Origin of the sequence: Sphingobacterium sp. UBA2480 (assembly GCF_002341965.1) — a bacterium.
Taxonomy (GTDB): Bacteria; Bacteroidota; Bacteroidia; order Sphingobacteriales; family Sphingobacteriaceae; genus Sphingobacterium; species Sphingobacterium multivorum.
The window spans coordinates 865,071-956,842 of sequence record NZ_DDPA01000001.1 but is presented as its reverse complement, the minus strand read 5'-3'; the positions used below and the strand labels follow the sequence as shown (position 1 = coordinate 956,842).

Genomic DNA, 91,772 nt, shown 5'->3' with positions numbered 1-91,772 from the left:
CACAGTTGGTGTTACACTCCCCGAAAAGTTTATTGAAACAAAAGATAGTATTTACTTCTTCAATCTTAATGATGTTGAAAGCGTCTGAGATCCCATTCCTTTTTGTTATGCCCGGCATCAATTCCTCCACCAATAATATTTATAATATCCCTAACTGAACGGTCATGATAATTGATTACATCCAGCGAAGCACCTTTTGACACAAGAAGATTTATTATTTTGATCGTATTCTCCTGACCGCGGTAATTCATAACAGCTATCCATAATGGGGTATTCCCATTTATTTCACGGATATCAATTTCTGCACCGCAATCGATTAAATGGCTTACAATTCGATAGTTCATTTTAGAAACAGCTACGTGCAGAGCTGCAAGTTCACCGCCGTGTTTATTCCGCCTATGATTAATGTCAATGCCACAGTGTAAAAGAAAATCTATCAGATCTTCCGGTTGATATCTTTTGTCATAAGCGGAACCCGCATATGCTATAAGCAGATTGTTCTGATCATACCCGTCGGTTCTACAAAAATCAACACCTTCTGACTTTGTTTTTTCTAATGTATCAATGTCATTGTCATAAATCAGTTTAAATAATTCTGTAAATTCCATCTTTAAGTTGTTTAATGGTTTTCCTCGCTTCCAAAATTAGCAATTCATGTGAGCTCCCTCCCCCGCAAAATAGGACATTTTAAAAATAGAGAATTCGGGTGTGAATTACTAATTTTAAATAGGAGGAAAGACGGTGAAGAGATCGAAGTTTACCGAGGCACAGATAGCTTTTGCGTTACGTCAGTCCGAGACCAGCACCCGAGTGGAAGAGATATACCGGCAAATCGGAGTTTCACAGGGAGACATTTTTCAATTGGAAGAAAAAATACGGTGGTTTTGGGCGTTCCTTAATTGCGCAAACTGTGGCAGGAGGAAGATTGGAATGCTTACTTTTATTGAGGAAATATATTCTCTTTTTAAGAGATTGTTATCATTAAGCCTGTTCTATAATGAGAAAAAAAGACAAAAATATTCCAATTAACACATTGCCTGAAGGAACTTCGAAGGGTATTATGATGATGCGTGAATCATTTCATGGATCACCAGATTCCGAAGTTGAACGAGCCCATCGCGATGGAGGCTATACGTTTATCATTCAGGAAAAAGGAAATACAACTATTGAAATTGATTTTCAAACCTATTGCATTAAAGCCCCGGCCATTGTCTACATCAATCCCCATCAGGTGCATCGCGTGATCTCATTCGACAGAGCAATGCTCAGTACCTGGATCGTTACCGAAGAAAACATCCGCGCAGCATACCTGAGCTTGTTGCAAGATTTTACACCGGCAGACATATTGTCTGTAAAGCCTGAGACCCTTGATATCCTGTCAGACGCCGTTGCCTTATGTATGAAATTGTCTGGAAATAAAACGGAGATTTTGTATCATTCCATTTTAAAAGAAAGCTGTAATACCTTGATTGCGCTGATTATTTCACAATATTTAGCTCTGGAAAAACCGACAGTATATCATACCCGATTTGAGGATATTACAAGAGCGTTTAAAACAACATTGGAAAAGAACTATAAGAAGGTTAAAAATCCAAGGGATTACGCCGGACTTTTAAACCTATCGACTTCCTACCTCAACGAATGTGTCAAGGTGACGACTGGTAAACCCGTTTCTATCCATATTCAGCAGCGGATTATACTTGAGGCCAAACGGCTGCTTTATCATTCCGGGAAGTCAGTGAAAGAGATTGCGGATGAACTAGGCTACGATGACTTTTCCTACTTCACACGGCTGTTCAGCAAAGCGGTAGGAATGTCACCGACTGCCTTTATCGTTAAAAACCGCGAATAGTCCTAAAGTTACAGCATCTCGTTATTGTATCGTCTTTCTTTCTGCCGTTCCTTTGTATCATTAAAAATGATAGAAATGTTGAGCGAAAAAAATATAGCCATCGTTGGAGGAGGTCCAGGTGGTCTGACATTGGCCAGACTGCTACAAATGAAAGGTGCACAGGTTAAAGTGTATGAAAGAGATTTTAGTCAAGCCGCACGCGTACAGGGAGCTATTGTAGATCTGCACTTTGATTCAGGTCTTAAAGCGATGGAGGCGACCGGACTTATGGAGGCTTTTAAAGCAAACTACATGAAGGGGGCCGACAAATATCGTCTGCTTGATCCGCAGGGAAATATGCTGATGGATGAGAGTCAGCGAGACGTAGAACCCGTATTCGGAGATGAACATTTCCGACCAGAAATCGATAGGGGAGCCCTGAGAGATCTCCTAATCGACGGACTGCTTCCTGGTACCGTAGTTTGGGATAGCCAGCTTATAGGTTTGCGGGAAATTGAAGATAAATGGGAATTAAAATTTGAGAACGGAATGACCGCGGTTGCTGATCTGGTCATCGGATCGGACGGTTACCGCTCCAAGGTTCGTCCCTATCTGACAGATTTGAAAGCTCTTTATTCCGGAGCAGCAATTATCCAGGGCGAAATAGATCATCCCGAGATTGGATGCCCGGCAATGTACGAACTCGTTAATCAAGGGAATCTGATGGCTATGGGAGATGGGGCCACCCTGGTTGTCCAGCCTAGAGGCGATGGCGGATTCACTTTTTATGCAGCCTCAATGTATCCGGAAAACTGGGGTATATCCAGTGGTATAGATTTTGGTAATCCTATAGAAGTTAGCGGGTATTTAAAAAAACATTTTGTAAATTGGAATCCTGTCTTCTTCATGCTTTTTGAAGCCAGTGAACATTTTACGTGGCGCCCACTTAACTATTTTCCTTTATCGATAAGGTGGGCTTCTAAAAATAATCTTACCCTCATTGGGGATGCCGCGCATTTAATGCCTCCGAATGGTGAAGGCGTAAATCTGGCCATGCTAGACGCTTTGGATCTGTGTGAATGCCTAACCAGTGGAGGGAAAGCCAACCTTAAAGAGGCAATTTCAGCTTATGAAGATATCATGTTTGAAAGGGCTGCGCCTCTTTGCATGGAAACAATTGACGGAATAAAAGATTTTGCAGCACCAACCAACGAATCTGTAAAGGAACTTGTTAGATTGCTAAGTAATACTAAATCATAGCTCCAGCGGATGGCGTTTTAAATTCTAATTCCAAGATTAGATATGATATACTTAGTGGCTAACACTAAGTATATCAAAAACTATGCATATTTATCTGCGAATGGTAACACCGCCATCTACCGCCAGATATGAACCTGAAATATAAGAGGCTTCGTTTGAAGACAAGAAAACAATTGCGTTAGCAATTTCTTCAGCTTGTCCGATTCGTTTCAATGGCACTGCTGCTGCTATGGCATTTTTTATATCTGCAGGCGTTTGCTGATTCATAGGTGTATCGGTCAATCCGGGAGCAACCACATTTACTCTAATTTTTCTGTCTGCCAATTCAGTAGCTGCGGTACGTGCAATCGCATCGACTGCACTTTTTGTAGCTGCATAAGCACCCATTTGTGCATACCCGCTCACAGAGACTCCAGATGAGATAAGAACAACGGAAGCTCCTTCTGATAAATGAGGGATTAATTTTTGCAAAGTAAAGAATAGTCCTTTGACATTGATGTTGTAAAGGTCGTCAAAAACCTCTTCGGTTGTATCTTCAATTGAATATTGCTTTGCTATTCCCGCATTCAGTACAAGCACATCCACTTTGTTTCCGCTAGCTGCAACTGTTTCTTCCAATAGCGCAATATCTGCCAGTTTGGACGTATCTGAAGACAAGGTCTTCAGTTTTGGGCTATTAATAATTCCTGATGCTGCATGAAGGGTATCGGTATTTCGGCCTGTTATCAATACATTTGCTCCTTTTTCAATAAATGTTTTAGCGGTAGCTAATCCAATTCCTGCACTTCCGCCGGTAATTACTACATTTTTATCTGAGAAATTCATCTTTTTAAATTTTTAATGATCGAAAATTCTATTCTAGTCAAGACTTTTTAAACTGTTTGTTTTTGAAATCGATTTCTTTAACTATGCAAATCTAAATTGATTAAATTTATTTTGGTAACTTTGTAACCAAAAGTAACAGTAACTTTTGGGTAACAAGGTAACTTATTATGGAAATAGAATGCTCGAATAACGACACAAACAGAAAACAGATTATGGCTGTTCACGATACCATGGATGTGTTGAATGGCAAATGGAAAATCTCAATAATATCGTCAGTTTGCTACTACAACAAACGGCGTTTTTCTGATATTTTAAACGATGTGAAAGGAATCTCCAATAAAATGCTCAGTAAAGAGTTAAAGGAATTGGAAATGAATCAACTCATTAAACGGATAGTTCTCGACACGCAACCCGTAACGGTTCAATATCAGCTAACAGAGTACGGTTTGACGCTAAAAAAAATCATCAATACCCTGGCCGAATGGGGAACTGAACATCGAAAAGTGATTGTTGGGAAGTAATTGATGCTCATCACTCCAATTTTCTAGAGCAGAAATTACAGGAATTAAAGTCTTCCCAAATTCTGTAAGACTGTATTCCACTTTAGGTGGTACAACTGGGTAAATAACTTTTGCAACCAATTCGTGCTCTTCAAGTTCTTTTAGCTGAACATATAGAACTCTTCGTGAAGCATCTTTAAAATTAACTTTCTAATTTCGCAAATTGCGTATATTTAAGAATTATGTGCCATAGTTATAAATCAAGCTAAATGGAACAAAGAGAATTTTCGAAATTAATACTTAAATTCCTGGAAGGAAATTATCCACAGTTTGCTCAGACAATAAAATTTCAAGATGACGGATCTTTTGATTGTGATTTGAAAAGTGAATCCGGAATATTTTCAATTTGGATTGCAACATATAATACTGAAATAACTATTGGAATTGAAGATCCAAATGGAAAAACGGATATTCATAGACATATTCCATGTTATGGATTAGATGATTTAGAAGCTCGTATTGCAGAATTATCATTATTTATTGAAAATATTAAAGCTGACAATTTAGTTTTATATCAAGATGAGGATGGAAAATATGATTGGATAGAATCATTTGAATTTGAAAACCTTGATAACTGTAAAAAGTTTTCCTGGAAGATTAATCACGACGTCACATAATAGCAGTTTTTTCCCTTACAACGTTATTCCTTAATGGAAAAAATAATAAAAACTTCTTACATGAAATTCCCATTGAACAAAAGAGCTTATGAAAGAAATCAAAAAACATCTCAATATGAGCACTCTAGTCATCGCACTATTTTCAGTGGTATCTATTTTTTCGTGTATCTCTTGCACTTCCATATCACCCAAGTATTTAGCACAAACTGCTGCGGCACATAGCGTTTCGAATGTAGGGTTGAAGCAGACATACATCTTTGATAATTATCCTCAGAAGATAATAGGCCACACTCATATCAGCCAAGCGAAGAGTGCAGCCAATAATAAATATTGTCTATGGAACTATATCGAACCAAATTATTTTAAAACCGATAGCCTGCACTATCTTTACAAAACTTCATTGGAGCTCACCAAAAAAAATAAAATCCATTTCAAACTAATTGATACCTTAGGAAATGTTGTGCGTGAAAGGACGAGGAAAATTAATCCCGAACCGCAAAACTTTGTTTCTTTCAGAAATACCGACCTTGAGATCTATGTATTAGTCAATAGATTCTTTACTAAAACTATTTGCTTTGCCATAGATAACCATGGTGATTTAGTCGTGCCGAGTGAGTCAACAGCAGCCGGTTTTCTTATTCTCTTTCCGCTCGCCGGCGCCCTTAACCGTGAAGCATATACTTATTCTCGTGTGGATACAATTGCCAATTAAAAGCATATAGATCGGAAAGAAATAATGTTAGCGGAGTTTTTAAGTAGCGCGACTTTATGATATAATTACCCTTGCCTTAAAATGAAACCGACGCAGATGTTTTGACCACATTGCCAAGAATAATCAATAACTTAAATGAAGGTAAACATCCGACAAATAGACAAAATGGTGGATTAAGTGATACAACTTTTGTGCTTTTTATTCCTCCGAATATGTTTTATATTTAGCTTTTTTTGATAATTTGCTTTTGTGGAACTACTCGACTACGTTACTACTAAATTGAATTTTTTGTCCAATTTATCCGCCACTTCGTCAAGCTGCAAAACCTTACACGCCATAGCCTTTATACAGATAATCAAAGATCGAATGCAGCTTACTACCAAACTTTTTCGTTTAAATTTTCCATTTCTTTAGTGTTTTCTGACCCCTTTCAGATGCCAACGCAATCAATGCTGGCCAGATCAAAAATTAGTGGTGGTCAGATAGCCCGACGCACGTAATGATTCCAAGATATGGTTTGCCTCAGCTTGATCCATATCATTTGCAAATTTTATGGTTTTAAAACCATATTCAAATCGAATAGTGCCCCTGTTTCTAAAAATACCTAAACTATTACCCTGGTTCCAAAAAACAAACTCAAAATGTTCTTCCTCAACATGAAATTTCTTCGCTTCCTGTAGATCATAAATCTTATGCCTGAAGAGTATATCGTTTTTTCTGGCAATACTTATTTGCTCGCGATCTATTATGATGATTTCTTTTCCAATGAGGTACCACATTAACGTTTTCATTACAAATAAGCCAGCTGCCGTCGAGAGGATCCACCAAACTATAAAAAATATTCCCTCGAAGCTTAAACCACCAGTGGTAGCGTAAAAATTTTCAAGTGTCGGGGCTAAAAAAATAATTGATTGTATCCAACCAACCAGCCATAAACTAAAAATAATGATAATAGGTAAATGCTTTTTTGCCGGGACAATAATGGAATACCCCGTCGGAGTTTCGTAATGGGTTGCAATACCGCTATATGGCCTTTCCATAGTCAATTTGTTTTATAGGTTGTACCAATTCAAATGGTCTAATTTTCCGATGGCTAATATGCAATAAAAAAACGAATTTCAATATGATAAGGTTTAGAACAAACAGAATGCTGCGTTCTTTCCCCAAAATCATGCATGAAGATATTATAAATCTAAAACTTTTCCATAAATTTAAAGCTTACTTGTAATGATAAGATCTATTTAACCTTTTTAATGGCAACAATACGGATGATTTCCAGCTTTATACTGACGGGCCGAACTATAACCACAATAATCTGTTTTTTTATTTTTAGCCTTAGCAACTCTTTTGCGCAATCGCATGACAATTTTTTAGTGGTTGGACAGCGCTATACGATAAACTCTAAAATACTTAATGAAAGCAGAAATTATGCTGTTTATTTACCGGCTTCCTATAAAAACAATGTCGACAAAAAATATATCGTTGCCTATGTTTTGGATGGGGATAGGAGTAAGTTTTTGGAAGTGTCTGGGATTGCACAATCAATGCATTCAGATGCAAATCTTAAGTTGCAAATCCCTGAGCTCATTATTGTTTCAATAGAAAACACCGATAGAACAAAGAATTTTACTCCTACAAATTCATTGAATTATTTGGATAAAGAAGATATTTCTGCATTTAAAAGTAGCGGAAAAGCGGATGATTTCATGCGTTTTATGGAGAATGAATTAATGGTAGAAATAAATAAATCTTTCAGAACCGTTCCACAAAGCATGATTATCGGCCACTCATTGGGTGGACTATTTGCGTTACATTGCCTATTAGAAAATCCGCAGCTGTTTAGTTATTACTTACTTATCGACCCCTCTTGGTTTTGGGATCATAATTATATTGGGAAAAGAAGTAAAGAAGTATTGGAGAATCGAGTCGACCTAAAAGCTAGGATATACATTGCATTAGCCAATAATATGCAGGAAGATAAGAGGCATTATCAATGGGGAAATCAATTTTATAAATTACTGAAAGAGAATAAATCTCCAGATCTGAAGGTAGACTTCAGATATTTTGAAGACGAAAAGCATTTAACAGTAACAATTCCTGCCACATATTATGGCCTTCGATATCTCTTCGAACCATATAATATTGATATAAATGAAGTAACAAAAGACCCCGATATATTAGTAAATTACAGTGCAAAAATAAAAAAGGAACTTTTCTTTGATACTAAACCGGACCAAAGTTTTGTAAATACTATTGGATATGTTGCCCTTTATGATAGAGAACTACCTGATATAGCAATTTCTATTTTTGAGCTGAATACGAAAAATTATCCGCAATCAATCAATGTATGGGATAGCTTAGCCGAGGCCTACACAGTCAGGGGGTATATGGATAAAGCGAAAAAGTGTTATGAAAAAATCTTGACACTTTCTCCAACTAATAATACCGCAAAAATGAAACTAGAAGAATTAAATAGTAAAATAAGACAGAGAAACTAAATGCTAGACATCGGTACGCGAAACCAGCATTTTATACCTCTTCACTCGCAAATTGATGTATATTGGACTTGGGTATTAATCATGCCCAATTGAAAAGTCGCAGGCCGTGATAGCAACCACGATCAATTCCAAGTTTCCAATAGCTGCCAATGTTATTATCGGTACCACTGCTTTAGCGATATAGGGGTGAGCTATATAGATTTCTTTGGCGGTAGCTCTACCAGTTGTCCTCCCGCAATCTTTAATAATTGCACCGATCTTAAAGGTTTTCTGTCTTCTCTCCAGCATGACGGAATTAATTCTATTTGCGAAAAAGTCCTTAATTAATTCCCAGCCACTTATATTCATACTACTATTCCCGTTTTTGTCGAGGTAGTCAATAATATTTAAAGTGCCAATAATTTCAAAATTGTCTGGATCAGTTCGGAAACAAAACATTCGGGATCTACGAATTGCCTTTAAAGTCTTCTTACGGTTTCCCTAACCAATCATTCTTTCAAACCAATATCTCAGCCCAACAGTTTTTTTACCAATCCGATAGCGTGGTGTAATATGGGAGATATACCAGATTAAAGACGGATTCTTAAAACTAATGTTTTTACTAAAAATATTAGTTTTAATGTTTTAATTTGCTTATAATTGTATTGTTAACCAATTTAAAAACAATATATTATGAGTGAATTGAAGCAGTCTAAATATATCGATATCACGACAGATTACGGCTTTAAAAAAGTTTTTGGATCAGATACCAATAAAGATCTACTGATCGCTTTCTTAAACGAACTCTTTAGAGGGCGCAAGATCATTGCTGATTTATATTATAACAAAAATGAGCATGTTGGAGATACAGAGGATATCGGTACGGTTATTTTTGATCTGACCTGTACGGCAGACAATGGCGAACGTTTTATAATTGAAGTGCAGCGCACGGCGCAGGATAATTTGAAAAAGCGCATGCTTTACTACAGCAGTAAGTTGATAGCGGATCAGGCACCTAAAGGCAACCGAAGGGCTTGGAATTATGCAATTAGTGAAGTCTATATCATTGTATTGATGGATGGATTTACGATGCCTGATGCGGGTGAGGAGAAGTATTTTTTACACGATATTTGTCTATGTTATCGGGATCACAGTAAAATATTTTACGAAGATCTGGGTTTTATATATGTAGAATTGGTTAACTTTGTTAAAGCTGAGGCAGAGTTAGATAATGATTTGGATCGTTGGCTTTTTATACTCAAAAACATGTCCTCGCTAAAGGGACTTTCAAGATATCTGCGGAAGCCGATATTTGAAAAGTTATTTCAGTTAGCAGAGTATAGCAAACTAAAACCGGAGGAACGAGAGATGTACAACGCAAGTTTAAGGAATAAATGGGATGCCGAGAGCATCCGAAGTAGCCAGGAAGAACAATTGAAACGAGCGCGCGAAAAAGCAATTGCCGAAGGAAGAGCGGAGGGAGAAGCTAAAGGAAGAGTAGAAGGAAGAGCAGAAGGAAGAGTAGAAGGAAAAGTAGAAGGAGCGGCTCAAGGGATGGTCGAGGGAGAAGCTAAGGGTAAAACTGAAGTAATAAAAAACCTCTTGTCTTTGAATAAGTTTTCGATTTCGGATATTGCAGACCTGGCGAATGTCACTGTTGATTTTGTAAAGCGAATAGAGGCAGATATAGTTAAAGAAAAATAAGGTATATTTAAAATATAGGATTTCAAGGCCGCTCGGAAAGTATCTAAGCGGCCTTTTCTTTCTTATGCAATAACCTGCAGGTATAACCGTGCAGCAGAAACTATCGATACATAACGATGAGAATAGATTACGAACAGTTTGCCGGTAAAAAATGTCAGGAACTTATGCAGATCCAGGAGAGGTGAGTCATATGCTAGGTCATGAAGTATAAAATTTAGAGTCATCAATCCTTACAAAGACAACCAAGTTATGAAGATGCAATTGACAATGATTGTCTTGCTGACAATATTAACATTGACCAGCTTCGGACAAAATAATGATCATAAATCTGTGGATCATTCGGTGGATACCACTTTTATAAAACCATTGGAAGAAAGGCAATTAGGGGGAAGCAAGTATTCTATTTCTTTACCCACAGATTATGCTATGAATGAAACCAATGGAGAAGATTTTTCCGTTTACCATTTTTATCCTGCTGACACTACAGATCATACAGGTTTCTCGGGAGGCTTATATTTCGGTAATCATCCTAGCCAATTTCCAGCTAAAAGCAGAAGTTGTAAAACTGAGCATCTGAAAATTGAAATATTTGATCAAGATGTAAGTTGGACCATTTATAACTGTAATGAAGACTATTCAATTCAAAGCATAATGTATAGTAAAAGTGGCGAGGGGTGGAATGAATTAGTTCACATGTTTGGCAAAGCAAAATCAACTAAAGATCTCGACAAATTGCTGTTTATTTTTAAGACAATGAAAAAAAAGGAATAATATATGCATTACCTCCGCGGAGTGACCTATACACAATCTAAAGAGCAAGGGATCTTGATCGATTTTTTTCCATCATAGTCGGTTTTAAACGCTATTTGATAGTTTATATATTGATAAAAGTTGAGCTTTAATAAAGAAATAACGATGGAGAATTACTTGATAATGTTTAATAATACGATTGAGTTCTTGAAAAAAAATAATCTAAAGTATGAGTACATGAAATTTTCATCTGGTTCAATAATGCTAGATGTTTGGAATAATAAAAAATTCTACGTTTTTCAATTTGAACCTGATCGAGTAGGTTTCTCAGAAGTTGGCGAAAATGTCGGCTTTGATACTATACCTGACAAAATACTTTTGAATTCAGATATGTTAAGACTTGTATTGACGAGTATTGTTTAAAGCAATGTTCTTTTGAATACTTACCTTAATTTTATCATCAACGATTAAGCCCCAGTTTCTAAAAGATATCTTTTTCATTTTTCTCTAAATCAACGTAGCAATAGGTTTTTAAGACAATGTCACAACAGATTCCAGCCGGTCTCATCTTTTCTCTACAAATCGGTGCTCTGCATAAGGGGTTTAGTCATTAATCTTGTCCCATTGAGAAGTATTATACCATGATTCTATCCCGATAATTGAAAAATGATAGCGGATAATAAATATAGCTTTACGAATTATAAAATAGCCTTTCATACCAAAAAGACCGGCTGTATATTTACATAAGTGAGGGTGGGTCAAGTAATTGAAGTTCGGTAGCGAGCTCGCGCTATTTTAAAAATGGTGAATTTAGCTTTGGTGTACTGTTTGGCGAGACTATATATAGGAATAGGTCATAAAAAATACGATATGAGAAAAAAAATAACAGCATTTATGTCAATGTTCTTACTGTACGTTTTTGCTTTTGGACAAGGCACACAGAAAACTAAACCCCAGATAAAAACAGAGGAAATAACCTACCATGGAATAGCGGGGCGACCTATTAACAGAATCGACATGCAAGGACTGGATCAATATAAAGAGTACAATTTAGATGGTACGGTTTCAAATATCTATATCGTAGAGTTTGACAAAAGCAAGAATAAAAATAATTACAATTTAAATGAAAGATATATCTATGAAAAAGGAAAACTCTGCAAAATAGAACTAATTGGCACAGTTACAGGGGACAAATATGGGGAGATTTTGTTCTCTTATAATGAACAAAAACAATTGACAAAGAAGATTGAAAACCGGTACGAAGGCAATAGGTTAAATCTGAATCAATTTAGCGCATACACAGATTATTTTTATAATGAAAATGACGAAACAGTAAAACGTTATGAATACGACGAAACAAAAAAAGAGTTTTTGTTAGTTTCTATTGTCACTAAAATATATGATCGGAATAAAAATATGATTCAAGAAAAAACTGACAATTTTGATGGCAATATATCAGGGGTTGTTGATATCAGATATGACAACTCTAATAAACCAATCGAGCTAAATTCTTCTTATTTTAAAGAAACAAAAAATTATAAATACAATTCACATGGCGATATAGAAGAAGAAATAAGCAGATCTGAAGAAAGCCCTACCATACAATCATCAACCTATTCATATATTTATGATAATTATGAAAATTGGATTGAACAAAAGCAGATTATTAAAAGAAATCCTAAAGACGAATTTGAAGGTGGAATTTTAATAAAAAGAAAGATCGAATATTATGAATAAAACGACCCCTAAAATGTGATATTACTGAAGCCTAGTGAAGTACTTTTTGTTCCAGCAGGAAAGTACTATTCCGCAAAGAATATCGGAAAAGTTAGGGCTTCCGAACTGGCTACTTATATCGTAAGAAAGGATCAACCTTTACTTAAATTAAGAAGTAAGTTTTTTGTGTAGAAGCGAACTCACTACTGATTGCATTTGTTTTTTTCGTAACGGTAAAAGCAATATATCGCCTATGAGCTCTCATGTAGTTGGATTTTAAGTTTAAGTGCTATTTTTGGCCATAAAAAGTCAACAATCGTACTTTTTTACGTAGGGTAATTACAGTTTATTACAATTAGTTCGGTATTTCCTGAAATTTAGCTGTTTAGATATGCCTTTTTGCAAAAAAATGAGCTAATCTCTTTGTTCAATTATCTGATCTGACCTTAATTAAGGCGATCATTTATTGAAAATGAAGTCTAAGTCGAATTACTGTTATTTGTATTCCTTATTTTTACGGCATAATTTTAATAGCGACATTTCATCGTAATCTTATACGTCCTATATGATCAAGGAATTTTCATTTAAAAAATTTGGCAATTTAGAATTTAGCAAATCTTCCGTTCAAAGTGATTCACTAACTAAAATAAACGAGCATATCAAGGTGCTCTTTATTCCGCAAAAAGCGATCATTCAGGTTGATTTTCAGGAGATGAAGATGACAACAGACAGCTTGCTATTCATCAATCCGCATGTTATTTTAAAGCCCTGCGAAACTGTTGGTGGTCAATTGATGCATTTCAATAGGGATTTTTATTGCGTAGAAATACACGACCACGAAGTCGCTTGCGACGGTATTCTATATAACAATGTGTTTGAAATTCCATTTATCAGCCTCAATGAGCAGCAGTCGGCTGAAATACAGAAAATCATCAGCGATATTCAGGCGGAATTAAAAAATGAGGACTCAGGAACAGAAGAAATGCTGCGGACCTTATTAAAGCTTATCATTCTTAAATCCACTCGTATCTGGAAACAGCAGCATCAATTAGCGGATAATGTACAGCAGGCCGATGTCCAGTTTATAAGAAAATTCAGCAAGTTGGTCGAACAGCATTTTAAGACGCTCCATACCGTTGCCGATTATGCAGACCTGCTCTGCGTTACACCAAAAAATCTCAGTAAAAAAATAAGCCTGGTCAGTAAAGAAACACCCAATGATATTATAAAAAACCGCATCATACTGGAAAGCAAACGCCTTTTGGCCCATACCAAGATGAATGTCAAGGAGATTGCATACACACTGAATTACGATGACGATGCCTATTTTGTTCGTTTTTTTACAAAACATACGGGAATATCACCCACCAGTTTTAGAAAACAGTTTTAAGAACAAATCCTCCAATATATTTTCATGAAAAGCACAGCCAATCGGTTGTGCTTTTTTTATGTTTATGCCTCCCTGCCATTCAAAAATATCCTGTTCCGTAGGTAAATAAACTCTTATTGGGCAAAAAGTGCAATTCAAAGCGAAAACCATCCATTGATGCGCCTTCAAAATTAGCCCAACTTTGCAATAACAAAGAAAACAACAATTAAATAATAAAGACATGAACAAATTTACAGTAAAAGACGGAACAGAAATTTATTTCAAAGATTTAGGCGAAGGACAGCCAATATTTTTCCATCATGGATGGCCATTATCATCCGATGACTGGGATGCACAGATCATGTTCTTCCTTGAAAAAGGATTTAGAGTGATCTCCCATGACAGAAGAGGGCACGGTAGATCTACCCAAACCGATAAAGGAAATGATATGGACACCTATGCGGCTGATGTTGCAGAATTGGTAGAGTTCCTGGATTTAAAGGATGTTATCCACGTAGGTCATTCCACTGGCGGTGGCGAAGCGATCAGATATGCTGCACAATATGGGAAGGACCGGGTATCCAAAGTGGTTTTAATCAGTGCGATTACGCCTTACATGATTGCTGATGGCAATAATCCTGACGGAGTGCCTCTCGCAGTTTTTGACGACATCCGCCACAATACATTGCATAATAGACAGCAGTTCTATCAGGATCTGACTGTTCCATTCTACGGTTACAACAGGGAAGGTGCTGACATTAAAAAAGGAATCCAAGACAACTGGTGGAGACAGGGAATGATGGGCAGTATCAAGGCACAATATGACTGTATCGCGGTATTTTCGGAAACTGATTTTACAGACGATCTAAAAAGTGTAGAAGTGCCCGTCTTGGTCCTCCATGGGGATGATGATCAAATTGTACCCTATTCAACTACTGCTGTTAAAGCAGCGGAGCTGTTAAAGAATAGTAAACTGATCATTTATCCGGGTTTCTCTCATGGCATGCCCACCGTCAATGCTGATGTAATCAATGCGGATATACTATCTTTTATAAAGGGATAAAGTTAAAGAGGCAAAAAGTGCAATTCAAAGCGAAAGCTGTCCATTGTAAGGCCTATAGAATAAGAGCAACTTTGTAGTATCAAAAAATAACAACAACAATAAATAGTTAAAGATCATGAAAAATTTAATTTTGGCAGTCGTATTATTGACAACATTCATTTCAAATACCGTTTTAGCACAAGCTAAAAGAACACCAGCATCTTTTGGAAGAGAAGAATATATTGAAGTAGAGAAAAATGTAAAACTTCACGTGACGGACCTTGGTGAGGGAGAACCAATTGTTTTGATTCACGGATGGCCGTTGAGCGACGCCATGTACGAATATCAATATGCTGATTTTATCCAAAAAGGCTATCGTGTGATCGGTATTACCTTAAGAGGATTCGGGCTCTCTGACAAACCGGGAGGCAAATATAATTACGATGTGTTTGCCGATGATATCAAAGTTGTTTTGGACAAATTGGATATTAAAAATGCTACCATCGGCGGATTTTCGATGGGGGGGGCCACAGTGATTCACTATGTCGCCAAATATAATGCGGCACACGTTTCAAAAATGGCATTATTTGGCGCAGCGGCACCAATCTGGACAAAACGGGCAGACTTTAACTACGGCCTGTGGACCAAAGAAGACGTTAACGGATTGATCCACCTGAACAACACGAACCGTCCGGAATTATTCGCCACTTTCGGTAAGATATTTCCAGCCAATGAAAATAGCGTATCCCAAGGTCACGGCGTTTGGTTAGGAGGCATCCAGGCTCAGGCCTCACCCTATGCAATGGCTGAAGGATTAAAAACTTTAAGAGATAGCGATCTGCGCAATGATTTGAAGAAGATTACAATCCCTACTTTGATCTTGCACGGTAAGTTAGATAAAATCTGTTCTTTTGATCTTGCAGAACAGATGGATGACCTCCTTAAAAACTCAACTTTAGTTCCTTTCGAAAAAAGCGGTCACGCGCTGTTCATCGAAGAGCTGGATAAATTTAATAGCGAATTATTAAACTTCATCAAAAAATAATCGAATTACAGAATGGGGTTAGTCAATAGCTAACCCCATTTTTACTATTTAAATTACCTAAAATGCACAGACTTGTCATACTTTCCCTCGCACTGATCCTGTTGTCATGCGGCACAAAAAAGGAGATCATAGCCATAAAACATAACAGGTTGCCAGAAGCAATAGGTCCTTATAACCATTCTACGCGTTATGGCAATCTTATTTTTGTATCGGGGCAAATTGGCTTTGACCCAAAAACAAATGCACTGAAAAATGGTGTCGAAGAACAAACGGTTCAGATCCTGGAAAATCTAAAGATGATTTTAGAGGACAATCAATCCGATCTGAAGCATGTCACCAAAACAACGATTTTTTTAAAAGATCTCAATCATTTTGAAACGGTCAACGCAATTTATAGTAAATTTTTCAATGGACGTTTTCCGGCAAGGAGCACAATTGAAGTGACTTCTTTACCACGGGGAGCAGATATCGAGATTGAATGTACTGCCGTCAAAAGATGACCTACAGTTCCTACATACCAATAGTTCGTTCCTTTATTTTGATTAGGATAATCCTCATTATGGCCACGTAAGTATATCCATTTGAAAGCAACTTTGCATTCATATTGTAAGTTTTGGATACAACAAAGTTATTTTTGGATACATTTAACGGTATACGAACCCTGAACTTTGCTTCATAAATAATATTAGACATGAAAGTATTTGTTACAGGCGCTACAGGATTCGTAGGAACAGCTGTAGTACAGGAATTATTAGGTGCTGGTCACAAGGTTCTTGGACTTGCAAGATCAGAAGAATCCGCTAAGAAATTAATTGAAGCAGGAGCAGAGGTGCACTACGGTGACCTTACTGATTTTGAACGGCTCAAATTGGGGGCTAAAGCCGCTGATGCTGTTATACACTTAGGATTTGTTCATGATTTTGGACGTTTTCAGGAAATGTGTGAATTGGATAAAGAAGTGATCGGAGCAATAGGAGATGCTCTTGTCGGAACGGATAAACCCTTTATCATCACTTCTGGCACTGCACTCTTTTCAAAAGATGGCATCACAACTGAGCAGGACCGTAGCGTCAATCACCCGCATCCGCGGATTGCAACTGAAAATGCCGCGGACGATCAGGTCGCGAAAGGCGTGCGTGTCGCCGTTATTAGATTATCGCCATCTGTGCATGGTGAAGGAGATAAAATCGGTTTTGTTCCGCTATTTATCAAAATAGCAAGGGAAAAAGGAGTTTCAGCGGTTATTGGCGGCGGAAATAACCGCTGGCCAGCTGTGCATCGGCTGGATGCGGCAAGGCTCTACCGATTGGCACTGGAAAAACCATTTGCCAGTGGAACCAGATATCATGCAGTAGCGGAAGAGGGAATTGAGCTTAAGAATATAGCCTCTGAAATTGCGGAGCGTCTAGCTATTCCATTGGTCTCTATAAATTCACAGGAAGCGGAGCTGCATTTCTCTTGGTTTATGCATTTTGCAGCGCTTGATAACCCCACTTCAAGTGAATGGACAAGGAATGCGCTGGACTGGAAACCGCTACATCCCACTTTGCAGGAAGATCTAAAAGGTTCATATTATTTTTCGGATAACCGATAATCTGTATTTTTGTTCTTATCTTTTACATATAAAAGCACATCATTCCATGTCCGATAATAAGCCGATTCGAATTAAGACTATTTCCGATTTTCACAAACTGCGCGGTCTGCCGGGACCGAAGCACCCGCTGATTAGTGTGATCAATTTTGAAGATATGACCGAGCCTGCACAGGTCGGAAAACAGAGTCTGCTTTTCGATTTTTATATGATTTCGGTAAAACGTGACATGGAACACAAGTACCGGTATGGACAGAATGATTATGATTTTGATGAAGGATTGATGTTCTGCATGGCACCACATCAGGTTTTAAGTGTAATACGTGAAGAGCAAGGAAAAAATCCGTCCGGATGGATGCTGATGATCCATCCGGACCTTCTCTGGAATACGGCGCTTTCGACTTCAATCAAAAGATATGAATTTTTTGATTATTCGGTGAATGAAGCGCTGTTCTTATCCGAAGATGAGGAACAAAAAATGCAGCAGATAATCGAAAATATTAGGCACGAATATCAGAGCAATTTAGATCAGTTCAGCCAAAACATTATCATTTCTCAATTGGAGACCCTATTTAATTACACCGAGCGTTTTTATCAGCGCCAGTTTATAACACGTAAGAAAGCCAACCATCAGTTTTTGGAGAAGCTGGAAAATTTTTTTTCGGATTATTTTGAAGGAAAAGATATGGCGCATGGTTTACCTACGGTGCAGCTTCTCTCCGAAAAGCTTAATATGTCTCCACAATACATGCGGGGACTGCTTAAATCGCTTACAGGACAAACCACTCAGCAGATTATCCATGAAAAATTGATCGCAAAAGCCAAAGAAAGACTTTCCACAACTGAACTTACCATAAGTGAAATAGCCTACGAATTAGGCTTTGAGCACGCCCAGTCATTCAATAAACTGTTTAAAGCAAAAACAAATATTTCACCGCTGGAGTTCCGGAATTCATTCAATTGAGCTCATATTCAAAGGTAATTGGGGAGATTGATAATGACATGCGAAAAAAACAATCAAGGCCAGCAAATGCTTGGGAGATATTACACACCTTTAGGCATAAATCTATTGTCAGATCCGATCAGTCGCTATTTTTCTTGACCACTTCGATCATGTGATCCAGATCAAAAGGCTTCTGGATAAAATCGTCAGCTTTACATTCCGCTGCAATTTTTTCGATATTGTTGGCCGTTGATGTCAGAACAGATGAAACATCTTCGGTTTCAGGGTCTGATTTGATTTCCTTGATCACTTCTGATCCCTTTTTGTCGCCTCTGATGTGGTCATCCACGATAACGATATCCGGGTCAATATCTGTAAGTTCTTCAATCGGTTCTGTTGTAAGCGAAGGAATCACCTCAAAACCTTCATCAACTAAGACTTCATCCATTAGATTCAAGATATCTTCATTATCCTGAATAAGCACAGCCTTCTTTTTTGTCATTTCTTCTGAAATTTATAGGTTAAATATAGGAAAAAAGCCGGTACGATCAACTGGCAAAATAGCTAATTTCTGTTGGGAAGTAGTTATATAAAGGTTTGACCAAACTTGTTAAAGACTGGTTGTGTCAGTAGACTCAACACGGCTTCCACATTATCCATTACTTAATTTCTTCACCAGTAGTGCCGTCAAAGTTAAGTACTGTGGAATTGTATGGATCTTTGAAATACATAGAAATAACCATACGTTGTTTTAGTGCTTTGCGCGTGATCATTTCATGGGCTTTTGCGGGGTCTTTAGCCAAAGCATCAATGTCTATTTCTAAATTCTTGTCTATATTTATGGTCATCTGTTTCTTAAAACCGACATAAGTGAGGTTTTTGACATCGTATTTTTTGAGGCTTTCGGCAAGTGCTTTCTTAAGAATGGGCAAAGAGGTTTCATCAGCGGTAAACAGCTGCTCAGGGTTTACCAAGCTACTGCCGGAATTTGGGCTCACTTCAGCGGAATTACCACGCAGCGTAACATCATCGTAGGCATTTTTTTGCCCCTCGGCTTCTACACCCAAGACTACAAATTTATCGTAAATCAGTATTTTTTCTGCTTTTCGGTTGCCGATGTATCCAATGGCTTTTTGATAGGCTTTATCCAGATTTTTGTTGTCAAAATTCCCTATATTTTGCCCCGTTAAAGTTTTTGGTAAATCGCGAACGTCAGTAATCAGTTGGTCAAAATTGCCCGACAGGGCAAAAGGAAATGAAAAGCCGAGACCTAAAAAGGCCAGTGAAAGAACAATGCCAAACGCCAGACGCAGACCGGAGACTTTGCCAACTTCAGTCTCAAAAATAGACGAGCCTTTATCGGGATACACCTTTTGGGCTTTAACATTTTTGAATTTTTCTGCGGCATCGTAGACCTTATCACGCCACGCTTCATTCGGACTGATTTCCATTATACCGTAACCCGGATTTTCCTTGTCTTCAATAAAAGCCACAAACCGTCCGGTGTAGAAATTGGGTAACTCACCCATCGTGATAAATTGGCGAATGGTGGTTTGATAAGGCTCTCCGGAATCCGGAAAAACAGTAAGAGTGAATTTGAATTGATGATTAAAATTATTGACCACCAAACCAGCCTCTTCCAGTTTTTCAACCCGTGCAGGAACCCGCCGGGCATTTCCACCTCCTATATTTTCACCGTTTGCGGTCATTTTCGTGATTTTCGAGGTTAGTCCACGCGTGAAAACTATAGCCCACAAAAACGTTAGCGCAATAAATCCGAAAATGGTAAACGGAATCCAGCTATCCGGAATCATACCGCCCGAGCCTGCTGTTATCATTCCGATGAATGCACCAATCCCCATCCAGGTTAGCGCTTTAAACAAAAATCTACGCAAGTTGAACGGCCCCTTTTTTTTCTGGTTGTTCATGTAGCAGTATTTTATACTAAATATATTACTTTACTTTTGAAATACGATCACAAGTTCCAGTCATTGTATAGCCTTGAACTTAGAGTTATTCAAAAAGTTATATTTTTTGAATGGCATTTTTTATCATTTTTGATGGTGTGGAAAAGAAGCTCGCGGGTAGAAAAGTGGACCAATAATCTTTTACTGGAGATCAGAGAAAGCACAGGAATAACTGTTCTTTATATTGATGTGCTCAATCATCACCTTGAAGCAGTGAAACAGTGATATACTCGAAAAACAAAAGATCAATATTTTTATGAAAATCTTAATTCAGACTTTTCAGCCCTAATTTAGGTCGGTTCCAAGGGAATTGTGAAAAGCTATCCGGGATCGTTTGAGGAAGTATCAGACAGTGGCAGTGAATTGTTGATATACGATTTTAACGAATTCATGCCGATAAAATTATCGGCATGAATTCTAAGTAATTTATTATCTATGATTTGGACTCGTTAACGCCTGAGATTGCTATTTCAGTCAACAGACTATCTGTCTGTTTCTCCTGATCCAGTGTTTCTTGTAATAACTGTTCAGCCTCGGTATGTTCCATCAATTTAGCGAAAGTCACCAGACATCCATAGCTGGCAATCTCATAATGTTCCACTTTTTGTGCAGCGGAAATTAATGCCGCATCAAGCGCCGGATCTCCTTCAAAGCTTTCTATAATTTCATCTGCTTCTTCTAAAAGACCTTCCATAGCTTTACATTTTTTGCCACGAGCGGGAATTCCCAACGAGGAAAACACTTCTTTCAGCCGTTCAATCTGTCCTTCCGTCTGATTATAATGTTCATCAAATGCTTTTTTAAGCTGATCGCTTTCTGCTGCCTTACTTAACTTTTTTAAACCTTTGAGAAGCTGTTTTTCTGCTCCTAAAATATCTTTTAATTCGTCCACGAATAATTCATGTAAATGCTCATTTGGCATTTGTGTTGCATTCTGATTCGATGTTGCCATAATTCTAGTTTTTTTTAAAATGGACACATTTAGAATGCATATCGTTTGGAAATTTCTAATAAATCCATAGCCTCTACTGCTGGAGAATGATAGTGCTAGTTGTTGGGGTGATCCTACTAATGATTCCGGCCCTCCTAAGTATCGCCGTTATTGTTGACGATTATATACTTCTCCACAATCTGTTTGGAATCTTTGTGACACATTACTTTTTTGTCAGTATTTACAAGGATGAATACTGCTAATAGAGGAATATTTCGCCCCTGATAATGATGCTCTGCGTAAACTGTGAATACCATCTTTACCGTTTCTCCTTAGAACAGCACCAAACGCTAATAGGTTTAAAGAGCATGTAATTATGACCTTAGGAGATGGTAGATATCCTTGCAGGAAGGTCGAAATAAAAAGTTGATCCACTGCCTTTCTTACTTTTAACCTCGATACGGCTGCCATGGCTGCGCAATATTTCTGAAGCCACATATAGGCCAATTCCAAATCCTGAAATATTTGAGGTATTTAAATTGTCGACACGGTAAAATGCTTTAAATATATTTCTGGCATGTTTTTCATCTATACCCATTCCCTGATCACGAACGTAAATTCGAATATTCTCACCCAGTTTTTCCGCCCCTAGATCAATGATCCCGCCTAATGGCGAATATTTAACAGCATTGCTTAAAAGGTTTCCCAACACTTGATCAATTTTCGGCCGATCTGCAAATATGTGAATCGAAGGATCACAGGATACCGTGAAGTCATGCTTGCGGTATTCCGATCTCATGTCATCGATGCATTCTTTCATTAATTTTTCAAGAGCGAAACAGGATTGGTTAAGTTGTAATTTACCTTCGTCAACTTCTGCGACGCTAAGAAAATCCTGAATCATCACCATCATCTTTTTAACCTGCCCTTCAATTTTAGTGCCTAGCATCGCGCTTTTTTCGCCATATCTATCTTTGTGCTGCTGCATAATTTGGGCACTCATCAATACACTGGTTAGCGGGGTTTTGAGCTCATGACTTGCCATGGAGATGAAAACGTTCTTCCTCTTTTCCTCCTGCTTCTTTTCTGTGATATCCCGCGCGATTTTGGAGACACCGATAATTTCACCCAGTTCGTTTTTAATAGGAGAGATGGTCAATGATAAATCAATTAATTTCCCGGACTTCGTCAGGCGGACTGTTTCAAAATGCTTGATCGAGTGCCCAAGCCGCATCCGGCCCAGAATAAAATCTTCCTCCTGATGCCTATCGGGTGGGATCAATTTTAAAATTGGCTGGCCGATCATCTCCTCAGGCGTATATCCGAATAGCGTGGACGCCGCATCATTCCAGCTTGTTATTATACCTTCGAGCGTTTTTCCGATGATAGCATCATAAGACGAACTTACGATAGCGGCCATTTCCGCGCTTTTTTGAATGGCTTTTTTTTGGTCGGTGATATCCATGATTGCCCCAATGATCCTTCTGGATTTTCTCGCGGCGCTAAAATAGGCTGACCCCTGAACTTTGATATAGGAAATTGAATAATTCTGTGGTTTTACAATTCTACATGTAAACTCAAATTGGGCGTCAGCGCTATCTTGACTTAAAGTTCTGATCTGCTCAATGACCGCATTCCTGTCATCAGGGTGTACAAGATCAATCAGTGTATCGGTGAATTCAGTATTTGAAGGGAGATCCAATATCTGCTGCGCCTTTTCAGAAACATGCACCATTCCATTATCGGAATTCCAGTCCCAGGTTCCCAGGCCTGTGGAAGCAAGAGCGAGCCTGAGCCTTTCCTCTTTTTCTTTTACTATCTCTGTGAGCTGATCTTTTCTTAGCTGAGCGGTCACGGCTTCTGTAACATCTTTGGTAAAGCACATAGAATGCATAAATTCGTTGTCTTTCATCAAGGCGCTAGAATTTATAACAACATGTCTGTTATCTCCATTTTTGCATTTTAGGATAGCCGGATAGTCATCGATACGCTCATTGTTGGCCAGCTTGCTTAGTATATCGTTGATTGTGTTCTGGTCGGCATGATAATTTTTGATTGGCTGGCCGATATACTCTGAATAGGTGTAACCAAGCAGATCCAGTTCAGCTTGGTTGGCCCAAATTATAATGCCATCGCTATTAACCCAGTGCAGCGAAATCGAAGCCTTCTCGATAAACTCTGACAGCTCGGAGACCCGTTGTTTTAGGTCTCTGTTTTCTTTTTCTAATCGTTCTATCGTTTCTTCGGGACTCATAGAGCTGTAATAAAGGTAAATGTTTTTGGAGTAAAAGTATAGAAATAAAACCTTAAAAACTCAGGTAAAAATACGTTGTATAAGGCGTAAAAAGTCCTAAAATTTTATAAATCATTTAATAGGTGAAAGATTTAAAAAACAAGGATAAATGGCAGGCTAAAAAACACAAAAGAGAAGACGCAATCTTCTTATCAAAAAGAAAAAGATTCTGTTTTTAAAAATTTGACGGATAATTTCTTCCTTAAAAAAAAGAAATAGGAACTTGATGAGTTCGATTATTGTTTGATTAAAAAGATTCAACTGGTCTGATGTCCTACCAGTCTTATTCTTTCTGAAATCTAGTTTTGTATGCAATATCAAATTTTAATAACATTTTAAAGTGATCTAAGGTATCTTCATCGTGAAAGGCGCCACGGATTGATTCATCTACATCATAAAGCAATGCTATTTTTTCTGAATATTTAATCAGCTTTTCGTGTGTTATTCCCATGACATCTGTATGTCGATAGTCTTCCTTTATAAGCATATCTGAAATTGCATCTGACAGCCTCACCATTTCATCCCTTTCTATTAACATATCACTTTTTTTATTTACATCGGCAGATTGATTCTTGTGAAGGATTCCGCAGCGCAAATGAATTGATTTTAATGAACATAATAAAAATACAAAATTTTATCTGTATAGTCGTTTTTAATATTTTAGCGATGTCACATTTCTAATTCCCTTAAAACATTCTCTAATAATTATTCACTTACTAAAATTTAATCTATTGATTAGGTGCACGTGAGAAGAAGCGTTGCTGAATTATACTAGAAATTTGTTAAATTGGTTACTTGCGAGTGCTGATGCTGGATCCTACTTCGGGATCAGAGTCATATTGATTTTAAATTTCAATATTAATGAAGAAAGTAACCGGTCAAGAAGAAAAATGTGCTGCAGGGGATGCCCTGGAGTTCTCCGTTAATCTGTTTGTTTTTGAAAGGAACTCTTGTATTGCCGTCTCTCAAAATACCTGTGATTTATTGGGCGTTAAGATTAATGATATCTGGGGATTAGCTCCTGAAAAAATAATGGAGATGCTTAGTCCCTCGATGACTTTGAATTGGGAAGAATTTAGTCATAAGGTTTATTCCAATTATGCGGAGCTCTATATTGGAAGTATCAAGATTAACGATAAGGCCTATGACATAATCGCATACGGATTAAAGAAAAGGCTCTATCTTGAAATTAGAGAATCAACTGCGAATATAGTTTACAAAGATTCTTCCGGAACATCTACTTTCTCAGGAAGTTCGAGCCGCTGTCCTGTTTCTTTGCTAATCCATGATATTAAGAATTCCTCGGCCAGTATCCAGCTTGCCGCTCAGATGATTTTACAGAACCAAAATATGCCCGAAGAGTTTAAACAAAAAGCACTGGTTAATATTATAAGGTGTTCTGGGATGATTTCAGAAATGGTGGATAAGCTAAGCAATAAAGTTGTTGAGGAATGCGAAAAATAGCTGTTAGTTGAACTAGTTGTTTTTATTAAGTAGAATGCTGCAATGTATAGATTAAAAATACTGAGCCGATACGTAAAAATCACAAAAAGAAATTTATTATGCTAATAGCGCTAATCTAGGCAAGAGCGCTCGGAAAGTGGCAAGCAAATTGAGGATAAAATTTGACTGTTATTATAAAATTTTGTTACATGTATAAGATATTACTTGTTGAAGACCATATTCTAGTGCGTAGCGGCCTAAGGCTTTTACTTAATTCACACGCAGATATTAATGTGATTGGGGAGGTTGATAATGGGATGCAAGCGCTGGAATATCTTAGAAATAACGAACTTCCAGATTTGATCCTTACTGATTTCACTATGCCAGAAATGGACGGGATTGCATTGATCACCAAGGTGAAAATCATGTTTCCAGATGTAATAATTGCAGTTCTATCTATGGTTGATGATCACGCCACTGTCTTGGAGGCCTTCAAAGCCGGGGCGTTGGGTTATTTATCAAAAAATTCAGATTATAATGAACTTCTGAGTGGTTTACTTGAGATTTGTCAAGGAAAGAGATATTTATCCACGTCAATTGGCTTGTCATTATTGGATAAATGGCAAATTAATCAACCAGTGCTTCTTGACAAAGAAATCATTTGTCAGCGTTATGAAATCACCGAAAGAGAATTAAATGTTCTTGAACTTATTGCCCACGGTTTAACAAATGCTGAGATTGCTGATAAGATATTCCTGAGCAAACGAACTGTTGAAGGAGTCCGACAACAGCTCATCGATAAGACTAATACGAAGAATACAGCCGACCTTGTTCGATTTGCGTTTCAAAAAAGTTTAATACAATAACTTCATATCACCTCAGGATATAATTGTCATTCTTTAATACCGTAAGTCAGGTGGTTCCATTGGGTGGGAAGCTATTCAGAATCGCCCGAGAACGTATCCGAAATAGGACTAATATAATGGTTACTGACAATTAGAGCACAATAGCCAAAAAGGGCTAACGATATGTTAGCCCTATTATTTCTTTCCGATAATGAGAGCTTTCTTAAATGATATTTTCATCAACGTCAGAAGGAGCTGTCGGAGGCTGAACTGGAATGCCTTCTGCGTCATTGGCCTCCTCTTGTTCGCCAATTTCTTGATCGATTTCCTTTTCATTAATGCCCGGGAATGCATTTTCTCCTTCAATACCTACTTCCTCGTCGAATCCCAGGTCCTCTTTGTCAGCTACTTCAGGAGCTTCATTAGGGTCGTTTTCCGGTAGCTGTTCTTCCGGTCTATCGGGAACCTCGTTGGGCAAGTCCTCTGGCCCTTCTGGTGATACGATTGCGAGCGCAATGATTGGCATACCTTGATGCACCTCTAGCGATATTAAGTTTTTGTTCATATAATACAATTTAGTTTATATAGTGAACCCATCTCATGCCCATATCGTTAGCTGATAAACTACGTAATCAAACTCATTTTATACTTTAAAAAAATCTTTACTTGCCACCTAGTTTTGAAAATACGAGCAAACGTATAATCTAATCCAAATTTCTACAAGGTATCCAAACGGATATTTTGCCTGCATTTTTTTTATCATAAAAGCCCTCTCCTGTATCTACAAGTATTAATTGTTCATTCTTTCGGATAAGCATGGCATTAATAGGAGCTTCGTAGATATCGGCAGGTAAATGCAGTCGGTTGAGCTCTTTTTGAAGATCTTTAGGTATTGCATCCGTTCCAATAATAGGCTGATACGATCCTATATCAAAGTATCCATCGGAAAGAATGTAGATTTCCAGGTTATCAAATGGAATCTTGAGGTGACTGGCATTAATTTGTGTATTCATCAGAGTAGTGCAATTAATTAGCGTTTTGTTTTGTTTAAAAAAGGGAATATTCGTGGTGCTAATCCAGCCAAAACATGTCCCATTTCTGGAATGGTTATTATGGTAAAGTCCTCGATAATATTTTGCAATCTAGCGGCAATTTCCTGAGTAGAGCGTATTACATCCTGCTCTCCGCCGATGAATAACACTGGCATAGTCAAACGACTGAGTTCGTCATCTGAAAAAATATATTCTTTTTCTATTCTCGCATTAAAATTGGTTTGTATTAAATCCATAAATGAAATAATCTTATTATCTACACGCTGGCTTCCCAAGACCAGTCTATTGATCCTGATACGTCCAGTTGTTCCCAAAAGGGAATAGAGGATGGCTTTTATGATAAATGTTGTTTTGGTAGGAACTATTCCTGCAGGCGTCAGCAAAATCAGCCGGTCAACTAATTCAGGATAACTTGTTGCAAAACGCAATGCCAACCATCCTCCTTGCGATAATCCGACTATATTTGCCTTGCTGATGTTGAGTCTGTCGAAAATCTCTTTTAGCCATTCTGCGAAATCTTTTGTTTCATAAGAAGGTCTGGTTTCTGCACTCTTTCCTGCCTCTCCGATAATGTCTATTGCTATGACTTTATATTGTTTTGAATATTCGGCTATGTCGGATAGCCATGACGTTGCATTAGAAGATGCGCCATGCAGTAAGATGACAATTTCTTGATGTTGACTTCCGGCCTCCAAAAAATGGGTGTCACCAAAAGTTGTTTTCAGCACATTGCTTTTCAAATTCAATGACGAATTCCTTATCGCCTCGTCGTAAGCCCGGATAATTTTGTTTTTTCCTTCAGGGCTTTTAAAGACCGTTTTATTCATGAATATTTCTGTATATAATGTTGTATAATAAGAACTGCATTACCGTCCTTTCGCTTTATCACCTCTTAAAGTGATGACTGTACTCGTTGCCATAGCTGCTATTTTACCATCACTGCGAAAAATATCACATCGATAATGACTTAAGTTTTTTCCATTATGTAAAGGTGATGCTTTGGCAATAAGTATATCCTCGAAAACGGGCCGGTAAAAATTGATTTTCAATTCTACAGATGTAAAAGTTTCGCCTTCCAGAACAACAGTAGAATGTGCGGTTCCGATGGCTGCATCTGCCAGTTCACAAAGCAGGCCTCCGTGGATGGTTCCCTGTTGGTTACTGTGCTTGTCTTTTGTTGTATTGATCTGTACGGTCGCTGTACCTAAACCAACTTCTATAATGTCTATGCCTAATGTTTTTGATATTGGTGTCGGGTAATGCATCTGCGTATGCATGTCGCCGGTAATTTCACTTTTTATCAATTTATTTAGGTAATCTAATATCGATAGTTTTGTCATATACGTTGTTTTTATATTTATATAATAAACCAATCGGTCTTTTTATTAATAAAAGAATTATATGTTTTCCATGTTTCCTATTATTGACTGTATGGCATGCAAATGATGCAAATCATGCTCTGCAACAAAATGCATCAGGTCAATGATATTCATGGGTTGTTGTAATCTCGGATGCATACTTGTCTTCAATAAGTCTTCTTCACTCAATTTCTGAAGCATTACAATTGTTTTTTCTCTCTCGCTGACCAGATCCTTAATAAGTTCTTCAACCAACATTTTGTTGAAAGAAGATTGATCAGTTGCTGTATTGTTTAAATCAGCAGGGGACATATCCGGTTTTCCTTCCATTATATCTCTAAAACGGATTCGCCATAGATCTTCTAAAAGTATTAAATGTCCTATGTTCTCATTGACAGACCATTTATCTCCCATTTTGCGGGTTGAAACTTCTATAGGACAATTTTTCAAAACTTCCTTTAAAACAGCCGGAAAATCTTCAAGGAGTTTTAGATATTCGTCAAAATATTCCGAGCCTGTGTTTGAATCAAATTGTCGGTCGAACCATCTGACAAAAGATTGTGACTTTACTTCTTTCATGAGTATCAATTTATAGGTTATTACTGTTTATCCATGCTTTGGTAGGCATTATCCACTCGTCTAATGCCCTGAACAGAAAGCCGTGTTCCAGACCTGTGTTGAGGATAATTTCTTTAAAAGATTTCAAATCAGAATTTTTAAACCTAAGTTGCCTTGATAATAACTCAGCGCCGACGTCTGATTTTTCATTAATCGATAAAATCTTCCCATAGAGCTGAAACTTTCGATCTTCATTCATCGAATCATTTTTAAAGCTTGAGCCAATAAAAACAAATTTCAAATCTGGGTTTTTAGCATAATAGGAGATGTATTGAGCTATATAGCCTCCTTGAGATGTTCCAACAATTGAAATATGGTCATAAGGAACTCCACCGTTGTGTAAGCTGTCAATTTTAAGAATCAACTTTTTTGCATATATCTTGGGATCAGTGCCGGGCTTTCTTTTTTCAGATAGTATGACAGAATTTGTAGATTGAAGTTTTTCTAAAATCGCTGTATATGCCGCTGGTCCGTATTTAGGATGGAGTTCATTTAACGGATGTACTTCCAAAAATTTATTATGCAAAAAAAATACATACTTTTTTTGAGTGCTATTTTGAGCATTAACAGCAAATGGAAGAAATGACAGATAAAGAATTATTAACCTAAGAAACATATAATTTGAACTTAATTTAGAGACAACATCAGACTTCTACAAGATGCCTTTTTGAGGCTGTCAAACTCACGAACCAGATGATTGGGCAGATCATAAACATCGCTGCAGATAAAAGTTGTTGAAACATTACTCTGTTTTGCCAGTTCCCGTGCTTGATCTATTGCTACATCCGAAAGGTCAACGCCGACTAGGTCCGCTCCCAGGCGACTTAAAGAAATACTATCCTGTCCGAAATGGCACTGTAAATGCAATACGGATTTGCCTGTCAAATCTCCAAGTAAATTAAGCTCTATATCCTTTAATGAATTTTTCCCCTTCAAAAAGGCTTCCAGGTTATAAAAATCAGAATTGATATGTGCTTCTGTTCGGGCATTCCAAGATTCCCTGTTTATTTCCAAATAATTGTCTTCTGCATTCATATGTATTTGTCTAATGAAGTGAATTGATTTTTTGCCATTCCTCGTAGCTGATTACGCCAAGTTCTGGCTGGCTTTTGCCGTTTAGAATATGGATAAACTCCAGTTGATTTCCGTCTGGATCATCAAAATAGAGAGCAAGTGCGGGCATCCAGGCAAAAACCATTGGTTCATTGCTGCCATTTTTGAGAAAATTATAGGCTTTTAATCCGTTTTTATCTAAAAAAGTATTCGCATCTTTTAAAATGAAATCTTTGGAACAGGTGAATGCAAAATGTCTTGTCTGGAGATTACCTTGTTGTTCCCAAAGTCCGAGCATTGCCTTTTTATTTTCTCCGATCCAAAGAAATGCAATCGGCCTGGTTTCATCATAATGTGCAAACTCAAGTCCCAAAATTTTAGTATAGAATTGCACTGCATTTTCCAAGTTGCTTACTTGGATGTGTGTCTCATATAATCCTTCAATCATTTTTATATATTTTATTATTAATAATTATTGTGTTGTGATAAGTACAGGCTTTAATCATTTTAGCATATGAATAATCGGATAATCTTTGCCTGAACCATCCTTTTCTGATTTTCCTGATTTTCTGAACCCTAATTTTTCATAAAATCCGATGGCCTGATAATTTTGCTCATTGACATCAACCTTTGCAATGCCTTTCGTTTCATCCATAAATTGAAATAGGTGCTTTCCATACCCTTTGTTACGGTAGTCATTGTGAATAAAAAGCATTTCGAGGTTTCTGTCTGATACCGATGAGAACCCGACAGATTCCCCGTTTTCAATAAGGAGAAATACTTCGAGATTGGGCAGATAATCCTTCGGAATGACTTCTTTAAAGTAGATAAAATCTTCATTGGTAAGAAAATCGTGAGTTGCCCTAACAGCGGATTCCCAGATTTCCATAATTCTTGGATAATCTCCGGTGGTTGCAAGCGTGATTTGTGTTGACATAACTTTAAAATGGTACTATTTAATATGATATTCTGTTCACTTGTTAATATAAAATAAACCGAACGGTCTTTTTTAGTTTAAAAAAATTATATGCTTAAATTCTTAACTAATTTCTCAAGGAACGACATTGCAATTTTAAGCTCCACCATATGGTTGTTTACCTTTGCCTGCATGAATGCTCCTTCAATCATTGATATCATGATCACTGCAATTTCAGTAGGGTCAGTATCTTCCTTTATTTCTTTTCTTGCTATGCCTCGTTTAATCTGATTTTCAATTGATGTTTTCCAAAATGCTAATGCCTTTTGTGCTCGTTCTTTTAGCTTAGGATGTGTATCATCAACCTCTGTAGCAGTATTTAAAATTGGACATCCAGCCTGTAGAAATGGGTATCTGAAATAATTTTTATAGGTTTGCGGGTAAACAAGCAGTCGTTCAATCGAGTTTTCAGTTGCCAAGATGCGGTCTTTCATATGTTGAGTAACTTTACCGAAGTTGTAATCAAAAACGTTCAAGGCTATCTCGTCTTTGTTTTCGAAGTTACCATAAATACAACCTTTTGAAAGTCCTGTGGCAATCATTAAATCATTTATGGACGTACCTGCATAACCTTTCGTATTAAAAACTGTTGCTGTTTTTTCGATAATTAATCGTTTGGTATTTTCAGATTTAGTCGTTTTCATTAAGCATAAATTCTAATACGGGACAAAATTATGAAAAAAAATAAAACGATCGGTCTTTTTTTTGAAAAAGAGCATTTTCTAAATGCACTCAGATTTCTTACAAGGTTTTTTCTAATTCGTATTGCCGATAGTCCTCCCAAGCAGTTTAAGATAATCAATCATACTGCTAGAAGCAGATTTTAAGATTTTTGAATATTCAATAACTATTATCAGTACCCTAATAGTTGGATCGGTTTTTCCCTTATCAAAGTCTTTATTATTATAGGGCGACCAATACCTTTCTATTGTGCTGATATTGCTACTGGTTTCAGCAGTACCGATAATCATTAAAAGTTCAGATCTATCTGGTATGGTGTAAATTAATTTGATTTCTTTATTTGTTTGAAGATTATGATAGTGTTTGCTATCCGAGGAAAAGATAAAGAAAAGATTTCCATATCGGTCCATTTCTTTTGTATGTACTATTTGAACATTCTGTAAGCTGTTTTTTACTGTTGAGGTGCATAAAATACCATTTCTAATTTCATTCATTAAAACCTTTAAAATAGATATGGTTGCTTCTTTATTTTGTATAACATTTTTCATCGCAATGTTCTTAAATCTATAGAAATAAACATTAGCTAGCTCTGTCGCGTTCAAGTCTAAATACTTAAAGTTTATGAATAACTACTATTTTAGGACATTAAGCTGAGGTAGTGGTTAAGGTTACATTCCTTGGCATGGGTCATACATTCAACACATTACAGCTGACCTTTGGCATGGATATTTAAACCGCTTCAAAATTATAAGCTCATAAGATGTTAAAACCACAGAAGTCTATGTGAGAATTGTAGATGGAAAAAGCAATAAGGATTATACGGTTTTCTTTGCGCCATGTTGTTGCAGATGGTTATAAGATTAAATAGAATCTATAAGCAAATCTCAGCCTTTCTTTTACTTTCTCTTTACGGGTTCCCGTATAATTTCATTTTTAACAAGCTTTAGTTTTGCTTCAAGTTATTATAAAGAACATAGACAATGGAAATATTTTTAGGATGGATTATCTTTTCGTTAGCAGTGGGTGCTATTGGTGTTAATAGAAATATAGGTTTTGCCGGAGCATTCTTTCTTTCATTATTCCTATCTCCGGTTATTGGACTCATTTTTACTCTGGTGTCTAAATCAGACGAGCAACTCAAATTTGAAACGGAATTGCTTTCACATACAAAAAAGCAAACCGATGGCATCTTAAATGCTGGTCATAAGTCATTTACAGATGAGTTATTTAAACTTAAGACATTGTTGGACTCCGGCCTGATTAGCAGAGAGGAGTTCGAGTCGGAAAAAGAGAATTTAAAACGAAATGCCCCTATTAAGAAAACGGTACTCGCCTTATATTGCTCGCAGACTCCAAGTATGTCAGGAACACTGATGGTAAGGGTGGGGGATATAGGAGGTTTCGTTACTTTACCTTGGAGTAATAATGATGCAATAGATTTCAATGTAGATACAGATGAAGTGAAGGTGGTGATTAGTCCTAAATCAGTATTCGCGAGCGAAAAGACCGTATATCTTAAAACTATCAAAGATGAAGCTGCTTATTACGATATTTTTGAAGTCTTTAGCAGGTCATAGGCTATTAGAAATATGCGGCTATGAATAAACATACTTTATAAATAAATTTCAAAATTATGGCATTAAAACCAGGACCAAAAAGAATTGCCGAATCGACAGGCAAACCAGACAGACTCCAAAAAGACAACAAAGAAACTCCAGGCAATACGCCTTCTTTACCTCCTCCAAAAAGACAACAAGGGAAGAAGTAGTATTTTTTCTTAATACACAATGCAAATAACTTTGCATTGTGTATTTAAATATTCTAAGGATCTCAAAGCCTGCTGAAATGGAGGCTCTATAAATCGTTGATGAGAGGTGTATGCATCCGCAATGGAGAATAAGAGCATTTATGTAAAACGGTTATATCGAACGGCTCAACCGAAGCTTAAGTGGTCCGCATCAGGTATGCTCACATTCCTGCTGATAATTTTAATCTGATTTAGAAATCCATTACTGTGTCCAAGCCGCGTTTGAGTCCCTTAAATGTATCTATTTTATTTAAAGCTATAAAAATGCCTTTAAGATAAGGTGCTGCGCCGCTTCCTGCTTCGTGTTTAATATTCAGTCTTTCGTCTTCCATACCAAAGACTGTTTCGACACCGAGTATATGACCCGGAAGGCGAACTGCGTGGACTTGAATGCCATTGATTGTAGCGCCCCTCGTTTCTTTATAACCAATGGTGTTTTCTATAGGCACATCCAAAACTGGTTTTTGAATCTTAGAAAGGCGATAGGCAAGTTCAGCAACTGTTCCACTTGGGGCGTCTACCTTCTTCTGGGAAGCATAGTCTATTATTTCGAAGTGATCAATATATTTTGCTGCAGTTTCCGAAAATCTTTGCAATAAAACAGCCGTTATTGAAAAATTACCAGCAGCTAACACAGATACATTTCTTTCCTCGGCAAGCGAGCCGATCTCTTCATATTCCAGATCTGAAAGCCCCGATGTACCAACAATACTATTTTTTCCATTCTTAATTGAAGCTATAATATTTTCCTTTGCAATTTTTGGGGATGTAAAATCAATCAAAATATCAAAATCCACCTTTTCAATTGCTTTTTCAATTGAATCAAATAGCGGAATTACCGCTTGATCTAAACCTAAAATGTCCGATAAATTTTCTTCGGATCTTGAAAGCCCACCGACTAATGTATAATCTGAACTAGCCACGATCGCTTTGCTCAATTCTTTACCGACCCAACCTGTGGCTCCGGCTATAAAAACTTTTTTCATACTAATTTCTATTTTATTTATTTTACTTCAAATACAACCTGTATTTCTACAGATAAATTTTTCGGTATAGATGAGTGACCAAGTGCTATCATGTTCATTTTTTCATGCCTACCGATATTGTTAAATGATAGTATAAAGTTAGCATATGTTTTTTTATTAAATTTGCCAATAACTATATGCAAAACGACAAGAATAAATGTGGCTTAATTGAACGTAAGAAGGGAGAGTTTTCAGATCCAATAAATTTAGATGCTTATGTATGGTATCAAAATAACTGGACACATGATGATTATGAACATGTACATGCTCGAGGCCAATTAAGCTTTGTTTCCCAAGGATATCAATATTTTTATATTGAAAACAGCATATACCTGGTTCCTCAGAATCATGTCATTTGGATACCTTCCAAAGTAAAACATAAATCGCGGTCGGAAGCAGAACATGTCGATTTAATGGTTATACTATACGCAAATGTGCCCGAAATCGACTTTTTCCGATCCGTACACGTATTTGCAGTGCCTACCGTATTGCGTGAGATGTTAGGTTATGCTTCTAAATGGAGCCAAAATTTTGAAGAAACAAAGAACAATATCATTTTTTGCAGGTAATATTGAATTGTTTACCTAACTTTTGTTCTGAAAAATCTCAGGAAAGGGGAGCCAGCTGTTTATTATTACCCAATGGGGACACCAGTACATCTTAAAAAGGTTGCTCGCATACCGATGGAGAAGCAGGATGATCTATTGGACGGCGAACTGATTCAGCAAAAGGTTCGAGCATATATTATCCGATTCAAATTTTAACATAACATTAATAGTTTTTCAGATATAACATTCCAGCTAGCATTTCTCTCATTTTATTTTCGTACATTTATAAACCTCCCTACGTGTAGCACCTTGTCAAAGATACAAGAAGATCGTATGCAAGGACTTCACTTAAAAAATCCAACATGATTTCAAAAACAAAAAAAGGAGTTGCGTTCCTTTCCACTTTTCCTCCACGCGCCTGCGGTATTGCAACCTATACAACAGATCTGATAAATGCTATCGCGAGTAAATTTGAAGAGTCGTACCGGCTAATTCCCATACCGATTGTAGATAATAATACATCGCAAGATGATGGCCCATTGGGGAAGCTAGATATTTTAAATCCGCTTTCATTCGATAATATCCTTCAAAATATCCTGTGTGATCTGGATATTAAATTGATTTGTGTCGAACATGAGTTTGGTCTCTTCCTTGGTCAGGAGGCTAAATTCATATCTTTTCTTTCGGATCTCAATGCAGCACAACTTGCTACTGTTGTCACTTTCCATACAGTGTTGCCAGCACCTGATCGCACTATGCTCGAACATGTATCTGCCATTGCTTATCATTGCTCGCAAATCATCGTGATGACCCAGGGATCTGCCGATATCCTTATTCATAATTACAAAATTCCAACCAGTAAAATAACTGTAATTGCGCACGGCACCCATTTAGCCCCAGCTAAGGATAAATATGCCATTCTTGAGTATTTTAACCTAGTTGGCAAGAAAGTCCTCAGTACATTTGGTTTGCTGGGGCCCAGCAAGAGTATAGAAACCACACTTTATGCACTTCCATCTATTATCGAACAAAACCCAAATGTGATATTCCTTGTTTTAGGAATGACACACCCCAACCTGCTTCGAATTGATGGAGAGTCGTATAGAAATGAGCTTGAGGCAATAGTTGATGAATTCGGTATTTCAGCTCATGTGCGTTTTATTAACGAATTTCTTTCCACGGAAGACTTATTAGCCTATCTATCTATAACCGACGTATACCTTTTTACGTCAAAAGATCCGCTACAGGCCGTTAGCGGTACGTTTTCTTATGCGCTGAGCTCCGGATGCCCCATCATCTCTACGCCAATCCCGCATGTGAAGGAGGTTTTAAAGGAAGATATGGGCACCATAATAGATTTTCAAGCTTCTGATCAGCTCGCAGCTGCTGTCAATCATATTTTGGATGATGAACTTCAATTAAGCAAGATTCATCATGTTAACCTTGAGAAGATGGTCAAGACTTCCTGGCAAAACGTTGCTATAGCTCATGTATATCTTTTTGAGCTTCTTATAGATAAAAAAGGGAAAATGATCTACTCCATTCCACCGCTGAATCTGGACCATATTTTTCGGATGTCCGATGAGCGCGGCTTTGTTCAATTTGCTGATATTTCCACGCCGGACCTTTCAAGCGGTTATGCTTTGGATGACAATGCAAGAGCGCTTATAGCCATGTTACATCACTATAGATTATACGAAACCTACGAAGACCTTGGTCTGATACAGAAATATCTGGATTTTATAGGTCATTGTATGCAAGAAGATAACACCTTTCTAAATTATGTAGATATCTACGGTAATTTCACGATACAAAACCAGCAGGAGAATCTTGAAGATGCCAACGGTCGAGCAGTCTGGGCTCTGGGCGAAGTGGTGGGCATGGCCAATCTTTTGCCGGAAAGAATAGTTAAGCTTGCAATAGAACTTATGGAACGAGCCTCCAAACATGCTTTAGTGTATTTTTCGACAAGATCGATGGCCTTCACGATTAAGGGACTGAGTTTTATGAAGGGCAAAAATTATAAAGCTATAATCCAAGTACTTGCGGATCGATTGGCAGCCATGTTTAAACATGAGAGCTCTACGGACTGGCAGTGGTATGAATCGTATATGACCTATGGCAATAGTGTTATTCCGGAGGCTATGTTAATCGCCTATGAGACAACTGGGGATTGCCGCTACAGAGATATTGCCTGTCAATCTTTTGATTTCTTGTTGAGCAAGATTATTGTTGACAATGAGGTTCATGTGATTTCCAACAAAGGATGGTCACAACGAGACCAGCCGGCAACCAAAACTAGGGGCGGGGAGCAGCCTATTGATGTTGCCTATACCATTATTGCACTAGATAGGTTTTATAAGTTTACAAGAGATGAGCAGTATAAGAGAAATATACGAATCGTATTTGAATGGTTTCTGGGAAGGAACCATATTCGGCAGATTGTTTATAATCCTATTACCGGCGGATGCTTTGACGGCCTGGAAGAACACACGATCAACATCAATCAAGGCGCAGAATCCACAATAAGCTATTTAATGGCCCGGCTTAAGATGACGGATTATATGAATGAACCTGTTCGTTAGTGTATTTAAAAAACTTGATGCCTGATTGTCAATTATTATGCGTACATTTATTACTGCGATCTGCTATTCATCTTAACCCATTCAGTAGATCCGATATGATAAATACACTTGTTTTATCTTTAAATTCTCCACGATATACCTTTCGGAAATTTTCAGTTCAACAACTAGCAGCTTGCGTACTTCAAAGAGTAAATACGATTCAGCTTAATATTATTCCTTCCGATCAATCATAGCTATTGAAAGTAAAAGGACCATCATTTTATAAAATCCATACATCATGAGTAAAGACATTAAAAAGGAAAAAAGCACCAAAGAGAAAGCACAATCTTCTTATCAAAAGGAAAAAGATGGCTCCTCTAAAGAGGTAACGGATAATGTTTTCCGTAAAAAAAAGAAATAGGCAATCGAAAAGGTAGCTTATTTTTTGCACTTGCACAAGGCAGATTATTTTGAAGCGGGTATACAGTCTGGATTATTACACCAGGCTTTTGCTCGCTTTTTTAATTTGCAAAGCTGAATGATATACCCATTGTTTTGACAACAAAATGAGTTTCATCACAAAGCGATGTTTTTATACGTCTTCGTCTGAATATACACGTGAAGTATGGGTAATGACGTTTGAAGTAGAACCAAATATATTCGATGGGCGTTCAATTTTAAAAAGCTCTTGGGGGATAAACTTACTCAATGGAAAAGCTCATTAAGAGCTAATCAACAATCAAGGAAGGTGGATCTTATGCCTAAGATCCATTTTTTAATAAGTGATGAAAAAAATATTTCTTAAAAAAATAAGATGAAAAAGACAATAGTAGTGTGCGATGATGATAAAGAAATACTAAATGCATTTTCCTTGGTGTTAGAGAATCAGTATACGATTGTTATATCTGTAGCAAACAGTTTAGTCCTGACGGAAGTGTTGGATACTATGAATGCTGATATACTCTTTTTGGACATTCATATGCATGCACGGAATGGTGACATGATACTCCGTGATCTAAAGAGTTCCGCTAAATATGATAAGCTGCCCGTGATTATGATGTCAGGTCATATCGACGGAAGAAGAATCTCTTTGGAATGTGGGGCAGAAGGTTTTTTAACAAAGCCTTTTGAACTTACTGATCTGGAAAACTATATACGAAGATTTGTTTATGAAAGTGAATCGTAATGCCCAATCGTCAAAATAGAGCTTGCCTGCACTTCTTACTCATATTAAATAGCTTATACACGAGCTCCATCGAGGTTACCTCCTTACCGCGGAACGCCGATATCGAGATTGAGTGTATAGTATAGATCTGATATACAGCTGCCTGGCAGAGCCAGTCCAGTTGGAATATCGTATCTAAATATTTCTGGATGTGAAGAGACGACCAATAGCAGCCAATGTTGTCATCGGCACCACTGTCTTTAGCGATATAGGAGGGAGCTATGTCGATTTCTTTGGCGGTGGCTCTACCAGCTATTAGAGGCTTCATCCATCCAATGGCCTATAAAAAATGAGAAACCCTAAATATCTATACTTTATAAAATATTACTAATATTATTAGTAATATTGTGAAATGAAACCACTAGAAATCTTTTGCCGAAATCGGGTAATGTACGCTCAAATTATCGTGCATGATAAAAGCATGGGCATGAAAGATTATCATCTTTACAACAAAAATGGTCTTGCTTTTTATGTTTTCAGGAAATCTCAGGGAGAGTGGGAACTGGCATTCGGTGTACTTGCCGATGACATCAAGGAAGCGTGCATTGACGCCCTTATACTTCGCTTTGATACGGATGTGCCTGAGTTGTTTTATCATCATGGAAAACGTCAGGTAGTGGAAGTTCGGGCCAAGAAATACAGCCTTTGGCATATTTATCTCAATAATGCCTATGTAGGAAGTATTCAGTATGCCCCATTCACTAAACAGTTCAATTACCACCTAGATGACAATTGCTTATTGACCGATGATCACGTGCAAAAGTATATAGCCATGATACAACGTGGGGAATTAAAGTGGATAAAGGACGATATTCGATGAAAAAGAATATAAAAGGAATAAAAAAAAACCTTGAGTCTGGGAGGATCTCAAGGCTTCCTAATTACAACCTATATTTGAAAAGTACTATTAATACAATATTGAATCCTGTTTGGTTTTTGAAAAAACATTATTTCTAGCTGTTGAGCACGGAGTACGAGCTGTCAAAAAGTTTGCTGTTACCAGATTTCTAACTATAGATGATTTAAGCACCGAAAAATATTTTACATTGACGGATCAGGTGTGGATGATCATGGAAGAACTTTTTAATAAAAGACGGTTGTCATTATCGAAGAGTAGGTTGATCTGGAATTTTCGTAAGACAGATAATAATATTTGATGAAGTGAAATAGCCTTTTGGAATGGAATTAATATTAGGAAGGAATTTTTGAACAACATTTTATAAGAAATGAACAACAATTATCTCAACTAATCTCGCGATCTTTACAGTAGATGAAAGCCCAAAGCCCGTTAACATCTAGCCCAAGCGGACATCTAGCCAAAATTGCCTCCCTTAACGGTTATGAGGGAGGCTTTTTTTTAATTTTTACCTTCTTAAAATTGTTGAATAAATCAGCTACGTTAAGCATGCCAACATTACTCCCTTGGTCAAATATGCAATTACTGGTTGGAAATTTCATATTTTCTTCAAAGGAGTTCCCTATATGATCTAATTCTTCGCTATGCAAAATACCTTACGTACTATTTCCAGTAACCGTTAAGGTATTTGTCAATCTGATTTCTGTTGCTTAAATCGATTAATTGCAAGCTATTCCAGTCCGCTAAAACCATTTCGTATTCTTCTCCTAAGCTATATAGTGCGTCTTTAATCAATTTGATTTGTTCTCGTGAAATTTCCGTTCGAGAAGCTGTCGCGTTGATCGAAAGCCAAATATGTTTTACAAATTCTTCTTCCGTATCAAAAAATATAGTGAAGTTTGAGAAACCAAAAGCTTTAGTGGATGTTGTTTCGCAGTTGGCTATTTTATAGCCGACATAGTTAATGCTTTCTGCTTTTTCAAATTTATAATTTGTTAATAGTTGACTCAGCGGCTCTGTTAGGATTTCTTTTGAAAAAGTCGTTATAGACATCTGGCCGACTTCGAATATTTCAGTAAAACCCAGACCCTCTCTCGATTGATCCGCGAGAATTTTTACTTCTGTAATCCTCTTCTCTATAGACTCTCTATTTTCGGCGGGGACAATTTCAATTTGACAATAATCGTCGTCCCAAGAAAGGGGCAAGTATGCATTCCTCTTAGTTTTTGATGCAATCTTTCGTTTAAATATTCTGAAAAAGTCTAATATCTTCATCCTGTCTTAATCGCTGTATAAAATGCCAATTAAAAAATCTATTTTATTAAATTAAACCGTGCTTTTCTGCATATTCTTTGAGCCTCGCTAGTTGATGTCGATTATAATTTTCATTTGATATTTTCCTGTATTCGACTCTGGCTTTATCCAGGAGCTTTATCTCTGCGAAAAACGTCATTTTAGCGGCGGTGTGCAGTAAGGTTTCAGAAGCTTCCAGTTCGTTGATAAGCTTTTGTACTGTGTTTAACTTTTCAAAGAACGGTAAAATAAAGCCTGAAATATTATATTTCATTTCAGCAACTAGTTCGTCAGCATCTGTCGTCGTTGTTACAGTATACCAAGTATCGTCTAGACCTCTCATACAACCAATTCTTTTTCTTATTAAACACTCAGGTTTGGTGGGATATGCCGGTACATCTTTGTTATGATAGTTAAAGCACGCTAGCCAATACTCGGTTGAAAATATTCCAACGTTTACGGTGAAACGGATATCGTCTTTGGTGCTATATCTACTTTTTTGAATATTAATGATGTGACCAATTTTCTCAAGCGGCAGATAAAAGTTTTTGGCCTTCTTTTTAAAACCAAGCGGTTTTAAGATTTCAATAAAGCTTTCTTTTATGATTCTGTCAAATTTTTCTTGGGTTTCTGTTCTCATAAATCAATGTGTTACCATTATAATTATTCAATTTTTGAAAAGCGGAAGGCCTCAAAAATGGTAAGTCTTCAAACCCACCTTAGCATCCTCCGTAATTTACATATCTATTATGTTATTAAAGTAATATAAGTGTTTCAAGTCACAAACTGGTTTTGGATTATCGGATACGGTTTGGACGATTTCTATGTTTACAGTAGCGTTATTAATCCATTTGTTTATGATTTGGAGACGCAATATGCCAACATTCGGCCTGGTAGCAGTTTGGGCTTTAATGGCTATTGCAGTCGCAAATACAAAAAACAATAACCTTGTTTTCTTATCCGCTATTATCGCGGCTGTTATTATCTTTCTAAACGTGGTTACATATTATATTCGATTTAGAAAGGAGAAGGTTGCTTACTCTTGATCTTTTTACTGAAATTTAGCGACGTTTTCTAAAATTTTGCTTGTTCATATTGTGACAACAGTTATAAAACATTACAATGGAAGCTACACTATGACGATCTTTTGTATTGACTGGAAATTACTTTACCACAAAAGCATATAATTTAGTACATTTAATTATCTTTTACTCATACATATAGTTATGCACCTTCCATTAGAAAAGCATTATGTTAATCGTGTGGGTTGGCTTCGTGCTGCGGTATTAGGCGCCAATGATGGACTGTTATCGACTACAAGTATTGTTATTGGAGTTGCGGCCGCTAATCCTGATCGGAATACCATTGTATTGGCTGCGTTGGCAGGTTTGATTGCAGGAGCAATGTCTATGGCTGCGGGGGAATACGTTTCGGTAAGCTCGCAGGAAGATACTGAAAAAGCAGATCTATTGCGTGAGCAAAAAGAGCTCGAAGAAATGCCAGAGCTAGAGTTGCAGGAGTTGGCGAAGGTCTATGAGAAGAGAGGAGTAAGTCCGGAGACAGCACAGCAAGTTGCGCGAGAACTCACCGCGCACGATGCATTAGGGGCTCATGCTCATGATGAATTGGGGATAAATGAAATAACGCAAGCCAAGCCTCTGTTGGCGGCAATAGCATCATTTGGCTCTTTTGCTCTCGGAGCCGTGCTTCCATTTATGGTATCATTATTTGCACCAATTGAGCTGATGGTCTATTTACAATATGGTTTTACGATTATTTTTTTAATGATTCTTGGGGCAATTTCTGCAAAAACAGGGGGCTCAAATATAGGCGTTGCTGTGGGCAGGATCTGTTTTTGGGGTACCATAGCAATGGGTGTGACTGCATTAATAGGTCATCTTTTTGGAGTAAATATCGCTTAGTTCATTAGCTATAAATTCTTTCAGTACTTGTTGCAGTTTCGATTACAGCATTTTTTGTGTTCAGTCTTTCATATGCCGGTATAAAGTACCGAGACTTTATAGTGTGTTTTTACACAAAAAAAGCTTTACTTGCTTTTTCGGATTTTTATAGAACCCGTGTGAAAAATTTGCGTGTATTTTTGAACTACTTTGATCTTTAGATTGTTTGTCTAATCAAAAAATTGAAAATTATAATTATGAAAGACAAAAAAATATTAGTTTCGGGTGCTAGCATCGCCGGTCCTACATTGGCTTACTGGCTGGATAGGTACGGCTTCGAGGTTACCGTGATAGAGCGTGCAGCAGCCTTGAGACTGGGTGGACAGAATATAGACGTGAAAGGACCAGCAAAAGAAATTGCGCTTAAGATGGGTATTTTAGAAGAGATCCGCGCACATAATACCACCGAGATTGGGCTACGTTTCGTTAATTCCGACAATCATACAATAGCAGAATTTCCATCTGATAGTTCAATGAGCATGACTCAGGAACTTGAGATCCTACGTGGCGATCTGGTTAAGATACTGTACGATCTCACCGCGAAGCGTGTAGAATATATTTTTGGTGATCACATCATTGATTTGATAGAAAGTGAAAATGAGGTCAAGGTGGATTTTGCAAGTGGAAAGAAGGGTATCTTTGATATTGTGGTTATAGCTGAAGGTATCGGTTCTGCAACGCGTGATCTTGCCTTTGGCGGTCGTCCTCGTTTTAACTATTTAGGTTTATATACCGCTTATCTTACAATCCTTCGAAATAATACCGACAGTCGGTGGGCACGTTGGTATAATGCGCCAAAGGGCATTGTATTTATGTTGAGGCCTGATAATTATGGAAAGACAAGGGCTTCGGTAACTTTTCTGGCAAAAGAGAACGCGTATAAAGACCTAAGTGAAGCAGATCAGAAAAGAGCGCTTATTGATCGTATACAAGGTGCAGGCTGGGAATCTGAACGATTAGTTAATGAGATAAAAGAGAGTGAAGATCTTTATTTTGAGAGGGTCAGCCAAGTCAAGACTGATAAATGGACTAAGGGAAGGGTTGTCATTACAGGTGATGCCGCTTGGTGTGCTACACCAATTGCAGGAAAAGGTACAGACCTTGCCGTGGCAGGAGCCTATATCCTTGCTGGAGAGCTTTATAGAGCAGGTAATTATGAAGAGGCTTTCCGTAACTACGAAAAAATAATGAAACCCTATGTTCAAGAGTGTCAAAAGCTGCCTCCGGGTATTCCTCGTATAGTATATCCGGAGTCGAGAGTCGGAGTTGCACTCCTAAATCAATTGATAGCCATTGTTGGAAGCAAACCTGTAAAATGGTTGATGCGCGTTTTTTCAGGAGATAAAAAAGACAATAAGAAGAATAGAGAGAAAGAAATTATACTACCAGATTACGAATAGGTAACACTTAGTCGCGAAACAAAAAAAGAGTTTTTGTTAGTTTCTATTGTCACTAAAATATATGATCGGAATAAAAATATGATTCAAGAAAAAACTGACAATTTTGATGGCAATATATCAGGGGTTGTTGATATCAGATATGACAATTCAAATAAACCAATCGAGCTAAATTCTTCTTATTTTAAAGAAACAAAAAATTATAAATACAATTCACATGGCGATATAGAAGAAGAAAAATGCAGATCTGAAGAAAGCCCTACCATACAATCATCAACCTTTTCATATATTTATGAAAATTGGGTTGAACAAAAGCAGATTATTAAAAGAAATCCTAAAGACGAATTTGAAGGTGGAATTTTAATAAAAAGGAAGATCGAATATTATGAATAAAACGACCACTAAAAAGTGGTATTTGGTTTTTTTAATGGTTCGATGATTACTTTGTTTTTACAATAATTGATCAACATTGGGGTGGAAGGATACGAAATTCTATCGATTTGAGACAAGTTTTTATTATTAATCAGCAAATTGACGGAGTTAAAGTTTCAAAATGTCAAACGCGGTTTATAATGAGAAGAGGTTATAGAATTGTGTACCGGTCGGGACTGTCCCACTAAGTGTATAAATAAAAACTACGGAGTTCAGTTATGTTACTTATAACTGGACTTTTTTTTCAAATAAATATAATTCAATTAAAAGCCCGTGGGGAGAGTAATCGCTCCGTCGCCAGGTTGTGGGGTATCAACCGGAAGACACCCAACTGTCAGATTAAGTCTTGACTACTTCACTTTATTTTAGATGATTGCTCCACCAATCGATGAATGGCCCGAGCCGATTAAATTGGTTGACACAGTTTGTGTTACAGTCTCCTTACACTCCCTTTTCAGTTGTATAAAAGTCATAAGTTGCTTTTGCAATGTCTGCGATAATTTTTTCATTGGTATCAAAATCTTCTTTTGATTCGCTTACAAATACACTCAGGATAAAGTATCCTCCATTAGGTAAAAAAACGATACCGATATTGTTAACTGCGGCAGTAATTCCCGTTTCCTTGTTTGTCCCTGACCAACCTGTCTTGTGAGCAACAATTGTTCCCTCTGGCAATTGTCCTCTAATACGGTTTTTACCAGTTGTTGTCTCTTTATTTGTTTTCCAAAAAAAATCATAACTGCTTTTTGAAAGCAAATGGCTTTTATTCTCATAAAATAATTTAAGAGTTTGGCTCGCAGCTTTTGGTGTCGTCCAATTCTGAAACATATTTTCCCACTTAGCTTGCATCTGTTCTTCGTTAAAAGTGATTTGTATATCATTTACGCCACTTTTCTTAATGTATTCTTCAACCGTTTTAGGTGTTCCGATTAGACGTATTAATACATCACAAGCAGTATTGTCGCTATGAGAGACAGAATATTGAATTAGTCTTTCAATAGTAAAAGTTCCACCGCTAGGATTTTCATCTCTAAGAGGGCTCCAAAAATCTTCCGGTAAAAGTTCATCTTTGCTAATGTCAATTTTTTGCCCTAAGGAAAGATTTCCTTTGTCAATTTCCGATAATACAGCTAATGCTATGTGGAACTTAAATACGCTTTGCATGGGAAATCGTTTGTCTCCGTTCAACGAAAGTGTGTCTTTTCCGTTGTTACTAATTATTGAAACTCCAACTACTGCGTTTTTGTCGGACAATATTTGCTCAATTTTATTTCGTAGTAATTCAGTCTTGTCGGACGGAGTTTTACAATTTGTAACGAATAATACAAGTAAAACTGTCAATTGAAGGAGTTTATTCATTTTTTTCTTTTGTTTATGTTCTTTCTTTAAAATTGCAGATAATGATTTCGGGCTTTGCGTCCGGGCAGGTTTCGGAGTACCAAGCTTCAATCTGGCATGTCAGCATGCCTGACGCAAAACCCGTGTTAGCACCATTATTTATTTGTCTTTGCAGGTTTTCAAATGTTTAGTGTATTCATCCATAAATCTGTCTCGCTGTTCTTTATAGTCGTAAACGTTCTCAAAATTTCTGTATTCAGGTTTCATATTATTGAAGTAGAAATAAACTGTCAAGCAGTTTCCTGGAAACATAACATTGTCCGATTTCATTTTTGATTGTAAAGCTTAATAGTAATGTCGTTACAAGAACTGTGATAGTAATGTCAATTTTGATTTCATATTTCGTCTGTTGTTGAACATGTCTGTGTTGTAAAAGTAGAAAGCCTGTGTTTTTCTCTGAAAATGTTTTAAGGTTAGTAAGTGACTGGTAGCTGCCAAAGAGCAGCTTTAAATATTTCGTCAAAGCTTGTTTTTAAGTTCTCTGGTGTCATTTATAGCCTGTGTCATTATCTTTGCCATTAACAACTGTTTTGGTGAAACTAATATACTAAAAGTTTAGCCAATTCTTTCCGAAAGCTCGCCTGTAGAAAATAACGTCGAGCAATTCTTTAATTTATGATAGGATTAATCCATCCAATTACATATAAAAAATAAGAAACCTTATAAATCTATACCGCATACAATATTACTAATATTATTAGTAATATTGTAAAATGAAACCGCTAGAAATCTTTTGCCGAAATCGGGTAATGTACGCTCAAATTACCGTGCATGATAAAAGCATGGGCATGAAAGATTATCATCTTTACAACAAAAATGGTCTTGCTTTTTATGTTTTCAGGAAATCTCAGGGAGTGTGGCAATTGGCATTCGGTGTACTCGCCGATGACATCAAGGAAGCGTGCATTGACGCTCTTATACTTCGCTTTGATACGGATGTGCCAGAGTTGGTTTATCATCATGGAAAACGCCATGTAGTGGAAGTTCGGCCCAAGAAATACAGCCTTTGGCATATTTATCTCAATAATGCTTATGTAGGGAGTATTCAATATGACACCTTCACTAAGCAGTTCAATTACCACCTTGAAGACAATTGCTTATTGACCGATGATCAGGTGCAAAAATATATAGCCCTGATACAACGTGGGGAATTAAAGTGGATAAAGGACGATATTCGATGAAAAAGGATATAAAAGGAATAAAAAAACCTTGAGTCTGGGAGGGGTGAATCCTGTTTGGTTTTTGAAAAAACATTATTTCTAGCTGTTGAGCACGGAGTACGAGCTGTCAATAAGTTTTCTGTTACCGGATTTCTAACTATAGATGATCTAAGTACCAAAAAAAATTTTACATTGACGGATCAGGTGTGGATGGTCATGGAAGACTTTTGATAAACGATGGCAATTATTATCGAAGAGTGGGTTGATCTGGAGTGTAGGTGAAACTGATCATATATTTGATGAGGTGAAATAGCCTTTTGGAATTAAATTAGTATTAGATAGGAATTTTTGAACAACATTTTATAAGAAATGAACAACAATTATCTCAACTAATCTCACGATCTTTACAGTAGATGAAAGCCCAAAGCCGGTTAACATCTAGCCCAAGCGGACATCTAGCCAAAATTGCCTCCCTTAACGGTTATAAGGGAGGCTTTTTTTTATTTTATTGTCTTCTTAAAACAGTTGAATAAATCAGCTACGGTATCCCGTAACCAATCCTACTTTCAAACCCATAGCTTAGCCTTACAGTTTGTAATAATCTTGAAAGTTAATATCTGTAAACATATTAATTCAGAATAAATAATGTATATTAGGCTTGGGTTTAACCTTGCCCGATTGAAAAGTATAATGCCATGATAGTAACCACGACCAATTCCATCGAAGGGAGGGAGATTTCACGATATAATGATCCAATAGCTGCCAATGTAGTCATCGGCACCACTATCTTTAGCGATATAGGAGCGAGCTATATAGATTTCTTTGGAGGTCGCTCTACCAGCTATGAGAAGAAGATGCAGGAAATGTACAAGCGTGTTACCGAAACGCTCAAGCAACGTGCTCAGGCAATTCGTGCTGATGCTATTATAGGGCTTAGTGTAGATATCGACGAAATCTCAGGAAGAGAGAGTCAGATGTTTATCATTCATTCTTTGGGAGTAAGGAAAGCTAAAAATCCAGTTTTCAATGAAATATCTAAAAAATGTTGAAAAGGGTAAGAGGGATCATGGATTTATTAAGGAATGGTTAGTAAGAGAGTTCGAATAATAAATTAATTAAATTCTCAATCGTAATAATTTTATGAAAAGAAAAATTGGGCTATATATATTATCTCTATGGTTGATGTTTGCGTTAATCATAATTATCACAATTAAGATTCCGATCTACTTCGGTGATGATTGGGAATACATAGGAACAAAGCAACTTGTTAGTTTGAATTTAATTCCAATTATTTGCATAGTTGCAATTATAGCAGGCTTTTTTGCTTACTATGATTTTTCATATAGGCTAAAAGGAACAGCCGAATTGGCGTTTCAAATTACTGAAATTGAAAACATCGATTATGAACATTTAACGTTTCTTACTACATATATTGTCCCATTGGTTTGCTTTAATTTTGATAACGAACGTTATCAAATAGTTCTTCTAATTTTATTGGTTATCATAGGGATAATTTATATTAGAACTGACTTGTTTTATGCAAACCCAACTCTAGCTGTTTTAAAATTTCGAATTTATAAGGTATCAGGTACGTTCGTAAGGGACGGACTTCGGAACAATATTATAATTATTACGCGTGAAAAGCTTACTAATAAAGACAAGGTCAAATACCTTAAGTTAGATAATAGAATATATTATGTAAAAAAAATAATCAATGAACAAAAATGAATTAAATCAAAATTTAGCGTTCCTCTATGAGCCTAATGCTAACATTCAAGTAATTATATATGCTATTCTTAAAAATGAAGGTGAACCACGAAAGCTTGATATCGATGACGAAGATTTACCACCAATTCGTAACATGTTTTTAGAAAGCATACAGAGCAATATAATTTCAAAGGATGACTATGAGATTCTGCTACTTTCAACTGCCGATGAGCGTGGAAAGTGCTTTTATGAATACGACTTAGAACTACCAAACGAACTAAGGCAATTAGTACAAGTTATTGGCAATGATAATATACCGAACTTCAGATTCCGTGATGTTACAATTGAACAAATTGACACTCTAATAATTGTTTTGGGTAATGATGAACATCAGGTGAGTTTATTCAAAAAATTATCACCTGTCGAGGTCATAGGTAGGGGAAGCTATTTGCTAAAAAAAGCCGCTGAGAGATTTGAAAGATTTAATGATAATCTCTTAAGAATTAGCCCAGGTTTTCAAGCCGTATCTATTGATGAAACGATTGTTATATTAAAGTTGTCTACAATTGAAAGAAGCTTTGGAATAGTAGAGGTTATCCAGCGGGAAGCTTTATTAGGATTAGAAGCAATTAGGGGGATTGAAATTCTGTCAAATATTGAAGCATTGGAAGAATTAGTTGAAGACATAGGATTTGCTCGGAAGCTAACAAAAATAGCACGGAACTCTCCAGTTATCACCAGAAACATACCAAAGGAACAAATTATAGCTTTTGCCTCGAATCACCCCGCGCTTCGTGGCCGAATAAAATTTAATGCCGAAAGCACACAAATAAACTTGGATACGCGTGTATCAAAAAATCTTTTTGTAAAATTATTAAATGATGACTATTTGACATCTGAACTTACCCATTTATTTTATGAAAGTCTAGCTAAGGATGGTGTAATTGTCCAAGAAGATCAAGGAAACTAAGGCTAGGAATATGGAATCGCTATAATAAAGTAAATTAAGGCACAAGCTAAGTCAAAAGGATTGATATCATAGAAAGGATTGACGATCATCCAACTGCCTAATGTCATACGAACATTAGAAATTATCAAGCTTTTTATGATTTCAATTGCTCAAAGCACTCGACATAAATCGACGCAAGTGTATTCAATGTTGACGTTTGAAATAGTAAGAAAATTTTTAAAATGAACACTCGCCGTAATACTTTATATGTGATAAAATACTATAGAATTAATGTGGTAAAACATTGGTGGTAACTTGATAAATATCTATTAATTGAATCTGAAATCAAGCTTTATGAATATATCAAAACTTATAATTAAAGGTTTTAGATCCTACGACCCAATTGGCGTAGACCTAAATATTAGTGAGAGCCTTGCCGCTTTTATCGGTATAAACAGCTCCGGAAAAAGCTCCGCGATTGATGCTCTAAGAAAGCTATTTGGTAACTCACCTTACGAAAAAGAACTTGTAAGAGAAGATTTTCATATCAGTCCGGATGAAGAAGCGATGGACTCCAAGATATTGTGTATTGAAGTAAGCTTGAATTTTGAAGAAGATGAAGAGGATGCTATAGCCCACTACTTCTCTCATATGGTAATTGATTTCGAAGGAGGAAAACCTTACATCCGAATAAGACTAGAAGGAAATTGGACAAAATCGGATGTTTTGGAAAGTGGTGTCATTGAAAGTAAGCTTTATTTCATCAAAGTAGCATACGGAGAGGATGAGGATGAGGAAAGCAAAGTCAACTGCCCAAATCATCTTAAGAGCCTTATTCAGATTATATATGTACCCGCTATCAGAAATCCTAGTGAACAACTCAGATATTCTGCTGGATCAATTTTTCACAGAGTTCTCAGGAAAATTCAATGGAGTGAGGATTTTAAAGATACGTTCGCGGATAAAATTGAGGAGATAAACACAATGTTCGAGGGTATAAATGAGTTTAAAACGATTTCAAAAAGTATAAACACATTTTGGAAAAAATTTCATAATGACAAGAGATATGAGGAAGCCGAGTTAGGTTTTACCAGTTCTGACTATGAGGCTACCTTAAAGAAACTGGAAGTGTCATTTGACCCTTCAGGCCTTCACAGGCCTTACAAGGTTGGTGATTTAGGAGAAGGATATAGATCAATATTTTATATCACTTTGGTTTGTGCACTTCTTGATGTTGAAGAAGAGATCAGAAAAAAATCTGACGAAACAGTTACAACCGGGCCACTTTTGACAATTCTAGCATTAGAAGAGCCAGAAAATCATATCGCCCCCCAATTATTAGGACGTGTAGTTAATAATCTCTATAAAATATCTGAAAAGCAGCAATCCCAAGTAATAATTTCCTCACATACACCTTCCATTATCAAGAGGGTTAAGCCTGAAGCAATTTATCATTTTCGAGTACATCCAAGCCTGTATAAAACCATAGTCAGTAGAGTTAAATTACCGAAGAAATCTGATGAAGCTTACAAGTACGTTAAAGAAGCTGTGCACAATTATCCTGAAATATACTTTGCTAAATTGGTAGTAATCGGTGAAGGTGATAGCGAAGAGATTTTATTTAATAAGTTGTCATCAGCTTTTAATACAAATTTTGACGACAATGTTATTACTTTTGCGCCTTTGGGGCACCGTTTTGTTAATCATATATGGCGATTGTTAAAACAGCTAGATATTCCTTACATAACATTGCTGGATCTGGATATAGGACGAGAAGGTGGTGGATGGGGTAGAATTAAATATGCAATTGATCAACTTATTGTACTAGGTGAAGATAAAAATACTCTTTTAGAAACAGACGGAGGTATTTTATCTGATGAGGATTTCCTTGGTATGTTGGAATGGTCTTTAAAATCAGAAGAAGACTACAAAAACATAAGAAACTGGTGTAAATTTCTTACTAAATACAACTTGTACTATTCCAAACCCTTAGATTTGGACTTGCTGTTATTTAATTATTTTAAACAAAGCTATCTCGGTACTATACCTACTAATGGTGGACCACGAATTCCAGATAAGGAAACTGATACGGAAAACTTCAACTTAAAGGTTTCTACCGCTGTGAAAGCAACATTAAAATCTGAGAAAGCAATTGGAGAATTTTATTCAGAGTCACAGAAAGAACAAATGATTTATTACAATTATCTTTTTCTAGGTCGTGGCAAACCTTCTACACACATTCAAGCACTTGCATCGCTTGATAATGAAGAAATACTGGATAATATGCCACCACTTTTTAAATCTATATTTAATAAAATTTTAAAAATACTTGAATTGCCACATGAAGATAATTAATCCAGCTCATTGGCAGCCGTCTGACGGTTTAATTCTCGAAGAAAACGCTCTTCGAGTTGTGAAATCTAATTTCCACTCTTTAGTTATTGCTGGCCCGGGGGCAGGTAAAACTGAACTTCTTGCACAAAGAGCGAGTTATCTTCTACAGACCAATTTGTGCATATCACCAAGGAGAATTTTAGCAATCAGTTTTAAGGCAGATGCTGCCGCTAACTTGAAAGAAAGGGTACTACTAAGATGTGGGCCGGAATTATCTAAGAGGTTTGATTCACTCACCTTCGACGCTTTTGCAAAAAGTCTTTTTGATAGGTTTAAGAATTCTCTTCCACGTAAATTCCAAACGAAGAACAATTATAATGTAGCGCTTACAGACTCACCTGTTCTTGATCAATTTAAGTATAGAAACTTGAATCTTTTTAATTCGAACACCAAAGATAAGATTTTGAGGTTTTTCTATAACCCTGGGCTTCCATATCCTATTAATAACAAAAATGAGGAGCTTAAAGATTCAATTTGGATGAATCTTCTCTCCGCTGAAAAACCAATGTTATCATTCAAGATGATAATGAGGCTTGCCGAATTAATCATATTAGCAAATCCTATTTTAAAGAAATATCTTCAACAAACTTACCAGTATATATTTCTTGATGAGTTTCAAGATACTACAACTATTCAATATGAATTTCTTAGGTGTTGCTTTTTTCAGTGCGATTCTATTATAACAGCTGTCGGTGACGATAAGCAGAGAATAATGATTTGGGCGGGTGCAAAAGAGACAGCTTTTGAAGATTTAACAAAAGATATTGGAGCTGCCAAAGTGCCACTTTTTATGAACTTCCGATCTGCGCCTAGATTGGTCGAATTGCAGAATTATCTTGTTAATAATCTGATGAAGAAAGTTGAAGTTGCTACCCCCTCTGAAAAATGGAACATAGAAGATGGTATTTGTGATATTTGGATATTTGAGAACCAAAGAAAGGAAATGGAACTTTTGCTTAACTCTGTCAAAGATTCACTTGCAAATGGAATTTACCCTAGAGATATTTGTATTTTAGTAAAACAACAATTGAAAGTCTACGTAGGTGATTTAATTGATTACTTTAATTCTAGAGGTATAAAAGCTAGAGATGAAACTGAATTACAAAACTTGCTTGCAGAGCCATTGGTATTGTACTTAATTAATATGTTGTATTGCTCATTCAAAAAGAAGGCTTCGAATGAGCGAAATTTCGTTTTTGACTTGCTGAGAAATTATCAAGGCGTAGAAGGTGAAATAGAGTTGTTAAAATTGGAAAGTAAGTTAAGTTCTTTTCAGATTTCAATTAACAATCATTTCGATAATGGTCAGTTTCAGGATACATTTATAGATGACACTATACAGAAGATAATTGACTTTTTAGGCCTCGACATAATCAAATCCGAATTTCCATCGTATAAAGAGGACGAATACTTACAATATGTGATTAAAAATTTCTCTGATAACCTGTATTTCGAATGGCAGAGATCTTCCAATATAGTTGATGCATTAGACAATCTCTTAGGAAAAGATACAATTCCAGTTATGACAGTCCACAAGAGCAAAGGTCTAGAATATAATACGGTGATATTTGTCGGTTTAGAAGATAACGCATTTTGGAGCTACCAAGACCAACCAGATGAAGACCGTTGTACTTTTTTTGTGGCTCTCTCAAGAGCAAAAAACAGAGTTATTTTTACATTTAGCAAGACTAGGACTGACAAATTTAACAGAGTACAACCTCAGAATATGAAAAACATTAGTGATATTCTTAACGGACTAGTAAATTCGAATTTGGCAACTGTTACGCAATTTTAGACACTAAAACATGTAATAAAATTTTTAATCAACCTTCAAACATATGAACGACGATCAAATCAAAGAAATTCTATTAGCCTCTTTATCAAATCTTCAGAATAACGATAGCTGGCTTTTAACAAAAAATCTTAGTGAGCAAAGTGTAAGTCATAAATTAGCAGAATATCTTCAAAGATATTTAAATGATTATAATGTTGATTGTGAGTATAATGGAGATATTGATGATCCAAACTCACGCAAGCATATTGCTATGCTTCGTAACCAGTTAGAGCAAAATGGCCTCTTAAGCATACGCGAAACCCGCCTTGAAAGGGAAATTATTGAACGGGCCGTATTTCCAGACATTATCGTTCATAAACGAGGTAATAATAAAAATAACTTGTTGATTATTGAAGTAAAGAAAGCTAGTAGTAATGTACCATTTGATTATGATCGTTTAAAACTTATTGCTTACACTACCTCAGAACAAGGTAATCATTTAAAATACCAACTTGGAGCATTCATCGTAACAAATGAAAGTGGCAATTACACAATTGAATACTATAAAGACGGTATACCTTTGAATAATTGAATTTAAATAACCTTATCAATTATTCCTCTGAAAAAGTTTATGTTAAATATAAAAAGTTGTGTCATATTTCTTCATCAATTTTTTCATTTATTTTATCTAGATAAGCCTGTAAATCGATAGCAGCAACTGTGCCAATAGCCTGTTGTAGATAACGGGACAGTTGCATGAAAAATGTCACCATAGAATTTTCAGGCTTACTAAATGATACATCGACAAATTGACGATCATTGTAGTAATCTGTAATTCTTTTCTCAAAGTCTTTCGGCTTCGATAAACTCAGATCCTCTGAACCATTATACTCTACAAAAAAACTACCGTAATCTGCAGCACAACCGAAATCAATAGATTGAAAGCCTTTTTGCTTTTCAAGTATTTTTGAAATTGTACCAGTTCTTTTATAAGTGTTGGTACTTGCCAAAATTCCACCAACAATTTTTGTCAAGGGACGTGCGAACACAGTGTTTCCTGATGCTATCATATCGACAGATGTCCGTTTTAGTACACGCACACTTTCTATTTTTTCAGCGGCATAGGTTATAAAGTCTTTGTTCCTTTTCCCTTTACCCATAGGTACACTGCCTTTCAAATCCGGTTTTACTTCAAAAACTGCATAGACTCCTTCGGCCGGAATATAATGGAAACCATTCTGGGTAAAAATAAATGGGGTAAACCAGTTGTCATAAATTACTATATCTATCTGCTGACTAGTTTGCCCTGTATAATCTATTACAATTGCCTTATCTACACTATACCTGTTTGGTAGATAAGCTCTAAGCCATTCTATCCATGCATTTTCTAAAGCATCTCCTTTCGATCCTGGGTGATTGATAAATTCTCTATTGGTGCTTAATTGTGCGGTCATCTGGTTCTGTAATCCGCTGAAAAGCATTTTTAATTCAACTTTTTTCATAATTGATTAATGTATTGTTTTTAAGTAAATAGATTTCGAAGTCATTTAATTTTAGTTTGGAGAGACTGAGAATAAGTAATACTGGATTAGTGATACTTACTGTCGTACAATTTGCGGCTTCGATCATAGCATTCAAATCGGTTGAGCTAAACTGAGCACTTCCATTAGGATGGGTGTGCCATTCTCCGACATAGTAAATGTTCCTCTCTGAAAATAATTGGTTAAATGTTTCGATTAAACCATCTGTACTTCGTTCAAATGAGTAGGGTTGGCCTTTATATCTAATTGGAAGCAAATATTCAACAACAAAGAGTGTTTTGAAATCAGATGAATATCTGCCCAATAAAAATCCTCCAAACTCATGTGGAAAGTGTTTCTGTCCAATTTCGCTTAATTCAACTATTAAACTTTCACTTATTTCCAGGGACAATCCGTTTGTAGTATTAAGTTTCAATAGGATATAATTTTAAGCTGTCCCAGATCAATTTCTTCTTTTACAACAAAGGGATGCAATCTTTTATCAGAAGATAAAGTTCTATTAATATGCTTTAAGGCCATTTGTACCATAAGGCTGATATCATTATAAGATCCTCTAAAGGTAGGTGACCAGCATCCGGTAGGATTGTAGAGATCTGACTTGTCATTTTCAAGCACATTTCCAAATTGGTTATTTACGAATCTGCGTAAATTGGGATAAATACCGCACACCAATTCGTCAGCATGGTTAGTAATAGAAAGACTAATAACGGACGTTTTCAGTTGTAGTTCATCAAGAATATAAAGCAAGTCATTGTCTGTTGAACAATCGAATACAAAATCGTATTCATTTAAAATATCCTTGATCTCAGATTTAGAAAAATCTGTTCCAGTTTGAGCTTTGGTCAATACATCGAACATGGTATTATTCCCTATACTGATATTTACGAATGGTGATATTTTACATAAAATGGTTGATAATTCGTGGACCTTGTCAGTGATCCCATTTCTGAATTCATATTCGGATCTACATACGTTTTCAGGTTCCTTTCGGTCGTAGTCGACTAAGTGGATGTTTTTGCAGCCACATCGCGCCAGTGTCCGTGTGAGAATACTGCCCACGGCTCCGATTCCTATTATTAGTATTTTACCTTCCGTGAGTTTTTTACAAAATCTACCTCTTCCGAAAAAGTATTCATAAGAACTGTTTCTTGCTATTCCCCAATCAATTGGTGAGTCAAGGATTTTGGTATTCCAGTTTCCGGTTTTTTTTTCGTTGATGTATTCCGGCTCACCGACGAATGGAAAGTCACCAACCTGAAGCAAAGCTATTTGCCAATGAACTTCATCATTATTGATGTTATAGCCGATAAACAAGGGTATTATTCCTTTCTGTTTATTTTTCAATAACTTCTTTTCCATTTTATGAAGCTGATTTAACAACTCCACTGGCAAAATAGAAGATAGTTGGTGCCAATTACGGACAATAAACCTTTGGTATTCAGAGGGCGGCTGTGGTGAAAAACAATAAAATCCTCCTTCAGAAGCTTTTTCATGTTCATAAATAGTACTCCATTGACATTTTCTAATGGTTTTATCGTGAGAGACGAACTCTTTAACCACATGATTAATAACAGAGTTACTTTCGTTTACTTTTTCAACTTCTCCGCCTTGTATCAAGTAAAGATTAACAAAACCAAAGTCACCGGGTTTGAAAGGGACTTCACAGCCTGTAAATATAAAGGCATGAAGCTTACCGTCTAAAGGATTCTCAGGAACAACCAAATGCTCGTAGTGATCATCTTTATCTTTATTAATATAGTACTTAAGTATCCATGCTTTTAGAGAAGCTAGATCAATATTAAGTTTCTCTTTTAAATCCGGATTATTTGTTGTGTGAATGCAGATTAAACCATTTCGCATCACATGGCTATACTCCAAAAGATCACTATTGAAGAACGAAATTGATTCGGTGTCATGAACTTTAAATGGATATGTAAATGCAATGGAGAATTCAAAAGATAGGGGATTCTCCATGATGTCAAGCTTGATGGATAGACAACCTGTGACGGTATGTTCATCCGTATTAATATTTAGCAGCTTAACGTCCGGAGTTGTCCGGATACAGTTTTCTATAAGTTCTTTACGATTCACCATTTTATCCGAAACGTTCAGTATCTTTTGGAATGGAATGAATGATCGCCGGTCCCTTTATGCCATAAGAATTCTCGGTAGTTTTTTGTTCTTCAAACTGTTCGTTTATTGGGAAATAACTTTTTATATTCTCGCTATTTTCCTCGATTCGCTCGATCACAGTTTTAAAGCGATTGGCCAAGTTCTCTCTCTGCCAAGTGTCTAGGGATTTCATTACGTCGTTATTGGAATTACCCGGATCAATCAATGTAAACGTTTCTTTAATGACATTTTCTTTGACATATGTCATCACACCCTTCAATTTATCCCATAGGTCACCAGTGATGGAGGTTTTGTCAAATGCCTTTATCGCTAAGAGTTCCATTAAGAATGACTTAAATTGCTCACCATTATGGTACTTCCACAATTTTAACAGTCGAATGATTTTCCGTTCATTATCTCTTGCTTTAATATGGTCGATCTGTGAATCAATATTGGTTTTTAGATAAGTGTCTTTCTGTATGAGCCCCATGGCCTCATTGAAGAAAACATTCAGATCCCTAGATTCAGGATAATCGTCAGTTGTTAACTCTCTTCCTGGTACTACATCAATACTGACCGTATCTCCGTCAGTATCGGTATCGAAAATTACTCCAATTGAAACCTTTTGTTTTCTAATTGTCGCAACATCTGCGTAAGTTTCATATAGATAATCGTAAACATCTTCAAACATTTCACGCAAGGTGGAATACGAATTACGCTTAAATGGAACTACTAAGTCGAGGTCAAACTTACAGTTTACAGCCGTATGCTTGGCGTAAGAGCCAGAGTTAAATGGTCCATAGATATCAGAACCATATCGCTCTTCAAGCGCCTCCTTTATTGAATTACGTTTTTCTTTATACTTTTCTACTAATGATTCAATGTGTGACATCCGATGGGATTGTAGGACACTTTGAAGATGATCATTACGATTTACTGCCATAATTTTGTCTTTTAAATTTATAATTGGTTATTAATACATAATCATATTTAGCGACAACTTATCTCATATACTTTTTCGCAAAATATGAATCAGAAAATCTGAATACAAAAGATCTGCCAACCTTTTTTCTGCCCACAAATGGCAGGTTTTAAATAAATAATTGTCTTTTTGGCATATTCTGTGATTCGCAATGACAAAATTTCTTAGACTTAAATCGACAGGTCATATACTTTGACTGATTACACCAAGTTTGTCGGATCACGGCCCCATTCACATAAAGATCTTTAGTACTTTTTATTTGAGTTCTCGGAGACATTGTGTAACCTTTTAAACAAATTGCAATCGACTCAGAAAATAATATAGGATATAAATTCGCGGCAGAAGCGGAATTTAGACTTTGGAAATAAAATTTGTAGTTATTTATCGGACTGCTTTCTTAAAAATCTCATTTGAAAAATGCTAGAACAAGTCTTATACGCTTGTCTAGTCGATCTTATGTCACAAAAGTTAGTTGTTATTTATTTATAGAGTGGAATTTACTTGCGATACGAAGCACCAAAAGGTGTATTTTTATTATACGGCATGGTAAAATTTTCAATATAGTCAGAAAATCAACCCCCGTAAATTGCTTGATTTTCTGACTTTTGATGTTATTATTAATTTCTATCTATTTTTTATAATTACAATATTCACCCCACAACATCCACATCAAACACCTCAAAAACAGTCTCATCATTGGTATCATAAATACCCCACGGTTTTTGAAGAGAGATTTTAACGATTTTCCTTTTTTTCTCTTTACCAGCTTTGGTCGTAAAAATCTCAGTGCGCCGTTCTAATATTTTTCCGGGGATCAGTGCCCAACGCGGATAGGTTGTATTTTCATCCCAAAATTGATCGGTTAAAACAGGTACTTTATCTTCAATAATGTGCAGACTACAATCTATATCGGTAAATTCACCTCTGACAAACCCAGGAAAGTCGTTGCTTATATAATCAGTAACTTTTATACGAAGAAATCCAAGATTTTTAAACTGTTCATTTGTAAATACATCATAATCATTTAGTTTATCCCTAAGTTTAACGACACGAGGAGCCTTTTTCTTTTTCGTATAGGTCTGAATGGTATTTGCGATAAATAAAGGACGTACGTAATCTTTGAAGAAGTTCTTACAATCTTGAAAAATCTGCAGTGCCGATTTCGGGATATTAAAATAGCCTGCTTGATATACTGAATCGATCCAATCCTGTACATTTTCCTGCGTAACGTCGCTCTTGATGGGTAGTTCTAATTCTTTAGGTTCATCGCCTAAGACTAAATCAGTATCATCTTCCCAAATCTTATTATCATAACTTTTCTGAATTTTGAAGTGTTTGTTCTCATTTTCGTCCATTGCACAGAGAATTCGAACCGCACATTTTGGCAATGAAACAGGAACGATTTCATCAAGCCTGCAGTCATAAATGGATCGGACAGTATTGTTTTCGCCATGACCAAGAATAAGTGTGTGATCTGGACGTTCATAATCTCGGATATAGAAATCTCTTTGTCCGAGCAGAAAAGCAAATTCAAACTGACTTATTCCACTGTCTTTACGTAGTTTTAAGATATTGAACATTTTGAAAAGTTCAAATTCTGACATACTCAAGCTCTTCATTACTTTAAATGCTAGGTTCTTTGCCATATTCGGTTCTTACTGACTTACAACAAATATAAGCAAACTAGTGGGCGAATGGAAAATTTCGCCTTGGCGATGCAACTAGCATAAGTTTTGGTCAGACTTGTGAAGCTGATATTTTAATTTGGATAATTGAAATCTGTAAAAGAGAAATACTAGAAGTACTCAAAGATTAGGAATCACGAATATATAAGTTTGGTTTTAAGATTTTACTTTTGGTTGATAGGCTATATATGTATTAATTTCTCTGATTAATTTAACTTCTAACCTTTTATTTTTCCCCTTAGTTGCTCGGCTTAAAGCACTCGTAAAATCTGAACCTTTCCAATTCTGGCTTTGAAGCTTGTTACAATAATCGACAATTTCTTGCAGTGTTCTTGCAATGTCGAAAAAATCTGTAGTTTCAATTACAGCATTGAGAGTTGCTGATGACCCTGTTCCTGCAGGAATAGGAGGGATTTGTTTTATCACTTTTTCTCTGTCAAGAATTTCAGACGGTTGCAGGTCTAATATTGAATATTCCGTTTTAAAATTTACAGGAAGATTTTCCTTCCTATGTTCATGCTCAATTTTTTTTGCTATTTCCGTGAAATAGATAGCAATTTTTAATAGTACTTCGTCTGTGTATTTTGAATATGAAGCTGTACTTTCAATAACTGCTATATACTTTTTGCTTTTTTCTAAATGTAAAGAAAGTTCTTCACCAGATATGCCCAATTCTAAGCGAATATTTCTGACGATTATAATTGTTAATATCTCAAATGGAGTAAGGTACCAAACGTTCATTTAGTAAATGAGCTAAATTTGATTATTTATATTATGGTTAGTGAATAATTTGCTTTTAATAATTAGTGTTGTTATATTTGAATTATATTTCAGATATATCATTTTGAAATGAGGTATTTATAACAAAAGAGTCTTGCGGTTGCAATTTCTGAAGCCGTAACGCAAGGCGGTAGTTTAAATACCCACGTCTATTCTTATAAAAGCTTTTAGTATATTTGCTGAAATAAGATAGATGTGGGCCTACTGTCAGCCCGTGTTACGTAAGGCTTCAGAAACTTTTTCGCAACCACGGCATGTAGGCCCACATTTATTAAAAGGCCTTTCCCAAGACTCGTTAACCAATAGCGAGTTATGATTTTAAAAAACAAACATCCAAACAATTCAATTCCCCCTTAATTTTCTAGGAGAATAGGTCATTATGACCAATCCGAAGCTTGTCAGTGTATCTATATCATCTGCCGTGTAACCAATTATTAGACAACTTAATCGGAACATTTATTCAAACTATTTTATGAACCTGAGCGAGCACGCGCGCGCGGGATAGGAGAGGTATTGCTCTTATTTGGGCAATGCTGATCATTTTAATGCCTCAAAAATGAACCAAAAATCAAACAACATGCTACCCTTTGAGCTAGCATGTTATGAAATATACGACAATGGATACGATCCATTAAATACCATTCGGGAGTTCTGGTCCCAACATACCATCACCGACTGTCAGGAAAACCTATGGGCACTCTTTGATAACTGTAGAAAGAGTGAGGAACAACAAGATGCTCCTGATGTAAAGCAGATGCATACCTTTTTGATGAAAGTGTGCCGTGTGCTTTTGGCTTATTTCCTGGTGCACCTTCGCAAGATCAAAATCGATGCGGTGCCATTTGCCTTTGCTGAACCTGCCGAAGTCATTACAGCGGATTTGGAAACCAAACAAAGGATCTACAGTTTCTTTAACCGAATTGCTGAATAATACCTAATCCATAAGCAGATGATAAAAAGATCTAATCTATGTACTGCCTTATTGGATAAGGTAGTCAATATTCCAGTTATACAGATTACACTACTTGTAATCTTATTCATACTAGTTTTTCAATCCTATTTAACTTGTTTTTTAAAGGCATTGAAGAATACAACAATGCTTTTTACTTGCATTGCTATATTTCATATGTTTAGTTTATCGGCTCAGACGCCCCGCAAGGACAGCGGGGCTGATGGGCCAACTCCGCTGCAGATCGGTGATACAATCCCCGAAGAATTATGGGACAGTGAGTTTTCCTTTTTTAATGAGCAATTGAATAGTACCCAGAAAGCTTCATTTAAAGAGTTTAAGGCGAGGCCGCTGGTGTTAGACTTTTGGAATACGGGATGTGCTCCTTGTTTAACCGGGCTAGCCAAACTTTCAGATTTCAGCAAAGGTTTAAATATAGGCCTTGTTGCAGTCTCAGAACAGACGGAAAAGTCCATTTTGTCCTTTTTTAAAAGGAATGACCTATTAAAAGGTACTGGTCTGAGAAGTATTATAGCTGACAGCAGATTGAAAAGTTATTTCCCCCATGAAAGTATACCTCATCTGGTATGGATAAATAAAGAGGGTGTCGTCGTTGGCCTCACGGGAAGCAAAGAAATCACCAAAGATGACCTGCTTACTTTTGCCACAAAAGGTGTATTGCATGCGGAACTCAAACCTGAACTCCAACCAAATTTCCATCGATTTATAGTGGATATGAAGCTTAATCGACCGGTACAATCTCCCCAAGACAGTCTATTGGGCTATTCAATAATAACCGACCATGTAAAAGATATAAGCCCTTTTGAGAGATCTATGGTCGGTCCCTACGAGATTATTTCTTATCGAAATAGATCCATTCTGAGCTTATATAGATTGGCCTATGCAGACCGCTACAAATTTGCCTCTAATCAGATCATCTGGAATGTTTCTGATCCGGAAAGATTTGAATACTACCTTTCTAAAGATGAGGATATAGGAAACTGGGAGAGAACAAACCTCATCTCCTTTGAATCAAAATCCATAGGCAGGATTAATATGGCTGATCTCTTGAACACCTGTCTGGGCTTAAATGTCTGCGTAAGGGATTCATTGGTTGAATGTATTGTTGTAAAGGCGAGCAAGGGGAGGACAGCCATAAAACCTAAATCGGGCAGGGATTTTAAAACGCTAAAAAATCTGATCAAAGATCTTCGTCTGAGTAGGCCTAATTGGCAGATTATTGATTCAATAAAAGGCGAGGTTCTTATTCCCAACTATTCAGTGAAGGACTTTGAGACGAAGGGCAAGCTCTGTAATTTCTTAAAAGAAAACGGTCTCATTGTCGAAAAAGACAAAAGAATTGTAAACTTCTTAATTATACAGCGATGAAACAGTTGAACTATTATATATTCTTGGTCGCAACTTGTTTTATTTTGCGGCTTGAAGTGTTTGCGCAGCGTCCCATAACACTAAAAGGAAGGGTTCAGAACCAAGAAGGAAAGGCGATTTCAGATGTCAATATTATATCGGTAGGAAAGGGCAACTTTAAGGTTCAGAAAAACGGTACCTTCAATATAAACAGTCTTTCGGTCGGCGATACCCTCAAATTTTCGCATATATCCTATGTACCCAAATCGTATGTCGTTCGGTCGAACGATGAAAATATTTTGATCGTCCTGGAAAGTAATTCGATCCGATTGCAGGAGGCTGTATTCTCTACAGGTTTTCAGTATATTCCAAAAGAACGTGCTACTGGATCGTTCGAGAAAATAGATTCACTTTATATCAATCGCTCCCCAGCACCTAATATTTTGACACGTGTCAAGAGCATGATCTCTGGTATGTATTCGGATAATGCAAATGCTAATTTTAACAATACAGGGAAATTTGCAAATGAGTCACTCAACATACATGGGGTAAGCTCAATCCGAGGGGCCAATTACCCCTTGATCATTGTCGATAATTTTCCTTATAGTGGTGATATAAATGCCATTAATCCGAATGATGTGGAGAATATCACTGTCTTAAAGGATGCCGCCGCCAGCTCCATTTGGGGAGCACAGGCGGGCAATGGTGTTATTGTTATTACCACAAAACGAGGTAAACAAAACTCATCGCTGGTGGTAGAGGCGAGTCAAAATACCGCTGTCGTTCAAAAACCTGACCTTTTTAAAAGACAGGCAATTGCGAATGCTGACTTGATTGCGGTGCAGCTGGAATTATACAATAAAGGCTATTACAATTCGAATATAAATTCGAGATCCAAACCCATCCTTCCGATGGCGATTGAGGCCATGGAGAAAAAGAAGAAAGGATTGCTTACCGAAGAGGAACTTAATGATGTTTTGGATACTTATGGTCAGACGGATATTAGAAATGATCTATTGAAATATCTTTATCGGCCTGCAATCAGCAGTCAATATTCTTTTTCAGTGAGTGGCGGCGGTGACAGGAATAGTTTTCGTATATCCACAGGGTATGACCGCTCAAAAGGTACTCAGGTGTCCTCAGATAATAACCGGTTTACGCTGAAGGCTTATAATAAATTCAAGCTGACGCGAAAACTGGAGGCGGAGCTTGATATGATGTATGCTAGATTAGAAAGCAGGCAGACGCAGCTGCTCAGCTACTATGACAATTCCGGGAGCAGGTATCCATATTCTTCATTGGCAACTGCAGACGGCCAGTTTCTTTCAATACCCTATAATTATAGCATTGGCTATATCGAAAGTTTAGCTGATCCTAATCTGCTGGACTGGACGTATAAGCCATTGGAAGAATTACAGCACAATAAGGGTAATGCTGTGCTGAACAGCTTATTGACCAGCGCCTCGCTGAATTATCAGATCAACAAACTGTTTGGCCTGAGTTTTAGGTATAGAAACGAAATACAAAAGAACGATGATGAGACGGTTTTCGACCAGTACTCCATAAGATCAAGAGGAATGGTCAATCTATATACCAATGTCGGCACAAATGGAGTGGTCAGTAGACCGATACCTGTTGGTGGGATACTGGAATTCGAAAGCAATAATGCCGTTTCACATTTTGGTCGCTTTCAGGTAGATTTTAAATGGAACGATCATCCTGATCACAGGGTGAACGTAATACTGGGTTCAGAAGTCAGCGCAAAAGCCGTTAGGGCGTTTTCGGATGGAATGTATGGTTATGATGGGGAAAAGTTAATATATAGTACCCAAATTGATTATATGAATAGATACCCTACTTACAATAATCTCGCATCCAATGCACAGATACCTTCTTTTATAACCAAGAGCCAGACAAACAATAGATACGTATCATTATTTGGAAATGGATCTTATACTTTATTGAACCGTTATACGGTAAGTGGCAGTTTCAGAAAAGATGCTTCCAATGTTTTTGGCGTCAATACAAATGATAAATGGAATCCGCTCTGGTCGGCTGGATTGAGCTGGAATATAAAGAAGGAGCTGTTTATGGAATCTATTGCTGTCAATGAACTGAAATTCCGGGCTACATATGGTTTTAGTGGGAATATTGATCCCTCACGTTCGGGAAATACAACAATTCAATACAGCACACTTAACGCTTTGTACGGTATTAGTTGGCCATCAGCGCAAGTACTTGTTGCTCCCAATCCTTCTTTACGCTGGGAAAAAATAAAAACATTTAACCTCGGACTTGATTATTCCGTATTCAATAGCCGTATTTCAGGAAGTGTGGATATGTACTGGAAAAAATCATTTGATCTGATCCATCTATATCCGCTGGACCCGACGGTAGGTTTGATCAGTCAGCTCATGAATGTGGCAGATGTAGACGGAAGGGGTGTTGATGTTCGTTTATCGTCCATTAACTTCAATAAACGGTTTAAATGGCGGACTGATTTTATCTTCACCTACAATAACAATTGGGTAAAAAAGACTTTTGTTGATTATCCGGGAGCTTCTTCTTTGGTGTCCAGTTCTTTTATTGCCTATAAAGATGTGATGCCCTACGCCATGTATAGTTATAAGTTCGCGGGGCTTGATCCGCAGACAGGTGAACCGATGGGATATTTTAATGGCGAAGTGTCAAAAGATTATTCAAAGATGGCGGGTAAACAGGCTCCTATTGAAGATTTGAAGTTACATGGATCTAAACGGCCGCTGATCTATGGTACTGTAAACAGCTTTTTTGATTACAAAAAATTTAATCTGTCCTTTTCTTTACTGTATCAGTTTAAATATTTTTTCAGAAGGCCTTCCATAAGCTATTCAGATCTTTACAGCAGGGGGGATGGTCATCCTGACTTTTACAGTAGATGGCAGAAGCCGGGCGATGAAAAATCGACCAATATACCTGCAATGACTTATCCATTGAACAAGGCGGACGGATTTTATGGAAATAGTGAAGTGTTGGTCGAACCCGGTGATCATATCAGATTGCAGGATATCAAACTTCAATATCGGTTGGGTGAGATTAGTCCCTTGCGCATCAGTCAATTAAGCTTCTTTATTTACTTAAGTAATCTCGGAGTAATATGGCGCAAGAATGATAAAGGCCTTGATCCGAGTTATCCAAATGCAATTCCGGTTCCCAAACAATACACTTTTGGTGTCAATCTAAAATTTTAAAAACATGAAATCAAAATATTATCTATCACTATTTTATTTTGCCTGTTGTTTGTTTATAACATCGTGCAAAGAATTTTTGGAAGAAAAGCCCGATTCCAAACTTAATACGCCGAATAGCAACATTGAACTGACTGCCATTTTGGACAATCATTCGTTCAGAAATCCCGGGCTGCTGGAGGTCGCTTCCGACAATTATTACCTGACAGATGCAAATTTTAAAGCCATTTCAATGGTAGAATATCGGGAGGCTTATCTCTGGTCAAAAGAACCGACTGAAAATAGCTTTTGGAGTAATTCTTACATCACTATTTTTTATTCTAATGTGGTATTAGATTATCTTGATAAGGTAAATTATTTGCCGGATGGTCTTAGTCGCAATGAGCTGAAAGGGATGGCCTTGTATCACCGTGCCTTTTCTTTTTATTCACTTGCACAGGTATTCTGTAAATATTATAACAAAAACAGTGAAAATGCCCTGGGAATAGTCCTTAAGACCAATTCGGATATTAATGAAAAATTACAGCGGTCAACTTTAGGTGAGACGTATAATCAGATATTACAGGACCTGGAAGAGGCTGTGGGGCTTTTGTCGGAGAAAAAATATGAATACCCAACCAGACCTAATAAAACAGCGGCTCTGGCGCTGTTAAGTAGAATATATCTGGGACTCGGACAATATGATAAATCACTGGCATATGCGAATATGGCGTTGTCGACAGGTGGAGAAACAATTGATTATAATCAAATTAAAAAAACAGGAGCCCGTCCATTCGATGCCTACAACGATGATATTCTCTTTTACGCCTTGATGATCCCTACAAGTGTTTTATTGGAAGATAAGGCTACCGTGGATACGCTGCTGTATAATAGTTATGCCAAGGAGGATAGGAGAAAAGACTTGTTTTTTACGAAAAATGCTAATGGCACCTACGCGTTTACCGGTAATTATAACCCTTCTCGACAGGAAATATTTATTGGATTGACTGTAGGAGAAGTTTTATTGAATAAAGCCGAAGCTGAATGTAGGGGTGGAAAAATCAGCGATGCAAAATTAACCTTAATGGAATTATTAAAAAACAGATATGCTGAGATGCCAATATTACCGATTAACGAAGAGTCTCTGCTGGAATTTATTCTTTTAGAAAGACGGCGCGAACTAGTGTTTAGGGGCCTGCGGTGGACAGACTTAAGACGATTTGCTGCTGAGAATAGGATAGTTGATCTTAAAAGGAGAATTGACGGTGAAGTCATTTCGATGCAGGGAAAGAGTGTGATGGAATTCGCTTATAAAATTCCGCTGCAGGTCATTGAACGGGGGGGCATCGAACAAAATCCATAATCGAAAGTGGGACAATATTTATTGTCCCACTATTCTTTACCTACTTAGTTATGAAAACGCACTTTGTTGGTGTCTTGAGGTTCGTTTTTTAGAATCTGGTTTTCCAGTTCATTTAAACTTCCTTGAGTAGGTTTCCCACTTCCATTATCTTCACCATGCACCTCACACAATTGTGCCCCAGTGCTACAGGAAGGTGATGTAACTGGCGTATAGTTGTCCGGATCCATTATTTCATCCTCATAATTAGGATCAGAGGAATTTGGTCCAGTATACTGGAACCATTGATCCGGAACAAATGTGGATTGTTTTTCAATATTAGACTGCTTATCCACTTTCTTTTCCATTGCATTTACCGCGAATGCGATACCTAGTACTAAAGTCAATGCCGAGCCAACGGTAATCAGACTTCTTTTAATGCTCTTTTTTGAAATCATGGTTGTGGTCTTTTTTTATACGATCAAAAAAAGGTTGCCTCAAAAAACTTTGATTAATTTTTATGTTGTGGGTTGTCTTTTAGCAGACCTCGCTGGCTGGCTTTGCATCCCGATGCGCTGCCGGCCTGTTCCCAGATAACCCCTGAAGGCCATCCGGGAATTCCGTGAACAGTGCCCCTTTACGACTGTGCGAACTTCGCTGTACAACTCTCTTTTGGGCGAAGGCTATCCGATGCGGTAAAGTGTCCAGCTGAAGCAGGTCTTTGACCAGTCTGCAGACCAACCCCTTGGGCATAAACAGCAGCTGCACCTGCGTCCTCAGGGACGAATACAGCTTTCCGATGCAACGGAAAAGGGCTGTCATCCTATTCAATATATGGTGCATGCTGTTCATACAACTTTGTTTTACCTGATCCATTTGTCTGTTGGCAGCGGCGCCTCTTTAGCATGGCTTGCCCACTTGACTTTTATTAGTTCTTCGTTTTGATCCCGCTAACTTTTACGTCGTTAACTTATACCAAAGTTCGGCCTTAAAGGAGCGCTGGACTTGACTGAATCTGGAGCCGAGTATATACAGGTTTAGATTAATGAAAAGGTATAGCAATAAAAAATCCCCTCGGGAGGGGATGCTGCGGTTAAATTTTCAAAGGTATTGTGGTGGCTTCTTGGATAATCTCGTCAATGAAGGACAGATATTCGTTTTCGCTTTTAAAATTTGGGTTAATTTTCCGGTCTACCCTGTAAAGAATATGATCGCGTATAAAGGCTTCTTCAAACACAGAACAGATAATTACATATTTATGTGTCAGGTCAATCTTCGAAAGAAGATGATTTACTTCAAGATAATCACCACCGCTACTTAAGATCAATATTTCGGCTTTAGCAGCAGACAGTTCCAGCGTTTCTTCACGAATTTCTATTAAACGTGGGTGCTTGGTGAGGGTTGTTACAATATTCACTTTTGATAGATTGATCATCTGCCAGGCCACATAGCTATAGCTCGTTTTAATGGGCAATGGCTGCCGGGGTGCTTCTATCTTTCTCGCATGGGACAACAGATAATAAAGCATAGCCTTTGGAGAATAAATGTTACCAGCAGCATTTGCTGCCCTGAGTACCGCTTCATCAAGCTGATAATTTTCAGGGAAATAGGAGGCGGCCATCTCTATACAAATACGTAGCGGGCCATATTTCCAGGCTCTATATTTGCCACAGACTTTTTTTGCAATAAGTGTGCTTTTGTCAGCTGGCTCAGCGACAAAAAGTTTTCCGATCGCGCTGAAAAATTTTACGCTTTTTTGAATGATTTCTTTCATGTTTTTAGGTTACTAGGTTAATTTAACAATGAATTTTATAAATAGTCTTGGGTATACCGCTTAAAAAACTCCGTTGCGGTCATGCCCGTTTTATTTTTAAAAAAGCGTGCAAAACTGCTGGGTGACGAATAGCCCAGTTCATAGGCGATCGCATCGGTATGCATACCGTCTACAATATATTTCTTGGCGAGATCCAGCATGAATTCTATTTTCAGCTCTTGGGGACTCTGTCCATAATAAAGTTGGATAAGCTGATGCAGATAGTCCATACTGATCCCGAGCTGCCAGGCGATATCTTCGAGTTTAAAATCCTGACCATGCTCGGCTGCAGCCTGCTGAATGGCTGCATGGGCTTCTTTGGATTTGATTTGGGATTCCGAAATCTTGTCATATTCTTCAAAGATCTTTTCCTTGGATAGCTGGATCAATTTCTTGATACCCCAGAGGATATTGACCTCACTGTCGAGGTCGCCTTTCTTGATGTTTGACGCTATGGCTTTCATCAATGAAATAGTCCTGTGGCCGGCACGGAAATCGATGCTGCACCATACATGGGGATCTTGTTGTCTATAGGCATGGATCAAGGGGTGAAGAAATTGGAAGGGACGCTCATTGCCATCGCGAAAAATGCTGCCGCGGAAATAAAAGTTAACGAGGGTATACCTTCCGGCAGGAACATGGATTTCATAATCGCCTATGGTTAAGTAGAAGTAACGGCCGCGATTGCAAGAGATGCTGTAACTGATCCGCTTCTGGACATCCCTGATCTGAATAGCACGATCTTCTGTGATGATATAAAAGATATGGATATCCGAACGCGTCACTTGTACAGGAATGACAATATCGGCAGGCAGGTGCAGATCTAATATATTGATGTAGCCGAGCATACCATCAAACTGCTGCAGGCAGGCCTGCCCATTTTGGTTTTCGTAGTGTTCATAGTCCGCATTGGACATGCTTATTCGCAGCTTGAGCGAATCAGTTCTTGGACTGAGCGGCTCGCCAAATACCTGTGCGAGATCGATCTGTAATGTTTTCTTCATAATGGGGTATAGGTCAATATAATCCCCCCGGTCAGGATTTCGGAATGATCGGGGGAAATGGTTTTGGGATAACGGGGGATCGCTCAGGTGCTAGGTTATTCTGTAGGATATCCGAATAAACAAGGGAGTGAACATCATCCGCATCACAGCATCCTGCCATTCATCGAGGCCGTGAACCATGAGCTCCTTAAATTCTGGATCATCATCATCACCCTTGTCGTCTTTTTGAAATTGAAGTATGTGGCCCTGCATGAGATAATTGCTTATCGCAGTGCCAAGTTGTTTCCGAAACCCATGTGGAAAATCGTAGAGCTGCTGGACCTGGTGGGGTTTCAGATTAAAATTGTGTTCCATCCAGACTGCAAAATCGTCTTTAAGAAGTTGCATCTCTAGTGCGCGCTCCGCTATTGGCAGAGCGAGAATCGTGGCTACTTTTTGCGCCACGCCTGCATTGTCAAATTTCTCTTTCATTCAAATTGTATTTTTGCAAATATTTATTTAAATAGATCAAATTAGCAACCGCCGTGTCCTAACCTCCGGGATTTTGGAGGAAATTCTTCTTTTGAGCGAATGAATTTTGCTTAATATTTGATTTTATTTAGTAAATTGGGTCTGTAAACCAGTAGAAACCTACGCCATTTAAGAGAGCTTGACATAGCATATGAAAGTATTAAAACTAACGGTGGAGAGTTTACTCATCTCCATGCTTTTTAATTTAATCGGAAATCACGGTATTTATCTGAATCGATTTTGGACACAGACCTATTGGATGTGGACAGTGGCATTTGCAATTGCGATTGGTGTTGCGGTCGTGTTCACGCAGATGTTTCTTAAAGGCTTTTGGACCTATTGGCAGAAGCGGTACCCTGATCTGATACTCATGAGCAAGGGGAGGATCAAGACCGAGAGTATACCCATAGGTCAACTCTTTTGTGCAATTCTTGCTACAACTATATCGATTCTATCGATTTATCTCTTCATTATCTATTGTTTCGCTAATATGCGCAGCGAAGATACGTACAGCTTGTTAAGAAGCTATCTGCTGCATTATATGCCTTTTATTAGTCTAGGCTTTATAGCCTACGTGATCTATGTTTTTCGTAACGGCAAATTATGGTGGCTAACAACTGAAAATGTGATGGCCTTGTTAGGGAAAGAGGTCATGTCGCAGGAAAACACAACTGATAGAGCGGGAACTATAGCACCTCCAAGTGTATTGGATAAGACTATCGTCATCGGATCACTCTATGATTTGCTGTACAAACATTCGCCATTCAGCCCCAATACGTTGAGGGCGGATGCTGTGCGTATGTTTGATGTTCCTTTTTATTTTTCCCAAAAAAGAAAAAAGGAAGTCATCCTGATCAACGGTACCCGCTTGGAGGCCAATCATTTCGTGCAGGAGCTGGAAGCTAAGGGGCTTGATAAATGGTATTTTCGCATCAATAGCACCTGTAGGGTAAATATGATGCACGTGCGTCAACCGATATTGCCAAATGCCACTTACCTGGAGTTCCGTAAGGAAGTGTTTGACAGCCTCAAGTTGAATATGACGGAATTGGAGATCAGCAACCTGCTGCAGATAACTGAATGGATGCGCAAAGAAAAAAAGCTAAAGGATTTTTTGGATAACGTCAATAACCTAGCGCATGAGGGATGGGATGACCTTTTGCCGCTCAATTGAATCATCCCATTTTATAAACTTAGATAGACCGAGCACAGTAGACAACAGGTCTGCTGCTGCGCTGGATTTCGGCGGTTAGTCGAGCTAACCTTACCCGTTTATGTTTTTTGTTAAAGGATCTCCTGATCAGCAGGAGATTAATCCTCATTTTGTGTCCAATGCGACAGGTATTCACCTAAAAATCCACTATTCTTTTCAACTAAAACCAAGCATCGAAAATACGATGTTAGAAGCTAAGCTGGATCGTATCCTTGACCTGCTGCAGGAACAGCAGTATACGGAGCTCCACCAGATGACAGGTACGATGACCATCCACGAAGTCGCCTATTTTTTAAGCAAAAGTGTGCGCACCATCGAGCGTCGTATCGCCAAAGGCCTGCTCAAGGCCACCTATAAAGAGGGCAATGCGGATCTCTTCCTCAAAAAAGATGTGGTGCAGCTGTATGTGACGGAATATAAAAAATGGCCGCGGCAAATGCCTTAAATCCCTATACTGTTCGTACCTGCTTCGTATTGTCTTCGGGGCTGCATGTAAAAGCAGCCACTATTAATCCGTTGCTGAACAGTATTTCCCTGTTCGGAGACTGGTGAAGGTCTGGTCAGTATCTGTACAAGATCTATTGCTGATCCGAATCAGGTACGAATCAGGTACGAAGCAAAGGGCTAAGACAGCTTCTCAAGTGCGTAGTTTTTGAAGTGCCAGACGACGGTGTGCATGGAATATGTCCGATTGCCTCCGACAGGTCTCCGACAAAAGCCGGGCTACCGCCGACGAGTCTCCGCCAACCTGCTTTGTGCTATTGACAAGGGGCTATGTGATGTGGTATGTTTGTCGAAGTAAAGCAATGCATACCGGTATAAATGAAAGCTTTATGGGGTTTAACTTTTAAAAAAAAAACAACAACATGGCAACAATCAACAATGGTGTAATCGGAAGAGCAAGTGGTAAAGTGGGCGCGGTGATAGCTTCGTCCTGGAAATCTATCAACTACCTCAAAGGCCTGCCCAAAAAGCGGACGAAAGGGATGTCCGAAGAACAGCTGATCCAACAGGACCGTTTCCTGAAAATCTCCAAATTTCTGATGCCGATCACGCCGATCCTGCAGGTTGGGTTTGGGCTCTCCAAAACCGAAAAGATGACGCCCACAAACGTGGCACTGCAGCTCAACATCGCACAGGCAGTAACTGGTACTTATCCAAACTTTAGCTTGGATTACAGCAAGATCGAAATCAGTACGGGCTCTTACCTCAACGGCGGCGGCATGGAGGCTGCTGTGGATAATGGAATTCTTTCTATCTACTGGGATACCATCCTCAACAGCCTGTACAAGACCAAGGCCGATGATCAGGTCATTATCCTGGTCTATTCACCTGAAAAGGATGAATTTATGACGGCACCTACACCGCCCACCCGTGCTGCCGGTACAATAGACATCCAGATCCCGGCCCACCTGCTCGGTGGCAAGGGGCATGTCTGGATCTTCTTTACCGACCGCAAGGCTGAAAAGGTATCCAAAAGTACGTATTTGGGCGAATTTGACCTGGCTTAGCCGCTAAAGGATTAATTGAACGGGAGGAGCATGTGGCTCCTCCTGATTTTTGAACACAAAACGATAAGACATGCTGGTGATTTCTGAGTTTAAAAAGCAGGTTACAGATCCGACACGTAGGGAGGCTGCGCAGGAGCGTTTTCGGCTGGCACGCCGGTTTTTGAATCCGCTGTACCCGCTCATCCGCAAAGGTTTTGCCCATAGCAAGTGCACGGTGCAGGCGGCTTTTGGCCGCGCCATGTCCCATACGCTGACGAATGTGATACAGGGGGAATATCCGGATTTTGAGGTAGTGCCCGCCCTCGCAAAAATCAGCAATGGCATGCTGTCTCCGCTCGCGGTCAATACCTGTGTACGTACGACCAATACGATTCAGCTGAGCTGGGATGTAACCGAATCCAACATTAAAGATTATAACCAATGGGATGACCAGGTCATACTCTGTGCTTATGATATTATTGGCGAGCAGGCAGCCATCAATGAACAACAGGTGCTGCGGAGGGATGTTCAGATGACGATCGAGCTGCCATCCATCCTGCATGATAGGCCGGTGCACCTGTACCTGTTCCTACATGATCGTGACGAAAACCTGTACTCCAGAAGTCAATACCTCGGTCTTTTCTAATTTAAATTTTGCGTATGAAATCAACGATAAAAGTACTTCGTACAAAACAGGGCAAGCATAGCACGCTTTCCGAGATCTACGTAAACAATCAGTTTGTCTGCTACGGGCTGGAGAATATTCCGCGCCCGGTGAAAATAAGGGGCGAGACCGCTATACCTACGGGGCATTACCCGCTGGGTTTTAACCGCGACGGAGCAATGAATGGCCGTTACTATGACGATTACCCCAAGATGCACCGTGGTATGCTTGAAATACGTGATATTCATAATTTTAGCTATGTCTACTTCCACAAAGGGAATAGCTATAAAGAGACTGCTGGCTGTGTGCTGGTGGGCAGTCAGTATATACTGGAAGATGGTGACTACCGTCTGATAGCTTCGGGCGTCGCCTACAAAAAGTTCTATCCGCTTGTGGCCGAACTGATGCTGCAGGAGCTTGTCGAAGTGCATGTCGAATGAGCGTCGCCCGATACAGGGCAAGTGAACACCGTTAAATAGAATAATCATGAAAAAAATCTTTAACAAAATAGGACAGGTGCTGCAGCTGCTGTTGGCGGCACCTGTTAAGCTACCGGGAAAGGTAGGGAATGTATTAAATTACCTGGCCTTGGGGCTTGGCATCGTGGAAACCGTATTGGATGAGGCTAAGTCGCATTCCGAGGTAGAAGATGGCAAGGAGCCGCAGGAAGGGAAATACAATCCGGACGATGGCGAAAGGTATCCGTCGGCACTGGATGAAACGATGTCGGCAGCTGTATCGCCTACCGATAAGGAACCTTCGGCGGGTGCCAGGGAGAATAGGTCCGTTAAAAATGGAAGCGAAGATACCGTAGAAAGGAGCGCGATGAATGAAAGTGAATGATATGCGCATCTCGGCCATCGGCGGTACCATCTGTTCCATCTGGGCCAGCATCTCGCTGGGGGATGTATTGCAGACCGCCCTGACGGCTGCCTTGGGCACTCTGGTCAGTTTTGCGACAACTAGGCTACTGGCGAAGCTGGGTAAACGGAAAAAATGAGTTGAACAAAAAGGCGCACTGGATCGTGCGCCTTTTTGTAAGGCAACATCTTCATTAGTAAGGCAAATTCCTCAATATTTATCTTTTTTTATTTCCGAGAACAGCCGATCGACATCTTCCTTAGCGAACAGCCCGGTTCCCTGCGCCATCGTCGTCGCCGAGCCGCAGGCGATTCCCATCTGAAGGACATGCTCTAGATCGCCCTCTTGGGCTAAGACAGACACCATTCCAGCGACCATACTGTCACCTGCTCCCACGGTACTGCGCACCTTCACCACTGGGGAAGGTAGCTGGATTTTTTCTGTTTTTGAATATAATATAGCGCCCTGTGCACCTAGCGAGACCACGATTAGCATTGCTTTTCCCTCCGAAATTAGCTGCTTGGCGGCCATATCCAGATCGGAATGCCCCAATTCCTCTTTTCCCACAAGAGCAGCGAGCTCGCCGGCATTCGGTTTGATTAAAAAGACTCCTTCATCCAGTGCAAGGCGAAGTGCATCGCCAGATGTATCAATAATTATTTTACTGCCCTTCGTTTTGTACGTGTTGATCAGTGACCGTATAAACTCGGGCGGTACACCAGCCGGCATACTGCCGCTGATAACGACAAAATCCGGAATATAGGTGAGTTCCTCAATTGAATTCCTAATTCCCTCCAGCTCCTTGGATTCAACTTGTTCGCCTGGAAACCCGAATCGATATTGCTGATTCGTTGCGCTGTCAACCACGATAAAGTTTTCGCGGGTCTCGCCATTCACCCGAATAGGATGTATAGCAATATCTTCCAGCTTCAATAAGTTTTCGAGCAGACTGCCTGTCTTTCCCCCGGATGTAAACAAAGCAGTCGAAGCCAAACCAAGTCTTTTCAGGGCACGAGATACGTTAATTCCTCCGCCACCAGGTTCATATACAGGTGCTTCACAACGTAATTTCTTTTCAGGAACGATATGTTGTACACTGGTACTCTTGTCTACGGATGGGTTCAGTGTTATTGTTAAAATAGATTTTGCCATTTTTTTATATTATAAATGTGAATCATTGCTGTTGGTAGACGAGGTCTTTGCTCAGGCAGTGTTCTTCCCAGGGCACCATTATAAGCCGACTATGGGCATTTTGGGGAATGATACTTTTTGATGTCGGCAGGTAAAAATAATTTTTATTTCCACTGCTTAAGGTATCGCGTAGATCGGGGATCTTTTTGAGGCTGCGCTGCAAGGCAGCAAAAAATGCTTTTGCGGATTTGTCCGCTTGCTTCATGATCTGCCGTAAGTGGATAATTTCTCTTGTCCGGTCCGTTTCATAACCACCGCTTCCTGCAATGGTATATTCGGCTACAGGTGTGTCATAGAAGACACCTGAATCTACGCTGGTTTCCTGATCTGAAAAAGGATAGGTGGAAAGGAAAAATCCCTGATAATCTGCTGATGAAAAGCTTTTCAAAAATGCCGACTGATTTTCCTTGTTATATTTCACATAATTCCGCTGGCCTGAACGACGGTTTATCTTCTCAACATAGGCATGCGCCCGATGTTTTTCCATCGTTTCCGCGCAATATTGAAAAAATAGCTCCGCTGGTATAGCAATCCAAAAGTATTGGCCCATTTTCTTTCCTATGTTTAATTTAACTTCGATGTGTATTTGCGCAATTGCGGATCGTGTTACTGCGGTATTTCTTCCACCAGAATTTCATTCCCGGCATTATCATAATACGCGCAGGTCATCTCGTCAAGAAAGACAGTCCATTTTTCGATACCACACGTTGCGCACATTGCCATAAAAGTGGGGTAATCTGTTTTGCCCTGTTGATGCTCTTTTAAACCTTTTTTGAACTGTTCAGCGTCAACAGTACCACCAATAGTTAATGGTTCATGACTAGCTGGTGAGCTGGTTTTGTAATGATTATCACCATAATAATCAGCGTGCCCATCTGCAACAAAAACGTCGTAAGCGGTAACCCCTAATTTTTTGATCTCCTGGATATAGGCAGGAAAGTCCGCGCCTGATTTTACTTGGCTATGCGCTGTTTTAATTTGTTCTATTGTAAACATATTTTCTTGATTTACAGTGTTAACCCCTCTCAAATAGCCTCCCATTTGGTAGTTAAGTAAATAAACTAAAGAAACAAAGCGCCAACTGAGGTTGCACAAGTTATCTTATTTTTTATTATCTTAATTGAACTAAAGATAATGAAACAGACGTACAATAATGCTTGAACAGTTCAAAAAACACCTGGATAAATTTATAATAATTTCCAACGATGAATTTGTCGATATAACCGGATATTTTGAGCGGCAGCGCCTTAAGAAGAAAGAAAACGTATTGACCGAAGGGCAGATCTGCAAATCAAGTTATTTTGTACTGGATGGAATTCTGCGAAAATTTTTTATCAATGAAAAGGGTGTGCAGCAGACAACTGAATTCGCCATTGAAAACTGGTGGATGACAGAGACCTTCTCTTATATCAATCAGACCGCGACAGAATTTTACATCCAGGCTGTACAGCCTACGGAAGTGCTGGTCATTCGCCAGCATGCCTTCGATGATTTGCTGGAAAAGCACCCGGTCATGGAGAAGTATTTTCGCATGGTGTACCAAAAAGCGTATGCTGCAGCACAGATGCGTGTGAAGATGCTTTACGAGCACTCCAGGGAGGAGCTATACCGTCAATTCCTCAAAAATCAGCCTGCATTCCTCCAGCGCGTACCTCAATATCTCGTGGCTTCTTACCTGGGCTTTACACCCGAGTATCTCAGCGAAATCCGCAAAAAGAATTTTTCTTAAACCCGTTTAGGTTTTTCCGGCTCTCCATTTTTCAAATTTGTAGTATCAAATTAAAAAATAAGAAACATAGAAAAACGTATGAACATCAGCACCCATAATTATGAAATCAATTCTTGGCTTCTTTAAATTGGGCAGGTGTAACACCTACCAATTTTTTAAACAAACGGGTAAAATATGAAGGGCTTTCAAATCCCAGATTATAGGCTATGCCCGAAATGTTGCTGTCCGATCCCAGCAATAGATTTTTCGCCTCTTTAATCAGGTAAATATGGACATGTTCGAGAGCGGTTTTTCCGGTTTCCTGTTTAAGAAGATCGCTCAGATACCTGCTTGATAGAAAAAGTTCTCCCGCAAGGTAATTTACGGTGGGCAAGCCTCCTTTAAGGTGTATCTTGCTATCAAAATAGTTCTGTAATACTGTCTGGAACCTTTTTAGCGTGGTTCCCGAAACGTTATTACTTCGATCCACAAACTGTCTTTTATAAAAGCGGTCGGAATATTTTAGGATGGAATCAATATGTGACAGTATAATTTCACGGCTGAATTCGTCGGAGTTTTCGTCATATTCCTTGCGTATTTTTTCATAGAGCTCCCACATGATAACCTCCTCAGCAGGAGATAGGTGCAGGGCTTCATTTATTTCATACTCAAAATAGCCGTAGTTTTTGATTTGCTCATGCAGAATATGGCCGGCCAGATAATCCTCATGAAAAAATATAACAAAACCCTTTTCTGCAAACTGTACATTACTGACCTCAATAATCTGCCTTGGCTTCATAAAAACGGTAGATCCATTACTGTGGTCGTATTTCGTTTTGCCATATAGCACATAGCCCGATTTGATCTTTTTCAGAGCAACCATATAAAAGTCTCCGGTGAACCTGTCTTCTCCGACCGAATAGGTCATAAGTTCTTTACAGGTCATCAGGCTCAATAGTGGATGCTTCGGAGTTTCAAAACCACTTTTTTCATGAAGTTCGGTTATGCTTTTATAATGATTGATCTTTTCCAATGTCTCTAATTTTAGGAATTTGCTTGTTGAAATGTTTCAAAATTACATTTTCGTAAATCTGTGCTATTCTTCCGCTGATATGGAGTAGAGCAGAGGCCGGTTCTGGATATAACTTTGTCTTATCAAAATAACAAATAATAATTTAAACAATAAAAACATGGCAAAGACAATTTTTATAACAGGAGCAACTTCAGGATTTGGAAAACTTTGGACAGAAGCACTGTTGCAACGTGGGGACAACGTGGTCGCAACTTCCAGAAAAGCGAATGCTTTTACAGCATTATCAGAAAAGTATGGCGATCAGTTATTACCGTTACAGTTGGATATTACCGATAGAGAAGCTGTATTTGCTACCGTAAACAAAGCAAAGGAACATTTCGGTCAGCTTGATGTGGTGATCAACAATGCAGGGTATGGCGTTTTTGGTGCAGTGGAAGAAATCGGTGAAAAAGTAGCCCGGGATGTTTTCGATGCAAATCTGTTCGGAACACTATGGGTGACACAGGCAGCACTGCCAATCCTCAGAGCACAGGGACATGGGCATATCATCCAGCTTTCAAGTGTACTGGGCGTATGGAGCCTTCCGACCTTAGGCATTTACAACGCTACAAAATTTGCGGTGGAAGGCCTCAGTGAAGCGCTGGCCAGCGAGGTAAAAGATTTTGGCATCCATGTAACGCTTATCGAACCAAATGGCTATAAAACAGAATTTGGAGGAAGTTCGGCAGTTTTTGGCGATTCGCTCGATGTTTATAATCCGCTGAAAGAAGGCCTAACTAAAATTGAAGGACTTGGCCCTACTGATTACGGTACTCCGGAAGCTACTATTCCGGCTATATTAAAACTGATTGACAGTGAAAATCCGCCGTTAAGATTATTCCTGGGCAAATTGGGTTATGTCAAAACAGAAAAGGTGTATGGTGAAAAACTTCAACAGTGGAAGGAATGGAAGGATGTTTCAGAAGCAGCGCACGGGTAATCCCGTGCTTTTTTACACATTTGGGATTTTTGTCTTTAAAAGATCAGTCGTTAGACGGGGATGAAATTGAAAGATTCAAGTAAACAATAATAAATAATAAGAATATGAAAACTATTACAGTTCCAAACAAAGAACAATTGAGCGAAGAAGCTCAGGTCATTTTATCATCAGTAGAGAAAAAAATGGGCAAGATCCCGAACCTTTATGCTACTATAGGATACTCTTCATCAGCTTTAAAAGCGATGCTGGAAACAGAAGCAACCTTAGCGCATCATTCTTCTTACACTGCAAAGGAAAGGGAAGCGATCAACTTGGTTGTGTCACAGGTAAATAATTGTGATTACTGTCTTGCTGCACATACCATGCTGGCTAAATTAAATGGTTTTAGTGAGGAGGACACTTTAGCAATCAGAAAGGGAGGTGTCGAAGATATTAAATTGGATGCCATCATCAAACTTGCGCAATCGATCGCAAACAATAAAGGTAATGCCGGAAATGCTGCAATGGAAGGCTTCTATAAAGCTGGTTTGGATGAGAAAGCGCTCGTAGAACTTACAGCCTTGGTTGCCCTTAGAAGTTTTACGAATTATGTTTTTGCAAATACCCAGATCCCGATTGATTTTCCGGTAGCGAAAAGTTTATAATAAGTGTTTTAATTGACGTGTTGGTGAGAGCTTCTTTTAGAAATTGAAGGAGCTCTCTTTTTAACTAAGGTGTAGAGCTAAAGCTATATCGTAATTATGTGCTATTCTTCAGCTGAAATGAGTTAGTGTATGAGTATGGATAACGATAATTTTGGATTAACAAAAAAAGAAAAAATAATGAGCAAAATAATTTTTATAACAGGAGCTTCCAAAGGATTTGGAAAATTATGGGCTGAGGCCTTACTTAGAAGAGGCGATAAAGTTGCTGCTTCCGCTAGAAATATTGAAGTGTTGCAGGATTTAAAAGAGAAGTATGGTGACAGCATTCTTCCTGTGAAACTGGATGTTAACAACCGTACAGAAGTTTTTGAAGTTGTGGAGAAAGTAGAAAAACACTTTGGAAGAATTGATGTTTTGATTAATAACGCTGGTTTTGGTTTATTCGGAACGACGGAAGAAACAACAGAACAGCAGGCGAGAGACCAAATGGAAACCAATTTTTTTGGTTCACTTTGGGTAGCACAAGCAATTTTATCGGTGATGAGAAAACAAAGAAGTGGGCATATCATTCAAATTTCCAGCTTTTTGGGATTAACGACGCTACCGCTTTTAGGATTGTATAATGCTTCAAAGTTTGCCGTCGAAGGATTAATTGAAACGATTGGTTCAGAAACAGCACATTTGGGAATAAAAACAACATTAATTGAACCCAATGGATTTGCAACGGACTGGGCAGGAGCTTCAGCGGTGCAGACTTCTTCGGATATTACCGATTACGATCCAGTACGAGAGGCATTTGCGGAAACAGGGGACAATCCTGATACATGGGGAAAACCTGAATCGACAGTAGACCCAGTTTTGAATCTTATTGACAATCAAAATCCTCCACAAAGATTGTTGTTCGGTAAAATTGCATATCACGTGGTCAATGAGGTTTACACCCAAAGATTGAAAGATATCCAAAATTGGAAAGAGGTGAGCATTGCCGCACATGGGCACTAGATTTATTAGGAATGATCCGCACAAAGAAATTGTTTTCTTGCTACAGTTGTACTGGTTTGCTTTTCTAGCTTAACTTTAGAGAATCAGTTGTAATAGAAAGAGATTGTCGAACATTCTATAAAAGAATAAAATGAAACATTATAAAACCCCTACAGAATTGCACAGCGGAAATGGCTGGGACGCTCCGGAGCATCCGCTCTTCAGTATGATTGGCTGTCAGGCGGCCTGTCCGCTGGGAAATAGGGAATTTACCACAGATTGTTACATCATCGCTTTCAAAAGAATAAAATCAGGGATGTTTATGTACGGACGTACAAAATACGACCACGATAATGGCTGTCTATTTTTCGCCAAACCACGGCAGATCATTGAAATGAAAGACCTTGAATTTGAAGAAAAAGGCTATATGTTGATGATTCACGAAGAATATCTGAACGGTCACGAGCTCTTTAAAAGCATTAACAATTATGGCTTCTTTGACTACGATGTAACGGAAGCGCTGCAACTTTCTCCAAAAGAAGAGCAGATTATTCTGGATCTTCATGCGAAAATTAAGGGTGAATATTTTAATAATCCCGATGAATATAGCCGTGAGATTATCTTGAGTCATATATCATCGATTTTGAAATATGCACAGCGTTTTTACAAAAGACAGTTTGTCGACCGAGAACAGGTTATTGGAAAAATAGCAGCAAGATTCAATGATATCCTTAAAAAATATATTGATGAAGGAGCTCTGGAAAAAAACGGATTGCCAAGCGTTACCTATATTGCCGAACAGCTGTTTATTTCGCCACGTTATTTAAGTGACGTACTAAAACAGGAAACAGGTAAAACTGCTTTGGAACTCATCCATATATTTTTGACTTCGGAGGCTAAAAATCTACTGAGATTGGGAGAGAAGGGAGTTGCGGATATAGCCTATCACTTAGGGTAGCAAGGGGTGCAAAGGTCCACGCAGCTTCTGTGGAGTAGGACATATCGATTATAACGTCTTCGACTGGAAATCAGCAGGCAGAACTTTCCTTCTATCTGTAGGTGACGCTCTGTAAGCACGGATCGGGTATATTGGATGAGGTATCTCAGCGAAATCCGCAAAAAGAATTTTTCTTAAACCCGTTTAAGTTTTTCCGGCTCTCCATTTTTCAAATTTGTAGTATCAAATTAAAAAATAAGAAACATGGAAAAACGTATCAACATCAGCACAACGGAACCACTGGCATTCAAAGCAATGTTGGGGTTGGAAGGTTATATTTCGAAAATTGAGATCGCGCAAACGCTTAAAGAGCTCGTCAAAATCCGTGCATCACAGATCAACAATTGTGCGTACTGTATCAGCATGCACACCAAGGATGCCATTAAAAATGGTGAAAAACCGGAGCGTATCTTTTTGTTGAGTGCCTGGAGGGAAGCTACCAAATTTTTCACCGAGGAAGAGCAGGTCATATTGGCAATGACGGAGGAAATAACCCTTATTCACCAGCAGGGATTAAGTGAAGAAATCTACAGTAAGGCGTCCCGATTTTTTACTGAAAATCAGATTGCTCAGATCATTATGCTCATCGTGACCATCAATGGTTGGAATCGGATTGCCTTGAGTACGCATCTGCAAATAGAAGATTAGAGTTCAGGAATACAGGGAGCTGTAGCAATAAACCAGAAGTATTCCGTTAGCTCCCTCTATTTAAAAATTCCTAAAGGACACAGGCATATCAAAACAGGGCATTTAAAAGATTTGATCGGCAGTAATATCCAAAAATTAGGGCAAGGCCGGGTAACAGCATTGGAACGGAAGGAATTCTGGTACAACATCGCAAACCTTCGGAATAGAACGGAAAGGTGAACTCCACAACAAAGAAAAATTGAACTTCACAACAAAACGGCGTAATAGCTATTCCACGAATTTTGTAGAAGAATAAAAACAAAGGGTTATGTGGACAAAAAATAATATACCTGATTTATCAGGTAAAATAGCAATCGTGACCGGATCAAACACGGGCATAGGGTTTGAAACAGCAAAAGCATTGTATGCAGCAGGTGCACAGGTGACCATCGCTGCACGAGATGTACAAAAAGCAAAAAATGCGATCCAAAAAATCCAATCCGACACGCCAGGCACCGGAACATTGGACTATGGAAAACTCGACCTTGCAAACATTGGACAGGTTCGGGAATTTGCAGATCTCTTTATGCAAAAGCATACAAAACTGGATATACTCGTCAACAATGCCGGAGTAATGGTGCCCCCAGCTGCTAAAACGGATGACGGATTTGAATTGCAGTTCGGTGTAAACTTTATGGGGCATTTTGCGCTGACAGGATATCTGCTGCCGATACTTAAGCAGACCGCCAACGCCCGGGTAGTGACACTTTCCAGCGGGGCGGCTACGTTGGTGGATAGCATAGATTTTGACAACCTCAGATTGGAAAAGAGCTATGACGAATGGCGTGAATATGCCATAAGCAAGCTGGCAGATATCTTGTTCAGCTATGAGCTGGACAGGAGATTCAAAAATGCCCGTATGTCAGCGATTGCTGTGGCGGCACACCCGGGTGTTACGCGCACCGATTTACAGCGGAATATACCGGATGAAAATCTGGAAGGCATGTTTGCTGGATTTGATCAGGTGATGGATCCCTGGCAGGGAGCTTTGCCCAGCTTATTCGCAGCGACAGATGCGTCGGTTGAAGGCGGGAAATTTTACGGGCCGGATGGTCCGAAAGAATATGCGGGATATCCGGCGCTATCAAATCATCACACCACAGCGATGACCGATGAAGTGCTTGCCAAAAGGCTGTGGGATTATGCGGAAAACGCCATACAATTGACCTACAAATTCAAATAATTGATCCGAAATGAACAATCAAACAGTTTTAGTAACCGGTGGTACCGGATTTTTAGGCGTTAATACTATTCTTGCACTACTTGAGCAGGGATTTACCGTAAGAACAACACTACGCACGCTCGCCCGTAAGAACGAAATCTTGGATGCGCTGAGCGAAGGCGGCATCAGCACGTTTGATCAGCTATCTTTTTATCAGGCCGATCTGCTTTCCGATAGCGGATGGGACGAAGCGGCGCAGGGATGTGACTATGTCCTGCATGTGGCCTCGCCATTTTTCGCCGAGCAGCCCAAAGACGAAAACGAGCTGATTATACCTGCCAGAGAAGGTACATTGAGAGCCTTGAAAGCCGCGAAAAGGGCAGGCGTCAAACGTGTCGTGCTCACATCCTCTTTTGCTGCGATCGGTTATAGCATCGATCCCAAAAATCATGTTTTTACGGAGCTCGACTGGACCGATGAAAACGCACCGATACAGGCTTATATAAAATCAAAAACAATTGCAGAAAAGGCCGCTTGGCAATTTATGGAGGATGCAGCCACAGCTATGGAGTTAACGGTCATTAATCCCGTCGGAATTTTTGGCCCCATCCTCGGCGGTATTTCCTCGGCCTCGCTGGATACTGTCGTTAGGGGTATTGTTGACGGACTCGTCAAGGAAAATGCACCATTTACATTTGGTGTGGTAGATGTTCGCGATGTCGCTGATATCCATATCAAAGCGATGTTACACCCTGAAGCGGCCGGACAGCGATTTCTGGCAACTTCGGAAGGGGCTATGTCTTTTTATGATGTAGCCGAACTGATCAAAAAGGAACGCCCAAAACTGGCCGGAAAAATTGCTTTTCTGCAGCCTACACCACCCCAAGAGTATACAAAGATGTCCAACAAAAAAGCGACAGAAATGCTCGGCTGGCACCCGCGTGCGAAAGAACTGGCGATACTTGCAAGCGTGGACAGTTTAAAATTTTGTCAGGTACAGGATTAAACGTTAGGGATCGGTATATTTGGTAAACCATGAAAGTAAACAACATCCAATCCTGTCACCTGGGTCCGGAGATCTCCCCCGAAAACTATATACCGGAAAACTATTTTCTATATTTATTGAAGGGAGATATGAAGGCTTATGACGGCGAAAAAAACTACAGCATGAAACCGGGCGAATATTGTATCGCCCGGAAAAATCATTTGGTACGTTATACAAATTATAAGGACAATGATGAATTTGAAAAAATCATCATTACCCTGGATGAGGAATTCCTGAAGCGCTTTCTTGAACGCCATGTTTATGAAATTCGGCCATCAGCCATCGGCGACTCCTTTATTTTCATACCGGAAAATAGGTTTATTAAGAATTTTATAACATCCCTGGAACCGTATTATACCGGCGATCTGGAGATCAGTGCAGATTTTGTTGATGTCAAGAGAGAGGAATTACTGATTATTCTGTTAAAATCGAATCCTGACCTCATTCATATATTGTTCAATTTCTCGTTACCTAATCGGATTAATTTAAAGGAATACATGAACAAAAATTTTAGGTTTAACATCAGCCTGCAAAAGTTTGCATTTTTTACGGGGAGGAGCCTATCGACCTTCAAGCGGGATTTTCAGCGTGTATTCGGAATGGCTCCGGGCACCTGGCTCAAGAGAAAAAGATTGCAGGAGGCCTATTTTCAAATTGCCGAGCAATCCAGAAAGCCGAGTGATGTCTACCTTGAAGTAGGTTTTGAAGATCTGTCGCATTTTTCTTTTGCGTTCAAGAAAGAATTCGGAAAGACACCAAATGAGATAGCAAAGCCCGTTTCAAATGGGATTTAATAACAAGTAGCAAAAGTCCAACTATAAAAAACCTCCCCCTGACATTTCATCTACAATGCTGTTCTTGATGCTGAAATAATCGTTAAGGAAACCATCAGATTGCAGAAGAACATTTACTGACACCCTGAACGTAAAAAACATAGAGCCGCCGCGCGCTTTGCAGATTACTTCATCCTTCATCGCCTCAACGATTAATATTCCCTTTTTAACGATACTTTATGCCCGTCCGATGGATAGTAAATTCGGCGGACGGTAAATAGGCCTAGATTTACATCAGTAAAATAAAACAACCATTTAAAAAAACAGTATTATGGAAATTATTCAAACTCCAGAAAACGCATTGTCACATTCAGCAGTTACAGCAATCATCCATGCACCAATTGAGAAAGTAAATATTGCCGATTGGTTATTGAACCTACCCGACGCAGAATATCAGCGATGCTCTACCCAACATATCGGTGCAGCAATCTCCACAACATTTGACGGAGAACCGGTTTCACTGAATGTCGAAACAATAGGAGATGCCTTAATGGTACAGCATTACGTAGCTATTGTCCATGAGCCGGATTACTGTCGGATGCTTTCGATTTCAGACTCGATCACCAAAGGAGGCCGTACAAAAGTTCAGGTGCTTTGGGAGCTTAAGGCCACCAAAATTGATGACAATACCTGTCTATACACCAATGAGATCCATGCAACTGCTACTCCTGAAATGCTGGCCTATATCAAAGAAAATGGCATAAATCTTTCGGATGCAGCTGCAGCAAGACAGGCCGCTTCGGATGCACACAACCATGAGGAGACTCCGAACTTTGCTAAAAGTCTCGAAAATAAAGCCCTTACAGGGAAATACAACCAACCTTTTTAAAATTTCTTTAAAAAGGAAAATACATTATTTGACAAATTAATCTGTACCTGGGCATTCGCGGAGCTGGTAGAAATGAAGTTTTATGGAATGCTAAAAGATCAGATTACTTATAAAATATAATTATCAAACACTCAATTTATAAATACCATGAAAGCAAACATTGGAATAAACGAAGCAAGTACAGATGCTGTTGCTGCACAATTGGCAAAATTATTGGCTGATTTAACTGTCCTTTATATCAAGACCCGAAATGCACACTGGAACGTTACGGGAGACAATTTTCACGCAAACCACATCTTCTTTGAGGAGCAGTACAAGCAGTTGGACGAACTTATTGATAGCGTTGCAGAACGCCTTCGAAAAATCGGGCATTATGCACCAGCAACCCTGAAGAGCTACCTGGAACTGACTCACCTTACCGAGTATAGTGACAGGACGAATGATGGTCTTGGCTACATGAAAGACCTGCTGGCAGACCACGAAAGTATCATTGAATTTTTACGCGGAAATATTACACCTTTTGCCGAGGAATATAAAGATTATGGAACCAGCGACTTCATTACGGGACTGATGGAAAGCCATGAGGAGATGGCATGGATGATCCGTTCCTATTTTAGATAGGAGCTATTGGTTAGCGATAAAAAAAGAAAGTAATAAGTATATTTGTCATATTAACATATATACTTATTACTATGAAAGCTCTGATTGTTGACGATAATGATATTGCAAGAACGACCTTGGCCCATTTGGCAAAGCAGGTTCCGGATCTTACCATCGTGCAGGAATTTTCAAACGCTATGGAGGCCTACCATTTTATTCAGAAAAACGAGGTTGACCTGCTCTTTCTGGATATTGAAATGCCTGAAATGACAGGTATTGAGCTTACCAAAAGTTTATCGGGAAAAGATACAATCATCATTTTCACTTCCTCCAAAAAGGAATATGCGATCGAGGCTTTTGAGCTTAATATCGCGGATTATATTTTAAAGCCCATTTCTCCTGTCCGGTTTTTACAGGCCGTGGAGAAAGCTCAGTCAATCCTGGATAGCAGAAAGGATAATGTGCATATCAGTAACGATGAATTTTTGTTTGTCAGAGATGCTAACGTGACGAGGCGCCTGAAGCTTGAAGATATCTTTTACGCTGAGGCAATGGGAGATTATGTAAAATTTTACACAAAAGAAAAGATGTTTGCCATTCATGGCAAGATGAAAACTGCGGAAGAGCGTTTACCGAAGAAAGATTTTATCAGAGTGCATCGGTCCTTTATTGTATCTATCAGTAAAATAGATACCTTACAGGACGGTGGTATTGTGATAAACGGTACATTCATTCCGGTAGCAGATGCATACCGTAAGGCTTTAAATACAAGAATGAATGTATTTTAAATCACCTACTGTTTTTCTTCTTAAGGTATTACTTAACCAATCCTCTTAACTTTTGTTTATGACAAGTAATTCTATAATGAACAGTAAACGGTTTAGCTACTTTATAATTCTGACATTTATAGCGGGAACAATACTGCTGATTGCTGTTCAGATCAATTCGGCCAGAAATACAGAAGCACTTATCCATAACAATAACACACTGCTGAACGAGCTGCGTGCGAGCAATCATCTGCGCGAAATCGACCGCGATATCCTTGGTGTGGAAAGTAGGATCAGAGCATCAATAGCCACCAACGATACGACCCATCTGGAAGGGATCGATAAAAAGATAAATCAGATCGAGAACTTTCTGGATTCCTTGTCCAGAGATAATTCCGATCCTGTTGAAGAAAAGCTGATACAACGGCTGGGCGTCCTTGCAATGGACAAAAAAATAGTCCGTGATCAGCTTTTGGCACGGTATCTTTCTCTTGGAAACATGGATGATCAAACCTCAATTGCCAATCCAAGAGCCCGAATCATTTCAAACGAAATTACGGGAATAACAGCGAAGATCTATAAAAGTAGGCAGCTGCACATGAGTGAGCTCAGCTTGCAGAGTGAGGAAATGGGCAGAAAAGCACGGCTATACGATATTTCCCTATTGGTTTTATTGATTTTGAGCGGTTCGGTAGTCGGTTTCCATATCCTACGCCAGTTCCGCCGGCAACGTGTGCTGATCGAGGAACTGGACGCTGCGGAAAAGAAAGCTTCCATTGCAGCGCAGACCAAGGAGAACTTCCTTGCCAATATGAGCCACGAAATCAGAACCCCGCTCAGTGGAATTCTCGGATTTACAAACCTGCTGCAAAAAAGAAGTCTGGACGCGACATCTTCTGAGTTTGTATCATCCATTCAACAATCAGGAGAGAATTTGATGACGATCATCAACGATATTTTGGACCTTTCCAAAATCGAGGCTGGTATGATGCGCATCACTGTCGGTACATTCAGTATCAGTGGGTTGTTAAATTCTGTAGAAACATTTTTTGTTCAACGGGCAAAAGAAAAAGGGCTTTCGATTTCAAGTAAGGTCGATGTCTCCATTCCCGATACACTGACAGGGGATGCAACCAGGTTAACCCAGATTTTGGTAAACTTGATTGGAAATGCCATTAAATTTACCAAACAGGGCAGTATACATATCGAAATTTACCAAAAGAGCAGGAGCGAAAAGGAAGTTGTGGTTGGATTTGTCGTCACAGATACAGGAATTGGAATTGACAAGGAAAAACTCAATGAAGTGTTTGAACGCTTTAATCAAGGCGAAGATTCCATTACCCGCAATTATGGCGGAACAGGACTCGGCTTGTCTATCGTAAAAAACCTCGTACTGCTCCAGCATGGCGACATTGAAGTACAGAGTGAGCAGGGAAGCGGCACAACGTTCAAGTTTTTTATTCCTTACGGTATAGCGCAAGAGCAAATAGTAATAGCACCCGTGGCTCATACTGCTTATTTTAAAGATCAATCCAATGTACCGCTTCATATTTTGGTGGTTGATGATAATATGATGAACCAGAGCCTGATGAAGCATTTGCTCGGACAATGGAATGTAGATTTTGACATTGTTTCCAATGGACAGGAGGCCGTTGAGTATCTAAAAAATAATCACGCCGACCTTGTGTTGATGGATTTACAGATGCCACAGATGGATGGTTATGCTGCAACGCAGCACATCAGGGAAGTGTTGCAATTGGATATTCCGATCATTGCCATGACTGCGCATGCTTTGGCAGGTGAACGAGAAAAATGCCTCAGCAGAGGAATGAACGAATACATTTCCAAACCCATCAATGAAGAAGAGCTCTTTAAGCTTATTTCACATTTTGGCATCAGATTCCAGCCTACAGTGCAGTTTGAAGAAATTGCGGATAAGGGGAAGTTTACTTATTTGGACCTTGCTTACATGCATTCGGTAAGTAGGGGGGACAGCGCTTTCGAGCGGACAGTCACCCGCCAGTTTATCGACAAAGTTCCAGGCCAGCTTCAGGAGCTAAAGGCCGCTTACGCAAGTCAGGACTTCTCCAGATTTAAATTAAGAGCACATGATTTTAAAACTAGCGTCGCCATTATGGGATTGCTTCCTGTGCTTGATGATAAGCTGGGAATACTTGAACTTACAACCGAACAGAACACCTTATCGGAAGGTGTTTTGACCGAAGTCGTGCAGATCCTTACCGCAGCCGTCGAAGAAGCTCAACGTTTATTAGCAAGCTATACGGACTAAGTTCTACATGAACAATAAGTAATTGAAAGATCATCAGGTCATGCTTGATGATCTTTTTTGTTGTCTATTTAACGACTCATTTTGCCCATTCGTCGAATGATTTTTGAAATTGGCTAATTGTTCGTGTAGTTTTATGGTAGCAAAAAGAAAATACATATTAACATTTAAACCAAATAGCTATGAGCACTTTAAAACTAAAAGACGGAACAGAAATTTTTTACAAAGATCAAGGACAGGGTCCAGTATTGATGTTTCACCACGGCTGGCCATTATCTTCTGATGACTGGGATGCACAGGTGATTTTCTTCCTACAGAGAGGGTATCGCGTAGTCACTCATGACCGGAGAGGGCATGGCAGAT

At 38.4% G+C, this 91,772-nt stretch carries 98 protein-coding genes and 1 pseudogene (1 of these 99 only partly in view); 59 read left to right on the top strand and 40 right to left on the bottom strand.

Features of this window, described 5'->3' with window-relative positions:
* Positions 1-65: 65 nt before the first annotated feature.
* Positions 66-608, bottom strand: a complete 543-nt coding sequence (locus B3600_RS04400) for an ankyrin repeat domain-containing protein (RefSeq protein ID WP_286752221.1) — start codon at positions 606-608, stop codon at positions 66-68.
* 133 nt (positions 609-741) lie between these two features.
* On the opposite strand from B3600_RS04400, the pseudogene B3600_RS04395 reads away from it, so the two are divergent.
* The 3 genes and pseudogenes from B3600_RS04395 to B3600_RS04385 all read left to right on the top strand — a co-directional run.
* Positions 742-889, top strand: a pseudogene (locus B3600_RS04395) (transposase); the annotation flags it as partial.
* Between the two features lie 108 nt (positions 890-997).
* Positions 998-1,852: an AraC family transcriptional regulator gene (locus B3600_RS04390; protein WP_286752220.1), complete on the top strand. Its 855-nt coding sequence runs from the start codon at positions 998-1,000 to the stop codon at positions 1,850-1,852.
* A gap of 75 nt (positions 1,853-1,927) precedes the next feature.
* Complete coding sequence (locus tag B3600_RS04385) at positions 1,928-3,091, top strand: FAD-dependent oxidoreductase (protein WP_286752219.1); 1,164 nt, start codon at positions 1,928-1,930, stop codon at positions 3,089-3,091.
* A gap of 90 nt (positions 3,092-3,181) precedes the next feature.
* Here the strand turns inward: B3600_RS04385 and B3600_RS04380 are convergent, their stop codons facing one another.
* Positions 3,182-3,916, bottom strand: coding sequence for an SDR family NAD(P)-dependent oxidoreductase (locus B3600_RS04380; protein ID WP_286752218.1), 735 nt, complete (start codon positions 3,914-3,916; stop codon positions 3,182-3,184).
* A 167-nt stretch (positions 3,917-4,083) separates the two neighbouring features.
* Between B3600_RS04380 and B3600_RS04375 the strand changes: the two genes are divergently transcribed.
* The gene (locus tag B3600_RS04375) at positions 4,084-4,437 is read left to right on the top strand and encodes a winged helix-turn-helix transcriptional regulator (protein WP_286752217.1); all 354 of its coding nucleotides are present in this window, start codon (positions 4,084-4,086) and stop codon (positions 4,435-4,437) included.
* Here B3600_RS04375 and B3600_RS04370 read toward each other — a convergent pair.
* The gene (locus B3600_RS04370; RefSeq protein WP_349676781.1) at positions 4,369-4,557 is read right to left on the bottom strand and encodes a winged helix-turn-helix transcriptional regulator; all 189 of its coding nucleotides are present in this window, start codon (positions 4,555-4,557) and stop codon (positions 4,369-4,371) included. The genes B3600_RS04375 and B3600_RS04370 overlap by 69 nt on opposite strands.
* Positions 4,558-4,685: 128 nt before the next feature.
* Here B3600_RS04370 and B3600_RS04365 point away from each other — a divergent pair, with 128 nt between their 5' ends.
* Both B3600_RS04365 and B3600_RS04360 read left to right on the top strand, forming a co-directional pair.
* Complete coding sequence (locus B3600_RS04365; RefSeq protein WP_286752216.1) at positions 4,686-5,093, top strand: hypothetical protein; 408 nt, start codon at positions 4,686-4,688, stop codon at positions 5,091-5,093.
* Positions 5,094-5,208: 115 nt separating this feature from the next.
* Positions 5,209-5,805 (top strand): hypothetical protein, encoded by a 597-nt coding sequence (locus tag B3600_RS04360; RefSeq protein WP_286752215.1) that lies wholly within the window; start codon positions 5,209-5,211, stop codon positions 5,803-5,805.
* Between the two features lie 461 nt (positions 5,806-6,266).
* On the opposite strand, the gene B3600_RS04355 is transcribed toward B3600_RS04360, so the two are convergent.
* Positions 6,267-6,845 (bottom strand): hypothetical protein, encoded by a 579-nt coding sequence (locus B3600_RS04355; RefSeq protein WP_286752214.1) that lies wholly within the window; start codon positions 6,843-6,845, stop codon positions 6,267-6,269.
* Positions 6,846-7,058: 213 nt separating this feature from the next.
* On the opposite strand from B3600_RS04355, the gene B3600_RS04350 reads away from it, so the two are divergent.
* Positions 7,059-8,303, top strand: a complete 1,245-nt coding sequence (locus B3600_RS04350) for an alpha/beta hydrolase-fold protein (RefSeq protein WP_286752213.1) — start codon at positions 7,059-7,061, stop codon at positions 8,301-8,303.
* A gap of 75 nt (positions 8,304-8,378) precedes the next feature.
* Here B3600_RS04350 and B3600_RS04345 read toward each other — a convergent pair whose 3' ends face one another.
* Positions 8,379-8,591: a hypothetical protein gene (locus tag B3600_RS04345; RefSeq protein WP_286752212.1), complete on the bottom strand. Its 213-nt coding sequence runs from the start codon at positions 8,589-8,591 to the stop codon at positions 8,379-8,381.
* 384 nt (positions 8,592-8,975) lie between these two features.
* On the opposite strand from B3600_RS04345, the gene B3600_RS04340 reads away from it, so the two are divergent.
* The 9 genes from B3600_RS04340 (at position 8,976) to B3600_RS04300 (ending at position 18,463) form a co-directional block, all read left to right on the top strand.
* Positions 8,976-9,986 carry an Rpn family recombination-promoting nuclease/putative transposase gene (locus B3600_RS04340; protein ID WP_286752211.1) on the top strand — a complete coding sequence of 337 codons (1,011 nt, stop codon included), beginning with the start codon at positions 8,976-8,978 and terminating at the stop codon, positions 9,984-9,986.
* Positions 9,987-10,235: 249 nt separating this feature from the next.
* Positions 10,236-10,757: a hypothetical protein gene (locus tag B3600_RS04335; RefSeq protein ID WP_286752210.1), complete on the top strand. Its 522-nt coding sequence runs from the start codon at positions 10,236-10,238 to the stop codon at positions 10,755-10,757.
* 849 nt (positions 10,758-11,606) lie between these two features.
* Positions 11,607-12,473 (top strand): hypothetical protein, encoded by an 867-nt coding sequence (locus B3600_RS04330; protein ID WP_286752209.1) that lies wholly within the window; start codon positions 11,607-11,609, stop codon positions 12,471-12,473.
* 544 nt (positions 12,474-13,017) lie between these two features.
* Entirely contained in the window at positions 13,018-13,842 is an 825-nt protein-coding gene (locus B3600_RS04325) for a helix-turn-helix domain-containing protein (protein ID WP_286752208.1), read from the top strand.
* A 220-nt stretch (positions 13,843-14,062) separates the two neighbouring features.
* Positions 14,063-14,884 carry an alpha/beta fold hydrolase gene (locus tag B3600_RS04320; RefSeq protein ID WP_286752207.1) on the top strand — a complete coding sequence of 274 codons (822 nt, stop codon included), beginning with the start codon at positions 14,063-14,065 and terminating at the stop codon, positions 14,882-14,884.
* A 115-nt stretch (positions 14,885-14,999) separates the two neighbouring features.
* The gene (locus tag B3600_RS04315) at positions 15,000-15,908 is read left to right on the top strand and encodes an alpha/beta fold hydrolase (protein WP_286752206.1); all 909 of its coding nucleotides are present in this window, start codon (positions 15,000-15,002) and stop codon (positions 15,906-15,908) included.
* 62 nt (positions 15,909-15,970) lie between these two features.
* Positions 15,971-16,408, top strand: a complete 438-nt coding sequence (locus B3600_RS04310) for a Rid family detoxifying hydrolase (protein WP_286752205.1) — start codon at positions 15,971-15,973, stop codon at positions 16,406-16,408.
* Positions 16,409-16,599: 191 nt separating this feature from the next.
* On the top strand, positions 16,600-17,502 hold the full coding sequence (locus tag B3600_RS04305) for an SDR family oxidoreductase (RefSeq protein ID WP_286752204.1): 903 nt from the start codon (positions 16,600-16,602) through the stop codon (positions 17,500-17,502).
* A gap of 46 nt (positions 17,503-17,548) precedes the next feature.
* Complete coding sequence (locus B3600_RS04300; protein WP_286752203.1) at positions 17,549-18,463, top strand: helix-turn-helix domain-containing protein; 915 nt, start codon at positions 17,549-17,551, stop codon at positions 18,461-18,463.
* Between the two features lie 118 nt (positions 18,464-18,581).
* On the opposite strand, the gene B3600_RS04295 is transcribed toward B3600_RS04300, so the two are convergent.
* From B3600_RS04295 to B3600_RS04275, 5 genes are all read right to left on the bottom strand, one after another.
* The gene (locus B3600_RS04295; protein ID WP_286752202.1) at positions 18,582-18,944 is read right to left on the bottom strand and encodes a response regulator; all 363 of its coding nucleotides are present in this window, start codon (positions 18,942-18,944) and stop codon (positions 18,582-18,584) included.
* Between the two features lie 157 nt (positions 18,945-19,101).
* Positions 19,102-20,370: a hypothetical protein gene (locus tag B3600_RS04290; RefSeq protein ID WP_286752201.1), complete on the bottom strand. Its 1,269-nt coding sequence runs from the start codon at positions 20,368-20,370 to the stop codon at positions 19,102-19,104.
* A gap of 472 nt (positions 20,371-20,842) precedes the next feature.
* Positions 20,843-21,361, bottom strand: a complete 519-nt coding sequence (locus B3600_RS04285) for a ferritin-like domain-containing protein (protein WP_286752200.1) — start codon at positions 21,359-21,361, stop codon at positions 20,843-20,845.
* Positions 21,362-21,722: 361 nt separating this feature from the next.
* The gene (locus B3600_RS04280) at positions 21,723-23,594 is read right to left on the bottom strand and encodes a PAS domain S-box protein (protein ID WP_286752199.1); all 1,872 of its coding nucleotides are present in this window, start codon (positions 23,592-23,594) and stop codon (positions 21,723-21,725) included.
* Positions 23,595-23,916: 322 nt separating this feature from the next.
* Positions 23,917-24,171, bottom strand: coding sequence for a hypothetical protein (locus B3600_RS04275; RefSeq protein WP_286752198.1), 255 nt, complete (start codon positions 24,169-24,171; stop codon positions 23,917-23,919).
* A gap of 323 nt (positions 24,172-24,494) precedes the next feature.
* Between B3600_RS04275 and B3600_RS04270 the strand changes: the two genes are divergently transcribed.
* A complete protein-coding gene (locus B3600_RS04270) occupies positions 24,495-25,097 on the top strand; it encodes a hypothetical protein (protein WP_286752197.1) in 603 nt (200 codons plus the stop codon).
* A gap of 188 nt (positions 25,098-25,285) precedes the next feature.
* Positions 25,286-25,942 (top strand): response regulator transcription factor, encoded by a 657-nt coding sequence (locus tag B3600_RS04265; RefSeq protein ID WP_286752196.1) that lies wholly within the window; start codon positions 25,286-25,288, stop codon positions 25,940-25,942.
* A gap of 202 nt (positions 25,943-26,144) precedes the next feature.
* On the opposite strand, the gene B3600_RS04260 is transcribed toward B3600_RS04265, so the two are convergent.
* From B3600_RS04260 to B3600_RS04210, 11 genes are all read right to left on the bottom strand, one after another.
* Entirely contained in the window at positions 26,145-26,486 is a 342-nt protein-coding gene (locus B3600_RS04260) for a hypothetical protein (RefSeq protein WP_286752195.1), read from the bottom strand.
* Positions 26,487-26,625: 139 nt separating this feature from the next.
* Positions 26,626-26,934, bottom strand: coding sequence for a hypothetical protein (locus B3600_RS04255; protein ID WP_286752194.1), 309 nt, complete (start codon positions 26,932-26,934; stop codon positions 26,626-26,628).
* 17 nt (positions 26,935-26,951) lie between these two features.
* Positions 26,952-27,800 carry an alpha/beta fold hydrolase gene (locus tag B3600_RS04250; protein ID WP_286752193.1) on the bottom strand — a complete coding sequence of 283 codons (849 nt, stop codon included), beginning with the start codon at positions 27,798-27,800 and terminating at the stop codon, positions 26,952-26,954.
* A gap of 39 nt (positions 27,801-27,839) precedes the next feature.
* Positions 27,840-28,313 carry a PaaI family thioesterase gene (locus B3600_RS04245; RefSeq protein ID WP_286752192.1) on the bottom strand — a complete coding sequence of 158 codons (474 nt, stop codon included), beginning with the start codon at positions 28,311-28,313 and terminating at the stop codon, positions 27,840-27,842.
* A 57-nt stretch (positions 28,314-28,370) separates the two neighbouring features.
* Positions 28,371-28,910, bottom strand: a complete 540-nt coding sequence (locus B3600_RS04240; protein WP_286752191.1) for a DinB family protein — start codon at positions 28,908-28,910, stop codon at positions 28,371-28,373.
* 10 nt (positions 28,911-28,920) lie between these two features.
* On the bottom strand, positions 28,921-29,565 hold the full coding sequence (locus B3600_RS04235) for a hypothetical protein (protein ID WP_286752190.1): 645 nt from the start codon (positions 29,563-29,565) through the stop codon (positions 28,921-28,923).
* Positions 29,566-29,576: 11 nt separating this feature from the next.
* Complete coding sequence (locus B3600_RS04230) at positions 29,577-29,984, bottom strand: class I SAM-dependent methyltransferase (protein ID WP_286752189.1); 408 nt, start codon at positions 29,982-29,984, stop codon at positions 29,577-29,579.
* A gap of 10 nt (positions 29,985-29,994) precedes the next feature.
* Positions 29,995-30,450, bottom strand: a complete 456-nt coding sequence (locus B3600_RS04225) for a VOC family protein (protein ID WP_286752188.1) — start codon at positions 30,448-30,450, stop codon at positions 29,995-29,997.
* A gap of 54 nt (positions 30,451-30,504) precedes the next feature.
* Positions 30,505-30,939, bottom strand: coding sequence for a GNAT family N-acetyltransferase (locus B3600_RS04220; RefSeq protein ID WP_286752187.1), 435 nt, complete (start codon positions 30,937-30,939; stop codon positions 30,505-30,507).
* Positions 30,940-31,025: 86 nt separating this feature from the next.
* Positions 31,026-31,622 carry a TetR/AcrR family transcriptional regulator gene (locus B3600_RS04215; RefSeq protein WP_286752186.1) on the bottom strand — a complete coding sequence of 199 codons (597 nt, stop codon included), beginning with the start codon at positions 31,620-31,622 and terminating at the stop codon, positions 31,026-31,028.
* Positions 31,623-31,733: 111 nt separating this feature from the next.
* Positions 31,734-32,207, bottom strand: a complete 474-nt coding sequence (locus tag B3600_RS04210; RefSeq protein WP_286752185.1) for a pyridoxamine 5'-phosphate oxidase family protein — start codon at positions 32,205-32,207, stop codon at positions 31,734-31,736.
* 432 nt (positions 32,208-32,639) lie between these two features.
* Here B3600_RS04210 and B3600_RS04205 point away from each other — a divergent pair, with 432 nt between their 5' ends.
* Positions 32,640-33,236 carry an SHOCT domain-containing protein gene (locus B3600_RS04205; RefSeq protein WP_286752184.1) on the top strand — a complete coding sequence of 199 codons (597 nt, stop codon included), beginning with the start codon at positions 32,640-32,642 and terminating at the stop codon, positions 33,234-33,236.
* Between the two features lie 56 nt (positions 33,237-33,292).
* On the top strand, positions 33,293-33,427 hold the full coding sequence (locus B3600_RS04200) for a hypothetical protein (RefSeq protein ID WP_286752183.1): 135 nt from the start codon (positions 33,293-33,295) through the stop codon (positions 33,425-33,427).
* 230 nt (positions 33,428-33,657) lie between these two features.
* Here the strand turns inward: B3600_RS04200 and dapB are convergent, their stop codons facing one another.
* A complete protein-coding gene (gene dapB / locus B3600_RS04195) occupies positions 33,658-34,452 on the bottom strand; it encodes a 4-hydroxy-tetrahydrodipicolinate reductase (RefSeq protein ID WP_286752182.1) in 795 nt (264 codons plus the stop codon).
* 176 nt (positions 34,453-34,628) lie between these two features.
* Between dapB and B3600_RS04190 the strand changes: the two genes are divergently transcribed.
* The 5 genes from B3600_RS04190 (at position 34,629) to B3600_RS04170 (ending at position 39,648) form a co-directional block, all read left to right on the top strand.
* On the top strand, positions 34,629-35,060 hold the full coding sequence (locus B3600_RS04190) for an AraC family ligand binding domain-containing protein (protein ID WP_286752181.1): 432 nt from the start codon (positions 34,629-34,631) through the stop codon (positions 35,058-35,060).
* Between the two features lie 341 nt (positions 35,061-35,401).
* On the top strand, positions 35,402-37,624 hold the full coding sequence (locus B3600_RS04185) for a glycosyltransferase (protein ID WP_286752180.1): 2,223 nt from the start codon (positions 35,402-35,404) through the stop codon (positions 37,622-37,624).
* A gap of 277 nt (positions 37,625-37,901) precedes the next feature.
* A complete protein-coding gene (locus B3600_RS04180) occupies positions 37,902-38,024 on the top strand; it encodes a hypothetical protein (RefSeq protein WP_286752179.1) in 123 nt (40 codons plus the stop codon).
* 393 nt (positions 38,025-38,417) lie between these two features.
* Positions 38,418-38,789 (top strand): response regulator, encoded by a 372-nt coding sequence (locus B3600_RS04175; protein WP_286752178.1) that lies wholly within the window; start codon positions 38,418-38,420, stop codon positions 38,787-38,789.
* 391 nt (positions 38,790-39,180) lie between these two features.
* A complete protein-coding gene (locus tag B3600_RS04170) occupies positions 39,181-39,648 on the top strand; it encodes a hypothetical protein (RefSeq protein ID WP_286752177.1) in 468 nt (155 codons plus the stop codon).
* A 699-nt stretch (positions 39,649-40,347) separates the two neighbouring features.
* Here B3600_RS04170 and B3600_RS04165 read toward each other — a convergent pair.
* Together B3600_RS04165 and B3600_RS04160 are read right to left on the bottom strand one after the other, a co-directional pair.
* Complete coding sequence (locus B3600_RS04165; protein WP_286752176.1) at positions 40,348-40,959, bottom strand: hypothetical protein; 612 nt, start codon at positions 40,957-40,959, stop codon at positions 40,348-40,350.
* A 46-nt stretch (positions 40,960-41,005) separates the two neighbouring features.
* Positions 41,006-41,617 carry a DUF4304 domain-containing protein gene (locus B3600_RS04160; protein WP_286752175.1) on the bottom strand — a complete coding sequence of 204 codons (612 nt, stop codon included), beginning with the start codon at positions 41,615-41,617 and terminating at the stop codon, positions 41,006-41,008.
* Positions 41,618-42,203: 586 nt separating this feature from the next.
* Here B3600_RS04160 and B3600_RS04155 point away from each other — a divergent pair.
* From B3600_RS04155 to B3600_RS04145, 3 genes are all read left to right on the top strand, one after another.
* Entirely contained in the window at positions 42,204-42,899 is a 696-nt protein-coding gene (locus tag B3600_RS04155) for a VIT1/CCC1 transporter family protein (RefSeq protein ID WP_286752174.1), read from the top strand.
* A gap of 236 nt (positions 42,900-43,135) precedes the next feature.
* Complete coding sequence (locus B3600_RS04150; RefSeq protein WP_286752173.1) at positions 43,136-44,338, top strand: FAD-dependent monooxygenase; 1,203 nt, start codon at positions 43,136-43,138, stop codon at positions 44,336-44,338.
* A gap of 78 nt (positions 44,339-44,416) precedes the next feature.
* Positions 44,417-44,728, top strand: a complete 312-nt coding sequence (locus tag B3600_RS04145) for a hypothetical protein (RefSeq protein ID WP_286752172.1) — start codon at positions 44,417-44,419, stop codon at positions 44,726-44,728.
* A 480-nt stretch (positions 44,729-45,208) separates the two neighbouring features.
* Here the strand turns inward: B3600_RS04145 and blaRATA are convergent, their stop codons facing one another.
* Positions 45,209-46,126, bottom strand: a complete 918-nt coding sequence (gene blaRATA / locus B3600_RS04140; RefSeq protein ID WP_349676782.1) for an RATA family class A beta-lactamase — start codon at positions 46,124-46,126, stop codon at positions 45,209-45,211.
* 752 nt (positions 46,127-46,878) lie between these two features.
* Here blaRATA and B3600_RS04135 point away from each other — a divergent pair.
* From B3600_RS04135 to B3600_RS04105, 7 genes are all read left to right on the top strand, one after another.
* The gene (locus B3600_RS04135) at positions 46,879-47,346 is read left to right on the top strand and encodes a hypothetical protein (RefSeq protein WP_286752170.1); all 468 of its coding nucleotides are present in this window, start codon (positions 46,879-46,881) and stop codon (positions 47,344-47,346) included.
* A gap of 674 nt (positions 47,347-48,020) precedes the next feature.
* Positions 48,021-48,374: a YbjQ family protein gene (locus tag B3600_RS04130; protein ID WP_286752169.1), complete on the top strand. Its 354-nt coding sequence runs from the start codon at positions 48,021-48,023 to the stop codon at positions 48,372-48,374.
* A 91-nt stretch (positions 48,375-48,465) separates the two neighbouring features.
* Positions 48,466-49,053 (top strand): anti-phage protein KwaA, encoded by a 588-nt coding sequence (gene kwaA, locus B3600_RS04125; protein WP_286752168.1) that lies wholly within the window; start codon positions 48,466-48,468, stop codon positions 49,051-49,053.
* Positions 49,040-50,002: an anti-phage protein KwaB gene (kwaB, locus tag B3600_RS04120; RefSeq protein WP_286752167.1), complete on the top strand. Its 963-nt coding sequence runs from the start codon at positions 49,040-49,042 to the stop codon at positions 50,000-50,002. Before kwaA ends, kwaB begins: the two co-directional genes overlap by 14 nt.
* Positions 50,003-50,335: 333 nt before the next feature.
* On the top strand, positions 50,336-52,336 hold the full coding sequence (locus tag B3600_RS04115) for an ATP-dependent nuclease (RefSeq protein WP_286752166.1): 2,001 nt from the start codon (positions 50,336-50,338) through the stop codon (positions 52,334-52,336).
* Positions 52,323-54,170, top strand: a complete 1,848-nt coding sequence (locus B3600_RS04110; RefSeq protein WP_286752165.1) for a UvrD-helicase domain-containing protein — start codon at positions 52,323-52,325, stop codon at positions 54,168-54,170. The genes B3600_RS04115 and B3600_RS04110 overlap by 14 nt, the downstream gene beginning before the upstream one ends.
* Positions 54,171-54,213: 43 nt before the next feature.
* The gene (locus B3600_RS04105) at positions 54,214-54,741 is read left to right on the top strand and encodes a hypothetical protein (RefSeq protein WP_286752164.1); all 528 of its coding nucleotides are present in this window, start codon (positions 54,214-54,216) and stop codon (positions 54,739-54,741) included.
* 61 nt (positions 54,742-54,802) lie between these two features.
* On the opposite strand, the gene B3600_RS04100 is transcribed toward B3600_RS04105, so the two are convergent.
* The 6 genes from B3600_RS04100 to B3600_RS04075 form a co-directional block, all read right to left on the bottom strand.
* Entirely contained in the window at positions 54,803-55,651 is an 849-nt protein-coding gene (locus B3600_RS04100; protein WP_286752163.1) for a DUF6602 domain-containing protein, read from the bottom strand.
* A complete protein-coding gene (locus tag B3600_RS04095; protein WP_286752162.1) occupies positions 55,638-56,105 on the bottom strand; it encodes a Mov34/MPN/PAD-1 family protein in 468 nt (155 codons plus the stop codon). The genes B3600_RS04100 and B3600_RS04095 overlap by 14 nt, the downstream gene beginning before the upstream one ends.
* Positions 56,102-57,784: a ThiF family adenylyltransferase gene (locus tag B3600_RS04090; RefSeq protein ID WP_286752161.1), complete on the bottom strand. Its 1,683-nt coding sequence runs from the start codon at positions 57,782-57,784 to the stop codon at positions 56,102-56,104. Before B3600_RS04090 ends, B3600_RS04095 begins: the two co-directional genes overlap by 4 nt.
* A gap of 1 nt (position 57,785) precedes the next feature.
* A complete protein-coding gene (locus tag B3600_RS04085) occupies positions 57,786-58,745 on the bottom strand; it encodes a nucleotidyltransferase (RefSeq protein ID WP_286752160.1) in 960 nt (319 codons plus the stop codon).
* 689 nt (positions 58,746-59,434) lie between these two features.
* The gene (locus B3600_RS04080; protein ID WP_286752159.1) at positions 59,435-60,430 is read right to left on the bottom strand and encodes a hypothetical protein; all 996 of its coding nucleotides are present in this window, start codon (positions 60,428-60,430) and stop codon (positions 59,435-59,437) included.
* A gap of 195 nt (positions 60,431-60,625) precedes the next feature.
* Entirely contained in the window at positions 60,626-61,210 is a 585-nt protein-coding gene (locus B3600_RS04075) for a hypothetical protein (protein WP_286752158.1), read from the bottom strand.
* Positions 61,211-61,805: 595 nt separating this feature from the next.
* Here B3600_RS04075 and B3600_RS04070 point away from each other — a divergent pair.
* The 4 genes from B3600_RS04070 to B3600_RS04055 all read left to right on the top strand — a co-directional run bounded on the left by B3600_RS04070 (position 61,806) and on the right by B3600_RS04055 (position 68,135).
* The gene (locus tag B3600_RS04070; protein ID WP_286752157.1) at positions 61,806-62,180 is read left to right on the top strand and encodes a hypothetical protein; all 375 of its coding nucleotides are present in this window, start codon (positions 61,806-61,808) and stop codon (positions 62,178-62,180) included.
* Positions 62,181-62,375: 195 nt separating this feature from the next.
* On the top strand, positions 62,376-63,587 hold the full coding sequence (locus B3600_RS04065; protein ID WP_286752156.1) for a TlpA family protein disulfide reductase: 1,212 nt from the start codon (positions 62,376-62,378) through the stop codon (positions 63,585-63,587).
* Positions 63,584-66,796 (top strand): SusC/RagA family TonB-linked outer membrane protein, encoded by a 3,213-nt coding sequence (locus tag B3600_RS04060; protein WP_286752155.1) that lies wholly within the window; start codon positions 63,584-63,586, stop codon positions 66,794-66,796. The genes B3600_RS04065 and B3600_RS04060 overlap by 4 nt, the downstream gene beginning before the upstream one ends.
* 4 nt (positions 66,797-66,800) lie before the next feature.
* The gene (locus B3600_RS04055) at positions 66,801-68,135 is read left to right on the top strand and encodes a RagB/SusD family nutrient uptake outer membrane protein (RefSeq protein ID WP_286752154.1); all 1,335 of its coding nucleotides are present in this window, start codon (positions 66,801-66,803) and stop codon (positions 68,133-68,135) included.
* A gap of 44 nt (positions 68,136-68,179) precedes the next feature.
* Here the strand turns inward: B3600_RS04055 and B3600_RS04050 are convergent, their stop codons facing one another.
* The 5 genes from B3600_RS04050 to B3600_RS04030 form a co-directional block, all read right to left on the bottom strand.
* Complete coding sequence (locus tag B3600_RS04050) at positions 68,180-68,569, bottom strand: hypothetical protein (RefSeq protein WP_286752153.1); 390 nt, start codon at positions 68,567-68,569, stop codon at positions 68,180-68,182.
* Between the two features lie 179 nt (positions 68,570-68,748).
* Positions 68,749-68,916, bottom strand: coding sequence for a hypothetical protein (locus B3600_RS04045; protein WP_286752152.1), 168 nt, complete (start codon positions 68,914-68,916; stop codon positions 68,749-68,751).
* 288 nt (positions 68,917-69,204) lie between these two features.
* A complete protein-coding gene (locus B3600_RS04040; protein ID WP_286752151.1) occupies positions 69,205-69,885 on the bottom strand; it encodes a hypothetical protein in 681 nt (226 codons plus the stop codon).
* A 35-nt stretch (positions 69,886-69,920) separates the two neighbouring features.
* Positions 69,921-70,928 (bottom strand): helix-turn-helix domain-containing protein, encoded by a 1,008-nt coding sequence (locus tag B3600_RS04035; RefSeq protein ID WP_286752150.1) that lies wholly within the window; start codon positions 70,926-70,928, stop codon positions 69,921-69,923.
* A gap of 90 nt (positions 70,929-71,018) precedes the next feature.
* Complete coding sequence (locus B3600_RS04030) at positions 71,019-71,399, bottom strand: hypothetical protein (RefSeq protein WP_286752149.1); 381 nt, start codon at positions 71,397-71,399, stop codon at positions 71,019-71,021.
* A 190-nt stretch (positions 71,400-71,589) separates the two neighbouring features.
* Here B3600_RS04030 and B3600_RS04025 point away from each other — a divergent pair, with 190 nt between their 5' ends.
* The 6 genes from B3600_RS04025 to B3600_RS04000 all read left to right on the top strand — a co-directional run bounded on the left by B3600_RS04025 (position 71,590) and on the right by B3600_RS04000 (position 75,648).
* Positions 71,590-72,612 (top strand): hypothetical protein, encoded by a 1,023-nt coding sequence (locus tag B3600_RS04025; protein WP_286752148.1) that lies wholly within the window; start codon positions 71,590-71,592, stop codon positions 72,610-72,612.
* Between the two features lie 100 nt (positions 72,613-72,712).
* Positions 72,713-73,096, top strand: coding sequence for a hypothetical protein (locus B3600_RS04020; RefSeq protein ID WP_286752147.1), 384 nt, complete (start codon positions 72,713-72,715; stop codon positions 73,094-73,096).
* A gap of 421 nt (positions 73,097-73,517) precedes the next feature.
* The gene (locus B3600_RS04015) at positions 73,518-74,162 is read left to right on the top strand and encodes a DUF6266 family protein (protein ID WP_075992980.1); all 645 of its coding nucleotides are present in this window, start codon (positions 73,518-73,520) and stop codon (positions 74,160-74,162) included.
* A gap of 70 nt (positions 74,163-74,232) precedes the next feature.
* Positions 74,233-74,787: a DUF6266 family protein gene (locus B3600_RS04010; protein WP_286752146.1), complete on the top strand. Its 555-nt coding sequence runs from the start codon at positions 74,233-74,235 to the stop codon at positions 74,785-74,787.
* A 14-nt stretch (positions 74,788-74,801) separates the two neighbouring features.
* Positions 74,802-75,245: a DUF5675 family protein gene (locus B3600_RS04005; RefSeq protein ID WP_286752145.1), complete on the top strand. Its 444-nt coding sequence runs from the start codon at positions 74,802-74,804 to the stop codon at positions 75,243-75,245.
* Positions 75,246-75,291: 46 nt separating this feature from the next.
* Entirely contained in the window at positions 75,292-75,648 is a 357-nt protein-coding gene (locus tag B3600_RS04000; protein WP_286752144.1) for a hypothetical protein, read from the top strand.
* 228 nt (positions 75,649-75,876) lie between these two features.
* On the opposite strand, the gene B3600_RS03995 is transcribed toward B3600_RS04000, so the two are convergent.
* The 3 genes from B3600_RS03995 to B3600_RS03985 are packed head-to-tail and all read right to left on the bottom strand — an operon-like array spanning position 75,877 to position 77,853.
* A complete protein-coding gene (locus tag B3600_RS03995; protein WP_286752143.1) occupies positions 75,877-76,818 on the bottom strand; it encodes a 1-phosphofructokinase family hexose kinase in 942 nt (313 codons plus the stop codon).
* A 22-nt stretch (positions 76,819-76,840) separates the two neighbouring features.
* Positions 76,841-77,407, bottom strand: a complete 567-nt coding sequence (locus B3600_RS03990; RefSeq protein WP_286752142.1) for a hypothetical protein — start codon at positions 77,405-77,407, stop codon at positions 76,841-76,843.
* 56 nt (positions 77,408-77,463) lie between these two features.
* Positions 77,464-77,853, bottom strand: a complete 390-nt coding sequence (locus tag B3600_RS03985) for a DUF1398 domain-containing protein (RefSeq protein ID WP_286752141.1) — start codon at positions 77,851-77,853, stop codon at positions 77,464-77,466.
* 157 nt (positions 77,854-78,010) lie between these two features.
* Here B3600_RS03985 and B3600_RS03980 point away from each other — a divergent pair, with 157 nt between their 5' ends.
* Positions 78,011-78,586, top strand: coding sequence for a Crp/Fnr family transcriptional regulator (locus B3600_RS03980; RefSeq protein ID WP_075992974.1), 576 nt, complete (start codon positions 78,011-78,013; stop codon positions 78,584-78,586).
* 106 nt (positions 78,587-78,692) lie between these two features.
* On the opposite strand, the gene B3600_RS03975 is transcribed toward B3600_RS03980, so the two are convergent.
* Positions 78,693-79,598 carry a helix-turn-helix domain-containing protein gene (locus B3600_RS03975; protein WP_286752140.1) on the bottom strand — a complete coding sequence of 302 codons (906 nt, stop codon included), beginning with the start codon at positions 79,596-79,598 and terminating at the stop codon, positions 78,693-78,695.
* A gap of 157 nt (positions 79,599-79,755) precedes the next feature.
* On the opposite strand from B3600_RS03975, the gene B3600_RS03970 reads away from it, so the two are divergent.
* The 13 genes from B3600_RS03970 to B3600_RS03910 form a co-directional block, all read left to right on the top strand.
* Positions 79,756-80,577: an SDR family NAD(P)-dependent oxidoreductase gene (locus B3600_RS03970; RefSeq protein WP_286752139.1), complete on the top strand. Its 822-nt coding sequence runs from the start codon at positions 79,756-79,758 to the stop codon at positions 80,575-80,577.
* Between the two features lie 104 nt (positions 80,578-80,681).
* Complete coding sequence (locus B3600_RS03965) at positions 80,682-81,221, top strand: carboxymuconolactone decarboxylase family protein (RefSeq protein WP_248931796.1); 540 nt, start codon at positions 80,682-80,684, stop codon at positions 81,219-81,221.
* Between the two features lie 177 nt (positions 81,222-81,398).
* Complete coding sequence (locus tag B3600_RS03960; RefSeq protein WP_286752138.1) at positions 81,399-82,223, top strand: SDR family NAD(P)-dependent oxidoreductase; 825 nt, start codon at positions 81,399-81,401, stop codon at positions 82,221-82,223.
* Between the two features lie 130 nt (positions 82,224-82,353).
* Complete coding sequence (locus B3600_RS03955; RefSeq protein WP_286752137.1) at positions 82,354-83,160, top strand: helix-turn-helix domain-containing protein; 807 nt, start codon at positions 82,354-82,356, stop codon at positions 83,158-83,160.
* A 243-nt stretch (positions 83,161-83,403) separates the two neighbouring features.
* On the top strand, positions 83,404-83,847 hold the full coding sequence (locus B3600_RS03950) for a carboxymuconolactone decarboxylase family protein (RefSeq protein ID WP_286752136.1): 444 nt from the start codon (positions 83,404-83,406) through the stop codon (positions 83,845-83,847).
* Between the two features lie 307 nt (positions 83,848-84,154).
* Positions 84,155-85,069 carry an oxidoreductase gene (locus B3600_RS03945; protein ID WP_286752135.1) on the top strand — a complete coding sequence of 305 codons (915 nt, stop codon included), beginning with the start codon at positions 84,155-84,157 and terminating at the stop codon, positions 85,067-85,069.
* Between the two features lie 10 nt (positions 85,070-85,079).
* Entirely contained in the window at positions 85,080-86,054 is a 975-nt protein-coding gene (locus B3600_RS03940) for an SDR family oxidoreductase (protein WP_075992969.1), read from the top strand.
* A 29-nt stretch (positions 86,055-86,083) separates the two neighbouring features.
* Positions 86,084-86,887 (top strand): helix-turn-helix domain-containing protein, encoded by an 804-nt coding sequence (locus tag B3600_RS03935; RefSeq protein WP_286752134.1) that lies wholly within the window; start codon positions 86,084-86,086, stop codon positions 86,885-86,887.
* 310 nt (positions 86,888-87,197) lie between these two features.
* Entirely contained in the window at positions 87,198-87,755 is a 558-nt protein-coding gene (locus B3600_RS03930; RefSeq protein ID WP_286752133.1) for a hypothetical protein, read from the top strand.
* A 147-nt stretch (positions 87,756-87,902) separates the two neighbouring features.
* The gene (locus tag B3600_RS03925; RefSeq protein ID WP_286752132.1) at positions 87,903-88,376 is read left to right on the top strand and encodes a Dps family protein; all 474 of its coding nucleotides are present in this window, start codon (positions 87,903-87,905) and stop codon (positions 88,374-88,376) included.
* A 71-nt stretch (positions 88,377-88,447) separates the two neighbouring features.
* Positions 88,448-89,143, top strand: a complete 696-nt coding sequence (locus B3600_RS03920; RefSeq protein WP_286752131.1) for a LytR/AlgR family response regulator transcription factor — start codon at positions 88,448-88,450, stop codon at positions 89,141-89,143.
* A gap of 76 nt (positions 89,144-89,219) precedes the next feature.
* A complete protein-coding gene (locus tag B3600_RS03915) occupies positions 89,220-91,412 on the top strand; it encodes an ATP-binding protein (protein ID WP_286752130.1) in 2,193 nt (730 codons plus the stop codon).
* Positions 91,413-91,591: 179 nt separating this feature from the next.
* Positions 91,592-91,772 carry the start of an alpha/beta fold hydrolase gene (locus B3600_RS03910; protein ID WP_286752129.1) on the top strand. Its footprint extends 641 nt past the window's final position, so the window shows 181 of its 822 coding nt (coding positions 1-181); its start codon is at positions 91,592-91,594; its stop codon lies beyond the right edge, outside the window.

Coding starts and splice junctions, on each gene's coding strand:
- B3600_RS04400 (WP_286752221.1), bottom strand. CDS start 608: ATGGAATTTACAGAATTATTTAAACTGATTTATGACAATGACATTGAT.
- B3600_RS04390 (WP_286752220.1), top strand. CDS start 998: ATGAGAAAAAAAGACAAAAATATTCCAATTAACACATTGCCTGAAGGA.
- B3600_RS04385 (WP_286752219.1), top strand. CDS start 1,928: ATGTTGAGCGAAAAAAATATAGCCATCGTTGGAGGAGGTCCAGGTGGT.
- B3600_RS04380 (WP_286752218.1), bottom strand. CDS start 3,916: ATGAATTTCTCAGATAAAAATGTAGTAATTACCGGCGGAAGTGCAGGA.
- B3600_RS04375 (WP_286752217.1), top strand. CDS start 4,084: ATGGAAATAGAATGCTCGAATAACGACACAAACAGAAAACAGATTATG.
- B3600_RS04365 (WP_286752216.1), top strand. CDS start 4,686: ATGGAACAAAGAGAATTTTCGAAATTAATACTTAAATTCCTGGAAGGA.
- B3600_RS04360 (WP_286752215.1), top strand. CDS start 5,209: ATGAGCACTCTAGTCATCGCACTATTTTCAGTGGTATCTATTTTTTCG.
- B3600_RS04355 (WP_286752214.1), bottom strand. CDS start 6,845: ATGGAAAGGCCATATAGCGGTATTGCAACCCATTACGAAACTCCGACG.
- B3600_RS04350 (WP_286752213.1), top strand. CDS start 7,059: ATGGCAACAATACGGATGATTTCCAGCTTTATACTGACGGGCCGAACT.
- B3600_RS04345 (WP_286752212.1), bottom strand. CDS start 8,591: ATGCTGGAGAGAAGACAGAAAACCTTTAAGATCGGTGCAATTATTAAA.
- B3600_RS04340 (WP_286752211.1), top strand. CDS start 8,976: ATGAGTGAATTGAAGCAGTCTAAATATATCGATATCACGACAGATTAC.
- B3600_RS04335 (WP_286752210.1), top strand. CDS start 10,236: ATGAAGATGCAATTGACAATGATTGTCTTGCTGACAATATTAACATTG.
- B3600_RS04330 (WP_286752209.1), top strand. CDS start 11,607: ATGAGAAAAAAAATAACAGCATTTATGTCAATGTTCTTACTGTACGTT.
- B3600_RS04325 (WP_286752208.1), top strand. CDS start 13,018: ATGATCAAGGAATTTTCATTTAAAAAATTTGGCAATTTAGAATTTAGC.
- B3600_RS04320 (WP_286752207.1), top strand. CDS start 14,063: ATGAACAAATTTACAGTAAAAGACGGAACAGAAATTTATTTCAAAGAT.
- B3600_RS04315 (WP_286752206.1), top strand. CDS start 15,000: ATGAAAAATTTAATTTTGGCAGTCGTATTATTGACAACATTCATTTCA.
- B3600_RS04310 (WP_286752205.1), top strand. CDS start 15,971: ATGCACAGACTTGTCATACTTTCCCTCGCACTGATCCTGTTGTCATGC.
- B3600_RS04305 (WP_286752204.1), top strand. CDS start 16,600: ATGAAAGTATTTGTTACAGGCGCTACAGGATTCGTAGGAACAGCTGTA.
- B3600_RS04300 (WP_286752203.1), top strand. CDS start 17,549: ATGTCCGATAATAAGCCGATTCGAATTAAGACTATTTCCGATTTTCAC.
- B3600_RS04295 (WP_286752202.1), bottom strand. CDS start 18,944: ATGACAAAAAAGAAGGCTGTGCTTATTCAGGATAATGAAGATATCTTG.
- B3600_RS04290 (WP_286752201.1), bottom strand. CDS start 20,370: ATGAACAACCAGAAAAAAAAGGGGCCGTTCAACTTGCGTAGATTTTTG.
- B3600_RS04285 (WP_286752200.1), bottom strand. CDS start 21,361: ATGGCAACATCGAATCAGAATGCAACACAAATGCCAAATGAGCATTTA.
- B3600_RS04280 (WP_286752199.1), bottom strand. CDS start 23,594: ATGAGTCCCGAAGAAACGATAGAACGATTAGAAAAAGAAAACAGAGAC.
- B3600_RS04275 (WP_286752198.1), bottom strand. CDS start 24,171: ATGTTAATAGAAAGGGATGAAATGGTGAGGCTGTCAGATGCAATTTCA.
- B3600_RS04270 (WP_286752197.1), top strand. CDS start 24,495: ATGAAGAAAGTAACCGGTCAAGAAGAAAAATGTGCTGCAGGGGATGCC.
- B3600_RS04265 (WP_286752196.1), top strand. CDS start 25,286: ATGTATAAGATATTACTTGTTGAAGACCATATTCTAGTGCGTAGCGGC.
- B3600_RS04260 (WP_286752195.1), bottom strand. CDS start 26,486: ATGAACAAAAACTTAATATCGCTAGAGGTGCATCAAGGTATGCCAATC.
- B3600_RS04255 (WP_286752194.1), bottom strand. CDS start 26,934: ATGAATACACAAATTAATGCCAGTCACCTCAAGATTCCATTTGATAAC.
- B3600_RS04250 (WP_286752193.1), bottom strand. CDS start 27,800: ATGAATAAAACGGTCTTTAAAAGCCCTGAAGGAAAAAACAAAATTATC.
- B3600_RS04245 (WP_286752192.1), bottom strand. CDS start 28,313: ATGACAAAACTATCGATATTAGATTACCTAAATAAATTGATAAAAAGT.
- B3600_RS04240 (WP_286752191.1), bottom strand. CDS start 28,910: ATGAAAGAAGTAAAGTCACAATCTTTTGTCAGATGGTTCGACCGACAA.
- B3600_RS04235 (WP_286752190.1), bottom strand. CDS start 29,565: ATGTTTCTTAGGTTAATAATTCTTTATCTGTCATTTCTTCCATTTGCT.
- B3600_RS04230 (WP_286752189.1), bottom strand. CDS start 29,984: ATGAATGCAGAAGACAATTATTTGGAAATAAACAGGGAATCTTGGAAT.
- B3600_RS04225 (WP_286752188.1), bottom strand. CDS start 30,450: ATGATTGAAGGATTATATGAGACACACATCCAAGTAAGCAACTTGGAA.
- B3600_RS04220 (WP_286752187.1), bottom strand. CDS start 30,939: ATGTCAACACAAATCACGCTTGCAACCACCGGAGATTATCCAAGAATT.
- B3600_RS04215 (WP_286752186.1), bottom strand. CDS start 31,622: ATGAAAACGACTAAATCTGAAAATACCAAACGATTAATTATCGAAAAA.
- B3600_RS04210 (WP_286752185.1), bottom strand. CDS start 32,207: ATGAAAAATGTTATACAAAATAAAGAAGCAACCATATCTATTTTAAAG.
- B3600_RS04205 (WP_286752184.1), top strand. CDS start 32,640: ATGGAAATATTTTTAGGATGGATTATCTTTTCGTTAGCAGTGGGTGCT.
- B3600_RS04200 (WP_286752183.1), top strand. CDS start 33,293: ATGGCATTAAAACCAGGACCAAAAAGAATTGCCGAATCGACAGGCAAA.
- dapB (WP_286752182.1), bottom strand. CDS start 34,452: ATGAAAAAAGTTTTTATAGCCGGAGCCACAGGTTGGGTCGGTAAAGAA.
- B3600_RS04190 (WP_286752181.1), top strand. CDS start 34,629: ATGCAAAACGACAAGAATAAATGTGGCTTAATTGAACGTAAGAAGGGA.
- B3600_RS04185 (WP_286752180.1), top strand. CDS start 35,402: ATGATTTCAAAAACAAAAAAAGGAGTTGCGTTCCTTTCCACTTTTCCT.
- B3600_RS04180 (WP_286752179.1), top strand. CDS start 37,902: ATGAGTAAAGACATTAAAAAGGAAAAAAGCACCAAAGAGAAAGCACAA.
- B3600_RS04175 (WP_286752178.1), top strand. CDS start 38,418: ATGAAAAAGACAATAGTAGTGTGCGATGATGATAAAGAAATACTAAAT.
- B3600_RS04170 (WP_286752177.1), top strand. CDS start 39,181: ATGAAACCACTAGAAATCTTTTGCCGAAATCGGGTAATGTACGCTCAA.
- B3600_RS04165 (WP_286752176.1), bottom strand. CDS start 40,959: ATGAAGATATTAGACTTTTTCAGAATATTTAAACGAAAGATTGCATCA.
- B3600_RS04160 (WP_286752175.1), bottom strand. CDS start 41,617: ATGAGAACAGAAACCCAAGAAAAATTTGACAGAATCATAAAAGAAAGC.
- B3600_RS04155 (WP_286752174.1), top strand. CDS start 42,204: ATGCACCTTCCATTAGAAAAGCATTATGTTAATCGTGTGGGTTGGCTT.
- B3600_RS04150 (WP_286752173.1), top strand. CDS start 43,136: ATGAAAGACAAAAAAATATTAGTTTCGGGTGCTAGCATCGCCGGTCCT.
- B3600_RS04145 (WP_286752172.1), top strand. CDS start 44,417: ATGATTCAAGAAAAAACTGACAATTTTGATGGCAATATATCAGGGGTT.
- blaRATA (WP_349676782.1), bottom strand. CDS start 46,126: ATGAATAAACTCCTTCAATTGACAGTTTTACTTGTATTATTCGTTACA.
- B3600_RS04135 (WP_286752170.1), top strand. CDS start 46,879: ATGAAACCGCTAGAAATCTTTTGCCGAAATCGGGTAATGTACGCTCAA.
- B3600_RS04130 (WP_286752169.1), top strand. CDS start 48,021: ATGATAGTAACCACGACCAATTCCATCGAAGGGAGGGAGATTTCACGA.
- kwaA (WP_286752168.1), top strand. CDS start 48,466: ATGAAAAGAAAAATTGGGCTATATATATTATCTCTATGGTTGATGTTT.
- kwaB (WP_286752167.1), top strand. CDS start 49,040: ATGAACAAAAATGAATTAAATCAAAATTTAGCGTTCCTCTATGAGCCT.
- B3600_RS04115 (WP_286752166.1), top strand. CDS start 50,336: ATGAATATATCAAAACTTATAATTAAAGGTTTTAGATCCTACGACCCA.
- B3600_RS04110 (WP_286752165.1), top strand. CDS start 52,323: ATGAAGATAATTAATCCAGCTCATTGGCAGCCGTCTGACGGTTTAATT.
- B3600_RS04105 (WP_286752164.1), top strand. CDS start 54,214: ATGAACGACGATCAAATCAAAGAAATTCTATTAGCCTCTTTATCAAAT.
- B3600_RS04100 (WP_286752163.1), bottom strand. CDS start 55,651: ATGAAAAAAGTTGAATTAAAAATGCTTTTCAGCGGATTACAGAACCAG.
- B3600_RS04090 (WP_286752161.1), bottom strand. CDS start 57,784: ATGGTGAATCGTAAAGAACTTATAGAAAACTGTATCCGGACAACTCCG.
- B3600_RS04085 (WP_286752160.1), bottom strand. CDS start 58,745: ATGGCAGTAAATCGTAATGATCATCTTCAAAGTGTCCTACAATCCCAT.
- B3600_RS04080 (WP_286752159.1), bottom strand. CDS start 60,430: ATGGCAAAGAACCTAGCATTTAAAGTAATGAAGAGCTTGAGTATGTCA.
- B3600_RS04075 (WP_286752158.1), bottom strand. CDS start 61,210: ATGAACGTTTGGTACCTTACTCCATTTGAGATATTAACAATTATAATC.
- B3600_RS04070 (WP_286752157.1), top strand. CDS start 61,806: ATGAACCAAAAATCAAACAACATGCTACCCTTTGAGCTAGCATGTTAT.
- B3600_RS04065 (WP_286752156.1), top strand. CDS start 62,376: ATGTTTAGTTTATCGGCTCAGACGCCCCGCAAGGACAGCGGGGCTGAT.
- B3600_RS04060 (WP_286752155.1), top strand. CDS start 63,584: ATGAAACAGTTGAACTATTATATATTCTTGGTCGCAACTTGTTTTATT.
- B3600_RS04055 (WP_286752154.1), top strand. CDS start 66,801: ATGAAATCAAAATATTATCTATCACTATTTTATTTTGCCTGTTGTTTG.
- B3600_RS04050 (WP_286752153.1), bottom strand. CDS start 68,569: ATGATTTCAAAAAAGAGCATTAAAAGAAGTCTGATTACCGTTGGCTCG.
- B3600_RS04040 (WP_286752151.1), bottom strand. CDS start 69,885: ATGAAAGAAATCATTCAAAAAAGCGTAAAATTTTTCAGCGCGATCGGA.
- B3600_RS04035 (WP_286752150.1), bottom strand. CDS start 70,928: ATGAAGAAAACATTACAGATCGATCTCGCACAGGTATTTGGCGAGCCG.
- B3600_RS04030 (WP_286752149.1), bottom strand. CDS start 71,399: ATGAAAGAGAAATTTGACAATGCAGGCGTGGCGCAAAAAGTAGCCACG.
- B3600_RS04025 (WP_286752148.1), top strand. CDS start 71,590: ATGAAAGTATTAAAACTAACGGTGGAGAGTTTACTCATCTCCATGCTT.
- B3600_RS04020 (WP_286752147.1), top strand. CDS start 72,713: ATGTTTTTTGTTAAAGGATCTCCTGATCAGCAGGAGATTAATCCTCAT.
- B3600_RS04015 (WP_075992980.1), top strand. CDS start 73,518: ATGGCAACAATCAACAATGGTGTAATCGGAAGAGCAAGTGGTAAAGTG.
- B3600_RS04010 (WP_286752146.1), top strand. CDS start 74,233: ATGCTGGTGATTTCTGAGTTTAAAAAGCAGGTTACAGATCCGACACGT.
- B3600_RS04005 (WP_286752145.1), top strand. CDS start 74,802: ATGAAATCAACGATAAAAGTACTTCGTACAAAACAGGGCAAGCATAGC.
- B3600_RS04000 (WP_286752144.1), top strand. CDS start 75,292: ATGAAAAAAATCTTTAACAAAATAGGACAGGTGCTGCAGCTGCTGTTG.
- B3600_RS03995 (WP_286752143.1), bottom strand. CDS start 76,818: ATGGCAAAATCTATTTTAACAATAACACTGAACCCATCCGTAGACAAG.
- B3600_RS03990 (WP_286752142.1), bottom strand. CDS start 77,407: ATGGGCCAATACTTTTGGATTGCTATACCAGCGGAGCTATTTTTTCAA.
- B3600_RS03985 (WP_286752141.1), bottom strand. CDS start 77,853: ATGTTTACAATAGAACAAATTAAAACAGCGCATAGCCAAGTAAAATCA.
- B3600_RS03980 (WP_075992974.1), top strand. CDS start 78,011: ATGCTTGAACAGTTCAAAAAACACCTGGATAAATTTATAATAATTTCC.
- B3600_RS03970 (WP_286752139.1), top strand. CDS start 79,756: ATGGCAAAGACAATTTTTATAACAGGAGCAACTTCAGGATTTGGAAAA.
- B3600_RS03965 (WP_248931796.1), top strand. CDS start 80,682: ATGAAAACTATTACAGTTCCAAACAAAGAACAATTGAGCGAAGAAGCT.
- B3600_RS03960 (WP_286752138.1), top strand. CDS start 81,399: ATGAGCAAAATAATTTTTATAACAGGAGCTTCCAAAGGATTTGGAAAA.
- B3600_RS03955 (WP_286752137.1), top strand. CDS start 82,354: ATGAAACATTATAAAACCCCTACAGAATTGCACAGCGGAAATGGCTGG.
- B3600_RS03950 (WP_286752136.1), top strand. CDS start 83,404: ATGGAAAAACGTATCAACATCAGCACAACGGAACCACTGGCATTCAAA.
- B3600_RS03945 (WP_286752135.1), top strand. CDS start 84,155: ATGTGGACAAAAAATAATATACCTGATTTATCAGGTAAAATAGCAATC.
- B3600_RS03940 (WP_075992969.1), top strand. CDS start 85,080: ATGAACAATCAAACAGTTTTAGTAACCGGTGGTACCGGATTTTTAGGC.
- B3600_RS03935 (WP_286752134.1), top strand. CDS start 86,084: ATGAAAGTAAACAACATCCAATCCTGTCACCTGGGTCCGGAGATCTCC.
- B3600_RS03930 (WP_286752133.1), top strand. CDS start 87,198: ATGGAAATTATTCAAACTCCAGAAAACGCATTGTCACATTCAGCAGTT.
- B3600_RS03925 (WP_286752132.1), top strand. CDS start 87,903: ATGAAAGCAAACATTGGAATAAACGAAGCAAGTACAGATGCTGTTGCT.
- B3600_RS03920 (WP_286752131.1), top strand. CDS start 88,448: ATGAAAGCTCTGATTGTTGACGATAATGATATTGCAAGAACGACCTTG.
- B3600_RS03915 (WP_286752130.1), top strand. CDS start 89,220: ATGAACAGTAAACGGTTTAGCTACTTTATAATTCTGACATTTATAGCG.